This is a genomic window from Rhizobium sp. 0TCS1.26, from assembly GCF_050455525.1.
GTDB lineage: Bacteria > Pseudomonadota > Alphaproteobacteria > Rhizobiales > Rhizobiaceae > Neorhizobium.
Genome location: NZ_JBCIYV010000001.1, coordinates 1 through 110,192, shown reverse-complemented (window position 1 = coordinate 110,192; position 110,192 = coordinate 1). Strand labels below are relative to the sequence as shown.

Below are 110,192 nucleotides of genomic sequence, written 5' to 3'. Positions count from 1 at the left end.
CGGGCGTCTCGGTTGGGGCACCGTTTCGATGATCGTCGGCGCGAGCACCAGGTTGCAGCGGCCTATGCCGTCGCCACCGGTAAAGGTCTCGATGCCGAGCAGCGGCTGGCGTGCCGTCACCTGCCCCTTGATCACCCAGTAGAGCGAACCGCCTCCGAGAAGTTCCTCGACACGCTTCGGCACCATGCGGGTGGTGTGGGTGCTGTGCGGCTCCAGGCCGGCCGCCATCGCAGACAGCGAGCGTTCGCCGACCCATTCCCGGAGATCCTGGAGACTGTCTGCGCCGACGCAGAGCTTGATGAGATTGAGAGCCATGACCTGCTTCAAGACCGATCCGCGGTCGGGGTCAAGAGGCCGGTGCGTCGCTGCGGCACTTGCGCACGCTCAGCACTCGACGACGTTGACCGCCAGGCCGCCGGTCGAGGTTTCCTTGTACTTCTCGCTCATGTCATTGCCGGTCTGGCGCATCGTCTCGATGCACGCGTCGAGCGGCACGAAATGGCTGCCGTCGCCCTTCACCGCCAGCGACGCGGCGGTGACCGCCTTGACCGCACCCAGCGCGTTGCGCTCGATGCACGGCACCTGCACGAGGCCGGCCACCGGATCGCAGGTCATGCCCAGATGATGCTCGAGGGCGATCTCCGCGGCGTTCTCGATCTGCTCGGGTGAGGCGTCCATCACCGCAGCCAGTCCGGCCGCCGCCATCGCCGCGGCCGATCCCACCTCCCCCTGACAGCCGACTTCGGCGCCGGAGATCGAGGCGTTGTGCTTGATGATGCCGCCGATGGCCGCCGCCGTCAGCAGGAAAGTGCGGATATCCTCGGCCGAGGCATCCTCGTGGAAATGCTGGAAGTAGCGGATGGTCGCGGGGATGACGCCCGCCGCACCGTTGGTCGGCGCCGTCACGACGCGCCCGCCGCCGGCATTCTCCTCGTTGACCGCCATCGCGTAGACGCTCAGCCAGTCGTTGGCGAGCAGCGGGTTGAGACGGTTGCTCCGCTGCTCGGCAACCAGCTTGTCGTGGATGGACCGTGCCCGGCGTCGGACGTTGAGGCCGCCCGGCATGATGCCGTCGACCTTCAGGCCGCGATCGATGCAACTGGTCATCGCCTCCCAGATGCGGTCGAGGCCGGCATCCAGCGCCTCGCCGCTCATCTTCGTCAATTCGTTTGCACGCTTCATATCGGCGATGCTGAGGCCGGAGGCGCGCGCCATCTCGAGCATCTGCCGGGCGCTGGCGAAGGGATAGGGTACCCGGTCGGTCGACGTCGTCTTCTCGCCGCGCATCGCCTCGAGCTCTGTGTCGGTGACCACGAAGCCGCCGCCGATCGAATAGTAGACCCGCTTGAGGAGCAGCCGTCCGTCCTTGTCGAAGGCGGACAGGCTCATACCGTTGGCGTGGCCCGGCAGCGGCTGCTTGCGATCAAAGACGAGGTCCGTCTTCGGCTGGAAGTCATAGCCGGGATGACCGGCAGGCGTGACGCGGCCGGTGCGCTCGACCTCCTCGATGATCGCATCCATGTGGTCCGGATCGACCGTATCCGGCCGCTCCCCCATCATCCCGAGCACCACAGCGCGTCCCGTGCCGTGGCCGATGCCCGTAAATGCCAGCGAGCCGTGCAGGCTGGCCTTCAGGGATGCCACACGCGCGCCGGCCGGCCTTGGCCAGTCGTCTGACAGGATGAGGTCGAGGAAACGATTGGCTGCCGACATCGGTCCCATGGTGTGGGAACTCGACGGACCGACGCCGATCTTGAAGACGTCGAAGACGGATAGAAACATGAATGGGTATCCCGGGACGCCGCACCGATCGTGGGCGCGTCTTGTCGTGCAAGCCTAACCGGATAGCGGCGCATGTCTAGGGTTCGCACCGACACCCGATGCGGCAGCGGCGACAGAAACATCCTCCGGTCATCGTCCGGGCCGGACGCTCACCATCAAGGACATCGGTCATGAAGACAAAGAAATTTCAGATGCTGCCGAACAGGTAGGCGAGCGCGAGCACGCCGGCAAAACCGAAGAGCGCCTTGATGGTCACGCTCCAGCAGGATTTCTGAACACTGTCTTCCATGATCTCTCCGTTTAGGCCATGCCGGTCGGACCGGCGACGGCGCTTAACCCTATATTAACGGATGACACATTTCGCAACCGCAAAAAATGACAGATTTGTGTCTGCACACGGTCGCCGTCCTGTTTGCCGGCCAAAAGCCTGATGATCCTCTGGCCGCTTGAGATCGGCAGCGATCTGACGCATAGCTTGCCATCCTCATCGCCATGCCTCGGATCGCCATGAACACAGCCGATTATGTCGCTCTCGCCCTCTTCGCCACGCTCTGGTTCGGCTATTCCTGGCTGACCAGCGGCACCCCGAAGCTGTCGAGGCGCAGCCTCAACCAGGCGATGGCCGAACACCGCCGGCAGTGGATCTTCAATTCGCTCCGGCGCGACCTGAAGATGATCGACACACAGATCATGGCCGGCCTGCAGAACGGCACCGCCTTCTTCGCCTCCACCTCGATCTTTGCCATCGGCGGCTGCTTTGCGCTGCTGGGGGCCACCGACCGGGTGGATGCGGTGTTCCGCGACCTTGCCATCGTCGACTACAGCGGCCGCGTCGCATTCGAGCTCAAGGTGGCCGGACTGACCGCGATGTTCGGCTATTCCTTCTTCAAGTTCGGCTGGTCCTACCGGCTGTTCAACTACTGCACGATCCTGTTCGGCGCACTGCCGATGATGGGCGACGCGCAGGTTGACCGGGCCGCCGCCGAGCGCGCGGCGGAAAAGGTGTTCCGCATGAACGTCATTGCGGCACGCCACTTCAACGCCGGCCTGCGAACGATTTTTCTGTCAATCGGCTATCTCGGCTGGTTCATCGGGCCCTATATGTTCATGGCGTCGACGGCCTTCGTGATCTTCGTTCTCACCCGGCGGCAGTTCTTTTCCGAAGCACGCCTGGCTCTGATGGATGTCGGCGGGCAAAAAGACCGAGAATAGGAAATCGCGTGTCATCTCCCGAACCCTCTGGCGGTATCCTGCGGACGCCGCGCATCCCGCTGATCGACACCCTGCGCGGCCTGGCGCTGATCGCCATGGCCTCCTACCACTTCACCTGGGACCTGGAGTTCTTCGGCTATATCGAGCCGGGTACGGCGACCGAAGGGCTCTGGAAGCTCTACGCGCGGTCGATCGCGACGTCGTTCCTGTTCCTCGTCGGCCTCAGCCTGGTGCTGGCGCACCAGCCGCAGATCCGCTGGCGGTCGTTTGCCAAACGGTTCGCAGCGGTCGCGGCGGCGGCGCTGGTGATCAGCATCGGGACCTATGTGGCCTTGCCGCAGGAGTGGATCTTCTTCGGCATCCTGCACAACATCGCCGCTTCCAGCCTGCTGGCGCTGGCCTTCCTGAGCCTGCCGCCGGCTGTCACGGGAGTTGTTGCGATAGCCATCGGCGCTGCCTTCGTCATCGATGGCTGGGTTATGCCGGGTGTGCTACGCTCGGCGGCATTCAACACGCCATGGCTCGCCTGGATCGGGCTGGCCGAAACGCCGCCGCGCTCCAATGATTACGTGCCGCTGTTTCCCTGGTTCGGCGTGGTGCTCGCCGGCGTCGCGGTGTCCGGTTTCCTCAAGCGGAGCGGCGGCTTCCAGCGCATGGCCTCCTGGCAGCAGAAGCCTAACCTGCTGACGCTTGCCGGACGGCACAGCCTTGCCTTCTACCTGATCCACCAGCCGGTGCTGATCGGCCTCGTCTACCTTGCCTCGCTGGTCCATCCGGCGCCGGCGCCGGACCCGATCGACGCGTATAACCGCAGTTGCGAGGCTACGTGCACGGTGGGCGGCAACGAGGCCGGGCTCTGCCGGCGCTTCTGCGCCTGCACGGCGGAGCGTCTGGTCGCACAGTCGCTGTTCGAGCCGATGCAGCGCGGCGAGATCGATCCCTCGACGGACGAGCGGGTGCTGTCGATTTCCGGCGAATGCACGATGAACAGCCGCTAGGCGGCTGTCGCGGGGACACTGTGTCGGTGAAATGTTCCGATCAGGTGCTAACGCCGATTTCGGCAAGACGTGTGAGGCAGGCTTCCTCGACATGATCGAGTTCGCTCAGCGTCTCGTCGATGTCCTTGCGCTTCTGGCGCAGTTCGTCGCGCTTCTGGTCGACGTGCTTCATCAGCATCTTGAGTTGACCCAGCTCGCCCGGCGGCTCCTTGTAGACCTGGATGATCTCGCGGATCTCCGCGATCGTGAAGCCGATGCGCCGGCCGCGGAGGATTTCCTGGATCAGCCGCCGGTCGGCGGTGCGAAACAGCCGGGTGCGCCCCCGACGTTCCGGCTGGATCAGACCTTCATCCTCGTAGAAACGCAGGGTCCGGGTTGAAACACCAAATTCCCGCGTCAGTTCAGTGATGGTATAGTACTTATTCACGCCGTGATCCCAATGAGGCCGCCAAAATATTTGACTTTTACGTGCAAGTCAATTTTGGGCGGCAACGGCGGGACAGCTCGGGCGAGACGGCGAGTTGCCCTCAACTGATGGAAAACCACCAGGTCGCCAGTCCGAGGAACGAGAAGAAGCCGATGATGTCGGTGACGGTGGTGACGAAGACCGCCGAGGCGACCGCCGGATCGGCGCCGATCTTGTCCAGCAGCAGCGGGATCATGATGCCCGCCAGCGCTGCGGCCATCATGTTGATCAGCATCGCCGCGGCAATGATGCCGCCGATGTTGTAATCCTGAAACCAGACACCGGCTGCGATACCGATCAGGATGCCGAAGATCATGCCGTTGAGCAGGCCAACGCCCGCCTCGCGGCGCACAACGCGCCAGGCGTTGTGAATGTCGAGATTGCGGGTGGCGAGCGCCCGCACGGTGACGGTCATGGTTTGCGAGCCCGCATTGCCACCCATGCCGGCGACGATCGGCATCAGGACGGCGAGCGCGACGATCTGCTCGATCGTGGCCTCGAACAGCGAGATAACTGAGGCGGCGAGAAACGCCGTCAGCAGGTTGACGAGAAGCCACGGCACGCGCGACCGCGAGATGTCGATCGCCGTATCGGACAGTTCTTCGTCACCGACGCCGCCGAGACGCATGATGTCTTCTTCCGCCTCCTCCTGGATGACGTCGACGACATCGTCGATGGTCAGCACGCCGACCAGCCGGCCGTTCTCGTCGACGACGGCGGCCGAGATCAGGTCATACTGCTCGAACAGCTGCGCTGCCTCTTCCTGGTCCATGTCGGCCGGGATCGGATAGTTCGTCTCGCGCATGATCGCTTCGATCTTCGTCTGCCGCTTGGTGCGCAGAATCCGGTCGAGATCGACGACGCCGAGCAGCTTGAAGGTCGGGTCGATCACGAAAATCTGGGTAAAGCTTTCCGGCAGATCGTCCTCGTCGCGCATGTAGTCGATCGTCTGGCCGACCGTCCAGAACGGCGGCACGGCGACGAACTCGGTCTGCATGCGGCGGCCGGAGGAGCTTTCCGGATAGTCGAGCGCCCGGCGCAGGCGCACCCGCTCGGTGAACGGCAGCTGCGCGAGGATGTCCTCACGGTCCTCCTTGTCGAGGTCTTCGAGAATGTAGACGGCATCGTCCGAATCGAGCTCGCCGATGGCCGCGGCAATCTGCTCGTTCGGCATCTGGTCGACGATCTCGAGGCGGATCGCCTCGTCGACCTCGGTCAGCGCCGTGAGGTCGAACTCGTTGCCCAGGAGCCGGACGAGCGCCATGCGCTGATCCGGCTGCATCGATTCCAGAAGGTCGCCGAGTTCGGATTCGTGCAGGTCGGCGACGTTGGCGCGCAGGAACAGCAGGTCGCGATCGGCAATGGCGGCGCCGACCAGCGCAAGGTAATCGGCGCGAACGGAACCGTCTTCGCCGTAGATGTCGTCATGGTTCGTCTCGGCTGAGGCGCGGACGCGCTCGTCTTCGATGTTCGTCATGCCGCCCTTCCCCGCATCCGTACCACGCCGCTTCGGCTCCAGGCCGAAACGTCCGCGGAAAACTGATTTTCAACAATCGGATAGCACGGGCACTCGAAGATCGCTGCGCACCCGCGACAACCGTGCTAGACCAATCCGGCGCCCCGGTCCAGCCTCTCGGCGACCGGGCCGGACAAACCGCCTGTGGAACCTGCAAAGCCGTGACGATCCGCCCCATTCTCCGCTATCCCGACGCGCGACTGTCGCAGCCCTGCCATCCCATCGAGACCTTCGATGCCGCTCTTGCCAGCCTCTGCGACGACCTGCTGCAGACGATGCGCGCGGCACCGGGCGTCGGCATCACCGCCGCCCATATCGGCGAGCTGAGCCGCATCTCGGTGATCCATCTGTCGGCCGACGCGCCGGTCCTCGTGCACATCAACCCGCAGATCCTGTCGGCCTCGCAGGAGCGCCAGCGGCATACGGAGGGCAGCGTGTCGATGCCCGGCTTCACCGAGGAGGTGGAACGGCCGCTGGCCATCCGCTTCCGCTACCAGGACCTTACGGGACACCCTCACGAGGCCGAGGCGGACGGCTTCCTCGCCACCTGCGTCCAGCACGAGATCGACCAGCTGGACGGTATCTTCTGGCTGAAGCGGCTGTCGCGCCTGAAGCGTGATCGCCTGGTGCGCAAATGGGAGAAGCATTCTTCTCTCTGATGGCGTCGAACCAACGGCCCCTCCGCACGTTATGGCACCAGCCAATGACAGGAGATCACCCGCATGCCGGTCAACAAGGACGTCAAGGACATCTCTCGCGAGGAAGATTATCGCGACTACGACACGCGCAACATCGATGACGGCTGGCCGTATGCCGATGCTGCCGGCGCCGCCGCGGCGCCAGTCGGAAACGCCGCCTACGGCGATTCGAACGCCAACCTCGACCGCGACCGGAACAAGGGTTTCCAGGTCGACAACGCCGACGAGACCGGCCTCGAGGAGCCAGTCGACGATCCGGAAACGCCGGCAACCGTCGGGGTCGAAGAGAGCGACGATCTCGAGGAGCGGGTCAGCGAGGCGATCGAGGCGCTGGACATCGTCGCCATGGAAACCATCGACATCCGCGCCGACGGCACCACGGTGACCATCGAGGGAGAGGTCGACGACGAGGCGACGGCCCGCAAGATCGTCGCGCGCGTCAAGCGCATGCCGGGCGTCGGGCGCGTGGTCAACGAGTTGACGCTGCTCGGGATCGACAGCCTCATCCCCGACGACGACTGATCGCCGATCCTACAGCCGGCTGGCGCTGATCTCCATCTTTGGAGCGAGCGCCAGCGTGTTGCTTACCGTGCACAATTGCTTGGCGAGCGTAACGATCGCCTGGCGTTCTTCGTCGTTGAAATTTCCGCCGATCCTGATCGCCGCATGCAACGTCTCGACGCGTGACGGCTCGTCATGCGCCTTGTCGCCGGTAACCTCCGCCGAGCACCCTTCGAAACGTTCCAGCATCTGCAGCTGGATCACCGCGCCCTTGACGCTCAGCACCAGGCAGGCGGCAAGCGACGAATAGAGGAGGTCGAGCGGGTTGAAGCCCGGTTCGTTGACGCCGGTCACCACCTCCAGCGTTCCGCCGGTCACCGTTTTCAGCGCCGCATGCCCGCGCACGCCAAGTACGGCGCTCGCGCCGGTGGCGCGCGTCTTCATCCTGATCTCGACCATGATTCCATCCCTGACGTGAGTTCCGTCATGATAGGGAGGTCAGCTTCGGCAAGCGTCAACGACTTTTTCCGCCCGCCCTCCACGCCTCGTATCGCCGCACCAGTGGACCGGATCGACCTCGTCCGGGACGATGCCCCTTGCCTCGTGAAAACCCGGTAAGCATATATGCGGTACACGAGTTGGGGAAAAATCATGTCGACCAAAGCCAAGCTGATCGTTCTCGCGGCATTCGTGAAGAGCGACGACGGCGAACTTGTTCCGGCCTTCGACCCGCGCCAGGTGGATACGGAAGAGCGGGCAAGGCGCGAGGCCCGCACGATGGCCGACCAGTATGCCGGCGTGGTCGCCTGGAGCCGCGAAGCCGATCCGCTGATCGGCGAATACGGTCCGCCCGTGGTGCTGTTCCAGGCCGGCGAGATCCCGGATCTGGAATGATCGCCTACTCCAGTTCACCGACCCGACCATCTGATCACAGCCGGCGCCGGCCTGCCGTGATCCCAAAGGACAGACTTCGATGACCAAGACGCCAAAGCTCGAGCACTCAGACTTCTCCGGTGAATTCGAGGACAATGGAATAACCGTACTGGTGGATATCTTTCGCCCGGCCGGCACGGAAGACGGCTGGAGCCTCGAGGTGATCTCCCAGCAGGAAGACGTGACGACCTGGGAGGATACCTTTTCGACCGACCAGGAGGCATGGGAAGAGTTTCTGGCGACCGCCGAGCGCGACGGGATCGAATCGTTCCTCGACGACGACGAGGCCGTCTCCACCCATTGACGGGCTCCGTGGATGTTGGTGGTGGGGCGGACCTGGTGGCAGGTTGATGGTCCACCGCCCTTATCTGCCAGCTCGCGGTCCGGCACTGCGTCTGGCGAGGCTGCCTGTACGCAGCCGGATTTTCGATCTGCGCGGTGGCTGATGCTGCTTTTCAGCCTCTTGCGGGAAACCATTGCCGGAAAACAAAAAACCCGGCTTGCGCCGGGTTCTTTTGGTGCGGTCGAGAAGACTCGAACTTCCACGGGTTGCCCCACAGCGACCTCAACGCTGCGCGTCTACCAATTCCGCCACGACCGCATCGTGGTAGGCCGGTTTGTCGCCGGCGAGGGAGCATCTAGCAAAGGGATTTCCGCCGCGCAAGTGTGCCGTGACAGTTTTCTGAAAGATAAAATTTCTGCAGGAATTCCTGTATAGGCAAAGCCCGCATCCGCGAGCGCCGGACGACAGCGCGCGATGGCGACCGATACGAAGAGTACGACACATGACGACCCGCACCGATCTCAACCTCTCGATGCTGCCGGCCGACGGATCCGCCCCGATCCGCTGGCGGATTTCCGACACGCCCGTCCCTTACGAGGAGGCGCTTGCGGTGATGGATGCCGAGGTTGCGGCGATCGCCGACGGCCGCGCCGACGAACTGGTCTGGCTGCTGGAGCATCCGCCGCTCTATACGGCGGGCACCAGCGCCGATTCGAAAGACCTCATCGAGCCCGATCGTTTTCCCGTGTTTTCCACAGGGCGCGGCGGCGAGTACACGTACCACGGGCCGGGACAGCGGGTGGCCTACGTGATGCTCGACCTGAAGCGCCGGCGCCAGGACGTGCGCGCCTACGTGGCGGCGCTTGAAGAGGTGATCATCCGCACGCTTGCGTCGATGAACGTTCGCGGCGAGCGGCGCGAGGACCGGGTCGGCGTCTGGGTCCGGCGGCCGGAAAAGCCGCCGCTGCCCGATGGCACGGTGACGGAGGACAAGATCGCAGCGCTCGGCATCCGCCTGCGCCGCTGGGTGAGTTTTCACGGCCTGTCGATCAATGTCGATCCGGATCTCACGCATTTTTCCGGCATCGTGCCCTGCGGCATCTCCGCCTACGGGGTCACCAGCCTTGAGGATCTCGGCATGCTGGTGATGATGCATGACGTCGACATGCGCCTTCGCGAGGCCTTCGAGGAGCTTTTTGGCGCGACCAGTATCGATCGCGGCTGACTGAGATAGCAAGGCGTCGTGGCAGGACGAGGGCTGCCCGTCCCTGCCCGTCTTCCTGGGCGCACCTTTCCTAGCCGGACCGCACCCGCCCGGCTTGCCGAACCACCCTGTCGCGTGGTTGAACGGAGCCCCACAGGATTCTCACCCATGACCGCCGTTTCCGCCTCGACCGACAGCTCCGTCAAGGGCATGGCCCTGATGGCCGGCTGCATGATCGTCCTGCCGATGATGGATGCCATCGCCAAGTACATGGCGACCTTCGAGACCATGTCGCCCGGCCAGGTCACCTTCTACCGATTCTTCTTCCAGCTGGTGGTGCTGGCGCCTCTGTTCTTCATGACCGTCGGCAGCCTCAAAGCGGTTCGCCGACCGTGGATGAACCTGTTGCGCGGCGCGCTGCATGCCAGCGCCAGCCTGATGTTCTTCACCGCCGTCAAATACATGCCGCTCGCCGACGTGTTCGCCATCTACTTCGTCGAGCCGTTCATGCTGACAATCATGTCGGCGCTGTTTCTCGGCGAAAAGGTCGGCTGGCGGCGCTGGCTTGCCATCCTGGTGGGCTTCGGCGGGGCGATGATCGTCATCCAGCCGAGCTTCGAGATCTTTGGCTGGATGTCGCTGCTGCCGGTCGCCTGCGCTGCCCTGTTCACGCTCTACCTGTTTCTCAACCGGGCGCTGGGGGACGTCGATTCGCCGCTCACCATGCAGATGATGTCCGGCATCGGCGGCACGGCGCTGATGGGCGTCGTGCTGGTCATCGGCTCCCAGGCCGGGATTGCCGACTTTGAGATGTCTCTGCCCGCCTCGTCGCTCGGGCTCGTGCTGCTGGTCGTCCTCGGCTCGCTGTCGGGCTATGTCCACCTGCTCGTCGTGCGCGCCTTCCGCCTCGCCTCCGTATCGCTGCTGGCGCCCTTCCAGTATTTCGAGATCATTTCCGCGACCGTGCTCGGCTACCTGCTGTTTGCCGACTTCCCGACGCCGTCGAAATGGCTCGGCATCGTCATCATCGTTGCCTCCGGGCTGTTCATCATCTGGCGCGAGCAACGCCAAAGCCGGATGACCGAAACACCCGCATGAGTGACTGACGGTCGCCAAGACTTGAGCCGTCCGCCGGGCCATGCGAGAAGGTTCGGGAATCGAAAATGAGGAGACAGACGATGGATGTCCGCGCCGCCGTTGCCGTTCAGGCTGGCAAGCCGCTCGAAGTGATGACCGTGCAGCTGGAGGGGCCGCGCGCCGGCGAGGTGCTGGTCGAGGTCAAGGCCACCGGCATCTGCCATACGGATGACTTCACGCTGTCGGGCGCCGATCCGGAAGGCCTGTTCCCGGCCATTCTCGGCCATGAGGGCGCCGGCATCGTCGTCGATGTCGGCCCCGGCGTCACCTCGGTGAAGAAGGGCGACCACGTCATCCCGCTCTACACGCCGGAATGCCGCGAATGCCCGTCCTGCCTCAGCCGCAAGACGAACCTCTGCACCGCCATCCGCTCGACCCAAGGCCAGGGACTGATGCCGGACGGCACCTCGCGGTTTTCGATCGGCAAGGACAAGATCCACCACTACATGGGCTGCTCGACCTTCGCCAACTACACGGTGCTGCCGGAGATCGCGGTCGCCAAGGTCAACCCCGACGCGCCGTTCGACAAGATCTGCTACATCGGCTGCGGCGTGACGACCGGCATCGGCGCGGTGATCAACACAGCAAAGGTGGAGATCGGCGCGACCGCGATCGTCTTCGGGCTCGGCGGTATCGGCCTCAACGTCATCCAGGGCCTCAGGCTTGCCGGCGCCGACATGATCATCGGCGTCGATCTGAACAACGACAAGAAGGCCTGGGGCGAACGTTTCGGCATGACGCATTTCGTCAATCCGAAGGAGGTCGGCGACGACATCGTGCCCTACCTCGTCAACATGACCAAGCGCGGTGCCGACCAGATCGGCGGCGCCGACTACACCTTCGACTGCACCGGCAACACCCGGGTCATGCGCCAGGCGCTCGAGGCCTCGCATCGCGGCTGGGGCAAGTCGGTGGTGATCGGCGTTGCGGGCGCCGGCCAGGAGATCTCGACGCGACCGTTCCAGCTGGTCACCGGCCGCACCTGGATGGGCACGGCCTTCGGCGGCGCGCGCGGCCGCACCGACGTGCCGAAGATCGTCGACTGGTACATGGACGGCAAGATCCAGATCGACCCGATGATCACCCACACCATGCCGCTCGAGGACATCAACAAGGGCTTCGAACTCATGCATTCGGGCGAAAGCATTCGCTCGGTTGTGCTATACTGACTGGCATCGTATTGCCCTTCGACGATCTCGAAAGGACGCCCAGAACAACAGATCCGGGCGTCCTTCTGCCATCGCACGGTTACCGTCCGCAGGTGGGCGAACAGCAGGAGCAGGCATGTCGGAGCGTATCGTATCTGGCTCGGTGAAGGCGGACGGCAGCGTTTTGCGCGGCCAGGGTTTCCACGTTGCCCGCAAATCCGCCGGACGCTACCTGATCGTCTTCCAGCCGCCGTTGATCGAGGTTGCCGGCGGCATGACGCAGCTGACCGGTGACACGCAGACATCCGGCTGCCAGGCACGGGTGGCCTCGGTCGATGGCGTGCATGCCGCGATCAGCATCGACGGGCCCGACGCACAGCATGTCGACTGCGACTTCTCGTTCGTGTTTTCCGGCCGCGAACATGGTGCAGCGCCCGCCCGGCACGGATCCTCCGTCGATCCGACGCAGGTGCTGCCGGAGCCGGCGATCGGCAGCCCGGCCGGCAATCCTCCGGTGGTTGCCTTCCCGACGCGACGGCGCAAGGATGAGGATCCGCAGGCCGTTCTCGACGCCACCGACGCCAGTTCCTATGCCGTCCAGGTCGAGCGGCTGAAGACCATGATGCACCAGGTGCTGAAGCCGCTGCAGCGGGAAAACCGGATGCTGAAGTCGCGGCTCGATATCGCTGCCCGCCAGGCAAATGGTGGCCGCCGCATCGAGCCGCCCGCCAATGCCTATCCACAACTGGACGCAGGCCCGCTGCTGACGCGACTGCTCAATAGCCAGCGCGTCCGGTCGGTGCTGGACCTCGGCACAGAGGATCTGGCGCGGCTGGCGCTCCTGTCGCCAAGGGTCGAGCAGGTCACCGCGGTGGTCGGCTTGGAGTCCAGCGCGCACCTGTCACCGAACGTCACGCTGCGGCGGGACGTGCCGCAGCTCGGTGTTGCTGACGGCGATTTCGACTGCCTGATCGCCATCGATCTCCTACAACGCCATCCGGATCCCCAGGCCTTCCTGCGTCAGCTGAATGTCTTGCTGGCAGAAGGTGGAACGCTGGCGCTTGCGGTGCCGGCGCTCCGGTACCCGCTGGTCACCGGCGACCTGTCGATCTGGAGCAGCGGGCTCATCCTCTATCACCTCGCTGCGGCCGGCTTCGACTGCCGCGACGTGCAACTGACAACCGACGACGGGCGGATCTACGTTCTGCTGGTGAAGCGAAGCATCGCCCTGCCGACCTTCGAGCAGGCGCTGCCGCCGGTGGACCGTCTTCGGCCCTACCTGCCGGCCTCGCTCGAATTCGTCGAAACGTCGGCAGGACTTGCGTTCGACGGCGATGTCCATGCGATCGGCTGGACCAACTGATGGCGGGTGCGTGGAATCTGCCGTTCCCGACTGCGAGGAGAGCCTGAGTTGATCTATGTCGATGCCGACGCCTGCCCGGTTAAGCCCGAGGTCCTGAAGGTTGCCGAACGCCACAGCCTCGAAGTGACGTTCGTCGCCAATTCCGGTCTGAGGCCGTCGCGCGATCCGATGGTGAAAAACATCATCGTGTCCGGCGCCTTCGATGCGGCCGATGACTGGATCGCCGAGCGGGCCGGTGCCGGCGACGTGGTGGTGACGGCCGACGTGCCGCTTGCCGTGCGATGTGTGGCGGCCGGCGCACTGGTCACCGGACCGACCGGCCGGCAGTTCGACGAAACGAATATCGGCATGGCAAGCGCCATGCGCGATCTCGGCCAGCACCTGCGCGAGACCGGTGAGAGCAAGGGCTACAACGCGCCTTTTGCGCCGCGCGACCGTTCCGCCTTCCTGTCGACCTTCGACCGGCTGTGCCGGCGTGCCAAGGCGATTGGCGCGCAACAGTCGGCGGAACGCGGATGAACGACACCTCGTTCGCCTGGCACCACCGCCGGCAGAGCCCGTTCTATGCGGCCGGGCTGACAGGGATCGTCAGCCTCGGCGTGCTGCTTTACCTGGCGCCGCAGGTGTCGGTCGAAGTTTCCGCGATCCTGTTCTTCGTCGTCTACCTGGCGATGATCGCCGCCCGTATGCCGCGCCTGACTGTCACCCGGTTGAAGACCAGCCGCGAGCGCGACGATGCGCCCGCCTACGCCATCCTTATCGTCACCGTGCTGGCCGTCGCCGCCGCGGTCGCGGCCCTGTTCAACGCCCTCAACCGCGCCCATGATCCGAGCCTCTTCGAGGTGACGCTTGCCTTCCTGTCGGTGATCGGCGGCTGGCTGACCATCCACACGATGTTTGCCATGCACTACGCCCATCATTACTGGCGGCGCCGCGAGGGGGCCGACGGCACGCTTCAGCTGCAGGACGGCCTGCAGTTTCCGGAGACGCCGGAGCCGGCCGCCTATGATTTTCTGTATTTTTCGCTGGTCATCGGCATGACGGCCCAGACTTCGGACGTGACGATCACCACCACCGAAATGCGACGCATCAACCTCGCCCATGCGGTGCTTGCCTTCTTCTTCAACACGGTTCTCGTCGCCGCGGCCGTCAACGCCGCCGTGGCGCTGGCCGGCTGACGCCCAACCCGCAACGCCTGCAAAGGAGGTCTATCCATGAAAGTCCTGTCCCAGAACACCGCCTTCGGCGGCATGCAAGGCGTCTTCCAGCATATGTCGGAAGCCTGCCGCTGCGAGATGACCTTTGCCGTCTTCGTGCCGCCGCAGGCGATCGCCGAGCCGCGACCGGTCCTGTGGTTCCTCTCCGGCCTCACCTGCACCCACGCCAATGTCATGGAAAAGGGCGAGTACCGTCGGCTGGCAGCCGAGCTCGGTCTGATCATCGTCTGCCCGGATACCAGCCCGCGCGGCAACGACGTGGCAGACGAGGTGACCAACTGGCAGATGGGCAAGGGCGCCGGCTTCTATCTCGACGCGACGCAGGCGCCGTGGGCGGAACACTACCAGATGTACACCTACATCACCGAGGAACTGCCGGCGCTGATCGCCGAACAGTTCCGGGTCGACATGGGGCGTCAGGGGATCTTCGGCCACTCGATGGGCGGCCACGGGGCGATGACGATCGCGCTGAAGAACCCCGACCGCTTCAGGAGCTGCTCGGCGTTCGCGCCGATCGTCGAGCCCTCGACCGCCGACTGGTCTGCGCCGGCGCTCGAAAAATATCTGGGGGCCGACCCGGCGTCCTGGCGCGCCTACGACGCCAGCGCCCTCGTGCGGGACGGGGCACGCTTCCCGGAATTCCTCATCGACCAGGGCAAGGCCGACAGCTTTCTCGACAGCGGTCTTCGGCCCTGGCTGTTCGAAGAGGCGATCGACGGCACCGGCATCGGCCTGACCCTGCGGATGCACGACCGCTACGACCACTCCTACTATTTCATCTCAACCTTCATGGACGATCATCTGCGCTGGCATGCGGAAAGGCTCCTCTAGCCCGATCGACAACAATCGAATTTCGGCGGTTGCCGGCCTTGAAGCCGGCAGCCGATGTCCCACATCAATCCCACGCGGACGACCGCGTGCACCGGCCGAACCCGGTGCCATGAACCCGCGGGGACGGCCTCGCTTCTTATCATCAAGGAGCGACTTCATGCCCTGGTTCTATCTTCTTCTCGCCGGCATCCTCGAATGCGGCTGGGCAATCGGCCTCAAATATACCGTCGGCTTCACACGGCTCGTGCCGTCGGTGCTCACCATCACCTGCATGATCGCCAGCATCGGTCTGCTCGGGCTTGCGATCCGCGATCTGCCGGTCGGCACCGCCTACGCAATCTGGACGGGGATCGGCACGGTCGGCACCGTGGCGCTGGGCATCGCGCTGTTCGGCGATCCGGCAAGTCTTGCACGGCTGGCCTGCATCGGCCTCATCCTCGCCGGCATCGCCGGGCTGAAGTTGACGAGCTGAGGCGAGATCTCTGGACACTGCCCGCCATGCGCGTATCATCTCGCCCGAAGGTGGCGAGTGGCGGTTGGGGGACGCGCGATGGCACGCAAACATCTGATCCTGGTCCATGGGCGGTCTATCAAGCCAGCGCGCGAGGCGCTGATCACCCTCAGCCACCAGGCGCTCGCCAGCGGCCTGAGGCGGGCGGGACGGCAAGACCGTGCTCCGGCCCTCTCCGATGGCCGCATAAAGGTGTCGTTTGCCTATTACGGCGACATCAACAACCGCATCCTGTCGAAAGCCGACGCGGGCACTCGGAAGAAGCTGACCGCGAAGGATCCGGCCTTCGGCAACGCCGCCTGCTTCCCGTCCGCTCCGCTGGAGGATGCCTTCGCCCTGACCGAGCACGCCTATCCACGCTTCGATGCCGCAACCTACAAGAAGGTGCTGCAGCAATCGGACGACTGGAAGCTGCTCGACGAGGCAGCGGACGCCGTGAGCCTGTTCGGCGCTCTGCTGACCGGCGGACTGCTCAACACCTGGCTTATCAATCAGGCGACCGCGGATCTCGGCGCCTATCTCACCTCGCACAGTATCGGCTCCGAGATCAGGGCGCGGCTCAGCGAAACGCTCGAGGCGGCCTTGTCGGACGGTGACGACATCTGCCTGCTCACCCACAGCATGGGCTGCATGGTGGCCTACGACATCCTTTGGAAATACGCGCACATGAACGAGTATGCGGCCTTGCGCAACCGCGGCAACCGCGTCGCGCTGTGGCTGACGATCGGCAATCCGCTGGGAGAGACGGGCGTACGGCGCAACCTGCTCGACGGCCGCTATTCGGAGGATGACAAATATCCCACAGGCCAGATCGACACCTGGGCCAATTTCTACGCGCAGGACGATTACGTCGCGCATATCGAACGGATCGCGCCGATCTACCGGACGATGCCGAAGCCCGGCGCTCCATCGAGCATCACGGACACCAAGATCTACAACTGCTGGGTCTACCAGGACGTCAAGAATGGCCGACAGACGTCCAATCCGCACGACCTCTATGGGTACCTGATGAACCAGAAGGTCGCCGGCCGGCTGGCTGACTGGATCGCCGCGCCATGAAAAAAGCTCCCATGCCGGCAGGCACGGGAGCTTTCAAACACGCATGCTCGGCTGATCAGGCCTTGCTGCGATTGTCCACCGACCAGGCGCCCGGACCGGAAAAGACCAAGTAGAGGAAGATGAAGCAGTAGAGGATGGACAGCTCGCCGCCGTTGAGGCTCGGGTAGAAGCCCTTCGACGCATGCGCCATGAAGTAGGCGACCGCCATCTGGCCGCTGAGCAGGAAGGCAACCGGGCGGGTGAAGAGCCCGACGGCGATCAGCAGGCCGCCGATGACTTCCATGAGTGCTGCGACCAGCAGCAGCGGCGGCAGCGGACCTTCCATCTGCGCCGCCGGGAAGGCGAACAGCTTCATGGTGCCGTGTTCGATGAACAGCAGCGCGGTAATGATCCGCAGGACGGCAAGCGCCTGCGGCTGGTAGGCATTGAGACGTGCAGACAACGACATGACCTCTCCTGTGTGATGTTCCACGCCCGACGGTTATCGCTGCACCGCAATAATAGGGAGTCACGTAAACTCGCGGCTCATCACAACGGGTTGATCGCGCAGCACCGCGTCACTTCAACGCAGATTTTCTTAGGCACACGATGTCCGGGCACGGGTACGTACGCCCGCCGGGCGCGCGATCTCTTACGGGAAGAGCGCTGTCGCCAGCGTCGCCGGGCCGGCCTCCTGAAGCCGGAATTCGCTGGCAACCCGCTGGGCGATCCGTTCGGCAAGCCGTGCCTGCGCATGCCGTCCGTCGAGCGCGAAGGTGGAGATGGTGAAGCCGCCGGCGGCGATCTTCTCACCATTGCCGACGGCGGTCGCTTCGACCGTCACTTTCGCGCGAAAGCGTCCGCCGACCACCAGCGGCAGATGGCCGGTCTCGACGATGCGGATGGTGAGGATGGCGCGCGGCAGTGCGGTCTTGCGGAACGTTGCGCGGATCGACCGGTCGACGAGCCGGTCGGTTTCGCCCACCAGGATGCGGGAGATCGCCGGAGGTCCGGTCACGAAAGCTCCGCGCACATCATAGAGCAGCGGATCGCTGCCGCCCTCCGTCGTGTGCAGCCGGAAGCTGCTCAGCATCAGCCAGGCGAGGCAGACAAGGACTAATCGGGCCGAAGACGCGCGCATGGACCACCGGGAACAATTCTCCCGGATGATCCGAAAACAGGGTTAGAATCCGGTTAAGCAGTGACCCGAACGGATTGAAAGGCAGCGACCGCCGCCTGCAGTTCGACCAGCCGCTTGTCCCGACGTGCGGCCGCATCCGCATCGATGCCCCAGTGCTCGTTCGTCCAGTCCTCATCGAGATGGGCGAGCCGCCAGGTTTCGTCGGCATCGATGAAGTCTTCGGCGAAGGCGATGGCGAGCAGCGCCGAGCCGCTCAACGTCGTCACCGTGTGCAGTGCTGCAAGCTCGATCGGCGTGTCGTAGCGGCGAAGTGCCTCCGCCAGAGCATCGATCGCCTCGCGCGGCTGATCCTGCGGCATCACACCCTCTACGAGAATGAACCGGGCACCGAGCGCCTCGGCAGCCCAGTTGAGAATCGGATCCCAGGCTTGGGCCTGCCGCTCAACCAGTTCGGTCGGGCTGTCGGCACGGTAGCAGAGCATATCGCTGCCGGAGAATTTTAGGATGTCGTCGAACACCGCCTGGCGATCATTGGCGATGCCGTCGATTGCGGTGTTGACGAGACGGGTGATCGGCATGGTCGCCGGATCGATGAATTCGCCCTGGGCTGCCCACTCGTCGCGGATGAGCTGTGCCAGAGCATCGGTCGGCACTTGCAGCGCCTGCTTGGCGGGGGTCTTTACCGGTCGACCGTCTAGCTGGATGGCATAGCCGTCGGTGCCCGCAGCCACGCCGACATCCGTGTAGAAACGCTTCGGCAGCGGCTTGTGCATCTGGATCTGCGCCCGGCGGGTCGGATCCGGATGGCTCAGCTCCTGCGGCGGGTCGAACAACTCTCTCATTGGGAATTTCCTCAGCCGAGGTGGCTCAAAAGCTCACGCGGATGGTCGATGATGTGGTCGGCGCCGGCAGCCAGAAGGCCCGCGACGGAGGCATAGCCCCAGGAGACGCCGATGGCGGTTGCCCCGGCTGCCTTGGCCATCTGCATATCGTAAATGGCATCGCCGATGACAAGGGTATCGGCCGGCGCGATGCCGGTGGCGTCGCAGCACTCGTTGACCATCGCCGGATGCGGTTTCGAGGGACAGTCGTCGGCAGTCCGCGAAACGACGAAATGCGGTCCGAAGCCGTGCGTGTCGAGCGCGAAGTTCAGCCCCCGGCGGGACTTTCCGGTGACGCCGCCGACGAGCATGTCAGGGCGGCCGAAGAGCTCGTCGAGGACCTCGCGGATGCCGGGAAACAACGGCTCGCGAAAGTCGAGGTCGGTGCGCACCGTCGAAAACAGCGACTTGTAATAGGCCATCATCTCGCCGGCCTCGTCGTCCACATGCGGCTTTCCGTCCAGCCGCGAAATGGCGATGTCGAGCGTCAGCCCGATGATCGACTTGGTGTCGTCGAGCGTCGGCTCCGCCTTGCCGTAGTGGCGGAAGGTGCGCCGCATGGTCTCGTGGATGAGTTCGGCGCTGTCGATCAGCGTTCCGTCGAAATCGAAGAGGACCAGTTTCATGTCAGTCCTCCTGCTTGCCGTCCGTCTGGTCGAAGCCGAGCAGGTTCCAGCTCTGCACCATGTGCGGCGGAAGCGGCGCCGTCACCCGCAACCGGCCGCCGGTCGGATGCGGAATGTCGATGTGGCGGGCATGCAGATGCAGCCGCTTCTGGATGCCGCCGGGAAAGTCCCAGTTGGGCGCGTCGATGAAATATTTCGGATCGCCGATGATCGGATGACCGATCGACAGGGCATGCACGCGCAGCTGGTGGGTGCGGCCGGTATATGGCTCCATCTCCAGCCAGGAGAGGCTCTGGGCGGCCGTATCGATCACCCGGTAATAGGAGATCGCGTGATCGGCGCCGTCCTCGCCGTGCCTGGCGATCCGCATCCGGTCGCCATCGGGCGTCTGTTCCTTGACCAGCCAGCTGGACAGCTTGTCCTCGTGCTTGCGCGGAACGCCGCGGACGAGCGCCCAATAGGTCTTCTTGGTGTCGCGCTCGCGGAAGGCGGCGGTCAGCTTCTGCGCCGCGCCGCGGGTTCTGGCGATCACCAGCACGCCGGACGTATCGCGGTCCAGCCGGTGAACGAGCCGCGGCCGTTCGCCTTTCGGGCTGATGAACGCGTCGAGCATCTGGTCGATGTGGCGGGCGACGCCCGAACCGCCCTGGACGGCAAGGCCGGCCGGCTTGTTCAGCACGATCACCTTGTCGTCCTCGTGCAGCACCATGCGCGACAGCAGCTGGAAGTCGCTCGAATGCTTCAGTTCCTTGCCGACGATCGGACCGGTCTTCTTGGCGTCGACATCCAGCGGCGGCACGCGCACCACCTGCCCTGGCTGCACCCGGGCATCGGATTTCACCCGCCCGCCATCGACGCGCACCTGACCGGAGCGCAGCAGCTTCTGCAGCGGGCCGAAGCCGAGGCCTGGATAATGCACCTTGAACCAGCGGTCGAGGCGCATGCCAGCTTCGTCCGCCTCGACGCTGATATGTTCGATGCCTGCCATCTCAATTCTTTCGTTGTGAACGGGCCTCAGCCCTTTTCCCCAGCCTTTAGATGATTTCGGCGGCGAAGGGAAAGCCGAAATCGGCGGTGTCGCCTCAGAGAACGGCGCGGCCGATGGCGAGCCCAGCAAAGGTGGCGACGAGCGACAGGCCGACACTTGCAATCACGTAGGCCACCGCCGCCGGCATCTGGCCCCGTTCGACGAGGGCAACCGTGTCCAGCGAGAAGGACGAGAAGGTGGTGAAGCCGCCGAGCACACCGACGACGATCAGCAGGCGCATCTCTGCCGATGCGTTCAGCCGGGTGGCGACGAGTTCGGTCAGGAAACCGATGGCCAGCGAACCGACGAGATTGACGGTCAGCGTTCCCCACGGAAACGCGGGTCCAAGCAGACGCGTCATCAGCAGCCCGGTGAGATAGCGGCAGACGGAGCCGAAAGCGCCGCCGGCAGCCACGAGCAGAACATTGACCATGACATCGCTCCGTCGGAGGAAAAAGGACGCGATCGCTTAAAAGCCACCAAATTCCTTAACAGAAGCCGAATGCCCCTCGCCTAGCCTCAACCGTTTAAGGCGATGGAGCGCGGCATGACACAAGTAGTTTCTGTTTCGGCGACCACCGCCGCCTATGCCATGGATGCCGCCAAACCCGCCCGCCGCGTGGCGACCGTCGACCGCGTCAAGGACGCTCGGGTCGAAGCCGAGCGAAACGAGACCCGCAGGGCCGGCACGGAAAGCGATGCGGCAGCGGGCCTCATCCCCGCCGTGACGCTGGCGCTCGACCTGACGGCCGGCGGACTGGGCGGCCAGCAGCAGCGGCACACCAGCCTGCGGCACGCCGAGAACGCCTACAAGGAAATCTGAGCGCTCGGGGTCCTGCTCCGATCCCGCAGCGCTTCTCGCTGGCCGACCTCTGTCGTCACTTCTTCCTGCGCGCGCCGGGCGCGGCCGATTCCACCGGCAATGCCAGCTCGATCCGTCCCGCCCTCTCGAAGCTCAAGGTCACCGGTACCGTCTCGCCCATCTTGAACGGCTGCCCCACCTGCATGAACATCAGGTGCAGGCCGCCGGGCTTCAGTTCGACCGTCTGGCCAGCGGGAACGACGATTCCCTTGTCGAGCTTGCGCATCGTCATCACGTCGCCGTTCATCGCCATCTCGTGCATCTCCACCACCCCGGCACGCCCCGAGGTGACCGACAGAAGGCGGTCGTCCGAGGATCCGGCATTGGCGATCGTCAGGTAGCCGCCGCCGACCGGCTGTCCGGGGAGCATGGCCTTGAGGTAGGCGTCCGACACGGTCAGCGAGGCTTGCGTCGCAGTCGCAGCGGCACCCGCCTCGGGCTCACTGGCCGCGGCCGTCTCCGCCCCGGCTGTTTCCATTGCGCCCATGTCCATGCCCGCATGCATTCCGGCGTGATCGTGGTGCTGTGCGGAGGGCTCGACGCCATCGGCCACGACGTTGACCACCGGCGCCGGGTTCTTCATCGTATGCGGATCGGTGCCGGACGCCGCCACCTGATCCCAGGCCTCGGTCTGCGAGCCGCAGAGCTGCGTGGTCGCAAAGGCGAGGCTGTTGCCGCTTGCGACGCCGGCGATCCGCCCCTGGATGACAAAGGTGTCGTAGTTGTCGTCCGGCAGGTCGCCGCCCTTCCAGCGGATCTCGCGCGCGCCGGAAGTCATCGGTGTGCCGTGATGGTCGAAGGGCTCGGCGTAGTCGCCCTTGATGATCTCCAGCGTCCAGCCGGCCTTGGGCTGCGGCTTGGCGGCGTAGAAGCCCTCCGGCAGCTTGATCCGCAGTTCGTTGGTTGGCTTGCCGTCACACCCATGCGGCACCTGCAATTGCAGCACCACGGTGGCGTCCGGCTTTGCCGTCGCGGTGACGAAGCTCACATGCGCCTGCGCCTCCGTGGCGACGCCGATCGTTGCGAGCGAAAGGGTGGCAAGGCAGGCGCCAAGCCGGGAGCGCGTGGTCATTGTCATCATGTCTGAAAATCCTCATGCGGCGAGACCCTAGTCTCCAGCCGCGTCAATTTGTCGGAAGGTCTTCGAGCCCGTTCAAGCGGTGGACGGCGGGGCCCGAGAGCGCGGCATCGGGATCGACAGCCAGCTCAGCCTGATGTCGACGTGAAAAAGCGGGTTGGCCAGTACGCCGCGGTCGCCCGGACGCCAGCGATCATCGTCGGGTGGCGGCAGGAGCAGCGAGGCCGACAGCAGGCAGAACTCGCAAAAGGTGGGCAAGGCGTGCGCCGGCTGGTCCGCGTGTTCGCCACAGCGTTCGGCGAACGAGCCGTCCGGCAGGCGATACTCCTCGCCCAGCACCATGGTGGGGCGCGCCGGTGCGTGATGGGCCAGGCCAAGCGACAGGAAAACCGTGGCGCAAACGATGCGCAGCACGTTCACCCATGCCTGGTGTCTTGCGACCATTCACGCTCTCCTTCAGCTCCCGCATAGCGCAATTCGGATGCGACCGCAAAAGCCCTGTTGTCGCGGCAAGACCCGCCGTTTCGCAAGGCGCGCGCCTCCTCCCACAGAATTACCGGAACTTGCCTCTTGCCAAGCAGGGGGTCTCGCCCATAATGAGCGCAACCCCGCTGGGAGAAACCGCTTCGATGCGGCGCCGAAGGAGCAACCGCCCCGGAAACTCTCAGGCAAAAGGACCAGCGGGATTCTAGGAACTCTGGAGAGAAGCCCTCATCTTGCGACGGGGGCTCGCCGAAGGGATAACAATCTCAGGCGCGAAGGACAGAGGGGGCTCACGAAACGGCGCGTTAGAGCGCCAGATACTGAGCCCATGCGGCATTGGCCCGCACATGCCCTGGAGGCGTTTTTGACCGATACCGGCCCTCTGCTTCACACTCCGCTCCACGCCCTTCATCTGTCGCTCGGTGCCCGCATGGTGCCGTTTGCCGGCTACGACATGCCGGTGCAATATCCGGCCGGCGTGATGAAGGAACACCTGCAGACCCGCGCCAAGGCCGGGCTGTTCGACGTCTCCCATATGGGACAGGTTATCATCCGCGCCGCCTCCGGCAGCTATGAGGATGCCGCCCGGGCGCTCGAAACCCTGGTGCCGGTCGATATCCTCGGTTTGAAGCCGGGCCGGCAGCGCTACGGCTTCTTCACCGATGCCAATGGCGGCATCCTCGACGACCTGATGATCACCAACCGCGGCGATCACCTGCTGGTCGTCGTCAATGCTTCCTGCAAGGACGCAGACCTCGCCCACATGAAGGCGCATCTGTCGGACTGCTCCGTCGAACTGCTCGACGACCGGGCGCTGATCGCCCTCCAGGGGCCGGCGGCCGAGGCGGTGCTTGCCGCTCTCAATCCCGACGTCACGGCAATGAAGTTCATGGACGTGCGCGACGTGACACTCGCCGGCGCTGCCTGCATCGTCTCGCGTTCGGGCTATTCGGGCGAGGACGGCTTCGAGATCTCCGTTCCCGCCGACACGGCAGAGGACCTGGCGCGCGCGCTGCTGGCGCACGAGGATTGCGACGCCATCGGGCTCGGCGCCCGCGATTCGCTGCGGCTGGAAGCCGGGCTCTGCCTCTACGGCAACGACATCGACACGACGACCTCGCCGATCGAGGCCTCGCTCGAATGGGCGATCCAGAAGGTGCGCCGAACCGGCGGCGACCGCGCCGGCGGCTTTCCGGGCGCCACCCGCGTCCTTGAGGAACTCGCAAACGGGACCGCGCGTCGCCGGGTGGGGCTGAAGCCGGAGGGCAAGGCTCCGGTGCGCTCTCATGCAAAGCTGTTTGCCGATGCGCAAGGTCAGGAGCCGATCGGCGAAGTCACGTCCGGCACCTTTGGACCGTCCGTCGAGGGACCGGTCGCCATGGGCTACGTGCCGAGCGCGCTTGCAGCGGCGGGTACCACGGTCTTCGCCGAAGTGCGCGGCAAGTATCTGCCGGTGGTGGTCTCCGCCCTGCCCTTCATCACGCCGACCTATAAGCGCTAACGCAATCAACGGGCGCAGTCCGCTTCCGCGTCCCACGTCCGATAACCGACAAGTCCCTTCCAGAGAGGATCTTTCCATGCTGAAATTCACCGCTGAACACGAATGGCTGAAGCTCGACGGCGACGTCGCCACCGTCGGCATCACCCAGCACGCTGCCGATCAGCTCGGCGACCTGGTGTTCGTCGAGCTTCCCGAGATCGGCGCGACCTTCGACAAGAACGGCGAAGCCGCGACCGTTGAAAGCGTCAAGGCGGCGTCCGACGTCTATTGTCCGCTGGCCGGCGAGATCGTCGAGATCAACGATGCGATCACCGCCGACCCGTCGCTGGTCAGCTCCGACCCGCAGGGCAAGGGCTGGTTCTTCAAGCTGAAGCTGTCGAACGTTGCCGATGCCGACGCACTTCTGGACGAGGCTGCCTACAAGGAGCTGATCGCCTGATGTCAGATACCCGCGACTTCCATTTCACCGATTACCAGCCCTACGATTTTGCCAATCGCCGGCATATAGGCCCCTCGCCGTCGGAAATGACGGAGATGCTGAAGGTGGTCGGCTATCCCTCGCTCGATGCGCTGATCGATGCGACCGTGCCGTCGACCATCCGCCAGCGCGAGCCGCTGGCATGGGGTGCGGCGCTCACCGAACGCGAGGCGCTCGACCGCCTGCGCGAGACCGCCAACAAGAACCAGCCGCTCACCTCGCTGATCGGTCAGGGCTATTACGGCACCATCACGCCGCCGGTCATCCAGCGCAACATTCTCGAAAACCCCGCCTGGTACACGGCCTATACGCCGTACCAGCCGGAAATCAGCCAGGGCCGCCTGGAAGCGCTGCTGAACTTCCAGACAATGATCTGCGACCTGACCGGCCTCGACGTCGCCAACGCCTCGCTGCTTGACGAGGCGACCGCTGCGGCCGAAGCCATGGCGCTCTGCCAGCGCCAGGCGAAATCCAAGGCCAATGCTTTCTTCGTCGACGCGGCCTGCCATCCGCAGACGATCGCGCTGATCGAGACCCGCGCCGCGCCGCTCGGCTGGCAGGTCATCATCGGCGACCCGATGACGGATCTTGATCCGGTCGACGTGTTCGGCGCCATCTTCCAGTATCCCGGCACGCATGGCCACGCGCATGACTTCACCGGCCTGATCGCCCGCCTGCACCAGACCGGTGCCGTGGCTGCCGTCGCCGCCGATCTCCTGGCCTTGACGCTCCTGAAGTCGCCCGGAGAAATGGGCGCCGATATCGCCATCGGCTCGTCCCAGCGGTTCGGCGTGCCGATGGGCTATGGCGGGCCGCACGCGGCGTTCATGTCGGTCAAGGACGCCCACAAGCGCTCCATGCCCGGCCGCCTGGTCGGCGTCTCGGTCGATGCGCGCGGCAACCGCGCCTATCGCCTCAGCCTGCAGACCCGCGAGCAGCACATTCGCCGCGAGAAGGCGACGTCGAACATCTGCACCGCCCAGGTGCTGCTCGCCGTCATGGCCTCCATGTACGGCGTGTTTCACGGTCCGGAAGGCCTGAAGGCAATCGCCCAGCAGGTGCACAAGAAGGCCGTGCTGATGGCCAAGGGGCTCGAAAAGCTCGGCTACACCATCGACCAGGACAGCTTCTTCGACACCATCACGGTTGAAGTGGGTCACATGCAGGGCCTGATCCTGCGCGCCGCCGTGGCGGAAGGCGTCAACCTGCGCAAGGTCGGCACGACGAAGATCGGCATGTCGCTCGACGAGCGTGCCCGGCCGGTGACGCTTGAAGCCGTCTGGCGCGCCTTCGGCGGCAGCTTTGCCGTTTCTGACTTCGATGCCGACTACCGGCTGCCGGCGGATCTGCTGCGCACCTCGCCCTACATGACGCATCCGATCTTCCACATGAACCGTGCCGAAAGCGAGATGACCCGCTACATCCGCCGGCTTTCGGACCGGGATCTGGCGCTCGACCGGGCGATGATCCCGCTCGGCTCGTGCACCATGAAGCTCAATGCGACGGCGGAAATGCTGCCGATCACCTGGCCTGAATTTTCCGACATGCATCCCTTCTGCCCGCCCGAACAGGCGCTCGGCTACAAGGAGATGATCGACGACCTGTCGGCGAAGCTCTGCCAGATCACCGGCTACGACGCCGTGTCGATGCAGCCGAACTCCGGCGCGCAGGGCGAATATGCGGGCCTCCTGACCATCCGCAACTACCACATCGCCCAGGGCAACGCGCATCGCGACGTCTGCCTCATCCCGACCTCCGCGCACGGCACCAATCCGGCCTCGGCGCAGATGGTCGGCATGAAGGTGGTTCCGGTGAAGGCGCGCGAAAATGGCGACGTCGATCTCGACGATTTCCGCGCCAAGGCCGAACAGCATTCCGCAAGCCTCGCGGCCTGCATGATCACCTATCCGTCGACGCATGGCGTGTTCGAGGAGACGGTGAGCGAGATCTGCGAGATCACCCATGAGCACGGTGGCCAGGTCTATCTGGACGGCGCCAACATGAATGCCATGGTCGGCCTGTCGCGGCCTGGCGACATCGGCTCCGACGTCAGCCACCTCAACCTGCACAAGACCTTCTGCATTCCGCATGGCGGCGGTGGTCCCGGCATGGGCCCGATCGGCGTCAAGTCGCATCTGGCGCCCTATCTTCCGGGGCATCCGGAAGAGGACGGACGCGAGGGCGCGGTGTCGGCGGCTCCCTTCGGCTCCCCGTCGATCCTGCCGATCTCCTGGTCCTACTGCCTGATGATGGGCGGCGAAGGCCTGACGCAGGCGACCAAGGTGGCGATCCTCAATGCCAACTACATCGCCGCCCGGCTCACCGGCGCCTACGACGTCCTCTACAAGTCGGCGGCGGGTCGCGTGGCGCATGAGTGCATCATCGACACACGGCCGCTGGCAGCCTCTGCCGGCGTTACGGTCGACGATGTCGCCAAGCGGCTGATCGACTGCGGCTTCCATGCCCCGACGATGAGCTGGCCGGTTGCCGGAACGCTGATGATCGAGCCGACCGAATCGGAAACCAAGGCCGAGATCGACCGGTTCTGCGATGCGATGCTGGCCATCCGCGCCGAGGCAAGGCTGATCGAGGAGGGCAAGATGGACCGGGACAACAACCCGCTCAAGCACGCCCCGCACACGGTGGAAGACCTCGTCGGCGAGTGGAACCGTCCCTACTCCCGCGAACAGGCCTGCTTCCCGCCCGGATCGCTTCGGGTGGACAAGTACTGGTCGCCGGTCAACCGCATCGACAATGTGTTCGGCGACCGCAACCTCATCTGCACCTGCCCGCCGATGGAAGCCTACGCGGAAGCTGCCGAGTAAGCGCAGGCCTAGCCCAAAGGCCATTGCAACAATCATTCCCGGCCGGTGGCCGGGAATTTTTTTGCCCGCCCCTCGCCGGTTCTCGTTCCGTCAGAGATCGAGCACAGTCGCAACTGCCGCTTCGACCTGCGGCCGTTGCGCGGCCGGCAGCGGCAGGATCGGCCGCGGCGGGCTGCCAGGCTCAAGGCCAAGAATGTCGCCGATCATGTACATCACGCGAAAACTGCCGAACGTCCTGAACAGCGTCCAGAGCGGTTGAAAGGCGTCGTCGAGCCTGCGTGCCTTTTCGATGTTGCCGGACATCGCCGCCCGCGTCAGCCGCAGTGCCTGGTCCGGCAACAATCCGGCAACGACACTGAACCAGGCATCGCCACCGGCCAGCAGGCTGTCGGCGGCGCCCCAGTCACCGCTGTAGCCGATCGAGAAATCGGCCGGCACGAAGCCGCGCAGGCGCTGCAGTTCGCCGGAAAAGTCGAGATTGGCCGGCAGCGGCATCTTCACGGAGACGATCGTTTTCACCTCCGCCAGCCGGGTGATCAGGTGATCGCTGAAGGCGAAGCGGGTGGTCGTCGGGTTGTTGTAGATGCAGAGCGGCAGGTCGGTCGCTTCGGCCACCGCGAGAAACCCGGCGAACACCTCGTCCTCGGTCAGCGGCAGGTAGGACATCGGCGCCAGCAGCAGGCCGTCGGCACCGGCTTTCGCCGCATCGCGCGCCAAATCCACCGCCCACTCGGTGCGCAGTGCCCCGACACCGGCAATGACCGGAACCGCATGGCCGGCATGATGGACGGCAACTTCCACCGCACGCAGCCGGGCCTCGCGCGTCAGGTAGGCATAGCCGCCGGTGCTGCCCAGCACGCCGATCGAACCGACGCCGGCGGCGGCGATCCGCGAAATCATCGCTCCGAACCGTCCCACATCAATGTCGCCATCGCTGCTGGCCGGGGTCAGGGGAAAGGCGGAAAGACCGTGAAAAGGGGACAGCGGAATTCTCCTTGGCTGGTGCAGGCTCGTGCAAGGCGCGGGCTTGCTTCCAATCCTGCGAATCGGACGGCTACCGCCCCGCCCTCGAAGCATAGGCGCCCCGTTGGCTCCCGCAAGCGCGGCTCTCGATACCAGGCATAAGCGCAGCCGAGGTCGCTGAACCGTCTGTTACGCCCACGCTCAACCAATTGGTTGACACTCATTGCCCGCGGGCGCACGTTCAACCCCATGGTTGAGATCGAAACCCATGAGGTCAGCGCGGTCTTTCACGCGCTTGGCGATTCGACGCGGCGGCGCATGCTGCTGTCGCTATCGTCCGGACCGCGCACGGTCAGCGAACTGGCCGAGCCTTTCGACATGTCGCTGGCCGCCGCTTCCAAGCACATCAAGGTGCTGGAGGCTGCCGGGCTCGTCCGCCGCGAGGTTCGCGGTCGCACGCATGTCTGCCGGCTGAAGCCAGAGCCGCTCGCCGATGCGCATGCCTGGCTGAGCTTCTACGAAGGCTTCTGGAACGGGCGGCTGGAGAACATGCAGCGGTTGCTGCGCGCTGAAGCCGCCGCTTCGCCATCGTCAGCCAAACAGCGGGGAAACCGGTCGAAGGCTTCCGGCACGGACTGACGGATAGGCCTGTCTCTGAGCAGAGCAGCACATGCGCCTCAAGATGACCTCCGGGCGCCAGGCAGGACCGGCCCCCGAGCGAACTGCGTCCGCGAAAGACACGTTTGGGTGATGTCGGCGAATGCAATGTCCGCGACCGAACATTTCCTCTCGCGCGGATACGATTGCGGCCCTACAAGGCTTTTCGAATTTCTGTTCCACACGTCGCCGATATCATCACAGTCCATGACCGCAGCCACCGTTTCTTCCTTCAGCATCGTCTTCATCTGCCTGCTCTTCGGGATTGCCCTGCTTGCCGCGTGGCAGGCGTTCGGGCTCAAGCGTTACGCCATGCTGTGGGCATTGTCGTTCATCGCAGCCGCCGTCGGCCACGGCATGCGGATCGGGACGCCGCTGGTATGGCCGGCCGCCGTGCCGTTCTTCGCGATGCTTGCCTGCCACACGTCGGTCGCCAGCTTTACGCTGCTTGCGGCAGGGTTCCGCAGCCGGGCGCAGCGCAGTCACTGGCTGGTTACCCTGCTCTGGCTTGTCTCGACGCTGCTGCTGCTGGGCTTCTGGATCCTCGACGTCGACGGCTGGCGGACATCGCTGCGGATCATCACCGGCCTTGCCGACGCCGCCATGATCGCGGTGATCATCGCAACGCTTAGCAATCGCGGTCTTCGGGTGCTTCTGGTTCAGGCGCTGCTCGCCATCTACGGCCTCTATGCTGCAAGCGTCGGATTGGCCGCCTGGCTTGCCAAAAGCGGCGGTACCGCCGGCGAATCCTTTTTCGTCATGGTGCTGTCGATCGGCACGCCGACCGGCATGATCGGCACCGGCGTCATGACCCTGCTGATGGTATCGGCCGACCTTGCCCGCGACCTGCGCGAGCAGGCGATCCGCGACCCGCTGACCGGCCTCCTCAACCGGCGCGGGCTGGAGGAACGGATCGGCGAACTGCACCGCAGGTCCGGCAGCCGCCATCCGACGATCGTGGCGCTCGCCGATCTCGACCGGTTCAAGGCGATCAACGACCGGCTCGGACATGCGGTGGGAGACGCGGTGCTGCAGCGCTTCGCAAGGCTGCTGGAGGAGCGCTTCGGGACGCTTGGCCCCGTGGCGCGGATAGGGGGAGAAGAGTTCGTGCTGCTGCTGCCGGACGTTCCGCTGGCGGATGCCCGGCGTCGGATCGAGGCCCTGCATGCGGAGATCCCGGCAAGCTTTCCCGACATCGCCACCGACCATCCGGTGACGGCAAGCTTCGGCTTGACCGAACACGCGCAGGGCGAGCCGTTCCAGCAGGCCCTGTCGCGTGCCGATGCGGCGCTCTACAGGTCGAAGGCTGCAGGTCGCAACTGGGTGACCTACCTCGATCGCGCATCGCAAGCCGCCGAATAGAAGGCGGCCTCATCGATCTCCGGTCGAAGCGAGAGGTCCGTGGTCAGCCGACGAAGGCGCGCTCGATGACGAATTCAGCCGGCTTATTGTTGGCGCCTTCAGTCAGACCGGCGCGTTCCAGCAGTTCCTTGGTATCCTTCAGCATCGCCGTCGAGCCGCAGATCATGCCGCGGTCGACAGCGGGATCGAGCGGCGGCAGACCGAGATCGGTGTAGAGCTTGCCGCTCTCCATCAGGTCGGTGATGCGCCCTTGGAACGGATAGGCTTCGCGGGTGACGGTCGGGTAGTGCTTGAGCTTGTCACCGACGAGTTCGGCTAAAAATTCGTGGTTGCGGATCTCTTCCATCAGGTCGAAGCCGTATTTCAGCTCGGCGACCTCGCGGCACGTATGGGTGAGGATGACCTCCTCGAACTTCTCGTAGGTTTCCGGATCACGGATGAGGCTGGCAAACGGCGCAATGCCGGTGCCGGTCGAGAACATGTAGAGGCGCTTGGCCGGCGTCAGAGCGTCGAGAACCAGCGTCCCCGTCGGCTTCTTGCGCATCAGCACCGTGTCGCCGGGCTGGATCTTCTGGAGATGCGAGGTGAGCGGACCGTCGGCCACCTTGATCGAGAAGAACTCCAGTTCCTCGTCCCAGGCGGGGCTGGCGATCGAATAGGCGCGGTAGACCGGCTTGTCGCCAACCATCAGGCCGATCATGGCAAACTCGCCGGACCGGAAGCGGAAGCCGGCCGGCCGGGTCATGCGGAACCGGAACAGATGATCCGTGTAGTGCTCGACCGCCAGAACGGTCTCGGCATAGACGCCATCCGGGATGGCGGCCGGAGCCTTGGGGGCGAATTCTTCGGTCTTTGCGGAAACGTTCATACCGGTCGTCTCGTTTTCTTCTTCACTTCGGTCTGCGCAGGCGAGATATACCATCAAAGCCAGGTTTTGAAGGCATTGGCGTTGATATGCCGCACGCTTCGCAGAAAATAAGGTTGATCCGCTCAAGATAAACGGGCGGTGGAGAGTGTCGGCAGGCGTTCTACGGACTGGCCTGCCTCAGGCGGATCGCCGCCGCCAGCTATAGGTCTCGCCGGCTCGCGCCGTCCGCGCAGTCGGCTGGTAATGCTCGTTGATCCCCGGCAGGCGGTTCTCCGACAGACGCTTCAGGGCAGTCGGGTTGCTGACGGCAAAGCTGTCGAAGCCGCAGCGCAGCATCAGCGGCACATGGTCGATCAACACATCGCCGATGGCGCGAAGTTCGTTCTTGTAACCCAGCCGCTCGCGCAGCAGCGAGGCATGGCTGAAACCACGGCCGTCGCTGAAGGCGGGGAACTCGACCGCGACGAGTTCCAGGCGGTAGAGATAGGGCTCCAGCCGCCGCACATCGTCGGCAGGCCGCACCACGACGCCAAAGCCGACCTCGTTGCTGGCGTCGGCCTGCTCGATCAGCTGGTCGACGGAGAGCAGCGGGCGCTCATCGCCGGTCGCCTTCACATCGTCGGTCTCGACGATCCACGGGTCGTTCTCGACGAAGCCGTTCTCGTTCCAGATGCGGGTCATGCTCGTGGTCATCCTTATGCCGCTTCCGCCGCCTGGCCGTAGAGTGCGTCCTTGAACGGCTGCGGACCAACGCGGCGATAGGCCTCAAGGAAGGTTTCCGCCTTCGACTGACGAAGCCCGAGATAGGTATCGACGATCTTTTCGACGGCGTCGGTGACCTTCTCAGGCTCGAAGCCGCGGCCGACGATCTCGCCGATCGAGGTGTGCTCATCGCCGGAACCACCGAGCGTGATCTGGTAGAGCTCGGCACCCTTCTTTTCGACGCCCAGCAGGCCGATATGGCCGACGTGATGGTGGCCGCAGGCATTGATGCAGCCGGAGATCTTGATCTTCAGCTCGCCGATATCCGCCTGCCGTTCCGGCGAGCCGAAGCGGGTGGAAAGCTCCTGGGCAACGGGGATAGAGCGGGCATTGGCCAGGGCGCAGTAGTCCAGGCCGGGACAGGCAATGATATCGGTGATCAGGCCGGCATTGGCTGTCGCCAGTCCCTGCGCCACCAGCGCCCGGTAGACAGGCTCCAGATCGGCCAGCGCCACATGCGGCAGGATGACGTTCTGCTCGTGGCTGATGCGGATCTCGTCGAAGGCGTATTCCTCGGCGATGTCGGCGATGGCATCCATCTGCACGTCGGACGCATCGCCCGGAATGCCGCCGATCGGCTTCAGCGAGATCGTCACCATGCCGTAGTCCGGATGCTGGTGCGGCTGGACGTTCTGGTCTACCCAGCGGGCAAACTCGGCATCGGCCTTCTTCCAGCCGGCAAGCTGCGCCCAGCCTTCCGGGCGATCCTGCATGGCGGGGGGAGCGAAGTAGGAGGTGATCGCCTGGATGTCGGCGTCCGGCAGCTTCAGCTCGGTGCCCTGCAGATGGGCGAATTCCTCTTCCACCTGGCGCGCCAGTTCCTCGGCACCCGTCTCGTGGACGAGGATCTTGATGCGCGCCTTGTACTTGTTGTCTCGCCGGCCGTGCAGGTTGTACACGCGCATGATGGCCGTCGTGTACGAGAGCAGGTCCTGCTCCGGCAGGAAGTCGCGGATCTTCTTCGCCACCATCGGGGTGCGGCCCTGGCCACCGCCGACATAGACGGCAAAGCCGATCTCGCCGGCCTCGTTCTTCTTCAGGTGGAGGCCGATATCGTGAACCTGGATGGCGGCGCGATCGCGCTCGGCACCGGTGACGGCGATCTTGAACTTGCGCGGCAGATACGAGAATTCCGGATGGACCGACGACCACTGGCGCAGGATTTCTGCGTAAGGTCGCGGATCTGCGACTTCATCGGCTGCGGCACCGGCGAAATGATCGGCGGTGACGTTGCGGATACAGTTGCCGGAGGTCTGCAACGCGTGCATCTCGACGGTCGCCAGCTCTGCCAGAATATCGGGCGTGTCCGACAGTTTCGGCCAGTTGTACTGGATGTTCTGGCGGGTCGTAAAATGCCCGTAGCCACGGTCGTACTTGCGGGCGATATGGGCCAGCATGCGCATCTGCCGTCCGTTCAGCGTCCCGTAGGGAATAGCGACGCGCAGCATGTAGGCATGCAGCTGCAGATAGACGCCGTTCATCAGGCGCAGCGGCTTGAAGGCATCCTCCGCCAGTTCGCCCGACAGGCGGCGTTCCACCTGATCACGAAACTGCTCCACGCGACTGGTGACAAAGGCGTGGTCGAATTCATCGTAGCGGTACATGGAATTCCTCAGGCTGCAATAAAGGCGGGATCGGCAGCGGCATAGCCCTCTGCGTAATCCATCGTCGGACCGGCGGCGCGAATACGCTCCCGCAGGCGGAGCGGACGGATCACGCCGGCCACCTCCTCGACTTCGATGACATTGACGTCGACGACAAGATTATCGGAAAAGTCGCGCTTGCCGATCGTCTCCAGCGAAGCTTCAGCTTCCGGATGGCGTGCCACCAGCGCGTCCTGCAGGCGTTCGGTCCATCGTCCGCTAGCGTCCAGCCAGACGGCGATGCCGTCGGTCAGGCGGTTTGCGGTCAGCACCTTGTCGGTCATGTCGTCGGATCCCGTTCGGTTCGGGTGCACGCTCAAGGTCCACCCATCTCAGGATCGCGATTATGCCAGAGACATCCACCGGATTGAAGGAACGCAAATCTCCTCAGGAGGGGACGTGCGTATTTCTGTTCCGGCAGAGCCTGTATGCGGAAAAAAATGCGCCGCCCGGGCCATCAGCCACGGTTCTCCACACGCATCCACTCCCCGGTCGGGAAAAACCGTTTCAACCACGCGGTCCTGCGATTATGCTTGCCCCAGCCAATCCCAGAGGTAACCCATGCCCCAGCCGATTTCCCCGCAGCCATCGCTTGCCACCCGTCTGCTGGACGTGATCGAGCACGACATCCTGCCGCTCACCGAGCGTGGCGTTGCGGCCGGCAACAAGCTGTTCGGCGCGGCGATCCTGCGCAAATCGGATCTGTCGCTGGTAATTGCCGAGACCAACAACGAGCTGGAGAACCCGCTCTGGCACGGCGAGGTCCACACGCTGAAGCGATTCTACGAGATGGGCGAAAAGCCCGACACCCGCGATCTGATCTTTCTGTCGACGCACGAACCCTGCACCATGTGCATGTCGGCGATCACCTGGGCCGGCTTTGATAATTTCTACTACTTCTTCAGTCACGAGGATTCGCGCGACGCGTTTGCCATCCCCCACGACCTGAAGATCCTCAAGGAAGTTTTTGGGCTTGAACCGGGCGGCTACCGGCGCAGCAATGCCTTCTGGCAGTCTCATGCGATCGCCGATCTCGTGCATCTCGAAGACGACCAGGTGCGGCAGCCGCTCGCCGATCGCATCGCCGGCATCCGCCAGCGCTACGACCAGCTTTCCGACACCTACCAGGCCGGCAAAGGCGACAACGCCATCCCGCTCAACTGATTGTCAGCGACACCTCAAGGACATATCCCATGCAGCCATCCAAGGACGTCATGCGCCTTCTCGACCTCATGGCGGCGCTGAGAGACCGCCAGACAGGGTGTCCCTGGGACGTCGAGCAGACCTTCGAGACAATCAAGCCCTATACGATCGAGGAGGCCTACGAGGTTGCCGATGCGATCGAGCGCAACGACATGGACGATCTCAAGGACGAGCTGGGCGACCTCCTCTTCCAGGTGGTCTTCCATGCGCAGATGGCGTCGGAACTCGGCGAGTTCTCTTTCGGCGATGTCGTCGCGGCCGTGATGACCAAGATGATCCGCCGCCATCCGCACGTGTTCGCGCGCCCCGATGTCGCGACGCCGCAGGCCGTCAAGCTGCAGTGGGACGAGATCAAGGCTACGGAGAAGCGTGAGCGGGCAGAGCGCCGGGAGCGCCGCGGGATCGTCGAAACCTGCGGGCACGGCCACCTCGGCTCTGTCGCCCGCAGTCAGCCGGCGTTGACGGAGGCGTTGAAGCTGCAGCAACGGGCCGCCAAAGTCGGATTCGACTGGTCGGAAGCGGAACCCATCCTCGACAAGATCGAGGAGGAAATCGGCGAACTGCGCGAGGCCCTGCGCAGCGGCAAGTCCGACAAGATCAGTGACGAGCTTGGCGACCTGATCTTCGCGCTCGTCAACATCGGTCGCCATGTCGATGCAGATCCGGAGCAGGCGCTGCGCGGCACCAATGCGAAATTCCGCAGGCGCTTTCGGCACATAGAAAAATCTCTTGAACAAGAAGGCGAGAAACTGGCGGAGGCAGGTCTGGAGCGCATGGAAGCGCTGTGGCAAGCCGCGAAGGCACTTGAACGTCAGTAAGTCGATATATTAGAAGGTCGGGTCGAACCGCCTGACGAGTCGGGATGGTGAAGCAGTCACCCTTCACAGAGACTTCGTCCTGTTCGCCGGACGACCCGATACAGGCCTTCGCACGCAGCATGCCGCCCGTCAGACGCATAGGCAGGTCTCCGCTTTCCGCGGCGGCGCTAGCCCAGATTGTTGCTGCTGTCGCAGCGTTGACCGTTGCCCGAGCCGGTGCGGGCATCCTGCCACCACCGGTCCTTCTGGGCCTGGCGCTGGCGGTCCAGATCGCCGTGGCACTGCTCATCAGCCGATACGCACGGTTGCCGGTCTGGTGGCAGTGGATTGCCGTCCTGTTCCCCGTCGCGGTCTGTCTGACGCTCTCCGTACCCGGCCTGCCCGCCTGGCCCTTCGGTCTCGCATTCCTCGTTCTCGCCCTGCTGTTTTCGAACACCGCCAAGGAACGCGTGCCGCTTTACCTCAGCAACCGCAAGACGGCGGAGGCGCTGATTGCGCTGATGGAGGAGAAGGGCGGCCGGCGGTTTCTCGACATCGGCTCGGGACTGGGCGGCGTGGTGCGGGCGGTCGACGGCAACGGGCGCAGCGCCCGCGGCGTCGAGACGGCGCCGCTCGCTTGGGCTGTCTCGGTTTTGATGTCGAAGCTTTCCGGCCGGGGCCGCATCCTGCGGCAGGACCTGTGGAAGACAGACCTCTCGCAAAAGGATGTCGTCTATGCCTTCCTGTCACCGGAGCCGATGGCGGCGCTGTGGGAGAAGGCGCGCCAGGAGATGAAACCCGGCAGCCTGCTCGTGTCGAACAGTTTTGCCGTGCCGGGCGTCGAGCCGGACGAGGTGTGGGAGATTGGCGATCGCCGTTCGACGCGGCTGTTGATCTACACGATCAACGGCGATCGCGGTCAGACCCGAGGGGACGGGAGCGACTAGCGCTCCCACTCCTCTTTCTCGGGCAGCGGCAGGATCCCGAGCTTCTGCTCCAGCGCGTTTGCCTGCTGTTCGGAGAGCCGAAGGTCGAAGGCGACGGAGCCGTCCTCGCGGTCTTCGCGACCGTCAATGACGGCGTTCTCGTAGATCCACGAGACCAGCGACAGCTTCTGCGGCGGAATAACAATCGTCGCCTCGGTCAGCACACCCGACAGGCGCCGGGAGATCTCGGCCATCAGCGCATCGACACCCTCGCCGGTGATCGCCGAGACCGCCATGACGTTCTGCCGACCGGCTGCCCGTTCGACAACGGCATCGTGAGCTTCCGGCTCAAGCCTGTCCATCTTGTTCCAGACCTCGATGATGCGCTCGTCGCGTTCCTTCTCGTCGATGCCGAGATCATCGAGAATGCGCAGCACGTCGGCCGACTGGGCGGCATTGTCCGCATCCGACATGTCGCGCACGTGCAGCACGAGGTCTGCTTCCAGAACCTCTTCGAGCGTCGCCCGGAAGGCTGCCACCAGATGCGTCGGCAGGTCGGAGATGAAGCCGACAGTGTCGGACATGATGACCGTGCGGCCCTGCGGCAGCTTCATCCGCCTGAGCGTCGGATCGAGCGTCGCAAACAGCATGTCTTCGGCCAGGACCCCGGCACCGGTGATGCGATTGAACAGCGTCGACTTGCCGGCATTGGTATAGCCGACCAGCGCCACGATCGGATGCGGCACCTTGCGGCGCTTGGCCCGGTGCAGCTGGCGCGTGCGCACCACCTGCTCCAGTTCCTTCTCGAGCTTGATGATGCGATCCTGCAGCTGACGGCGGTCGGCCTCGATCTGCGTTTCGCCCGGACCACCCATGAAGCCGGCGCCACCGCGCTGGCGTTCAAGGTGGGTCCAGCTGCGGACCAGACGGCCCTTCTGGTAGTTGAGGTGCGCCAGATCGACCTGCAGCGTGCCTTCCTTGGTGGAGGCGCGGCGGCCGAAGATCTCCAGGATCAGGCCGGTGCGGTCGACGACCTTGGCGTTCCATTCCTTTTCAAGATTGCGCTGCTGAACCGGCGTCAGCGGGTGGTCGACGATGACCAGGCCGGCATTTTCCTCGTCGAGCTGCTGCTTGATCTCCTCGATCTTGCCGGTGCCGATCAGGGTCGCCGGACGCGGCTGGGCGACCGTGACGATCAGACCCTTGACGATGGTGAGATCGATGGCGCGCGCCAGACCGATCGCCTCTTCCAGACGCGCTTCATCGGACCGGCGCGGCGATGCCAGGGCCGCTTCCGACTGTGCGTGATGCTGGGCTCGTGATTGTTTCAGCACCGGAACGAGCACCAGCGCGCGCATGTCGTCGCGGTGCTTCTCGAGTTCCGGCACGAGGGATTCGTTAGATGTATCGCGTGTGGCTATTGCCGTCGTCCTTCGTCATGCAGTGCGTGTCCGGCAGTGCCGGCCGCTTCGGTGGGGTGCGGAATTGGCGTGGGCATAACCGCCGGCAGTGCTGGCGGTTGCAGGGCCCGATCGACATCGTCGTCGGCCCCGCACCCGTGTCCAATCCTCAAATGGGACCGAAGGTCGAAAAATTCAACGGGCACCCACCGGCAGGACGATCGGCCTGTCAGGCCGCGCTTTCCTCGCTTTCGAACATCTGCATCGGCTGGCCGGGCATGATGGTCGAGATCGCGTGCTTGTAGACAAGCTGCGAGTGGCCGTCCCGGCGCAGCAGGACGCAGAAGTTGTCGAACGAGGTGACAACGCCGGTCAGCTTGACGCCGTTGATGAGGAAGATGGTCAATGAGATTTTCTGCTTCCGGACCGTGTTGAGAAACAGGTCCTGAAGATTCTGAGAACGTTCCGCCATAGCGCCGCTTCTTTCTTTCTTGCCGGCAAATGCGCCGGGATATTGATGTCGTTCGGAAAAGACCGCGGCAAAACCCTCTCCTGCCCCCGCCGTCCACACAGTTGGTTATCAAATCACCGTGTGTTCCGCAACGCCGAATAAATGGGTGCGACGCGCCACGCAGGCCGCCGGTGCCAAGGCTGACCGAGCCTGTCACAGGCGAGAAGCAGAGCAGACGAACCGGGCGGTACGCGTGCGTCCCGAAGGCAGCAAGTCACGCCTCGGCTATCCACTGGGCTGGCAGATCGGCAGGACGCTCAGAAATACTGGATGGAGACCCGGAACAGCTGCTCGACGTCGCGCACCGAACGGGAGGTCGCCAGCAGCACCACCCGGTCGCGCGCCTTGATCTTCGTCGAGCCGTCGGGACGCAGCACTTCGCCGTTGCGGTAGATCGCGCCGATGCGAATGCCGGCCGGCAGGTCGAGCTCACGGAACGACCGCCCGACGAGCGGCGAGGTTTCGAGCGCCTCGGCCTCGATGATCTCCGCGGCGCCGTTCTGCACCGCATAGACCGAACGGATACGGCCCTTGCGGACATGCTGGAGAACCCGGGAAATGGTCACCGCCCTTGGGTTGATCAGCGAATCGATGTTCAGCGAACTCGACACATCGCCGAGCGACGACGAGTTCACCAGCACCAGGCTCGACTTGCAGCCATGCGCCTTGGCCATCACTCCGCCGAGGATGTTGACCTGGTCGCTGTTGGTCAGCGCCACCATCAGGTCGGCATCCTGGATATCCGCCTGCTGCAGGATCGCCTGATCGAGCGCCGAGCCGTGCAGCACCACCGCATGCCGCAGTTTTTCGGCAACGGCGACGGCGCGCTCGCGGTCTGTCTCGATCAGCTTCACATGCACCTTCGGCTGCATCTCCTCGATGCGACGGGCGACGTAGTAGCCGATATTGCCGGCTCCGGCGATAACGATGCGGGCGGCCTCCTGCTCCTCGTGGCCGAACAGGCCGAGCGTGCGGCGGGTGTGGTCGCGCCGGCAGATGACATAGGCAAGGTCGCCCGGCTGCAGCTGATCGCCGGAACGCGGCACCATCAGCCGACCGTCGCGGTAGATGCCGACCACCGTCGCCACCAGATCCGGGAACAGCTGGCTCAGCTGCTCGAGCGGTGTGCTGATCACCGGGCAGTCTTCCATGCATTCGATGGCGACCATGGCGATGTTGTCTTCGGCAAACCGCACGACATCTGTGGCGCCGGGAAACGAGATCCGCCGGAGGATCATCTTGCCAACCTCGATCTCCGGCGAGATGGTCACGTCGATCGACATGTTCTTGCTGCTGAACAGGTCGGCATATTCTGGCATCAGGTAGCTCTGGGCGCGGATGCGGGCGATCTTCGTGGGCACGCTGAACAGTGCATGCGCCACCTCGCAGGCAACGATATTCACCTCGTCGTAGAGCGTCACGGCGATGATCATGTCGGCGTGTTCGGCACCGGCCTTGTCCAGCACGTCCGGATGCGCGCCGTGGCCGACGTAGCCGCGCACGTCGAGCGTCTCGGTGATGCCGTTGATCAGCGCCGCCGAGGTGTCGATGACCGAGACCTCATTCTTTTCCTGCGACAGGCGCTCGGCAATGCCGTAGCCGACCTGCCCCGCCCCGCAAATTATCACCTTCATCGTCTGCCTTTCAGTGCCGGACCGGGTGCCAGTTCTGCATCAGTCGCCTTTGACCGGCGATCAGACGCCCAGCGACTTCAGCTTCCGGTGCAGCGCCGAGCGCTCCATGCCCACGAATTCCGCCGTGCGCGAGATGTTGCCGCCAAAACGGTTGATCTGCGCCACCAGATAGTCGCGCTCGAACATTTCGCGCGCCTCGCGCAGCGGCAGCGTCATGATGTGGTGATCGCCCTTGGACGACACCTTGGGCAGCATGTCGCCGAGATCGGTCGGCAGCATGTCGGCTGAGATCGGCGTGTCGGGGCCATCGGTGCGGGCGAGGATCATCAGCCGCTCGATGTTGTTGCGCAGCTGGCGGATATTGCCCGGCCAGTCATGCGCCTGGAGAACCGCCATCGCATCCTCGCCGATGCGGCGCGGGCGGATCCCCGCCTGCTCGGAGATCTGGCGCATGAACATGTCGACGAGAAACGGCACGTCCTCGCGCCGCTCGGCAAGCGCCGGCACCTTGACCGGCACGACGGCCAGCCGGTGATAGAGATCTTCGCGAAAACTGCCCTCGGCGATCAGGCTTTCCAGATGATAGGCCGTCGACGAGATGATCCGGACATCGACCTTGACGCGCTTGGAGCCGCCAACCCGCTCGAACTGCTGGTCGACCAGCACGCGCAGGATCTTGTTCTGGGTTTCGCGCGGCATTTCGCCGACTTCGTCGAGATAGAGGATGCCGCGATGGGCCTCTTCGAGCGCACCGATCTTGCGCGCCTGTCCCGGCACGCCCTCGGTGCCGAACAGCGCCACTTCCATGCGGTCCGGCGTGATGGTCGCGGCGTTGAGCGCCACGAACGGCCCCCCGGCGCGCGACGACTTCTTGTGGATCATCCGCGCCACGAGTTCCTTGCCGGAGCCCGACGGCCCGAGGATCATGATGCGGCTGTTGGTGGGCGCCACCTTGTCGATCGTCTGGCGAAGCTGCGAGATCGCTACCGAGGTACCGACCAGTTCGGCGGCATCGCCCGTGCGGCGCTTCAGTTCCGTCACTTCGCGCTTCAGCTTGGAATTTTCGAGAGCCCGCTCGGCAATCAGGATCAGGCGGTCTGCCTTGAACGGCTTTTCGATGAAATCGAAGGCGCCGCGCTTGATGGCGGACACCGCCGTCTCGACATTGCCGTGGCCCGAGATCATCACCACCGGCAGGTCCGGATGGCGCACCTTCACCTCGTCGAGCAAAGCCAGACCGTCGAGCTTGCTGCCCTGCATCCAGATGTCGAGAAATACCAGCCGCGGGACACGATCCGAAATGGCTGCAAGCGCACTGTCGCTATCGTGGGCGACACGGGTTTCGTGGCCCTCGTCCGACAAGATGCCAGACACGATATCCCGGATATCGGCCTCGTCATCCACGACCAGAATATCAGACGCCATATGCCACTTCCTTGTTTGCAGTTTCGGACGCCGACGCCACATGCGCATGCGGCAGCAGCACCCGGATCATGGCGCCTCTGCCATGATCGAAATCGGCGGGCGCATCGTGCAGTTCGAGCTGCCCACCGTGTTCCTCGATGATCTTCTTGACGATCGCCAGGCCAAGACCGGTGCCCTTGTCGCGCATCGTCATGTAGGGTTCCAGGATCCGGTGACGGTTTTCCACCGGCAGTCCGTTGCCGTTGTCGATGACGTCGATCTGGAAAATGTCCCGGGCTTCGTCGAAGGTGGCGCGTACCAGCACCTTGCGGCCGTCACGCTCGACGTCGCTCGGCACGGCTTCGATCGCCTCGACGGCGTTCTTTATGAGGTTGCCGAACGCCTGGCCGAGCATGCGCGCGTCGAACAGGCCTTCCAGCGGCTTATCGCCCAGCTCACGCAGGAATTCCACGTGGCTCTCGCCCATCTCGCGCAGGAACAGCGCATCGCGCAGGATGTCGCGCAGATCGGAGCGCTCCTTGGTCGGCTTCGGCATGCGCGCGAACGACGAGAACTCGTCGACCATGCGGCCGATATCGCCCACCTGGCGGACGATGGTATCGGTGCACTGGTCGAAGACGGCCCGATCACTCTCGTCGATCTGCTTGCCGTAACGGCGCTTCAGCCGCTCGGCCGACAGCTGGATCGGCGTCAGCGGGTTCTTGATTTCGTGGGCAATGCGGCGGGCAACATCGGCCCAGGCAGTCGACCGCTGGGCGATCACCAGGTCGGTGATGTCGTCTAGGGTGATGACGTAGGATTCCGCTGTGCTGCGGCTCTCCTCGCGCGTCACCTGGACGCTCAGCGTCCGCTCCTTGCCGCGGCGCATGAGGTTCACTTCCTTGCGGAAGTCGTTGCGCGCCCTGCCCGTCGCCTCCTTCAGCACCTGGTCAATCTCCGGTGCCACATCGACAAGCTGCTGGCCGATTAGTTCGTCCTCGGTCAGCCCCAAAAACTCTTCGGCGGACGGATTGACGATCGAGATGCGATGGTCGTCCTCGACGCCGATGACGGCGGCCGTAACGCCGGAGAGCACCGCCTCGATGAACCGCCGTCGGTCGTCGACCTCGTCCTTGGCGACCAGGATCTCGTCGCGCTGGCTGCGGATCTGCGAGATCATCTTGTTGAAGGTCCGCGACAGGTTGCCGACGTCGCCGTCGGCCGAGCGCACGGGCACCACGACGTTGAGATTGCCGGTCGCTACGTTGTCTGCCGCCGAGATCAGCAGCCGGATCGGCCGCACGATCCGGTCAGCGACAGCGATCGCCGTCCAGATCGCTGCCAGGAGGACGATCAGCGCGAAACCGAGATAAAGCACCGCGAAGGCGAGCTGCAGGCTCATGCGCCCGGCTTCCATCGCCTGGTATTCGGCGCGGTTGTCTTCCATCAGCCGCATCGCCGACATCACCTTCGGGTCGACGGCGCGGATCGTATAGAGGAAGGAGCCTGGCAACGCCTCGAGCTTGATGATGGCGCCGACGAGATTGGTGACACCGGGCGGGATGAGCGTCGGCTGGCCGGCGGCCGAGGTCGCGAGCGCATCGGCGGGCACGGCGGGCAACGGCTTTTCGGTCTTGATGTCGGCCTGGGCGATGGCAGCGCCATCCTCGCGCACCAGGAAGGCGCCGAGCATGCCGCGGCCGCGTGCCTGGCGCGTCATCAGGTCGACGAAGCCGGTGCGGTCGAGATAGAACATCGGCCGGTTGCGCTCGAGATCGTTTGCCATCGACACGGTCTGGCCCTGCAGGTAGCTGGCATTTTCCAGCATGTAGGCGCGCGCGACATCCAGCGACGACTGGACGATCGACTGGGTGCGCAGCGAAAACCACCGGTCGAGGCCGACATTGAGGGTGATGCTGGCAAAGATCGCCACCAGAACCGCCGGCGTGATGGCGACGATGGAGAACAGGACGACGATCCGCACATGCAGGCGGGCTGCCGCACGGCCGCGGCGGCGGGCACGGATCAGCCGGCCGACTTCACGGGCGATCAGGTAGATCAGGCCGAGAATGAAGAGCGCGTTGAGGACGGCCGATGCGATGACGACATTGCTGGTTGGCGCAATCGGTGTCAGGCCGAGCAGCACGAAGAGCGTCAGGATGGCACACAGGAGCGCACCGCCAGCCAGCAGCAGGCCGGGCAGCGCGAAGGACGCTCGTCGATCCTGCACCGACATCGCCAGCTCATCGCTGACGGTCGTTGGCAAGCCATCGGTCATGCGTAACCACTCCCGTCCCCGCTGTCGCGGCGATCCTGAAATCAAAGAGAACCGGCCGGCCGGGTCGCTGCACACGCGGAACATTCCGCACCGAACGACGCACAACCCCGCCCTTCGGCGTCTGCGTTGCTATTGAGCAACGCTTTGTGGCGAAAATGCAACGAATGACGAGATGGAGTCAAGCGGTGCCGGATCAGGAGCTGCGCGAGCTGCGATAGACCGAGACGCCGAGCTCGCGGATCTTCTTGCGCAGCGTGTTGCGGTTAAGGCCGAGGAGGTCCGCTGCCTTGATCTGGTTGCCGCGGGTGGCCGTGAGGGCGGCCAGAATCAGCGGATACTCCATCTCGGTCAGCACCCGGTCGTAGAGGCCGGGCGGCGGCAGCCCATCGCCGAAGCCGGCGAAATAGCTGCGCATGTTTTCTTCCACCGCCTGGGCGATGGTGAGATTGCCCTGACGGGCACCCATCTTGTCGATCGGGCTGTCGGGAACGTCGGAGCGCAGTTCCGACTCCATGATTTCGCGGGTAATGACGTCCTGCGGGTAGAGCGCCATCAGCCGCCGCACGAGGTTTTCGAGCTCCCGGACGTTTCCCGGCCAGGCGTAGCCCTTCATGATGTCCAGCGCTTCGTTGTCGAACCGCTTGGCGTCGAGGCCCTCCTTTTCGCCGAGCTGCATGAAGTGGCGCACCAGATCGGCGATATCCTCGGCGCGGTCGCGCAGCGGCGGCAGGCGCAACGGCACGACGTTCAGCCGGTAATAGAGGTCCTCGCGGAAGAGGCCCTGGTTGATCAGCTGCTTGAGGTCCTTGTTGGTCGCCGCGACGATGCGCACATCGGTGCGGATGGGCGTGCGACCGCCGACCGTCGTGTACTCGCCCTGCTGCAGAACGCGCAGCAGGCGCGTCTGGGCATCCATCGGCATGTCGCCGATCTCGTCCAGGAACAGCGTGCCGCCCTCGGCCTGCTCGAAGCGGCCGGTCGAGCGGTTCTGGGCGCCGGTGAAAGCACCCTTCTCGTGGCCGAAAAGCTCCGATTCGATCAGGTCGCGCGGGATTGCCGCCATGTTGATGGCGACGAACGGACCGTTCCGCCGTTTGCCGTAATCATGCAGCGCGCGCGCCACCAGTTCCTTGCCGGTGCCCGATTCGCCGGTGATCATCAGCGTCAGGTCGGTCTGCATCAGGCGGGCCAGCACCCGGTAGATTTCCTGCATCGCCGCCGAACGGCCGACGAGCGGCATGCCGTCCTGCATGTCGTCGTCGAGTTTCGCCGGCTTGCGCTTCGGTTCGGCCAGCGCCCGGCCAATGATGGCGATCAGTTCGGTGAGATCGAACGGCTTCGGCAGGTAGTCGTAGGCGCCCTTCTCCGAGGCCTTGATCGCCGTCATGAAGGTGTTTTGGGCGCTCATCACCAGCACCGGAAGCTCCGGCCGGGCCTTCTTGATGCGCGGCAGGAGGTCGAAGGCATTCTCGTCGGGCATCACGACGTCAGTCACGACGAGATCTCCCTCGCCTGCCGAGATCCAGCGCCACAGGGTGGCTGCATTCGAGGTGATGCGGACATCATAGCCGGCGCGAGTCAGTGCCTGGTTCAGCACCGTGCGGATGGCCGCATCGTCATCGGCTACAAGAATGGTAGCGGTCATTTCGAGCTTCCTGTCGTGGTCAAGGAACGGATCTCATCGTGGAAACCGTCGTCCTTGTGCATGGGCATCAATACGCGAAAGATGGTGCGGCGAGCCTGGCTGTCGCACTCGACGATGCCGCCGTGGCCGCCGATGATCTTGGCGACGAGGGCAAGTCCGAGGCCGGAGCCGTTCGTCTTGGTGGTGATGAACGGATCAAACAGATGCGGCAGAAGATCGGTCGGCACGCCGGGTCCGTTGTCGATGACGCAGAATTCCAGCGGCAGCGAGATTTTTTCACGCGTGCCGGCCACCGAAAGCCGGATCCCGGGGCGGTAGGCGGTGGTCAGCATGATCTCGCCGTCCGGCTGCCCGGCGACCGCCTCGGCGGCGTTCTTGATGAGGTTGAGGAACACCTGCACCAGCTGGTCGCGATTGGCATAGACCGGCGGCAGCGACGGATCGTAATTTTCGTGGATCTTGATGTCGCGGGCAAACCCGGCCTTGGCGACCGCCTTCACATGGTCAAGCACCGAATGGATGTTGAGCGCGATCCGGTCCACCGGGCGCTCGTCCGAAAACACTTCCATCCGGTCGACGAGTGAAACGATGCGGTCGGTCTCGTCGCAGATCAGCCGCGTCAGGGGACGGTCCTCGTCCGGAACCGAGGTCTCGAGCAGCTGGGCTGCGCCGCGGATGCCCGACAGCGGGTTCTTGATCTCGTGCGCCAGCATGGAGGCGAGACCGGTGACCGAGCGGGCCGCAGCGCGGTGCGTCAGCTGCCGGTCGATCTTGTCGGCCATCGAGCGCTCCTGGAAGACGACGACGACCGAGCCCGGTTCACTGACGACGGGCGCCACATAGAGGTCGACGAGCTTTTCCTGGCCGAGCCGCGGCGAGGACAGGTCGACCCGGTACTCGTTCACCGGCGCCTTGCGCTCGCGCACCTGGTCGATCAGCGCCAGAAGCGGGCTGCCGAATGGAATGAAGGTGGAGATCTTGTTCTTTGCCAGATGCGGCGCGCTGGCGCCGAAGAAGGCTTCCGCTTCCCAATTGGCGAAGGCGATCCGCCCGTCGACATCGACGAGGATGACCGGGTTCTGGACCGAGTTCAGCACGGCCATGGCAAGCGCGTTGCCGCTGCCCGTGTCTGGCGATTTCGCGTTCATGCGGCCTCCTTGCAGGCTTCGCCGGAATTGTCTGAAAGCTGCTCGGCGAGGACGCGCAGCACCACATGCGGATTGCTCTCGGTCATCAGCTTCGCCTTGGACGCAGCGGCAGCCTGCGGCGCGTGCCGGTCGAGATACCAGCCGACATGCTTGCGCGCATGCCGCAGCCCGGCCTCAAGGCCGTAGAAGTCCAGCATGTGTTCATAGTGGGCGCAGGCGATCTCGGCGCGTTCGGCGGGGTTTGGCGCGGCGTGGCCGGCCAGAACGCCCGGATGCCATGGACGACCCTGTGCACCACGGCCAAGCATCACCGCGTCGGCGCCGGAGCGTGAGAGGATTTCGTGCGCGTCCTCGACCGTCTCGACATCGCCATTGGCGATCAGCGGGATGGAGAGGACGTCGCGCACCCGGCGAATGGCATCCCAGTCGGCGCGTCCCTCATAGAACTGCATGCGGGTGCGCCCATGGACGGTCACCAGCTGAACGCCGGCATCTTCGGCGCGCTTGGCGATCTGCGGCGCATTCAGGGAATTCTCGTCCCAGCCGAGACGCATCTTCACGGTCACCGGCACCGAGACCGCGCCGACGACGGCCTCGATCAGCGACAGCGCATGATCCGGATCGCGCATCAAGGCTGAGCCGGAATAGCCGCCCGTCACCTTCTTTGCCGGACAGCCCATGTTGATGTCGATGATGTCGGCACCGTTGGCTTCCGAGATGCGCGCGGCCTCGGCCATCCAGTGGGCTTCGCGGCCAGCAAGCTGCACCATGTGCGGGTCGATGCCGGCGCCCTTCAGCCGTTCCCAACTCTCGCCCTTGTTGTGGGCAAGCTCGCGGCTCGCCACCATTTCCGTCACCACCAGGCCGGCACCGTGACGCCAGGCGATCTGCCGGAACGGCAGGTCGGTGACGCCGGACATCGGCGCCAGCACAATCCGGTTGGCGATGGTGATGCGCCCGATGGACAGTGGCGAGGCGAGATCTATGGCTTTCAAATGATGATCTTTCGGGCAGAAAAGACATATGCACGATTTTTATTCACACTTTGGGCATTTGCCAAGGCCTAATCCCGATGTGCGTTATTTCTAGGCGTCGTGCTGGAAAAGCGGCATTTGAGTCTATAGTTCTCCGCTGTCAATTCCCTCCGCCAATGAATCTCGGGAAGCAGGTCGAACAGTGACAGACATGACAATCGGCATCGTCGTCGTCGCGGCAGGACGCGGGGAACGCGCCGGCTCGCCGGAGGAAGGTCCGAAGCAATATCGCAGCATCGGCGGCGAAGCGGTCATCCGCCACGCGGTCAGGAACTGCCTTTCCTGGCAGCGGAGCGGACCGGTGGTGGTCGTCCTGCATCCCGACGATGAGGCGCTGTTTGCGAGCGCGGTGCGCGGCTTGGACGGAGCGGCGAGAATCAGCACGACACCCGGCGGCGCGACCCGCCAGCAGTCGGTGTTTGCCGGGCTGAAGGTGTTGTCGGCGACCGATGCGACGCACGTTATGATCCACGACGCGGCGCGGCCGTTCCTCGACCACGCGCTGATGGACCGGATCGCCGCCGCATTCGAAGACGGTCACGAGGCCGTGCTGCCGGCGCTCCCCGTCACCGACACGCTGAAGCGCATCGGCGCCGACGGCGTGGTGCACGAGACCGTGCCGCGCGCCGGACTCTACGCGGCACAGACGCCGCAGAGCTTTTCGCTGCCGGCCATTCGCGCCGCCCACGAGAAGGCGGCGGCGCTGCGCCGCGAGGATTTCACCGACGACGCCGCCATCGCCGAATGGGCGGGAATGACGGTGATGCTGGTGGAAGGCTCGCCCGACAACACCAAGCTTACACTGCAGAGAGATATCGCGATGGCCGATGAGAAACTTACCCGCCTGCCCGCTCTTCCGGACGTGCGCACCGGCAACGGATACGACGTGCACCAGCTGGTGCCGGGCGACGGCGTGACGCTCTGCGGCGTGTTCATTCCCCACGACCAGACGCTCAGCGGCCATTCCGACGCGGATGTGGCCCTGCATGCACTGACCGACGCGCTGCTCGCCACCTGCGGCGAAGGCGATATCGGCGACCATTTTCCGCCCACCGATCCGCAATGGCGGGGTGCGGCGTCGCGCATCTTCCTCGCGCATGCGGCGGAGATTGTCCGCCGTCGCGGCGGCATCATCACCAATGCCGATATCTCGCTGATTGCCGAGGCGCCCAAGGTCTCCCCGCACCGCGACGCAATGCGCGCCAATCTCGCCGAAGTGCTCGGCATCTCGCTCGACAGATGCTCGGTCAAGGCGACGACCAACGAGAAGATCGGCTTCATCGGCCGCAAGGAAGGCATTGCCGCTATCGCCACGGCAACGGTCGTCTACGGGAGGCTCGAAACGTGAGCCTGTTCCCGCCGGCGATCGACGCACAGGCGCAGGCGGTGATCCGCCTCTACGGCGCGCGCGGCTGGATGGCGTCGACGGCGGAATCGTGCACCGGCGGCCTGATTGCCGGAGCGTTGACTGAAGTGTCCGGCTCCTCGGCGGTGGTCGACCGCGGCTTTGTTACCTATAGCAACGCCGCGAAGATGGATCTGCTGGGGGTTCAGGCTGGAACGCTCGACAGGTTCGGCGCCGTCTCCCGCGAGACGGCTCTGCAGATGGCCAAGGGCGCGCTGATGCGCTCGCGCGCTCATGTGTCTATCGCCGTCACCGGCATCGCCGGACCCGGTGGCGGATCGGCGGAGAAGCCCGTCGGCCTCGTGCACCTGGCAGCCGCCTGCAGGGACGGAAGGTTGATCCACAAGGAGATGCGCTATGGCGATCTCGGACGCCAGGGCATCCGCCTGGCGACCGTCGAGACGGCACTCTCCATGCTGATGGAAATGGCTCAGGCGTAGATCTTGTCGGCCCGCTGTTCGAACGCCTCGGCGAACATGCGGAAGGCGCGGTCGAACATCGATCCCATCACCGCCCCGAGAATACGGCTCTTGAACTCGTAGTCGATGAAGAAGTCGACGACACAGCCTTCAGGCGAAGGCGTGAAATGCCAGCGGTTGTCGAGATACTTGAACGGCCCCTCGATGTATTTGACGTCGATCGTCAGTTCTGCCGGATTGAGCAGCACCTGCGTCGTGAACGTCTCGCGGATCGCCTTGTAGCCGACCGTCATGTCGGCGAGCAGCAGCGTCTTGCCGTCCCGTTCCTTGCGCGACCGGATGCTCAGCGCATCGCAGAGCGGCAGGAACTGCGGATACTTCTCGATGTCGGCGACCAGCGCGAACATGTTTTCTGGCGAATGCCGGACGGGGCGATGATTTTCGAACTTTGGCATGGTCTTGAGCTAATGGCGCGCGGGTCGATTGGCAAGTGACACTTGGTCGCTCGGATCCACGGGTTGAGCGAGGATCTGCGGATCAGGTCCGCGGCGTTTGGTGCTCCGGCCGGCGCAGCCGGAGATCGGCGTTCGTCGTCAGCCGGGATGTCGAGGCGCCCGGAAGGCCTGGCGCCTGCCACGGATTACTCGGCAGCAATCAGAACCTTGCGCTCGCGCGCCGCCTTCAGCCGGGCGAAATCGTCGCCGGCATGATGCGACGAGCGGGTGAGCGGGCTCGACGACACCATCAGGAAGCCTTTCGTGTAGGCGACCGTCTCGTAGGACTTGAATTCCTCGGGCGTCACGAAGCTCATCACGGCGTGGTGCTTCTTGGTCGGCTGCAGGTACTGGCCGATGGTAAGGAAATCCACATCGGCGGTGCGCAGGTCGTCCATCAGCTGCAGCACTTCGTTGCGCTCCTCGCCGAGGCCGACCATGATGCCGGACTTGGTGAACATCGTCGGATCCAGTTCCTTCACCCGCTGCAAGAGCCGCACCGAGTGGAAGTAGCGGGCGCCCGGGCGGACGGTCAGATAGTTACCGGGCACGGTTTCCATATTGTGGTTGAAGACGTCGGGCTTGGCGGCAACGACGCGCTCCAGCGCACCCGGCTTCTTCAGGAAGTCCGGTGTCAGGATCTCGATGGTGGTGAGCGGCGACGCGGCACGGATTGCCCAGATCACCTTCTCGAAATGCTCGGCGCCGCCGTCTTCCAGATCGTCGCGGTCGACGGAGGTGATGACGACGTGGCTGAGGCCCATCTGCCGCACGGCCTTCGCGACATTCTCCGGCTCATCCATATCGAGCGCATTCGGCTTGCCGGTCGCGACATTGCAGAAGGCGCAGGCGCGGGTGCATATCTCACCCATGATCATGAAGGTCGCGTGCTTCTTGTCCCAGCACTCGCCGATGTTCGGGCAGCCGGCCTCTTCGCAGACCGTCACCAGCTTGTGGCTGCGCACGAGTTCGCGAGTTTCGTGGTAGCCCTTCGAGGTCGGCGCGCGGACGCGGATCCATTCCGGCTTGCGCATCACCTCGGTATCGGGGCGATGGGCCTTTTCCGGGTGGCGGACGCGCTTGGCGTCATCCGGCGTGATCCGATCGAGAATAGTGACCATTAGAACCTGCTTTCAACCGCTCGCGCGAAACGCTGTCAGCGCCTGACGAGTTTGGCGACGAATAACAAAATGCACGAGCCGATGAAACCCGTCACCAGGTAACCCAGCCAACCGCTGGCGACATAGATGCCGGCGCGGGCAAAGATGGCGTTGGCAAGCACCGCGCCGACGATGCCGATCACGATGTTCATCAACAGGCCGAAGCGCATATCCATCAGCTTTCCGGCGAGCCAACCCGCCAGACCGCCGATGATAATCGCCGCAAACCAACCCACACCCATGCGTCACTCCCGTTCGTGCTGTGGCCGACATATGGGCGGGCCGCCAGCCAATCGCAATATGCCGTCCGTTCCGCAGGGGCCAGGCGAGTGTCTCTCGCCAGGCCCCTGCGCTTCAGCATTCAGCGCGCGCATTGCGGCCAAGAATTCGCCTGCTGTCTCAGGCGTTCAGCACGCGTCCATAGGCGTCCAGCACGCTTTCCTTCATCATCTCGGAGAGCGTCGGATGCGGGAAGATCGTGTGCATCAGCTCCTCTTCCGTCGTCTCGAGGTTCATCGCCACGACGAATCCCTGGATCAGCTCAGTCACCTCGGCGCCGACCATGTGGGCGCCCAGCAGTTCGCCGGTCTTCTTGTCGAAGATGGTCTTCACCATGCCCTGGTCCTCGCCGAGCGCAATCGCCTTGCCGTTGGCGGCGAAAGAGTAGCGGCCGACGCGGATTTCGCGGCCGGATTCCTTGGCCTTGGCTTCCGTCAGACCGACCGATGCGACCTGCGGATTGCAGTAGGTGCAGCCAGGAATGCGGCTCTTGTCCATCGGATGGACGCCCGGCACACCGGCGATCTTCTCGATGCAGATGACGCCTTCATGCTCGGCCTTGTGGGCGAGCATCGGCGGCCCGGCAACGTCGCCGATTGCATAGAGGCCGTCGACATTGGTACGGCCATAGCCGTCGATGACGATGCAGCCGCGGTCGGTCTTGATGCCCAGTGTCTCGAGCCCGAGGTTCTCGATGTTACCCTGGACGCCGACAGCCGAAATCAGCCGGTCGGCGGTGATCTGCTGAACCTTGCCGTCCTTGGTCTCGATATGCGCGGTGATTGAGTCCGCGCCCTTCTCGACCTTCGTCACCTTCGCCTCGGTGATGATCTTCAGGCCGCGCTTTTCCAGCTGCTTGCGAGCGAAGGTGGAAATTTCCACGTCCTCGACCGGCATGATGTTAGCCATCAGCTCAACGACCGTCACGTCGACGCCCATCGAACGGTAGAAGGAGGCAAACTCGATGCCGATGGCGCCCGAGCCCATGACCACCATGGACTTCGGCATGACGTCCGGTTTCATCGCCTCGAAATAGGTCCAGATCAGCTTGCCATCCGGCTCGATGCCCGGCAGTGCCCGCGGACGGGCGCCGGTCGCAACGATGATGTGCTTGGCGGTGTAGGTGCCCTCGCCCAGCACGCCCTTCGGTACCGGGTTCTGCGGCTGGACGACCGGTTTGGTCATCTTGCCGACGACAATCTCGGCCATCTGCGAACCGGAAGAGGGCTTGGTAAGCTTCGCCTCGCCCCAGATCACGTCGATCTTGTTCTTCTTCATCAGGAAGCCGACGCCGCCATTGAGGCGTGCCGAAACGCCGCGCGAACGAGCCACGACATCCTTGACGTCGGCCGTCATGGTGCCGTTCAGCGTCAGGCCGTAGGCTTTGGCATGATTGGCATTGTCGAGCACTTCGGCGGACCGCAACAGGGCCTTGGTGGGGATGCAGCCCCAGTTGAGGCAGATGCCGCCCAGGTGTTCGCGCTCGACGATGGCCGTCTTCAGGCCGAGCTGCGCGGCGCGGATGGCCGTGACATAGCCGCCGGGGCCGGAACCGATGATGATGACGTCGTAGGATTGAGCCATTGGCGCTTGCACTCCTTGAGAACCTTGCGAAACGGCCGGAGCCGTCTTCTTCTTCAGTCGAGGGAGTGGAAGCTTTGGCTTGCGTCAGACCTCGCTCTGCTCGGTCTGCGGCTCTGCCCGCATCAACATCCCGTATATTTCGTCCTTCAACGCCAGACGGCGCTTGCGCATTGTCGACATCACCACATCGTCGCAGGGCTCGATATCCGCCTCGGCCAGATGGATGCGATGATTGACATCCTCGTATTCCGCCGCAATGCGGTGAAAGTGCCCGTCGATCGTCCGGAGATGGCGCATCTGCACCAGGTGTTCCGGAAATTCTTCGGCGAGGTCTTGCGGCGTGTTCGACATGGTCCGTCCTCCATATGTGGATGAGACGGCCATGCTACAATCACTCTCTGCCCTTGCTCCTTGACCCTGATCAAACCTGCCGAAGCTGCGTCACAGCCCCAGCATCATGCGCACGATCGGCTCCAACCCGCGCCCCACGGAGCGGGTATTCTCGGCATCCAGATGGATGCCGTCGAGCGGCGTCGTCTCAGCCACCGAGCCGGCGTCGAAGAAGCCACATCCGGTCTCGTCGGCCAGATCGCGGTAGAGGCTGGCGAGCATCGCCGATTCCTCAAGCGCATCGCGAAACATTGCCGCGAACGGTGCATTTGCCGTCCCGCAGACCTTCGGTGGCGCCACGAGAAGAATGTCCGGCGCATCGAAATCGCTCGACCAGACATGATAGCGGACGATGTTGACCAGCCGCTTCATGCCGCGCACCGCTGCGAAGGCCGATCCTGCCGGACCGCGCTTCAGGTCGTTGGTGCCGAGCATCAGGATCACCAGATCCAGAGGCGCATGCGTCTCCAGGATACTCGGCAGCAACTTGGCGCCGTTCCGCTCGCAGTCGGCGAGATGATCGTCATAGGCGGTCGTGCGACCGTTCAGCCCCTCGGCGATGACGTTGACCGACGGCCCGAGTGCCACCTGCAGCACGTTCGGCCAGCGATCCTCGTAGGCGTGCCTGGAGAGAGACGACGGATCGTATCCCCAGGTCAGGCTGTCGCCGTAAGCCAGAACGGATCTCATCAACCCTCAGTCCCTATCGTCCCTGCGGGATAAGCATATCCAACCATGCTCGTCACTTATCCTTGCTCAGAGCTTCAACCTTGCGCTTCAGTTCGAATATCCGCTCTTCAAACTCGCCCGTCACAAGCCTCGACATCATCGTATCCGCTCGCAGCGCTTGGCGAATGGTCTTCTGGCCGCTGTCGAGCTTGTCCAGCCGTTGCCGAACCTCGGCGAGCTGATCCCGGATGTCACCGCGCATTTCCCGCATCTCGCCACGCATTTCCCGCAGCACCGGCATGATCACGTCGACAGGTTCATCGGCCATCTGAAGCTCCTCGAGGACCTCTGTCTTCACCTCACGCTAGATATGGAGATCACCGCATCAAAAGTCACGATCCGGCACCTCTAATGCAGAGCCGACAACCCTCCCCTCGAAGGGGAGGGAAAAGGCTTACACCAGCATGCCCATCGGGTTCTGGATGTGACGCTGGAAGGCAGACGCCAGTTCGGCACCCAGAGCCCCGTCGATGACGCGGTGATCGAAGGCGAAGGTGACCGTCATGATCGTCGCGATCTTGATCTCGCCGTTCTTGACGACCGGCTTCTCGACACCGGCACCAATCGACACGATCGAGGCCTGCGGCAGGTTGACGATTGACGTGAAGTTGGAGACGCCGAACATGCCGAGGTTGGACACGGACGTCGTGCCGCCCTGGTACTCTTCCGGCTTCAGCTTCTTGTCGCGCGCGCGGCGGGCAAGATCCTTCACCTCGTTGGAGATGACCGACAGGGTCTTCGTCTCGGCCTTGCGGATGATCGGCGTGATCAGCCCATCCGGAATGGAGACCGCGACGCCGACGTCGGAATGCTTGTGCATCACACGGGCCGTCGAGGTCCACGATGCATTCGCCATCGGAACGTCACGCAGCGCCAATGCCATCGCCTTGATGATGAAGTCGTTGACGGACAGCTTGAAGGCCGGAACCTCGCCCTTGTCGGTCTTCTTCATCGGCGACGACTTGTTGATCTCGGCACGCAGCTTGAGCAGCGCATCGAGTTCGCAGTCCATCGAGACGAAATAGGACGGAACCGTCTGGCTCGATTCGGTGAGCCGCGACGCGATGGTCTTGCGCATGCCGTCATGTGGCAGAAGCTCATACGAGCCTTCGGCGAACAGCTTGAGCACGCTCTCGTCGGAAGCGCCCTTGGCCATGGCGGGTGCCGGTGCCGCAGATCCGCCGGCAGCAGGTGCTTGGGCCGGCTTGGCTGATCCGCTGGCAACTGCTTTTTCGATGTCCGACTTGACGATGCGGCCTTTCGGACCGGAGCCTGCGACCTGCGACAGGTCGAGACCGGCTTCCTTGGCGAGACGGCGTGCGAGAGGCGACGAGAAGAGACGGCTGCGATCTTCGGCCTTCGGCGCAGGTGTCGATGCCGCCGGTGCGGCATCGGCGATCGGTGCGCCGGCTTGCGCCGGTTCAGCCTCGGCCTTCGGCGCATCAGCCTTCGGTGCCTCGGAGACGGCATCCGTCTTCGCAGCCTCAGCCTTCGGCGCCGGTGCAGAACTACCGCCTGCCGCAGCAGCAGCAACGTCTTCGCCTTCTTCGGCGAGGATGGCGATCAGGGCGTTGACCTTGACTGCCTCGGTGCCGGCCGGAACGACGATCTTGGCGATCGTGCCCTCGTCGACGGCTTCGACTTCCATCGTCGCCTTATCGGTTTCGATTTCGGCGATCACGTCGCCGGACTTGACCTTATCGCCTTCCTTGACGAGCCACTTGGCGAGGTTGCCCTCTTCCATGGTCGGCGACAGGGCGGGCATGGTGATGTTGATTGGCATATTAATCCTCCGCCCACACAAGTTCGAACTGCGCAAGTTCTTCCGGATTTTCCATCAGCCGGGCGACTTGCTCGGGTGGCACTTCGATGTACCCGGCAACGTCTTCCAGCCAGCCGTCCACGGCACCGATCACGCCGATCTCCTCGCGCGGAACACCGACGATCACTTCGGTGTCCTCGGTCTTGAGCAGGGCCCAAAACACGACCCTTTCCAGAACCGGGCTTTCTTTGGTTCCGAGAACTCTGAACCACGAACCTGAAACCGGCAGGATCTGCTTCACGGACGATTTCGGCATCGGCCCTACCCTTACTTGTAGCAGACGGTCTTCACCGCCTGGACCACTTCGCCGACATTCGGCAGAGCGAGCTTCTCAAGGTTTGCCGCGTACGGCATCGGAACGTCCTTGCCGGCGATCGTCAGGACCGGCGCATCCAGATAGTCGAAGGCCTGCTGCATGACGCGGGTGGCGATTTCGGTGCCGACCGAGTTCTGCGGGTAGCCTTCTTCGACGGTCACGAGACGGCCGGTCTTCTTGACCGATTCGATGACGGTCGGAAGATCCATCGGACGCAGCGTGCGCAGATCGATCAGTTCGACGTCGATGCCGTCCTTCTCCAGTTCGGCGATCGCCTTGACCGCGTAGGTCATGCCGATGCCCCAGGAGACGATGGTGACGTCCTTGCCGGTCTTGTGGATGCGCGCCTTGCCGATCGGCAGGACGAAATCGTCCATCTTCGGTACGTCGAAATGCTGACCGTAAAGGATCTCGTTTTCGAGGAAGACGACCGGGTTAGGGTCGCGGATGGCTGCCTTCAGCAGCCCCTTGGCGTCGGCTGCCGTATACGGCATGACGACCTTGAGGCCCGGGATCTGGCTGTACCAGGCGGAGAAGTCCTGGCTGTGCTGGGCGCCGACGCGGGCGGCTGCCCCGTTCGGGCCACGGAAGACGATCGGAGCGCCCATCTGGCCACCCGACATGTAGAGCGTCTTGGCGGCGGAGTTGATGATCTGGTCGATCGCCTGCATGGCGAAGTTGAAGGTCATGAACTCGACGATCGGCTTCAGGCCGGCCATCGCCGCACCGACGCCGACGCCGGCAAAGCCGTGCTCGGTGATCGGGGTGTCGACGACGCGCTTGGCACCGAATTCCTGCAGCAAACCTTGCGTGATCTTGTAGGCGCCCTGGTACTCGGCCACTTCCTCGCCCATGACGAAGACGTTCTCGTCGCGGCGCATCTCTTCGGCCATCGCATCGCGCAATGCTTCGCGCACGGTGGTCGAGACCATCTCGGTGCCAGCCGGGATATCCGGATCGGCAGCGACATCGATCTTCGGCTGCGCCGGAACCTTGGCAGCATCCTTCGTCGCCGACGGCTCTTCGGCGGCTTCGCGGGCCTTGCCGCCAGCGGCATCTTCCGTCGCGGCAGGGGTATCGGCATCCGCCTTCGGCGTTGCCGCCGGCTTCTCGCTGCCGATGTCGTCGACGGTTTCGCCTTCGGCGAGCAGCACGGCGATCTTGGTGTTGACCTTGACGTTCTCGGTGCCGGCGGCGACCAGCAGCTTGCCGATCACGCCTTCATCGACGGCTTCCACTTCCATGGTCGCCTTGTCGGTCTCGATCTCGGCGATGACGTCGCCGGAGGTGACCTTGTCACCCTCGTTCTTCAGCCACTTGGAAAGCGTACCTTCCTCCATCGTCGGAGAAAGCGCGGGCATCAGGATATCGATTGGCATTATAGTTCCCTCCCCGCGATCACAGCAGAATGTCGGTGTAGAGCTCGGATACATCCGGCTCCGGATCGGCCTGGGCGAAATCGGCGCTGTCGGACACGATGTCGCGAATTTCCTTGTCGATTGCCTTCAGCTCGTCTTCGCTGGCCCAGTCGCGTTCGAGAAGACGCAGGCGGACCTGTTCGATCGGATCCTGCTCGGAGCGCATCTTCTGCACTTCTTCCTTCGTCCGGTACTTGGCCGGGTCCGACATCGAGTGGCCGCGATACCGGTAGGTCAGCATTTCGAGGATGATCGGGCCCTTGCCGGAACGGCAATGCTCGAGCGCCTCGTCACCGGCCGCCTTGACGGCGCGCACGTCCATGCCGTCGACCTGGATGCCGGGAATGCCGAAGCCGGAGCCGCGCAGCGAGTAGTTCGACTGCGCCGTGGCGCGGGCGGTCGAGGTGCCCATCGCATAGCGGTTGTTCTCGACGATATAGATGATCGGCAGCTTCCACAGCGCCGCCATGTTGAAGCTCTCGTAGACCTGGCCCTGGTTGGCCGCGCCGTCACCGAAATAGGCGACCGAGACGCTGTCGTTGCCGCGATACTTGTTGGCGAATGCCAGACCGGTGCCGAGCGACACCTGGGCGCCAACGATGCCGTGGCCGCCGTAGAAGTTCTTTTCCTTGGAGAACATGTGCATCGAGCCGCCCTTGCCGCGCGAATAGCCGCCGCGACGTCCGGTAAGCTCGGCCATGACGCCACGCGCCGTCATGCCGCAAGCGAGCATGTGGCCGTGGTCACGATAGGCCGTGATGACCTGATCGCCTTCCTTCTGGGCCATCTGCATGCCGACGACGACAGCTTCCTGACCGATGTAGAGGTGACAGAAGCCGCCGATGAAGCCCATGCCGTAAAGCTGGCCGGCCTTTTCCTCGAAGCGGCGGATGAGCAGCATTTCGCGGTAGGCCTTGAGCTCGTCGGCCTTTTCGAATTCGGCGATGGGACCACCGTTGGAAGACTTTGCAGGCTTCGCTGCGGCCTTGCGACCGACTGCGGACGCGAACAGTTTCGGCGCCATTCATAACCTCCCTGCGTACTTGTTTGATTGGTTGCGCGCACAATAAGCAAGAAAGCGCGCCCCAGCAATGCCATAAATGCATGGCTCACATGATATACAAGGCTATGAAATAGCTGGGAAAATGGCCGTTTAACTGACTTCCGGTTAATTCAGAAGTAGCTGTTGAAGATGACGATCTCGTCGGCCCGTGACACGTTCAACTGGTAGCGCGCCGTTTCGTCCAGCATGTCCTTCTCCAGCGAACCGTCACTCAGCAACTGAACCTGTCGCTCCAGCGCTTCGCGCCTTTCGACCAATTTGGCAAGATCGGCGGCGCGTTCAAGACGCACACGTTCAAATTTTTCGGTGGCGATGAGCCCGAGTTCGCCATGCACCGAGTGGTAGCCGAAGTAGCCGAGGAAGGCGATGGTGATCGCCGGCAGGACCAGGCGGCCGAGCTTTCTCTGTTTATGGTGTTTGGTCCACATTCGATGGCAGTCCTGCAACGCATTACGTAACGTCAAACTCGCAGAACTTGCTTAATCAATCGTTGCCCCGGTCGACGAACGCGCCGGGCCCTTCAACGACGAAAGGCGGAACCCGACAGGGTCCCGCCTCGCGGTATCATCAATGCGGCAGAGGACGACTCAGGCGCGCAGGATGGAGCGGCCGGCAAAGGCTGCCTGCGGGCCGAGCATTTCTTCGATGCGGATCAGCTGGTTGTACTTGGCCATGCGGTCGGAGCGCGACAGCGAGCCGGTCTTGATCTGCCCGCAATTGGTGGCGACGGCGAGATCGGCGATGATCGAATCCTCGGTCTCGCCCGAACGGTGCGACATGACGGCGGTGTAGGCGGCCTTGTGCGCCGTCTCGACCGCATCAAGGGTTTCCGTCAGCGAACCGATCTGGTTGACCTTGACGAGGATGGAGTTGGCGACGCCCATCTTGATGCCATCGCGCAGGCGCGCGGAGTTGGTGACGAAGAGATCGTCGCCGACCAGCTGCACCTTCTTGCCGATCTTGTCGGTGAGGTATTTCCAGCCGTCCCAGTCGTCCTCGGCCATGCCGTCCTCGATCGAGATGATCGGGTACCTGGCAGCCAGTTCGGCGAGGTAGTCGGCCATGGCTTCCGGTTCCAGCGTGCGGCCTTCGCCTTCCATGGCGTATTTGCCGTCCTTGAAGAATTCCGTCGAGGCGCAATCGAGCGCCAGGTGGATGTCGTCGCCCGGGCGGTAGCCGGCCTTCTCGATCGACTTCATGATGAAATCGAGGGCTTCCGGTGCGCTCTTCAGGCCCGGTGCGAAGCCGCCTTCGTCGCCGACATTGGTGTTGTGGCCACCGGCTGCCAGTTCCTTCTTCAGCACATGGAAGACTTCCGAACCCATGCGCACGGCGTCGCGAAGGTCTTCGGCGCCGACCGGCATGATCATGAATTCCTGGAAGTCGATCGGGTTGTCGGCATGCGCGCCGCCATTGATGATGTTCATCATCGGCACCGGCAGGAGGCGGGCGTTCGGGCCGCCGACATAGCGGAAGAGCGGCAGGCCGGTGGCTTCGGCGGCGGCCTTGGCAACGGCGAGCGAGACGCCGAGAATTGCATTGGCGCCAAGCCGCGACTTATTCGGCGTGCCGTCGAGATCGCACATCAGGTTATCGATGAGGATCTGGTTTTCGGCATCATGGCCGCCGAGCGCGTCGAAGATCTCGCCGTTGACCGCCTCGACTGCCTTCTCGACACCCTTTCCGTGATAGCGCGGGCCGCCGTCGCGCAGTTCGACCGCCTCGTGGGCGCCGGTGGATGCCCCGGAAGGTACCGCTGCCCGACCCATGCTGCCGTCTTCGAGATGGACGTCGACCTCGACGGTCGGGTTACCGCGGCTGTCCAGGATCTCGCGCGCGATGATGTCGGTGATGGCAGTCATGAAAGCCTCCATGCTTCAAGGTGGGTATTGGAGATGGCCTGTCTTACTGGATGATTCTAAAATTACAATGGCAGTCGCGGCGGCAGTTGCGGCCATCGATGCCGGGCCGACGGCCCGTGTCGCGCCCGTCTGGCAATCTCCGCCGAATCCGGAAATCGATCCTGAGAGACATCTCTATCGTCACCCATAATCAATCGCTTGCCCACTGGGAGAAGCGGAAGGGCAGCGGGCAAGTCCGTTCGACAGAAGACGTCGTCCGCCTTGCCGAGACCGCCCATCTCACCCGATGTGAGACAGGCGAAGTCGGTACAGCTCCGGCTCAGCGCTTGGCGACGGCGTCGAAGGCGAGCAGGGTTTCCAGGAGACGCTCGAGGTTCTCGATGCGCACCATGTTGGGGCCGTCGGACGGCGCATTGTCCGGATCCTCATGGGTTTCGATGAAGACGCCGGCGACGCCAACGGCCACCGCCGCACGGGCGAGCGTCTCGACGAACTCGCGCTGGCCGCCACTGGAGCCGCCCTGCCCGCCCGGCTGCTGCACCGAATGGGTGGCATCGAAAATCACCGGGGCGCCAAGCGACGCCATGATCGGCAGCGAACGCATATCGGAGACGAGCGTATTGTAGCCGAAGGACGCGCCGCGTTCGCAGAGCAGCACGTTCGGATTGCCGCTTTCGGTGAACTTGGCGAGCACGTTCTTCATGTCCCAGGGAGCCAGGAACTGGCCCTTCTTGACGTTGATGACCCTACCCGTCTTTGCCGCCGCCACCAAAAGGTCCGTCTGGCGGCAGAGGAACGCCGGGATCTGTAGGATATCGACCGTCTGCGAGACGATGGCGCACTGCTCTTCCGTGTGGATATCAGTGAGCACCGGAAAGCCGAATTCGGCCTTCAGGTCGGCAAAGATCTCCATCGCCGCATCGATGCCGATGCCACGCGGACCGTTCAGCGACGTGCGGTTCGCCTTGTCGAAGGACGACTTGTAGACAAGGCCGATATCGAGCCGATCGCAGATTTCCTTGATCCGGCCAGCCATCATGAAGGCATGGTCGCGGCTTTCCATCTGGCACGGTCCGCAGATCAGCGACAGCCGGCCACTGTTGGAAAACATGACGCGGGACGAGCCCTCGCCGACAGCAACCTCTGCATTGGCGCTCACGCCCATGATCTACTCCTCGAAAACGAACGAAACGCCCTGACCGGGCGCCGGCGCCACGGTGATACGGTGCGGCGTCCTCACATATGGGAGGTGATTATCAGCCAGCAACAGCTCTGTCACCGTCAGATCGGCGACATGGAAGACGACCGCCGCCGCCTTCACCGCCCTATCCGTTCCACTCGCGGTTTCCGATCCGGCGACAAGGCGGATGCGCGCATTGGCAAGCGTGAAGGCCGTCTCCTCCGCTTCGCTGAAGCCAGCCGCGTGCGTCACCGTCTCGATGCGCTTGACCAGATCGTCGGGTGCGGCACCGTGCAGCAACACCTCGCGCAACGCCACCACGCCGTTCTCGTGCCGCTCCAGCACCGAGCGATCGGCCGGCAACGGGTTGATCCTTTGGCAGCTGAACAAGAAGAACAGGTCGCTTTCCAGATCGGCAAAGGCCAGTTGGAAGCTTGCCGTGACGGGGGTCCCATCCGCGGTCAACGCCTGCCGCGAGAAACCGAGCATGTCGCCGGCTGAAATGCCCGCCCGCAGGAAGCGCTGGTGATCGGCGGCGGCATCACTGCTCGACACGACGATCGCCGAAAGGCCCTCCAGCCGGCCGCTGCGAAACCGTGCGTCGCGTCCGGTGAAGACATTGCCGCCTCGCACGCTCTCGCCGACCAGAGAAGCGTCGCGAATGGCGAGCGGCTCGAGATAGGTGCCGTCCGCCAGGAAGACGCAGGCATTCGATGTGCCGAAGGGATGATCCGCCTGCCGGGCGACGGTGAAGCCGAGCGCCTCGAGCCGCTCCCGCGAGGTCTGCAGCGATTCGACGGGCAAGACCAGATGGTCGATCGCGCGTGGCCTGTCACTGTCCATCTTGCATGCCTCCAGCCTCGATTGCCGTCCGTTTTACCGCGCATCAGGGCGAAGTCGAAGCAGAAAATCCGTGATGAGCCTGCGTTCACCGGATCTTAGGCACTTGCGGAACACATGTGGAACAGATAGTGTTCGTTCTGGATTTGTTTCCTTCAGGGGGTCGCCGCCATGCTCACGCGCAAACAGCAGGAACTGCTTCTGTTCATTCACGAACGGATGAAAGAATCAGGTGTTCCGCCGTCTTTCGACGAGATGAAGGACGCTCTGCAACTGGCATCCAAGTCGGGCATCCACCGGCTGATCACGGCGCTGGAAGAGCGCGGTTTCATCCGCCGGCTGCCGAACCGGGCGCGCGCGCTGGAAGTGATCAAGCTGCCGGAAGCCTATTCCGCAGCACCGCAGCCGCGCCGCGGGTTTTCGCCGAGCGTCATCGAGGGAAGTCTCGGCAAGACGCAAGCACCCTCGGCCGCCCGCCCCGTCGCCATCCCCGCCAATGATGCGACCTCCGCCTCCGTCCCTGTGATGGGACGTATCGCTGCCGGCGTGCCGATTTCGGCGATCCAGAACAACACGCACGAAATCAGCGTGCCGATGGAGATGCTTGGGCCGGGCGAGCATTACGCGCTCGAGGTCAAGGGCGATTCGATGATCGAGGCCGGCATTCTGGACGGCGATACCGTCGTCATCCGCAATGGCAGCACAGCAAGCCCGGGCGATATCGTCGTGGCGCTGGTCGACGACGAGGAAGCGACGCTGAAGCGTTTTCGCCGCAAGGGTGCCTCCATCGCGCTGGAGGCCGCAAACCCGGCTTACGAGACGCGTATCTTTTCCGCAGACCGCGTCAAGGTTCAGGGCAAGCTCGTCGGCCTCATCCGCCGCTATCACTGATCATCCGCGCCAACCGCTCGGGTAGCTGCTCGTCCATGCTGCGCGTACGCCAGTCGTAGGCGCGATGCTGCGTCCACGGGCGCCGGATGCCGGTCATCGCCGCACGCAGGTGCCAGCTTCCGGGATCGCGGCTGGCGGCGAAATCGATCTCGACGGCGCCTATTCGTCTGAGGCTCGCGCCGTTCAGCATCAGCGCGTTCGAGCGGCACGTGTCGAAACGGGCGCGCGGTGCGATGATGAGGTCGGCCGTATCGCAGGCAGGCCCGGCATAGCGCGCGTCGTCGATCCAGGCGATGCGATTGCCTGTTGCGCTTCGCAGCAGACAGATTTTCTGGCCGAGGCAGACGAACCGGTCGGGAGGCGCGCCGGCGAATGTGTCCTGCATCAGTGCCCGGGCGGACGCCAGTCCTTCGCGGGTCAGCGGTTGCGGCCTCGCGGGAGCGACAGGTTTGGACGTCTGGCCGGTCGTCGCAGTTGCGTCCGGGCTGGCTGTTGGGTTGCTCTTCGTCGTCTCAGGCGTCGGCTCGGGGTTTGCCGCGGGCACAGGGTGCCCCGCTGGCTGCTGGTTCGCTGCAGGCACGGGGTTTGCCGGCGGCTCGGGTGGTGCGTCTCTGCGCTCGGGGCTGTTGATCTCGCCCAGCTGAAGGGCGCTTTCCCACTGCCGGTAGAGGAAGGCCGGCGGGCGCGGCCGGTTGAGGCTGGCGCCAGTTCCGTCGAGCGCCGCTACCAGTGCACCATCCTCTGAAATCAGCAGGTCGGGGTTCTTCTTCGATGGCTCGACCATACCGGCCAGCAGCAGACCTGCGCCGAGCGGAACGAGGCCGAACAGCGCCAGGCGCGTCCGCAGGAGCACCAGCAGCAGCAGGCCGACAGTCGTCAGCGGCAGGAACCACGGCTGCGTGCGGCCAACCACCGTGTTTCCGCCCCAGGAGGCGACTTCGGTGGCAATGGCGATGACCATGCCCGAGCCCAGGCCCATGACGGCGAAGAACGGTTTGTCGAGACCGAGCGGCATCGCCAGCATGCCAAGCAGGCCGGCCGGCATGACGACCAGCGAGACGACCGGCATGGCCGCCAGGTTGGCGACGAGGCCGTATCCGGTCAGCTGGTGAAAGTGGCTGACTGAAAAGATCGCCGTCGACAGGCCGCCGATCAATGAGGTGATGAAGGTTCCGCTGACCATCGTCCAGAGGCTCGACAGACTGCGGGCGGCAGCCCCGGCGGCCGGCGGCCGCGTGTCATGGTCGTGCCGTGCCCGCCGCGCCGTCCAGCCGGCATAGCCGGCGACGAGCGCCGCGGTTGCGGCAAACGACATCTGGAAGCTCGGGCCGAGGACGGCCGAAGGCGACAGGATCATGATCACCAGAGCCGCCAGGGCGATGTTGTGGAGGCTGATCGACGGGCGGTCGAAGAACACGGCAGTCAGCATGATCGCCATCATCAGATAGGCGCGCTCGGCGGAAACGCCGAAGCCGGAGATGACGTAGTAGAGCGTGACCAGCAGCAGCGCGCCACCGGCGGCAATCTTCTTCGTCGGCAGAGCCTGCGCCAGCGGCGGCGAGAGGCTGAGGAGGATACGCAGGCCGACGAAGCAGATGCCGGCGGCAAGCGCCATGTTGAGGCCGGAGATGGCAACGATATGGGCAAGGCCGGCCATCCTGAGCGCGGTCACCGCCTCGCTGGAGATCGCCCGGCGTTCATCTGTCACGATCGCTGCGGCGAAGGCGCCGGCATCGCCGGGAACGAAGCTGCGGATCCGGTCGCCGACCGTGCCGCGCAGCGAGTAGAGAGACATCTGCGCCCGCTCGGGGAAACTCAGGTCCACCGCCGGCCCGCCGGCCTGCGGCTTGCCGTAAAAATAGCCAACCGCGCCGATCCCGTCGAAGAAAGCGGCAAAGCCGAAATCGGTCAGCCCCGGCAGTGCCGGACCCGACGGCGGCGAGAGCCGTGCCCGACCGGTCAGTACCATCCCCGGCGCGATGCTCGCCTCCTGCCCCCTTGCGAGCACCGCCACCCGGTCCGGCGGGCGAACGAGTTGCGGATCTCGGGTGGCTGTGAGCCGCACCACATAGCGCCAGCTTCCATCGCCGGCCGCCTCGCGTCGCTCGACGATGCCCTCGATCCTGGTCGTCACCGCACTGTCGAGTACCTGTGTCGTCTGCCGCCACGTCTCTAGCGCCGCAAGCCCCATTCCGGCGATGATGAAGGCGAGCGCCGCCACACCGAGTGCCGTCCCCTGCAGGCCGCGGGCAGCGGCGACCGACGCCAGGAGGAGCAAGGGGACCGCGAGCCAGCCGACAAATGCCGGCGGCTCCAGGGGCAGTCCGAACCAGAGGAGAATGCCGAGCCCCAGCAGCAGCGGAACGGCGAGAAACAGCCGCCCATGGGCGATTTCTTCGGCACCGAGCGCTCCCAGGCGAAGCGCCGCCTGCCGCGCAGAGGCAAGCCGAAGGTGGGTCTTTGCCCGGGAATTCACCGAGGTCTGGAACTTGGCGGCCGGCCAGTGGTTCTCAGGCACCGTCGGAACAGGAGATGCGTCCGGCGGCGCCCGTGGCATCGCCGGCATGTGTCGCTCATCTGCGATCTGCGCGTCATGCTGCGACAATCGAGCCCCCCGGAGAATTTGCTTGAATTCACCGCCGCCCTCTTAACCGATCGACAACCTGCACCCGATTATCAGGGGTGGTCAATGACGCTTTTGTCATCACGCGGACCACGGCGGGCGTTTGGATCGATTAAAGTCCAGCAACCCCCGCAAGACGCTCCAGATGACGCCGAAAGTGCCCTTGCCCGCCCCTCTTTCGCGCCGCACAATTAGCCTTCACCAGTGCTTGGCAGCGCGCATCAGATCATATAGCTACTTTGAGACGCTTCATTCTTCTGGCGCATTTTGCGCCATTCCGCCCATCGGAGGATCAGCATGACGGACACAAGCGCACATCTTGGATTGGGAGATAAGAAGGTCGATCTTCCCGTAAAAAGCGGGACGATCGGCCCGGACGTGATCGACATCGCGTCGCTTTACAAGCAGACCGGCGCCTTCACCTACGACCCCGGTTTCACCTCGACGGCCTCCTGCGAATCCAAGATTACCTTCATCGATGGCGACGAAGGTATCCTGCTGCATCGCGGATATCCGATCGAGCAGTTGGCCGAGCAGGGTGACTTCCTGGAAACCTGCTATCTGCTGCTGTACGGCGAACTGCCGACGGCTGCGCAGAAGAAGGATTTCGATCACCGCGTGACCCATCACACGATGGTGCACGAGCAGATGAGCCGTTTCTTCACCGGCTTCCGCCGCGACGCCCACCCGATGGCCGTCATGGTCGGCACGGTCGGCGCTCTGTCGGCCTTCTACCACGACTCGACCGACATCACCGATCCGCATCAGCGCATGGTTGCCTCGCTGCGGATGATCGCCAAGATGCCGACGATCGCGGCGATGGCCTACAAGTACCATATCGGCCAGCCGTTCGTGTATCCGCAGAATGATCTCGACTACGCGTCGAACTTCCTGCGCATGTGCTTTGCCGTGCCGTGCGAAGAGTACAAGGTAAACCCGGTTCTGGCGCGCGCCATGGACCGCATCTTCATCCTGCACGCCGATCACGAGCAGAACGCCTCGACCTCGACCGTACGCCTCGCCGGCTCGTCGGGTGCCAACCCGTTCGCCTGCATCGCGGCCGGCATCGCTTGCCTCTGGGGTCCTGCACACGGCGGCGCCAACGAAGCGGCGCTCAACATGCTGATGGAAATCGGCACGGTCGACAAGATCCCGGAATACATCGCCCGCGCCAAGGACAAGAACGATCCGTTCCGCCTGATGGGCTTTGGCCACCGCGTCTACAAGAACTACGATCCGCGCGCCAAGATCATGCAGAAGACGACGCATGAGGTTCTGGCGGAACTCGGCCACAATGACGACCCGCTGCTGCAGGTTGCCATGGAGCTCGAGAAGATCGCCCTCACGGACGACTACTTCATCGAGAAGAAGCTCTATCCGAACATCGACTTCTATTCGGGCATCACGCTGAAGGCGATGGGCTTCCCGACCACCATGTTCACCGTGCTGTTCGCGCTGGCTCGTACCGTCGGCTGGATCGCCCAGTGGGCGGAAATGATCGAGGATCCGCAGCAGCGCATCGGTCGTCCGCGCCAGCTCTACACCGGCGCCGCGCAGCGCGATTACGTGCCTGTCGCCAAGCGCTGATCGCTCGGCTCGACAGCGGAATACAAAAAAGCCCGGAGCCATACTCCGGGCTTTTTGCTGTTTCGAGACCTCTGTGCCGCACCTCGTAAGTGCGCCAAGCGCACAAATCGCGCGTAGCTCGCCCAGCCGGCGGATCGCGCTGGCGAATCGCTGCACAGGATCCGTCTAATGTCAGTGGAATGGTCTAGAGACGCTGCCTGTCGGAAAGCAGTTGCAGCACCAGGCCGGCGCCGGCCTCGCCGGGCGGCACGGAGGTCGACAGCCGCTGCCAGACGAGGTCGAAGCCTTCCAGCATCGCGCGGCGCTGCGGCGTTTCGCTCGACAGGCATTCGGCCCAGCGGCAGAGATAGCCTGCCCGCACGAGCTCGTTGATATGTTCGGGCACCACCGGCTGGTCGGCGATCAGGTTCGGCAGCGCGCCGGACCACACCTTGATGCGTTTGGCCATCAGCCGGATCAGCCAGTCCGCCTTGTAGATGGACACTGCCGGTACGCCGCAGAGCGCGAGTTCCAGCGTCACGGTGCCGGACGCGGCGATCGCTACGTCGGCTTCGGCAAAGGCGCGCCATTTGCCGGCAACGTCGCTCGAAAATTCCGGCTGCACTGGCCAGTCCCGCAGCAGGTCGCGAACCAGGTCAGCCTGGCGCGGAACCGTCGGCAGCAGAAACCGCATGCCGGGATTTCGCTCGGACAGCAGATCTACCGTCGCCTTCAGCTCCGGCATCAGCGCGCGAATTTCGGTCGACCGCGAGCCGGGCAGCAACAGAATGGTCTTGTCGCCTTCCGCCAGCGGCCGAGCCGCGCGGCGCGCCCTCACCGTCACGACAGCCGGATCGACGGTCAAGCGGTGGCCGACGAAATCGGTCTTCGGGCCGCCGAGACGGCGCATCGCCTCAGGCTCGAAGGGCAGCAGCGCCAGCACCTGATCGACATAGCCGAGCATCGCCTTCGCCCGGTATTCCTTCCAGGCCCAGACGCTCGGGCAGACATAGTCGACGACCGGCAGGTCCGGCAGCTTGGCGCGTACACGTTTGGCGACCCGATGGGTGAAATCCGGGCTGTCGATGATGAGCAGAATGTCAGGACGCGCGGCAATGATGGCGTCTGCCGTCTGGCGGATCCGCCGCAGCAGCAGCGGCAGGCGCTTCAGCACCTGCGTCACGCCCATGATCGACAATTCCGAGAAATCGAAAAGCGACTGAAGACCCTGCGCCTGCAAGCTCTCGCCGCCGACGCCGATCAGTTCAACCGGGCCATCATGGGCGCGCTTCAGATGCGCGACCAGATCACCACCCAGAAGATCACCGGAGACCTCGCCGGCAACGACCGCGATCTTCAGCGGACGCGCGCTCATGCGAGCCCCTCCCGAGGCAGCCCTGCATCGAGGCCGCAGACGAACAATTGCGCCTCGTCCGCCAGTGCCAGCATCGCCGGCCGGTCGATCACCAGTGCCCGCCCGGCCTCGACCGCGACGCCGGCGAGACCGGCGGCGATCGCTAGGCGCACCGTGGAGGGTCCGACGGTCGGCAGATCGGCCCGCACGTCCTGCTGCGGCTTGCAGAGCTTGACGAGGACGCCGCGGCGCCGGGCGGAAATCCGGCCTGTGCGGCGAAGATCGGCCACCCGCTCCAGCATCTGGTCGGTCCCCTCCGCGCCCTCGAGCGCGACGATCCGGCCGCCGACGCAGACGGCGCCCTGGCCGACGTCCAGCCCGCCGAGAAGACGCGCGGCATGCGCTGCGATCTCGATGTCGCGGCGGTCGTCGGCATTGGGGAATTGTTTCGTCAGGACGCCGGTCTGCGCCAGAAGATCAGGGGCGATGTCGTGCACGCCAACGACCCGGCAGCCCATGCCCTCGAACAGCTTGATGACCATCTGCAAGACGGTGTCGTCACCGCCGGCCAGCAGCGTGCGCACCACGGACGGCATTTTCGACAGCGCCCGCCAGGTCGGATGGATGTCGCGCCATTCCGGCCGGCGCTTGACGCCGCCCGACATGACGATGCGGCGAACGCCGCGTTCGCGAATGATTTTCTCGATACCGGCAAAATCGCCGACGCCCGCAACGACATGATCGAAACCGGAGAAATCCCGATCCGCCTCGTTCTTCAGGAGGATGACCACGGGATCATCACCGGCGCTGCGCGCCGCCTCCGCCACATAGAGCGGCAGGAAGCCATTGCCGGCGACGATAGCCAGGCGCCCCTCCGGGTTCGCTGCCGGAGCGGCGCCCATCGGATCAGGCCTTGCCGCGATACGGCGAGGAGATCGCACGGTCGCTTTCGGCGCCAATGAAATCGATGATTTCCAGAGCCTCCGGGCAATCCAGATACTCCTCGCGAACCTCTGCGGCGCGGGTGCGGACCGAACCCTCGCCGTCGAAGATCTGCTTGAAGGCGCGGCGGACCTGATGGATCACCGACCGGTCGATGCCGGCGCGGCTCATGCCGACGACGTTCAGGCCGCCGAGCACACCCGGGTTGCCGTTCAGCATGCCGTAGGGAATGACGTCGTAGTTGACTGCAGAGAGGCCACCGATGAACGCCTGGCGGCCGATGCGGCTGAACTGGTGCACGGCGCAGCCGCCGCTCAGGATGGCGCGATCGCCCACATGAACATGGCCGGCGAGCATCACGTTGTTGGACAGGATGATGCCGCTGCCGAGCCTGCAATCGTGCGCCACGTGGGAATTGGCGAGAAACAGGCAGTTGTCGCCGACGCTGGTGATCCCGCCGCCGCCGACCGTACCGGTGTTCATCGTCACGCCTTCGCGCATCGTGCAGTTTTCACCGACGACAAGCCGCGATTCCGCGCCGGCCTCGTGCAGGCTCTGCGATACGCCGCCGATCACCGCCATCGGAAAGATCTTGCTGCCGCGCCCGATCTCGGTCAGGCCGTCGACGACTGCATTGGAGATGACCTGCACGTCATCCTTCAGGACGACGCGGGCACCGATATGGCTGAAAGGGCCGACGACGACGTTCTCGCCGATCACCGCGCCTTCCTCAACAACGGCCAGCGGATGGATCCGGGCGCTGGAGGCGATACTGCTCATTCGTCATCCTTTGGGCGGATCATGGCGCCGATATCGGCTTCCGCAACAAGCGATCCGTCAACCTTGGCATCGCAATGGAACTTCCAGATATTGCCGCGCTGCTTCTGCTTGACGACATGGATCTCGACGCGATCCCCCGGCACCACGGGCCGGCGGAAACGGGCATTGTCGATGGTCATGAAATAGACGAGCTTGCCGCCCTCGCCCTGTTTGCGAGCACAGATCGCCCCGGCCGTCTGGGCCATGGCTTCGATCAAAAGAACGCCGGGCATGATTGGTCGCTCGGGAAAATGTCCGACGAAATGCGGTTCGTTGGCCGTCACGTTCTTGATGCCGACCGCACTCTCGTCGCCGTTGATGTCGACGATCTTGTCGACCAGAAGAAACGGATACCGATGAGGCAAGAGCTTCATGATCTCCAGAATGTCGACGGAATCGAGCGCCGTCTTCTCCTGATCAATCATTGCGTTCTCCTCTTTTCTTCGCGCGCTCGTCCGAGCGCGCCATCATCTCGGCAACGTCGCGCATGAAGTCCGGCATCGGCCGGGCCGGGATGCCGCCGTACCGTCCGCCAGGCGGTAGGGATGCGATCACGCCGCTCATCGCAGCAATCTGCACACCGTCGCCAATGGTGATGTGACCATTGACGCCGACCGCTCCACCGATCTGGACGCCGTCGCCGATCGTTGCGGAGCCCGCTATACCAGCACCGCTCGCGATCGCGCAATGCCGACCAATGCGCACGTTGTGGGCAACCTGCACAAGATTGTCGATCTTCGTCCCCTCGCCGATCACCGTATCGTCCATCGCGCCGCGGTCGACGGTGCTGTTGGCGCCGATCTCGACGTTGTCCTGGATGATCACGCGGCCGATCTGGACGATCTTCAGCATGCCGCGCGGTCCCGGCGCGAAGCCGAAGCCGTCCTGGCCGATCCGCACACCGTTGTGAATGATGACATTGTTGCCGATCAGGGCGGCGACGATCGAGGCGCCGGCGGCAACCGAGCAGTCGCGGCCGATCCGAACGCCCGCGCCGATCACCGAACCTGCACCGATATACGAGCCGGAGCCGATTTCAGCGCCGGCGCCGATGACAGCCATCGGCTCTACCGTGACGTCCGGCTCCAGGCGTGCGGACGGATCGATATAGGCGGCGGGTGAGATGCCGCCGTCCGATACGATCGGCGGAATGCGGGCCGCCTTCGGATACAGGAAAGCGCCGGCCATCGCGAACGCCGTGCTCGGCTTCGAGGTCAGCAGGACGGGAATATGATCGGGGATCATCGGCCGCAGGGCGGCATCCACGAGGATGGCCGAGGCCTTGCAGGTCTCGAGTTCATCCTTGTGCTTGCGCGAGAGGATGTAGCAGAGGTCGCCCTCGCCTGCCCGCGCAACCGGCGAAACGGACCGGATGATCCGGTCCGCATGCGCCTCGTCGGCGAGTTCCGCACCGATCAGGGCTGCGAGTTCACGCAGCCCCACACCGGCGTGCGGTGGGAAGAAGTCGTTGTTGTCCATCAGCCAAAGCTCCAGAACAGTTTCGGTCCGCAGTTCTGGGCGGCAGATGTCAGAACTGGTTCGCCATGCTGAACCGGAAGCGCTGCTCCTGGTCGAAGTCTTCCTTGGCGACCGGCATTGCATAGTCGAACCGCAGAGCACCGAAGGGCGAAGCCCAGGTGATGCCGGCGCCGACGGATGCACGCCACGAACTGTTGGTACCCAGCACGCCGGTGGCATTGGCCACTTCGTTGCCATAGAGCGTACCGGCATCGGCGAATACGGCTGCACGCAGACCGAAGTCTTCCGGAACGGCCGGCATCGGAACGCTGACTTCAGCGGAGGCCGTGAAGTAGGTCGTGCCGCCGATCGTATCGCCGTTCGGCATGCGCGGACCGATACCGTCGCTTTCGAAGCCACGAACCTGACGGCCGCCCAGGGTGAACTGGTCGAAGACGTTCAGGTCATCGCCGGTCTTCACCACATGACCCGCACCAACGGCCAACTGACCGATGATGTCGAGTTCGTCCGACAGCAGGTGGAAGTAGCGGGCGCGGCCGTAGATCTTGTAGTACTCGGAATCGCCGCCGACGCCTGCAAATTCATGCGTTGCGGTGGCATAGATGCCCTCGCGCGGCAGGGTCATGCTGTCGACCGTGTTGTAGGTCAGCGTCTGGCCGATGATCGACTGCTCGTATTTGCCGCCGTTCACCAGTTCCTGATACGGCTGCGACAGGTTGGTCGTCCAGTTGCCGTCACCTTCGTACTCGATCTGCTTGTAGGTGTAGCGGAACGTCGTCGCCAGCTCTTCGGTGATCGGCGCCGTGACGCGCAGGGTGAAGCCCTGTTCGTTGTAGGTGTAGTAGTCGTTGTTCGACGTCTGGCTCTTGAACACGTCGAAGCCGGCTGCCAGGCGGTAGCCCAGGAAGTACGGCTCGGTGAAGTTGAGCGAGTAGGTCCGGGCATCGTCCTGACCGCCACCTGCGGCGACGCGGATGTACTGGCCGCGACCGAGGAAGTTCTTTTCTTCGACCGACGCTTCGAGCACGACGCCGTCGTCGCCGGCGTAGCCGATGCCGACACCGAAGGAGCCCGTCGACTGGTCTTCAACATCGACGACGATGACGACGCGATCCGGCGATGAGCCAGGCTGCGTGCCGACATTGACCTTGCTGAAGTAGCCGAGCGCTTCCAGGCGGCGCTTGGCGCGGGTGACCATCTGCTGGTTGAAGGCATCGCCTTCGCTGAGATCGAACTCGCGGCGAATGACGTAGTCACGGGTGCGGGTGTTGCCGCGGATGTCGATCCGCTCGACATAGGCGCGCTCGCCCTGGTCGATCAGGTAGGAAACGCCAACCGTGCTGTTCTGGAAGTTGCGGTCGCCGCGCGGGGTAACCCGGGCGAAGGGATAGCCGGCTTCGGCCACCTTCTTGGAGATCGCTTCCATCGACTTCTGCACGTCGCGGGCGTTGTAGACGTCGCCCGACGTCGTCTGCACCAGACCCGTCAGATCCTGACCGTTGATGCCGGGAACCGTCGATTCGACATTGACGTCGCCGAACCGGTAGCGCGGGCCTTCGTCGACAGTGAAGGTGATCGTGTATTCGTTCTTCGACTCGTCCAGCGCGGCGTCGGACGACACGATGCGGAAGTCCGGATAGCCGTGGTTGTAGTAGAACTGGCGAAGCGCTTCCTCGTCGGCGCGCTGCTTGTCCTGCGTGTAGACGTCCTTGCGGGTCAGGAACGACAGCGGACCGGATTCCTTGGTCACCAGCACGTCGCGCAGACGGCTGTTGCTGTAGGCCTGGTTGCCGACGAAGTTGATGTCGGAAATCTTGGTGCGGTCGCCCTCGTTGACGACGAACGCAACGTTGACGCGACCCTGGCCGACCGGTGCGGTCTGCGTGGTGATCTCCACGTCGTTGCGGCCGATCTGGGCGTAGGCTTCCTTGAGGCGCTGGATGTCGGCGCTGATGAGGGCATCGCTGTAGGGGCCGAGCGGCTGAGTCTGGACGACGGTCGTGAGCTTGTCGTCCTTGATCTTGCGGTTGCCGTTGAACACGACCTGGTTCACCAGCAGGTTTTCATTGACGTTGACAACCAACGTGCTGCCGGAAACGGAGATCTTCACATCGGTGAAGTAGCCGGTCGCGTAGAGCCGCTTGACCGATTCATCGATGTCGGAGTTCGAGAAACTGGTACCCGGGCGAATGGTCAGGTTGGAGCGAACGGCTTCCTCGCCTGCCCGCTGAGCGCCCCGCACATCGACGCGCTGGATGACTGCAGCTTCGGCGGACAATGGCGAACCAAGTACGACAACACCTGCGCCCGACGCGACAACCCCAGCAGACAGCGCAAACGCCGACACTGCGTTCAAAAACTTTGAACCAGCTTTCATTTCAATTCTTACCTTTTCCCGTTGTCCCTCGGCGGGTGGCACCCGACTCCGGCCACGTGTGTCGTTTTACCTGCTTTTGCCCTACAAGCAAGGTAGGCCGTTAATTTCTATTTACTTCCTTTGAAACCGTGACCCAATGGCCACGACGACTTCAAAACAAGGTAAATAGTTGGTTTCCATTCCATATCAGCCGATCAGGTTACTGATGTCGTTCCACGTCGCGAAGACCATCAGGCTGAGGACCATAGCCAGTCCGACCCGGAAAGCAATCTCCTGAGCACCGGCACCCAAGGGTTTTCCCCGGACCGCCTCGATGGCGTAGAAGACGAGGTGCCCACCGTCGAGGACGGGCACCGGCATCAGGTTCAACAGGCCGATGGAGACCGACAGGACGGCTGCAAGCTGGATCACGGCGGCAAAGCCGAGGCTCGCCATCTGGCCGGATGCCTGAGCAACACGCACCGGTCCGCCGAGCTGGTCCGGCTTCATGCGGCCGGTGACGAGATTGCCGATATAGCGGAACGTGCCGGTGATGATGTGGCCGGTTTCCTTGACGCCCTCGCCCACTGCCTGCAGCGGCGAATAGGTGACGAGACGGAAATGACCGCGCTCTTCGTTGGTGACGACGCCGATCAGGCCGAGCTCGACCTTGTTGCCGAACTGGTCGGTGATCTCGGTGCGCTTTGGCACCATCGGTAGGTCGAGCTTCTGGCCGTCGCGCTCGACGGTCACGGTGATCGCGGTTTCCGGACGGATGCTGACGTAGCGGCGGACATCGTCGAAGGTGCGGACCGCCGCGCCGTCCAGCGCCACCAGGCGATCGCCCGGCAGAACGCCGGCCTCGGCCGCCGCACTGTCAGCCCGCACTTCTGCGACGACCGGGTCGGCCACCATCTTACCATAGACGCTAAACAGTACCGCGAAGATGACGATGGCGAGGATGAAGTTGGCGATCGGACCGGCAGCGACGGTGGCTGCGCGCTTCCACAGCTTGGCACCGGCAAGCGTCTGCGCCCGTTCGGCCTCTGTCAGGTGCGAAAGCCCTTCGGCATCCGGCTTGCTCGACGCGTCTTCGTCACCGAAGAATCGCACATAGCCGCCAAGCGGAATGGCCGACAGCTTCCAGCGTGTGCCGTGGCGATCGGTGAAACCGACGATTTCAGGCCCGAACCCCACCGAAAACGCGGTGACCCGCACGCCGCTCCAGCGACCGACCAGGTAATGGCCCATTTCGTGGACGAAAACGAGGAGCGACAGCACGAGCACGAAAGGAATGATGTAGCCCGTCAAGAAAGCGAGTACCGCCATTTCAGTCCAATGCTCCGAGAAGGGTGGCCGTTCACAACCCGAAAAGGAAGGCGGCCACTGAAGTTCCGGCTTCTTCCGACCATGCCGCATGCATGATTGCAAGTAGGAAAGCCGTGAACCCGGCGAAAACGAGGCCGTCGACGCGGTCCATCACGCCACCGTGTCCGGGGATGAGGTGGCTCGAATCCTTGACGCCGAAACGGCGCTTGATGAAGCTCTCGAAAAGGTCGCCGATCTGGCTGGACACCGACAGCAGGAATGCGATGATGACAGTGCGCAGCGACAGCGACGGGAAGAAGGCAAAGGATACGGCGCTTCCGGCGACAATGCCCGACACGGTTCCACCGATCGCGCCGGACCAGGTCTTGCCGGGGGAGATCCGCGGGGCAAGCTTCGGGCCGCGCAGCGCGCGTCCGACAAAATAGGCAAGGATATCGGTCGCCCAGACAACCGCGAAGACGAACAGCATCGCCAGCAGGCCCGGCTGGTCTGCGGCCCTGATCGCCGCAAGCGAAACGCCGCTGAGACCGGAATAGAGGATGCCGCCCGGGAGCCAGCCGGTGCTGCGCCGAACGGCGAGCCAGACGAGTGCGGTAAGGGTGAAGCCGCCGACCAGCGGAACCCCTAGGCCTTCGTCGCCGAATGCCAGGTTGAGGGCGATGGCGACAATGGCGAGCCAACCGAGAGCATTGCCGCGGAAGTCGACGTCGGCAAGCCGCGTCATGCGCGACCACTCATAGTAGACGAGCACGGCGATGAGCGCCGACAGCAGGCGGAACGGGAAGCCGCCGGCCCAGGTGGCCGCAAGAGCCACGATCGCCAGGACGATGGCGGAGAGGATCCGTTTTCGCAGCTCTGAGGACATCAGCCGGCCACCGCCGCAGTCTTGGCGGAGAGCCCACCGAACCGCCGGTCACGCGAGGCGAAAATCCGCAGCGCCTCGTTGAAGGCCTCGGCGCCGAAGTCGGGCCAGTACTGCGGCAGGAAGACGAATTCGGTATAGGCGGCCTGCCACAGGAGGAAGTTCGACAGGCGTTCCTCGCCGCTGGTGCGGATGATGAGGTCCGGGTCGGGGATGCCGGCCGTATCGAGATGGGCGCCGATCAGGTCGGGCGTGATCGCATCGGCCTTCAGGCGGCCGGCCTCGACCTCGCGCGCCAGGCGGATTGTCGCCCGGGCGATTTCGTCGCGCGAACCGTAGTTGAAGGCGATGACCAGCGTCAGTCCGGTATTGTTGCGGGTCGTTTCCTCCGCCTCCAGCAGCAGCGGAAGAATATCGCCGCGCAGGTCTGTGCGGTCGCCGATGATCTTGATGCGGACGTTCGACTTGTGCAGCTCGGCCAGATCCCGACGCACGAAGCGGCGCAGTAGGCCCATCAGGTCGGATACCTCGCTCTGCGGCCGCGACCAGTTTTCCGACGAAAACGCGAACAGCGTCAGGAAGTCGACGCCGGCGTCGCCAGCGGCCTTGACCGTCCGGCGAACGGCTTCGACGCCCTTGCTGTGGCCGACGGAGCGCGGCAGGCCGCGCTCGCTTGCCCAGCGTCCGTTGCCATCCATGATGATCGCAACATGCTTCGGCACAGGTGGCATTTCACCGCTGATCATGGACTGTCCACTCGTTTCGCCGGCTTTTCAAACACGATGTCAGGCGGGGCCGGCCCTAGACCTGCATGATTTCCTTTTCCTTTTCCGCAAGCAAGCGGTCGATCTCGGAAATTGTGTCGTCGGTCATCTTCTGCACTCTTTCCGACTGCGCGCGGCTGTCGTCCTGGCCGAGATCGCCGTCCTTTTCAGCCTTCTTCAGGGCTTCCATGCCGTCACGGCGAACGTGGCGGATGGCGACCTTGCTCTTTTCGGCGTAGTCGTGCGCGACCTTGACGAGCGACTTGCGGCGCTCTTCGTTGAGCTCGGGCAGCGGGATGCGCAGGTTCTGGCCGTCGACGATCGGGTTGAGGCCGAGGTTCGATTCGCGGATGGCACGATCGACCGCGTTGACCATCGACTTGTCCCAGATGGACACGCCGAGCATGCGCGGCTCGGGAACCGTGATGTTTGCGACCTGGTTCAGCGGCACGCGCGATCCGTAGGCCTCGACCACCACCGGATCGAGAATGTTGGCAGAGGCGCGGCCGGTGCGCAGCGAAGCTATGTCGCTCTTGAAGGCCGAGATCGCGCCGTCCATGCGCCGCTTGATGTCGTTAAGGTCAACGGGTCCACTCATCTTCCGCTCCGTTCTGCAAAGGCTGCGCCAGTCAAACGACCGGCGCCCGTCATCAGTTGTCGTTGACGATGGTCTTGCGACCACCGCCGGTCAAGATCTGGCCGAAACCGCCCTTCTCGTGGATCGAGAAGACGATAATCGGAATGGAATTCTCGCGCGCCACGGCAACCGCCGCAACGTCCATCACGGCAAGGCCCTTGCCGAGCACTTCGCCATGGGTCAGCGTTTCGAAGCGCGTCGCAGTCGGATCCTTCTTCGGGTCGGCCGAGTAGATGCCGTCGACCTGCGTTCCCTTGAAGATCGCCTCTGCGCCGATTTCGGCGGCGCGCAGTGCAGCGGCCGAGTCGGTGGTGAAGAACGGGTTCCCGGTACCGCCGGCGAAGATCACCACGCGGCCCTGCGCCATGTGGTGCAGCGTGCGGCGCTGGGAGAAGCTCTCACAGATTTCCGGCATTGCGATGGCCGAAAGCACGACCGTCTCGATGTCCAGCTTGCGCAGCGAGGTCGCCAGCGCCAGCGCGTTGATCACCGTTGCCAGCATGCCCATGTGATCGCCGGTCACCCGGTCGCCACCCTTGGAGGCAACGGCCACGCCGCGGAAGATGTTGCCACCACCGACGACAAGCCCGACCTCGACGCCCATCTGCACCGCTTCGGCGATATCGGCAGCAATCCGGTCGGCAACGGCGACGTCGATGCCAAAGCCCTGGCTCCCCATCAGGGCCTCGCCGGAGACCTTGAGCAGCACGCGTTTGTAGAGAGGGTGTGTGGGGGACATGGAAACTCCTTCGAGGATCGCACCGAGTGCCGGATACACGAAGGGCATCGCATTGTCACGCGATGCCCCCGGCATTCACAGGTTTTGACTGATCGCGATCAGTGCTTGGCGACTGCTGCCACTTCGGCGGCGAAATCGCTTTCTTCCTTCTCGACGCCTTCGCCGAGCAGCAGGCGAACCATGCCGGTCACTTCGATCGGCGCGCCGACGTCCTTCTCAGCTTCCTTGATGGCAGCAGCGACGGTCAGGTCCGGGTTGATGACGAAGGCCTGCGACAGAAGTGCCACTTCCTCGTAGAACTTGCGCATGCGGCCTTCGACCATCTTCTCGATGATGGCTTCCGGCTTGCCGGATTCGCGCGCCTGTTCGATGAAGACGTTGCGTTCGCGCTCGGCGACCGAAGCGTCGACTTCTTCAGGACGGACGGCCAGCGGGTTGGTCGCTGCGACGTGCATGGCGACCTGACGGCCGATGGCGGTCAGCGCATCCTTGTTGCCGGTCGACTTCAGCGCGACGAGAACGCCGAGCTTGCCGAGACCGTCGGCTGCAGCATTGTGGATGTAGGTGGCGACAACGCCTTCTTCAACCGAAAGCTTGGCGGCGCGACGCAGGGTCATGTTCTCGCCGATGGTGGCGATCGCATCCTTGATGGTGTCGGCAACCGTCTTGCCCGTTGCCGGGTAGGTGGCGGCGCTGGTGGCTTCGACGGAACCGTCGGTCGAAAGCGCGACCGAAGCGATGCCGCGGACGAGAGCCTGGAAGGCATCGTTGCGGGCGACGAAGTCGGTTTCCGAGTTCAGCTCGACAGCAACGGCGCTGGTGCCGGCCGAAGCGATGCCGATCAGGCCTTCAGCGGCGGTGCGGCCCGACTTCTTGTCAGCCTTGGCGATGCCCTTGGCGCGCAGCCAGTCGACCGCAGCTTCCATGTCGCCATTCGTTTCGGCGAGCGCCTTCTTGCAGTCCATCATGCCTGCGCCGGTCTTTTCGCGCAGTTCCTTCACCATTGCGGCTGTGATTTCGCTCATGTTTGCCTCTTGTCCAATCAGGGGTGCGCCTGCCGGAGTACGAGGGCCGGCGCCCGTTTGGGGCACGAATGTACCCAGATGTATGACAGCGTAATGAATGGCCATCGGCGCGGCTCTCGCCACTTGGGCAGAACATGGGTTCCGCCGGCGCCGGACGCCTTGGATGCGGAGATCGCCAACACAGGCGACCTCCCCCATCCGTCTTCGATGCGGGCGGCGAACCGCCCGCCTTGCGGAGCCTTAAGCCTGAGCTTCGGCGCCGGCTTCGTCGGCCAGAGCCGGCTCGACCGGAGCTTCGGCGGCAGCGCCGAGGTCACGACCGGACGCGCCCTGCTGACGGGCGATGCCGTCGATGGCTGCACGGGCAACCAGGTCGCAATAGAGAGCGATGGCGCGCGAAGCGTCGTCGTTGCCGGGGATCGGGTAGTCGATCAGGTCCGGATCGCAGTTCGAGTCGATGATGGCGACGACCGGGATGCCCAGGCGCTTGGCTTCATCGATGGCGATCTTTTCCTTGTTCGTGTCGATGATGAACATCAGGTCCGGAGTGCCGCCCATGTCGCGGATACCGCCGAGAGCCTTGTCCAGCTTCTCGCGTTCGCGCTCAAGGTTCAGACGCTCCTTCTTGGTGAAGCCCGAAGCTTCCGAAGCCAGGATCTCGTCGAGCTTGCGCAGGCGCTGGATCGAGTTCGAGATGGTCTTCCAGTTGGTCATCATGCCGCCGAGCCAGCGGGAGTTGACGTAGTACTGGGCCGAACGCTTCGCCGAATCGGCGATCAGCTCGGAGGCCTGACGCTTGGTGCCGACGAACAGGACGCGACCGCCACGGGCTACCGTGTCGGAAATCACCTGAAGGGCGCGCGACAGCATCGGTACGGACTGAGCCAGATCGATGATGTGAATGTTGTTACGATCGCCGAAGATGTACGGCTTCATCTTCGGGTTCCAGCGGTGAGTCTGGTGGCCGAAGTGAACGCCAGCTTCAAGAAGCTGACGCATGCTGAAATCAGGCAATGCCATGCCTTTTTCTCCTAGTTTCCGGTTTAACCCCCGCGAGGCGAACAGCCGCTTCGAAAGCGACCACCGGCGGAACGGACCGGATTTCTCCCGATCAATCCCAAGCCTCGCGTGTGGAATGATGCTGCGCATAACCGTCTTGCGGCACAAATGCAAGCGTTTCGGGCAAAATAGCCGCCAACGATGCGCCGGGTTCGGGTTCGGCAGCCGCTGGCGTGGCCGATCCGGCCAGTCTCAGCGGCAGGTCTCCGGCGCCTTTTCGAGGACTTCCAGCTTGGCGAGCGTGCCCGACAGCACGAAGTCACCGTAGTCCATCGTCAGGTCGCGGGTAATGCCGTTGTCGTAGAGTTTGAACGACATGCGGTAGACGGGCACCGCATCCGCCTTCGCCTCCTCATTGTAGTAGGCGATGGTGACCGGCCAGTACTGCTTGCCGGCAAAGTCGCCGGCGCTCTTGGCGTCCGGATCGTCCTGCCTCGGCGTCTGCGGCGCACCGATTACCGTGCTCGCCAGCAGGCTCTGGTCACCGTTCTCCGATCCGTCGAAGATCCGCGCCTCGAAGAACCGCTTTCCGGCCCGGGCGTTGTCGATCACCTGCAGCATGTGCTCGGTGGGGAACTGCGCCGGCGTCAGGTCTACCTGCCGATGGTCGGGTTTGGCCAGATCAACCTTGATGCCGTTCTCGGCGTTGCTCGCCTCGCCGGCCACCTGCTTGTCGAGCTTCTCGTCGGTGAAGGATTTCGTGTCGAAGCGGAACTGCCGGGCGCCGGGATTTTCGAAGGTCGTCGTCTGCTGGTCGGTCACCCGCATCTCTTCGCCGGTATCGATCTTGGTGACGAAGCGGAAGCTTGTGGTAAAGCCGGCGCAGGGCGAGCCAGTAAACTCGTAGACCATCCGGCCGAACATGCCTTCGATCCCTGAGCGGTCGGACACGTCCTTCAGCTTCAGTTCGTAGACGGCCCTGTGCGGAATGAGGGCACGCGCCGCCTCGACACCGGCCGAGGCAGGGCCTTGAAACGCCAGGAAGGTACCGGCAAGCAGGACGGCTCCGAAGCTCGTTCGCAACATCCACAATCTCCTATGGAACTCGAAGCACGATGTTATATGAACGCCGTCGAGTAAGGCTTAACGTCATCTCTGACGGAAACGAGTCTTTTTTACAATGCAAGCCGGAGGATGAAATGTCGCAAGCGATCGAAGACCGCCTGAAGGAACTGGGGATTGAATTGCCGGTCGCGGCGGCCCCGGCAGCGAACTACCTGCCCTACACGCTGAGCGGCAACACGCTCTACATTTCCGGACAGTTGCCGATGGAAGGCGGTAAGGTCGCCGTCACCGGCCTCGTCGGATCCGACGTCGACGTGGCAACCGCCCAGCGGGCTGCGGAACTCTGCGCAATCAACATCCTGGCGCAGGCAAAAGCGGCGCTCGGCGGCGATCTCGGCAAGATCCGCCGTGTGCTCAAGCTCAACGGCTTCATTGCTTCCGCACCCGGCTTCGTCGAGCAGCACCTGGTGATGAATGGTGCCTCCAACCTGGTGGCCAACGTGCTCGGCGAGCCCGGCAAGCATGCGCGCGCCGCCGTCGGCATGGCCGCCCTGCCGTTCAACGCCGCGGTCGAGGTCGACGCCGTCCTGGAGGTCGAAGCGTGAGCAGCAAGGCCGACTGGATCCGCGACCTGCCCGTCGCTCACCGCGGCTATCACGACCTGAACCACGCGGTCTGGGAAAACACGCTTTCGGCGTTTTCTCGGGCGGTGGATGCCGGCTTCGCGATCGAATGCGACGTACAACTGTCGGCCGACAGCATACCGATGGTCTTCCATGATCACGACCTGCAGCGGCTCTGCGGCATCGTCGGCGATGTGCGCGAGCGCATGGCGAACGAACTCGGGGCCTTGTCGGTCGGCGGCACCGCGGAGCGCATTCCGACGCTGAAGCAGATGCTGGCGCTGGTCAAGGGTCGCGTGCCGCTGGTGATCGAGCTCAAGGGCATCGATGCCGAGCAGGACGACGGCTTTGTCGAGAGCGTGCTGGACGTGCTGGAGGGTTACCAGGGCAAGGTGGCGCTGATGAGCTTCGACTTCCACCTGCTGCGCTCGCTGAAGGCTGCCGAGAGCCCCTATCCCGTCGGCCTGACGGCAGAGGGAGCAACACCCGAGAAGTTCTTCGAGCACGACGAGGCCATGCAGCTCGGCCTCGACTTCATCTCCTACAAGTGGAGCGATCTGCCCAACAGCTTCAGCGAGGGCCAGCGGTCGCGCGGCGTGCCGATGATTACCTGGACGGTGAGGGATGAAAACGCCCGCACCCATACCTATAATCATGCAGACCAGATGACCTTCGAGGGTTTCGACCCGAGAGAAAGCCCAGCTCCCGCCGCATGACAGACAATCTCATCCTCCGCGTCGAAAGAAGCTTCTCGGCAATCGATCCAGATGTGTGGTCGCAGCTGTCGGGGACGCGGCGCGGAGGAGAGGTTGCTTACAATCCCTTCCTGTCGCATGCCTTCCTGTCGTCGATCGAGGAATCGGGTTCGGCAACGGAAACGACCGGATGGCTCGGACATCATCTCCTGCTGCAGGACCAGGACGGGTCCCTTCTCGGTGCCGTTCCCGGTTACCTGAAGAACCACAGCCAGGGCGAATACGTCTTCGACCACGGCTGGGCCGACGCCTTCGAACGAGCCGGCGGCAGCTATTATCCGAAGCTGCAATGCGCCATCCCCTTTACACCGGCAAGCGGCCCGCGGCTTCTGACGCTCGACGGTCCGCGGTCGGAGGGCCTGCGGATGACGCTCGCTGCCGGTCTTGCGGAAGTCACCCGGCAGCTCGGCATCTCGTCGGCACATGTGACGTTCCTGCGCGAGGAAGAACTGCCGGCCTTTGAGGCGGCCGACTTCCTGCACCGCACCGACCAGCAGTTCCACTTCATCAACGAAGGCTACGAGAACCACGAGGCGTTCCTGGCGCAGCTGTCGTCGTCGAAACGCAAGAACCTGCGCAAGGAGCGCCGCGCGGCGCTGGAAAACGGCATCACCATCGACTGGCTGACCGGCAGCGACCTGACCGAAGACATCTGGGACCAGTTCTTCACCTTCTATATGGATACCGGCAGTCGCAAGTGGGGCCGACCTTACCTAACCCGGCAGTTCTATTCGCTGATCGGCGAGCGGATGGCCGACGACATCCTGCTGGTGATGGCCAAGCGCGACGGGCGCTACATTGCCGGCGCCATCAACTTCATCGGCGAGGAAGCCCTGTTCGGCCGGCACTGGGGCTGCATCGAGGATCATCCCTTCCTGCATTTCGAGGTCTGCTACCATCAGGCGATCGATTTTGCCCTGGCCAAGGGTCTGAAGCGCGTCGAGGCGGGCGCCCAAGGGGAGCACAAGCTTGCCCGCGGCTATCTTCCCGTCACCACCCATTCGGCCCACTACATCGCCCATCCGGGTCTGCGAAAAGCGATCGCCGACTATCTGCGACGGGAGCGCCGCGAGGTGGATCATGCGAGCGACTACTTGACCGAGCACAGCCCCTTCCGCAAGGGAGAGCGGCAACAGGACGACTAACGGTTCAACGGGAGAGCGACCGATGACGACGCAAGCCTATGATGAGAACAACATCTTCGTCAAAATCCTGAAGGGCGAGATCCCCTCCCACAAGGTTTACGAAGATGAGCATACGCTGGCCTTCATGGATGTCATGCCGCAGGCGCCGGGCCATCTGCTGGTGATCCCGAAGACCGGGTCGCGCAACCTGCTGGATGCCGATCCCGCCGTTCTCCTGAACATGGTTCCGGTGGTGCAGAAGCTGGCAGTGGCTGCCAAGCAGGCCTTCGAGGCTGATGGCGTTGTGGTCGCCCAGTTCAACGAACCGGCCGCCGGACAGACCGTCTTCCACCTGCATTTCCACGTGATCCCGCGGCGCGAAGGCGAGCCGCTGAAGCCGCATTCCGGCACGATGGAGGATCAGGGCGTCCTTGCCGCCCATGCCGAAAAGCTGCGGGCCGCCCTCGCCTCCTGATGGCGTCCGGGCAGCTTTGACCAGCCGGAGCGTCCGGGGTCAGAAGCCGAGCACGTAAAGGCCGCCGACAAGCAGCAGCATCGAGGTCGCGACGGCAACCGCGACCTTCTGGCCGGTCAGCAGAAATGCCAGGAAACCGATCCCCAGCGCCGCCAGCCGCAGCCAGAGGGGCGAGCCGGCAAGCGTGCCGGTCGGGAAGACGACGAGCTTTGCCGTCACCGCCATGACCAGGGCGGTTGCAACCGCCCTCACCCAGTGCAACGCCTCGGAATCCTCATCCAGCCGGTTGCCGACGATCACCCCCAGCCAGCGCCAGAGATCGGTCGCCAGCCAGCCGGCGACGACGATGACGAGGTAGGTCCACCACCAGGCGTCGCTCACAGCGCGTCCTCCACGGCGGATGCCGGTGCGGGCTTGGCATTCCGACGTGCGCGCAGAAAGAACCGGTCGATCAAATAGGCTGCCGTCCCTCCGCCGACGCCGGCATAGAGGATGTCGAATTCCGGCTCGATCAGCGCCATCGCCGGACCCATCACCACGCCCACGACGAAAGCCAGCTTGACCACGGTATGTCGGGCCGAGGCCCAGATCGAGGCGAAGAAATACACCGGCGTCAGCATGAACAGGGCGCCCGCCACCAGCGGCGGAAACTGCGCGACGATGCCGTAGCAAACGGCGACGATCAGCGCATTCACCAGCGTCAGGGTGATGGCGAAGCCGCCGAAATAGGCCGTCCGCTTGTCGCGCGGCACGTCGTTCAGATGCTGTATGGCAAACACCCAGGAGGTGATGGCAACGAAGTGCGACAGGAAGATCAACAGCCAGGTCGGGCTCCGGTCGTTCTTCATGTCCGGCATGATCGAGGCGACCATCGGCATCATGCGGATCGACGACAGGGTGACGGCCAGAAACGATGCGGCAAGCGGCGCGCCGCCGGCCATCGTGCCGATCAGGATCATCTTTGCCGGCAGCGCCCACACGGCGAGCGTCATGAACACCGCCTGGTCGCGGGTGATGCCGGATTCGAGTGCGAAGGCACTGAAGCCGACAAAGGATGTCATGAGGATCAGTGCCGGCAGGGTGAAGACGCCGCGCATGCCCGAAAGAACCCAGGAGAGGCTGGAACGCGCGTCTGGTGCGGCAGCAGGCATTGTTCAGTCCGGGATTTGCCGCCTCGATCGGACGGCTGAACAAAAAGATGCCGGGGAAGATCCCCGGCACGACGTCATCTGGGCTGAAAGCCTTACTTCTTCTTCGGCACCCGCGGAACGGTCTGCCCCTTGCGCGGCTTGACCGGCTCCTCGGTCAGCACGTCTTCATCGTCGGCCTTGGCCTTGGCGACCTTGTCCTTGCCGCCGGCGGGCTTCGCCTTCGGTTTGGCGACCTTCGCCTTTGCCTTGGTTGCCGGCTTGTCCTCTTCGGCAGCCTCGACCTCGGCTTCCGGCTTCGGCTTCACCGGCGCGGTTTCCGACAGGCATTCGAGCATCAGCCCATCCTTGCCGTCATCCTTCTTGCCGACGGTGACGCGGACGACGCCACCCTTGCGCAGCTTGCCGAACAGGATCTCGTTGGCGAGCGGCTTCTTGATGTGCTCCTGGATGACGCGCGACAGGGGCCGTGCGCCCATGCGTTCGTCATAGCCCTTCTCGGCCAGCCAGGCGATCGCATCCTCGTGCAGGTCGAAGGTGACGTTGCGCTCGGAGAGCTGGGTTTCCAGCTGCATGACGAACTTCTGCACCACCTGATGAATGACGGCCGTCGGCAGCGGTGCGAACGGGATGGTCGCATCGAGACGATTGCGGAACTCCGGCGTGAACAGGCGGTTCAGCGCCTCCTCGTCTTCGCCGGTGCGCTTGGAGGAGCCGAAGCCGATGGCGGCCTTGGCCATTTCCGATGCGCCCGCATTGGTGGTCATGATCAGGATGACGTTGCGGAAGTCGATCTTCTTGCCGTTGTGATCCGTCAGCGAGCCGTGGTCCATCACCTGCAACAGGATGTTGTAGATGTCCGGATGCGCCTTCTCGATCTCGTCGAGCAGCACCACCGAATGCGGATGCTGATCGACGCTGTCGGTCAGGAGACCGCCCTGGTCGAAGCCGACATAGCCGGGAGGTGCACCGAGCAGGCGCGAGACCGTGTGCCGCTCCATGTATTCCGACATGTCGAAGCGCAGCAGCTCGACACCGAGCGAGGTCGCAAGCTGCTTGGCGACTTCCGTCTTGCCGACGCCGGTAGGGCCGGAGAAGACGTAGGAGCCGATCGGCTTGTTGGGCTCGCGCAGCCCCGCACGGGCAAGCTTGATCGCCGTCGAGAGGGCTTCGATCGCGGTATCCTGGCCATAGACGACCGAGCGCAGTTCCTTCTCCAGGTTGGCGAGAACAGCCTCATCATCCTTGGAGACGGTCTTGGCCGGGATCCGCGCCATCGTGGCGATGGTTGCCTCGATCTCCTTCTCGGTGATCAGCTTGCGGCGCTTGGACGCCGGCAGCAGCATCTGCGCCGCACCGGTCTCGTCGATCACGTCGATCGCCTTGTCCGGCAGCTTGCGGTCGGAGATGTAGCGGGCCGACAGCTCCACCGCCGACTTGATGGCGTCGTTGGTGTAGCGCAGCTTGTGGTATTCCTCGAAATAGGGCTTCAGGCCCTTCATGATCTCGATCGCATCGTCGATGGACGGCTCGTTGACGTCGATCTTCTGGAAGCGCCGAACGAGTGCCCGGTCCTTCTCGAAGAACTGCCGGTATTCCTTGTAGGTGGTCGAACCGATGCAGCGGATGGCGCCCGAAGACAGGGCCGGCTTCAACAGGTTCGAGGCATCCATGGCGCCGCCGGAGGTGGCACCGGCACCGATCACCGTATGGATCTCGTCGATGAACAGCACGGCGCCGGGATACTCCTCGAGTTCCTTGACGACCTGCTTCAGCCGCTCCTCGAAATCACCGCGGTAGCGGGTCCCGGCGAGCAGCGTGCCCATGTCGAGCGAGAAGATCGTCGCATCGGCGAGTGCTTCCGGCACCTTGCCTTCGACGATACGCTTGGCGAGGCCCTCGGCGATCGCCGTCTTGCCGACGCCCGGATCACCGACATAGAGCGGATTGTTCTTCGAGCGGCGGCACAGCACCTGGATGGTCCGGTTGACCTCCGAGTGACGACCGATCAGCGGATCAATCTTGCCGGTCTTGGCCTTCTCGTTGAGATTGACGCAGTAGGCCTTCAGGGCATCCTGGGGCTTCTTGGCCGAACCCTCGTCCTGGTCGCGGCCGGGCTTGGCTTCCGCCTCGCCTTCCTCGGCACCACGCGGCGAGCGGACCTGGGACGCGCCCGGGCGCTTGCCGATACCGTGGCTGATGTAGTTGACCGCGTCGTAGCGGGTCATCTCCTGCTCCTGCAGGAAGAAGGCCGCATGGCTTTCGCGCTCGGCAAAGATCGCGACAAGCACGTTGGCACCGGTCACTTCCTCGCGGCCGGACGACTGGACGTGGATGACGGCGCGCTGGATGACGCGCTGGAAGCCGGATGTCGGCTTGGAATCCTCGTCGTAACCGGTGACGAGGTTGGCAAGTTCGTTGTCGATGTAGTCCGACACGGTCTTGCGCAGGACATCGAGATTGACGTTGCAGGCACCCATGACGGCCGCGGCGTCGGCATCATCAAGAAGAGCGAGCAGCAGGTGTTCCAGCGTCGCATATTCGTGGTGCCGCTCGTTGGCGAAGGTCAGTGCCTGATGCAGCGCCTTTTCGAGACTAGGCGAAAATGTTGGCACGTCGGTTCCTCACTTCTTTTCCATGACACATTGCAGCGGATGTTGGTGCTGACGGGCGAAATCCATGACCTGACTCACCTTGGTCTCAGCGACCTCATACGTAAAGACCCCACATTCGCCGACGCCATGATTGTGAACGTGCAGCATGATGCGAGTGGCCGCTTCGCGGTCCTTCTGAAAAAAACGCTCCAGAATGTGAATGACGAAGTCCATTGGGGTGTAGTCGTCATTCAGTATCAGGACGCGGTAGAGACTGGGCTTCTTCGTCTTCGGCTGCGTGCGGGTAATCACCGACGTGCCGCGATTGGCGTTGTCTCCGTTGGCGTCCTTTTCGTTTTGCATAAAGATCGGCAGTGCGATCATCTTTCTTCATTCCCCAGTTGTCCGGCCGGTCCGTTGGGGGTCCTGTTCAAGCCGAACATCAGATGCCCTTATTTAGTTCGTCATCGCGTGATTTTAAGCCCCTTGCGGAGACGCGCAATCACTATTGCATGCGGGGCTGGTTCCAGGCGGGAAAAGCGTCGGACCCCAGCGGCCCTGCGAATCAGGCATCCGCCGGCGAACTAGAGCCGGCGACTGTCACCCTCGGCGATGGCGAAACTGCGGTCATGCCTCCCGGTTAGGGCGCTGCGGCATGCGAGCAACAGAAAAGGCGGGCTCCAGAGGAACCCGCCTTCCAAATGATCCCGAGTTTCGGTTCGGATCAGAGATCGACGTCGAGGATCGCCATCGAGAAGTTGTAGGAAAGCTCGTTGTCCTCATCGTCGACATAGACGACGCCGAGAAATTCGTCGCCGGCATAGACTTCGGCGGAATCGTCCTTGCGGGGCCGTGCCTTGACGCTCATCGTCGGGTTGAAGACCCGCTTGAAATAGGCGTCGAGCTTCTTGATTTCTTCGGCTTTCACTGGTGTCTCTCCGTCAGCGTTCGCGTTGCGGGGGCTTTTGGCACGGGACAAGCGCGAAAGTAAAGAACGGCGAACCGTCTTCCCCGCCCGTCTCGCCCGCCAGTCCGCCCAACCGTCTGTCCGCCCCAGATAGCGCCCGGACGCGCCGATTCAATCCTCGGACCGCAGCATCTGGTCCATCAATCGCGAGGGCTCCGAACAGCCGGCGCCGCCAACCACCTTGGCCGGCACGCCGGCAACCGTGGTATTCGGGGGGACCGCCTTCAGCACCACCGAGCCCGCCGCGACGCGCGAACAATGGCCGATCTCGATATTGCCGAGGATCTTGGCGCCAGCGCCGATCAGCACGCCATTGCCGATCTTCGGGTGACGCTCGGCGCCCTCCTTGCCGGTGCCGCCGAGCGTCACGTCGTGGAGGATGGAGACGTTGTCGCCGATCACCGCCGTCTCGCCAACGACGAAGCCGGTGGCGTGATCGAGGAAGACGCCCTTGCCGATGCGGGCAGCGGGATTGATGTCGGTCTGGAAGACGCTCGACGAGCGGCTCTGCAGATACATGGCGAAGTCGCGGCGATCGCGCTTCAGCAGCCAGTGCGCCAGCCGATGCGTCTGGATGGCGTGGAAGCCCTTGAAATAGAGCACCGGCTCGATGAACCGCATGCAGGCCGGGTCGCGGTCGTAATATGCTTGGATGTCGACGCGCAGGATCGAGCTCCACTCCGGCCAGTCGTCGAGCATCTCCTCGAATGTCTGGCGCAGCAGCACGGCCTGCATGTCGGGATGGTCGAGGCGTTCGCAGATCCGGTGGATCACGCAATCCTCGAGCGAGCGGTGGTTGAGCACCGTCGAATAGAGGAAGGCAGCCAGCAACGGATCGCGCTCGGCGCCGAGCTTTGCCTCCTCGTGCAGCGTGTCCCAGATCGGATCGATCGAAGCCAGGGCTTCCGTCGGCCGAATATCAGTGCGTGCCACCATGGCGGTACCCTCGTTTTCGGGAGAGTTCATTATATAGAACAATCTTGCGCATACGCCAATGATGGAGAATGCCCGTTCCCGCGCGTATTGGGCGGGTCGGGCATCAACCTTGCGCAGTTTCGTCAGCCGATTTCGTCGTAGAACGACAGCACGGCTGCCTTGAACACCCGGTCGCCAACGGCCAGCATGTGATCGCGGTTCGGGATGTCGAGCGCCCGGGCATTTGGCATCAGGGCTGCGAGTTCCTGGGGCGATCCGGCGATGTCGTCCTTGGTGCCGACGGCCACCAGCGTCGGCGCCTCGATGCGCGCCATGTCGGCACGCGCGACAAGATCGCGGGAGCCGCGGATGCAGGCCGCCAGTGCCGCGCGGTCGCTCTTCGTCTGGTCGGCAAAGGTGCGGAACATTTTTCCACGCGCATGGGTGATTGCGTCGGCGTCCTGCGCCAGAAGCGCGTCCGCGATCGGATCCCAGTCGCCGACACCATCGGTCATGCCGATGCCGAGGCCGCCGAGCACCAGCGAGCGGACCCTGTCCGAGTGCGCAAGCGTCGCGAAGGTGGAGATCCGCGCGCCCATCGAATAGCCCATCAGATGCGCCGACGGGATCTGCAGATGATCGAGCAGTGCCATGGCATCCTCGGCCATCACCCAGGGACGATAGGATTCGGGATCGCGCGGCTTGTCGCTTGCTCCGTGACCGCGGTTGTCGAGACCGATCACCCGGTAGCCGGCGTCACCGAGCGTCTTCAGCCAACCGGGATAGACCCAGTTGACGCTGGCGTTGGAGGCAAAGCCGTGGATCAGCAGGACCGGATCGCCGGCCGGATTGCCGTCGTCGAAATAGGCAAGCGACAGGCCCTGGTGAGTGAAGGCAGAAAATTCTGGGGCATTGAGATTCATCGTGACGTCTTCCTTTTGCCGGCGGACCATAAGCCAAGCGCGTTGAAGCTTGAACCGTCACCGCCGCAAATTTCGCCCTTCTCCATCGTCTTCCCCCTACACTTTCACTGAGCGCCTCTGTAATGTCCGGCGCAAAACGAGAGCATTGGAGACGATCATGGCCGGTCACGGCATTCCCCATTTCCAGAACGACGACGGACACCGGTTCATCGAGGTCGGCGTCAAGGAATTCATGTGCACCGGCGCCAACGTGCCGTTCGACCACCCGCACATCTACATCGACATGGGCGACGACAACGAGAAGGTCTGCTCCTACTGCTCGACCCTCTATCGCTACAATCCGACCCTCAAGGCCGACGAGACCAATCCGCCGGGCTGCACCTTCCACGTCAAGGCAGCCTGACGCGGCCGCCGATATGCGCGTCGGAAACGCGGCGATCATCGGCGCCGGCATGGCGGGGCTCACCGCCGCACTCGCCCTGTCGCGCCGCGGCATCCGCTGCCATGTGATCGAGCAGGCGCCGCAACTCGTGGAGGCCGGCGCAGGGCTGCAGATCTCGCCGAATGCCGCCCGCATCCTTGGCCGACTCGACGTTCTTCCGGCGCTCGAACGGATCTGGAACGAGCCGGAGCAGATCGCGCTTGCATCCGGCACCTCCCTGCGGCCCCTCGCCTCTGTGCCCGCCGGCCGGTTTGCCCGCGAGCGATGGGGCGCTCCCTATGGAGTGCTGCATCGGTCGAGCCTGCAGGCGGCGCTCCTCGACGCGGTCACATCCTCGCCGCTCTGTACACTGCATCTCGGGCAACGCCTGGAGATGCCATCGGCCGGCAGCCTGGATTCGCTGATTGGCACCAGACCGGATGTCATCGTCGGTGCAGACGGCGTGTGGTCGGCCACCCGCAACGGCATCCGGGGGGCACCGCGCACCCGATTTTCCGGCAACATCGCGTGGCGGTTCACTCTTGCGTCGAGCCACGCTCCGACATTCCTGTCACCGACTGCCGTTACCGCCCTGCTCGGGCCATCGGCGCACATCGTCTGCTACCCGCTGGCCGAGACCGGCGGCTACAATGTCGTCGCCATTGCTGCGGGTTCGAGCCCCGGCCACACCTGGGACGCGCAGGCGAGCACCGGGCTGACGCGTCTACCGCTCGACATGTTCCGCCACTGGCATCCGCAGATCATCGAGATGCTCGCAGGAGCTCCCGATGCGCGGTTCTGGCCGCTCTACGAGGTGGGGGACGGCGCCTGGCAGAACCGTCGCGACACGGTGCTCATCGGCGATGCCGCGCATGCGATGATGCCGTTCGCGGCGCAAGGCGCGGCGATGGCGATCGAGGACGCATGGGAGCTTGCCGCCCGCATTACCGCAGGTGGCGATCTCGGACAGGCACTCGTCGACTACGAGATGATCCGCAAGCCGCGCGTCGCCAAGGTCCGCGCCCGCGGCAGCTTCAACCGCTTCGCCTATCACCTGAAGGGGCCTCTGAGGCTGGGGCGCGACCTCGTCCTGTCGCTTCGCCCGGCGGCGGCGCTGGCGGCGGATCTCGACTGGCTCTACGGCTACGACCCCGGCGTCTGAACGCCGGGCATCGTTACCTGTCGATCAGACGGATGCCGCTGCGGCAAATCCGGCCTCGATATCCCGGCGCAGATCCGCGACATCCTCGAGGCCGATCTGCAGACGGATCACCGGGCCTTCCGACGGCGCCTTGGCGATGCGCCGGTCGCTGAGGTTGACGTGGACGGCCAAGCTCTCGTAGCCGCCCCAGGAATAGCCGAGCCCGAAGATCGACAGCGCATCGAGGAAGGCATGCGCCTTCGGCTTGAAATGGTCCGCGTGGTCTGCCTTGAGAACGATCGAGAAGACGCCGGTCGCACCCTTGAAGTCGCGTTTCCAGATGTCGTGGCCCGGAAAGCTTTCGAGCGCCGGGTGCAGCACGCGTGCCACCTCCGGCCGGGTCTCCAGCCAGCGCGCCAGCTCCAGCGCACTTGCCTGGTGATGTGCCAGCCGCACGCCCATCGTCCGCAGCCCGCGCAGGATCTGATAGCTGTCGTCCGGCGATCCGCAGGTGCCGAGCGTGATCTGCGCGTCGTGCAGGCGCGGCCAGTGCTTCTCGTTGGCAGAGACCGATCCCATGATGATGTCGGAATGCCCGGAGGGATATTTCGTCGTCGCGTGGATGGAGACGTCGACGCCGAAATCGAGCGGCCGGAAATACAGCGGCGTCGCCCAGGTATTGTCCATGGTGACGACGCAGTCGTGCCGGTGCGCGGCCTCGGCGATGGCGCGAATGTCCTGCATTTCGAAGGTGTTGGAGCCAGGTGCCTCCGTATGCACGAGGCGCGTGTTCGGGCGGATCAGCGTCTCGATCCCGGCGCCGATCAGCGGGTCGTAATACTCCACCTCGACGCCCATGCGCGTCAGCATCGTGTCGCAGAAGTGCCGGCACGGCGTGTAGACCGAATCGACGATCAGCGCGTGATCACCGGACGACAGGTAGGCGAGGAAGGGAATGGTGATGGCGGCCAGCCCCGAAGGCACGAGGATCGTTCCGGCGGAACCCTCAAGCGCGTCCAAAGCCTCGCACAGCGCATCGGTGGTCGGCGTGCCGCGCGTCCCGTAGGTGTATTTCTGGCTGCGGTCGACCATCGCCTGGCTGTTGGGAAACAGCACGGTGGAGGCATGCACGACCGGCGGATTGACGAAGCCGTGAAAGCTCGACGGATCGTGACCGAGATGGGCGAGACGGGTATTGTCGCCAGCGGCGGCCAACAGGGACGATTTGTCTTTCATGGGGTGCGGCTTCCAAATGTAACGAAGCCCGATTTCTGAAGCGGCGCCCGGCGCCGGTCAACCCCTTAAAGACCTTGTAGAAGGCCGCTCTGTCCACAGGTCCGAGTGCGTGACATCAGGTACTGTCGAGACTTTCAGCAGCGACTGCCCAAAAAACCGCGTTACGCCCAATATATCAACAGCGCACGGCAATTTGTCGGATCTAAGGCGCGAAATTTTAGTGCAAGACTTGACCCCTGCCCAAATTTCCGACTGTGATAGGCCCAGCTCGTATCGGGAGGCCTCAAGCGAGCGGTCCTGCCCATCCCCCATGCGGGGTTGAGCGGCGGGACTACGGGTCGAATAAAAAGCAACAGACAAAGGTTGGGAAAAATGAAAAAGGCAATTCTGTCGGCCGCAATTGGCGCAGCGGTTATGGGAGCGGCTTCCGTCGCTTCCGCTGCGACACTGCAGGACGTAAAGTCGAAGGGTTTCGTCACCTGCGGCGTCAGCGCCGGCATTCCGGGCTTCTCGAACCCTGACGACAAGGGCGAATGGTCGGGCATCGACGTTGATTACTGCCGCGCCATCGCATCGGCCGTCTTCGGCGACGCGTCGAAGGCCAAGTACGTCGCGCTTTCGTCGAAGGACCGTTTCCCGGCCCTGCAGTCGGGCGAAGTCGACGTTCTGACGCGCAACACGACCTGGACGATCAGCCGCGACACTTCGCTCGGCTTCAACTTCCGCACCGTCAACTACTATGACGGCCAGGGCTTCATCGTGAAGAAGAGCCTCAACGTGAAGTCGGCTCTCGAGCTTTCCGGCGCCGCAGTCTGCGTCCAGCAGGGCACGACGACCGAACTCAACCTCGCCGACTACTTCAAGTCGAACAACCTGCAGTACAACCCGGTGGTCTTCGAAAAGGAAGCCGACGCAACTTCGGCCTACGATTCGGGTCGTTGCGACGTCTACACGACCGACCAGTCCGGCCTCTACGCCATCCGTCTGAAGATGAAGGTTCCGGACGAGAACGTCGTTCTGCCGGAAGTCATCTCCAAGGAGCCGCTTGGCCCGGCCGTGCGCCAGGGTGACGACCAGTGGTTCGACGTGGTGACCTGGGTTCATTACGCCATGGTCAACGCCGAAGAGCTCGGCATCACGTCGAAGAACGTCGACGAGCAGAAGAACAGCCCGAACCCGGACATCAAGCGTCTGCTCGGCTCCGAAGAAGGCACCAAGATCGGTACCGACCTCGGCGTGACCAACGAGTGGGCCTACAACATCATCAAGAATGTCGGCAATTACGGCGAATCCTTCGAGCGCAACGTCGGCGCCGGCTCGCCGCTCAAGATCGAGCGCGGCCAGAACGCGCTTTGGACCAAGGGCGGCCTGCAGTACGCTCCGCCGGTTCGCTGATCCGCGTCACTCTTGAAGCACTAAAGAGGGAGGCGGAGCATGGCTCGGCCTCCCTTCGCACTAAAATAAGCTCGCAAAGAGCATATAAAAGGGAAATGTGCCTATGGCAGGCAAGGGGCTCCGCGCGCAGCGGTCCGGAAGTGGCGGCACGACGTCACTCCTCTATGATCCGAAAGTACGGGGAATTTTCTATCAGGTCCTCACGGTCGCCATCCTGGCGCTGTTCGTGTGGATCATCGTGTCGAACACGATCCACAACCTCCAGAGATCCAACATCTCGTCGGGCTTCGGCTTCCTCAAGGGCCGCGCCGGCTTCGACGTCGGCCAGTCGCTGATCGCCTACAGCAGCGATTCGACGTATGGCCGGGCGCTGATCGTCGGCATCCTCAACACGCTGCAGGTCGCCATCGCCGGCATAATCACAGCCTCGATCATCGGCTTCATCGTCGGCATCGCGCGTCTTTCCAGCAACTGGCTGATCTCCAAGCTGGCGCAGGTCTACGTGGAAATCTTCCGCAACCTGCCGCCGCTGCTGGTCATCTTCTTCTGGTACAAGGGCGTCATCACGATCCTGCCGCAGGCCCGCGATTCGCTCGACCTGCCGTTTGGCTCCTATCTCAACAATCGTGGCCTGTTCTTCCCCAAAGCGATCTGGGGCGAAGGAACCTGGCTGATGCCGCTGGCGCTGCTGGTCAGCATCGTCATCACGGTTATCATCTATCGCTGGGCGAAGGCGCGCCAGGCCCGCACCGGCCAGCCGTTCCGCACCGGCATCACCGGCACGCTGCTGATCATCGGTCTGCCGCTCGCGACCTTCCTGGCGGTCGGCTCGCCGCTGACCTTCGACTATCCGATTGCCGGACGCTTCAATTTGTCGGGCGGTTCTGTCGTCGCGCCTGAATTCCTGTCTCTCTATCTGGCGCTGTCCTTCTATACGGCATCGTTCATCGCCGAAATCGTCCGCGGCGGCATCAAGGCCGTCGCCGGCGGCCAGACCGAGGCGGCAAGCGCACTCGGCCTTCGCCCCAGCACCACGACGCGGCTGATCATCATCCCGCAGGCAATGCGGATCATCATTCCGCCGCTGACGAGCCAGTACCTCAACCTGACGAAGAACTCGTCGCTGGCGGTTGCCGTCGGTTACGCCGACATCGTCTCGGTCGGCGGCACCATGCTCAACCAGACCGGACAGGCCGTCGAGGTCGTCGCCATCTGGCTGGTGATCTACCTTTCCCTGTCCATCACGACCGCGCTGGTCATGAACTGGTTCAACGCGAAAATGGCGCTGGTGGAGCGATGAACATGTCGACACGTGATCTGACTTTCGTCCGCAAGGAGATGGTCGCAGCGTCCGCCGCTCCGTCAAGCCAGACGGGCCTGACGCACTGGCTGCGCACCAAGCTCTTCGCCACGCCGAAGGACGCCATCCTCACGCTGTTGGGGATCGCCTTCCTTGCCTATATCATCCCGCCGATCGTCCAGTGGCTGTTCATCGACGCCGCCTGGACCGGTACCGACCGGACGGCCTGCGCCACGGTTACCCAGGGCGGCGTGCTGCCGGACGGACAGTCCGGTGCCTGCTGGGCCTTCGTCTCGGCCAAGTTCGAGCAGTTCATGTTCGGACGCTATCCGGCTGACGAACGGTGGCGGCCCATGCTCGTCATGGCGATGTTCGTCGTCATGCTCATTCCGATGCTCATCCCGAAGGCTCCCTACAAGAAGCTGAACGCGCTGCTGCTGTTCATCATCCTGCCCTTCGTCGCGTTCTTCCTGCTGATCGGCGGCTATTTCGGCCTGCGGGTGGTCGAGACGCAGCTCTGGGGCGGGCTGATGGTGACGCTCATCCTGTCGTTCTTCGGGATCACGGTATCCCTGCCCTTCGGCATCCTGCTGGCGCTCGGACGACGCTCGCATCTGCCGGTGATCAAGACGCTCTGCGTCACCTTCATCGAGGTGATCCGCGGCATTCCGCTGATCACCGTGCTGTTCTTCGCCAGCATCATGCTGCCGCTGTTCCTGCCCGACGGCTGGACCTTCGACAAGTTCCTGCGGGCGCTGGTCGGCGTGTCGCTGTTCTCGTCGGCGTATATGGCGGAAGTCATCCGCGGCGGCCTGCAGGCGATCCCCAAGGGACAATACGAAGGTGCGGACTCGCTCGGCCTGAACTACTGGCAGAAGACCCGGCTGATCGTCCTGCCGCAGGCCCTGAAGCTGGTCATCCCGGGTATCGTCAACACCTTCATCGGGCTGTTCAAGGATACCTCGCTGGTCTCCATCATCGGCATGTTCGACCTTCTGGGCATCGTCAACCTCAACCAGTCGGACGCGAACTGGGCGACGCCGGTGACACCGGTCACCGGTTACGTGTTCGCCGGATTCGTATTCTGGATTTTCTGCTTCGGCATGTCGCGCTACTCGCTGTTCATGGAACGGCACCTCGACACCGGACATAAACACTAAGGGGAAAGCTCATGGCAGAAGCCCAGGCAAAGAAGATGGCCGTATCGGCGACCGACGTCGCCATCGAGATCATCGGCATGAACAAGTGGTACGGCGATTTCCACGTGCTGCGCGACATCAACCTCAAGGTCATGCGCGGCGAGCGCATCGTCATTGCCGGCCCTTCGGGCTCGGGCAAGTCGACGATGATCCGCTGCATCAACCGCCTCGAGGAACACCAGTCGGGCACCATCATCGTCGACGACAAGGAACTGACCAACGACCTCAAGAAGATCGACGAAGTGCGCCGCGAAGTCGGCATGGTGTTTCAGCACTTCAACCTCTTCCCGCACCTGACGATCCTGGAAAACTGCACGCTGGCACCGATCTGGGTTCGCAAGATGCCGAAGAAGGAAGCCGAGGAAGTGGCGATGCACTACCTGACGCGGGTGAAGATCCCCGAGCAGGCGCACAAGTATCCGGGCCAGCTTTCCGGCGGCCAGCAGCAGCGCGTGGCGATCGCCCGCTCGCTGTGCATGAAGCCGCAGATCATGCTGTTCGATGAGCCGACATCGGCGCTCGATCCGGAAATGGTCAAGGAAGTGCTTGATACCATGGTCAGCCTTGCCGAAGACGGCATGACCATGCTGTGCGTAACCCATGAAATGGGCTTTGCGCGGCAGGTGGCGAACCGGGTAATCTTCATGGACCAGGGCCAGATCGTCGAACAGAACTCGCCAGCGGAGTTCTTCGACAATCCGCAGCACGAACGGACCAAGCTGTTCCTCAGCCAGATCCTCCACTGACGGCGATCGTCTGAAGCAGACAACGGCTATGAGAAAGGGCGCTCCAGGGCGCCCTTTCTTCGTGCGGCAGGCCGCCTTGCCTTAACGCAGGTGCCTACCAGGTCAGCGAGTAGCGGGCATTGATGCCGGCCGACAGGTCCGATCCGACGGCGCGCTCCAGGCTGCCGGTAATCGAGATGGATTTGGTCAGCGACTGCTCAAGCGCCATGCCGGCGCCCAGCCGCTTGAAATCATCGATGGCGCCGGCCTTCACCACCAGCGCCGTGCCGTAGGCCGGTGTCGACAGGCGGACCGCCTGATTGACGTTAAGGCCGCTCCATTGCTGCGCGATGCCGTCATAGGTGAGACCGACCGTGCGCCGCAATTCGAGGTCCAGTGAGCCGCTGACAATGCGCTTGTTCGAGGTGCTGACCTCGGCGGCAGCACCGCCGGTCAGCGCGTTCATCCGCACATCGATGTCCCGGCGCAACTGATAGGCCGGCATCTGCAGTTGACTGGCGGTTACCCGCCCCCACACCTTCACCGGCGTATCGACGCGTCCGCCTTTGACCGCCGATGCCACACCGACATCCACGCCTGCCGAGGCGTTCGTCCAGCCGGGAACGCGGGTCCCAAGCCGGGCATTGTAGGCGGTGTCGGAATTTTTCGTCGGGGTCCAGATCAGCAGCCCGTCGTTTGCACATGCAGGCGCGACCAGTATCGACGCACTGAGCGTCGTAGCAGCCAGCCAGCCGCAGGCTATCGCAGCCGAAGACAGTCTCGTCATGCCATTCCCTCATCCGGACACCGCTTCCTCCCAAGCGGTGCCGCAAGGCTTCAAATCCATACCTCCGCCATCCGGCAAATCACCGGCAGCGACGTGAGCATGTATCACAATAAGCCGAAAACTGGCAGCAGGGTAGCCTTGCAGACGATCGGACGGATCAGAGGCCATGCTACGGAGCGTTAACCATGAACCCGTCGCATCTGTGCAACACATGGTCCCGTTTGCCCCTCAAATGCTTGTCGCCGCCCCGCTGCGCGCCATTTGTGCTTGCGCTTATGCGCACTTACGACACAGTGACGACAACCAAGGGAGACGGTGAGTTGTGAACGAGACGTATCCGACCGCATCCATGACGGATGGTGGAGGATCGGGGGAAAGCGGAGGGGCGAACGTGCACCCATTGTCCGCGAACGCTGAAAAACGTCCATTCACGCCGTAGCAATCAATGGCATCCGGACCTTTCGACACTTCAACCGGGCGGGCGCAGAGCCTGCCGTCGCAGACGCCGCAGCGTCTCATGCGCCTCACGTCGCGCGTCCTGACGGCGGTGGCCTTCCTCGCCTTCCTCGCCTACTGGCGGCAGACCGGCGGCTGGTGACAGTCCAGCCGCTGCGGGCCACGTGTGGCCGCGACGCCGGCTGGCATTCCCGATCAAACAAAAAGGGCGCTCGACCCTTGCGGGGAGCGCCCTCTTTGAGACCCGGACAGCCTCGAACGCCGGGCATGGCCGCGGCAGGAGGTCATCTATACGGGTGATGACAGTGAAATAGGAATCGATGTCGAAGAGTTCAAGAGCCGGAAGCTCTACGAGGAAGCGGATCTTGGCAGGATCCACCGGTGGCGTCGACTTGGCCGCCTCGCTCGGTGATGGCTTGTAAGTCCGTCTCAATCGGTCGACTGAAACGTCGATAGTAAGGGAGAGACGCTGCGCGCCTCTCCCCGCTTGTAAATCAGCAGGTCGGAGCCTGACCGACCTTGGTCTCGGTGCCAGCGGGAGCATTGCCCGTATTGGCCGACTGGGTGGTGTTCGAGGTTGACGGGCCGCAGTTGGAACCGCCACCGGCCGCATTGCCGGAACCGGTAGAATCGCTGGTGCCGCTGGAACCCGTGCCGGCACCTGCGCCGCCGGTTGCCGAGCCGCTGCTCGATCCGCTGGAGCCGGTGCTTGCGCCACCGCTGGTGCCGCCGGCGCCGCTTCCGCCGCCCGAGCTCGACTGAGCAATGGCTGCCGTCGAAAGACCAAGGGCAAGGGTGCTCGCCAGGATAATCTTAATCATTCTATTTCCTCCGTGTCGCATCGTTCTCGATGTCTGCCTCTGTCAAACAGGGAGATGCTTGGAATGTTCCTGAAGTTTCTTTGGGATATTTGCACCTGTCAGCCGACCGGCACTGTTCGCGGCAGGCGGGAGGAAGCCCGGCGCCATGGTCTCTCCCCCCGCAGATCGCCGGCAGGCAACTTCAGCTCCTGGCACAAGCCCGCGGCCGCGTGTCGGCAGTAGACCAAAGTAGCCCTCTGCTCCGGCTGCAAACGTGATATTTTTCAACTGCGCATTTCTTCGGATGTCGGCGGTTCCCGCGGTCCGAATGCGTTGGGAGGAGATTTCATGGCAAACATCACGATGCCGGCCGCGACGCGGCAAGGCCCAATCACGAAAGAGGAGAAGAAGGTCATCTTCGCCTCGTCCCTCGGCACCGTTTTCGAATGGTACGATTTCTATCTGTACGGTTCGCTGGCCATCTATATCGGCGCGGCGTTCTTCAGCCAGTATCCGGAGACCACCAGAAACATCTTTGCGTTGCTGGCTTTCGCCGCGGGCTTCCTGGTGCGTCCTTTCGGCGCCCTCGTCTTCGGTCGGCTGGGCGATCTCGTCGGCCGCAAATACACCTTCCTGGTGACGATCCTGATCATGGGTCTGTCGACCTTCCTGGTCGGCGTCCTGCCCGGCTCCGGCACCATCGGCATTCTCGCGCCCATCCTGCTCATCGCATTGCGCATGCTCCAGGGCCTGGCGCTCGGCGGTGAATACGGCGGCGCAGCGACTTACGTAGCCGAACATGCACCGCACGGACGGCGCGGCTTCTTCACCTCGTGGATCCAGACGACCGCAACGCTCGGCCTGTTCCTGTCGCTGGTGGTCATCCTTGGCGTCCAGATGCTTCTCGGACGTGAAGCCTTCGCCGCCTGGGGCTGGCGCGTGCCGTTCCTGCTCTCGGTCATCCTGCTCGGCGTTTCCGTCTGGATCCGCCTGAAGATGAACGAATCGCCGGCCTTCAAGAAGATGAAGGAAGAGGGCAAGGGTTCGAAAGCTCCGCTGACCGAGGCCTTTGGCCAGTGGCGCAATGCCAAGATCGCCCTGCTCGCGCTGTTCGGCGCCGTCGTCGGCCAGGCCGTCGTCTGGTATTCCGGCCAATTCTACGCGCTGTTCTTCCTGCAGAACATCCTGAAGGTCGATGGTCAATCGGCGAACATCATGGTCGCCTGCTCGCTGCTGCTCGGCACCGGCTTCTTCGTCTTCTTCGGCTGGCTGTCGGACAAGATCGGCCGCAAGCCGATCATCATGGCCGGCCTGTTCCTGGCAATGGTCACCTACTTCCCGCTGTTCGCCGGACTGACCAAGTACGGCAACCCGGCACTGGCCACGGCACAGGAAAATGTTCGGGCAACGGTGACGGCCGCTCCGGGCGATTGCCGGTTCCAGTTCAACCCTACCGGCACGGCGAAGTTCACCACCTCGTGCGACATCGCCACCTCGTTCCTCACCCGCAACTCGGTTCCCTATGACATCGTCGATGGCCCGGCAGGAGCGCCTGCTTCGGTCAAGATCGGCACGGCAACCGTCGCCAGCTACGACGCGCTCAGCGCCGGAGCCAATGCACGGGCGATGGGGATCAACTTCGAAAAGCAGGTAAACCTTGCGCTGCAGGCCGGCGGCTATCCGCTGGTGCGCGGCGTGACCAAGGTGCCGGACGCCAAGCTCGACGCGTTCGCTGCCGCAAATCCGGAACTGCCGCTTAACCCGGCCACCATCCGCGCCGGCGAAAAGCAGTCCGTCTCCGGAGCAGACCTCGTCACCCAGAAGCTGCTGACGGCCGAAGAAGCCGCCGGCGTCACGGAAATGGCCGTCTATTCGGTACCGGGCAGCGGCAACTTCACCATGGTCGCCGACCCGAACGCGGTCAACTGGGTCGCCATCATCGCCATCCTCACCGTTCTCGTCATCTACGTGACGATGGTCTACGGGCCGATCGCGGCACTGCTCGTCGAGATGTTCCCGACCCGCATCCGCTACACCGGCATGTCGCTGCCCTACCACATCGGCAACGGCTGGTTCGGCGGCCTGCTGCCCGCAACGGCCTTCGCGATGAGCGCTGCCAAGGGCGATATCTACTACGGCCTCTGGTATCCGATCGTGTTTGCCGGCATCACGCTGGTGATCGGCATTCTGTTCCTGCCGGAAACCAAGGACCGCGATATCCACGCCGACTGAGGATTTCGCCACCACTTCAGAATCGAGAGAGCCCGGCACCAAGCCGGGCTTTTTTCGTTGTTGGACCAGCATTGCGGAGCGATGGTGACACGAGCGGCAGTGGCTGGTGATCGGGGTGGAGCGGCGCCCGTGGTCACGGGGCTTATGGCGCATGCGATCGCTCAAGCAGGGAGAGGCAGCACGCACGCATGTCGGACGGAACAGAGTTGCACCTCCATACCGCCAATTGCACCATCCATGTCATTAAGTCAGCTGGTGGCTGGCGACCCCTGCAGGAATCGAACCTGCGACAACCTGCTTAGAAGGCAGGTGCTCTATCCAGCTGAGCTAAGGGGCCGGATGCCGGTATCCGCCCCAGCGCGAGGCTGGTGGCGTCCGCAGAGAAATTGCAGTCAGTGGGTCCAGGGCTGCAGGCGGCTGTACTTGAAATTGTCGGAGTAGGAAACGACCTGGCGGGCGGCTTCCTTCGGCATGATCACCCGGTATTCGATGCCTTCGCGCTCGGCATAGGCTTGCGCCTGCTCCAGCGTCTCGAAGTTCAGGCGTACCTGCTGCTGCATGTCGGAGGAAGAGGTGTAGCCGAGGATCGGATCGATCCGGCGCGGCTCTTCCTGGTCGAATTCCAGCACCCAGAGATGCGTCTTCGCCTTGCCGGACTGCATTGCGGATTTTGCGGGACGATAGATCTTGGCGGTCATTGCTCTAACGCTCCTTCTGCATCGTCTTGCAGGCGTCGTTTACACTCGCAGGCTCATCCGGCTTCTGCCGTGTCGATCCTGCACCATTCCGACAGCGCGCCTTTTCGACGAAGGCTCGCGGTCCGTTGCCGGTAACGGCTGATCGTCCGCCGGGTTGCATCGCCGTCCTGTCGAACGACGCTTCGAGTACTCGACGGATGGTCGAAACCTTAAGCCGTCGATGGTCGGAGTGGAGAGATTCGAACTCCCGACCCTCTGGTCCCAAACCAGATGCGCTACCAGGCTGCGCTACACTCCGTGCCGACGACGAGAAGCGGGATACACGCTTCCCCTGCCTCCCGCAACTCTAAAATCCAAAGATCGACAGACAGTTAAGGCCGGTCTACCCGGCACTGCCGATCTGCCGGCTGACGACCCGATCGCCGGGCTTGATTCCAAGCGTCTTTATCGCCCCGCCGTTCAGTTCCAGCACGTATCGGACAGGCCCACCAGAGGAAATGATCGCTTCCGACAGCGGAACCGCACCCTCATGAAGATGGGTGACGACGCCCTTATCATCGAGGAACAGCATGTCGAGCGGAATGAGCGTGTTGCGCATCCACATCGAGACCGGCCGTGCCTCGTCGAAATCAAACAGCATGCCGTGGTCGGTCGGCATCTGCTTGCGGTACATCAGGCCCTGCTCGCGCTGCTGCGGATCGACGGCAAGCTCGACGGTCAACTGGTGGCGGGCACCGGCGCGGGTCTCGATCGTCAGGGGCTGCTTGTCGAACCGCACCTGTGCGGCGGCCATCGACATGCAGACCGCCAGAACCGAAATGACGGCGCAGATCAGGCGAACGCCCTGCGACAGGTTGTTCAACGCGCCGCGCATCAGTGCGCCCGCGGCAGGACCGCCGGCCCATCCGGATGGATTTCGGCTGCCATCAATCCCTTGTCGCCCGGCCCGAAGCGGACGAGCACGACCTGGCCCGGCCGCAGCTCGGTGAGGCCGAAGCGGCGCAGCGTTTCCATGTGGATGAAGATGTCCTCGGTGCCCTCGCCGCGCGTCAGGAAGCCGAAGCCCTTGGTGCGATTGAACCACTTGACCAGAGCACGCTCCAGGCCGCTCGTCGGCGTCACCTGGACGTGGGTGCGCACCGGCGGCATCTGAGAAGGGTGGATGGCTGTCGACTGGTCCATCGACAGGATACGGAAGGCCTGGTAGCCGCGGTCACGGCGCTGGATCAGCGCGACGATGCGCGTGCCTTCGAGGATGGTCTGGTATCCGTCGCGGCGAAGGCAGGTGACGTGCAGCAACACGTCCTGCATGCCGTTGTCCGGCACGATGAAGCCGAAGCCCTTGGCGACATCGAACCATTTGACGATGCCGGTGATCTCGATCAGTTCGACCGGCTCTCCAGCGAGCTCCTCGAAACCCGCGATGCCCTTCGATGACATTTTGTCCGTCATTCTGCCAGCCCCTGGATTACGCGTTACGATGGCACGGTTAACTGATTCTTAGAGGATATGTTAACATCGCGCGGTTCGTCCAGCGCAAGCCCCCGCCCACGCTTTATCTCCTTCTTTGTAGTCCATGCTGCTTGCCTGAGGCTGTTGTCTGCCGCATATCCCACGGGCTTGGACGACACCCATGCACGCACGCTTTAGGAGGATTGCGACCCATGCGCTACCTACACACCATGGTCCGAATCAAGGACCTCGATGCTTCCCTCGATTTCTACACGCGCATCTTCGGCCTGACCGAAGTTCGCCGCACGGAAAACGAAAAGGGCCGCTTCACGCTGATCTTTCTCGCCGCCCCGGACGATGCCGATGCCGGCCAGTCGATCAAGGCGCCGCTGCTCGAACTGACCTACAACTGGGACACCGAGGATTATTCCGGCGGCCGCAATTTCGGTCACCTCGCCTATGAGGTCGACGACATCTACGCGTTCTGCCAGCAGCTGATGGACAAGGGCGTGACCATCAACCGTCCGCCGCGCGACGGCAACATGGCCTTCGTCAAGTCGCCGGACGGCATCTCCATCGAGATCCTGCAGAAGGGCCCGGCGCTTGCACCGGCAGAACCCTGGCAGTCGATGCAAAACACCGGCAGCTGGTAACCGGCAAAAAAGGGAGCGGCCGCGTCAGGCCCTCCCGCACAACCGCAGTCAGGCGAGGCGTGCACCGCCAAGCCTGACGCAGGCTTCGCCGGCTAATGTGGGTCATCCTGTCGATCCACAGCGGATATTGCCATGCCGGCCACCTCTCGCCAAACCCGTCTTTCCCGTCCGTCGCTGCTGCTGCTGGCGACCGCCCTCGCCGCGCTGTCGCTGAGCGGCTGCAGCAGCCTGCTTGCCAGAAGCGCAAAGGGTCCTGAGGCGAACGAAGCGGCAAGCGCCGACATCGCTTTGGCGCAAGACGTGAAGCCGCAGAAGCAGGACACGGCCAGGGCGGTGATGGCTGCGGCCGGCAAGCCGCAGAAGGCGCCCGGCTATGTCGATCCGATGGTGGCGTCGAGTGCCGGCGGAGCGGCAACGGCACCAACCAGGCATCCAGCGCGCAGTACGAGCCAGCAGGGAGCGACGGTCGCCTCGGCCAATCCCGTCGCCGCCGCAGCTGGATCTGCACCCGGACCGACAGATCTCGGCGAAGCGATCCATCAGCCGACCGGCGTGCAGGCCAACCAGAACAGCATCTTTGCGCTCGCCAACGCGCAGGTGGCGGAAGCCAACGGCGTGCCGGCCTATGCGCCGGTGCGCAACATCAACCCGATGAGCGGCAGCATGTTCAGCGCCCGGCAGACGGCCGAGGCGTCGCCCGCCGCGGCACCATCCGCCGCCAATCCGGCGGGCAAGCCGGAAGACGGCCTGTGGTGATGAGAAACTGGTGGAGAGCAGCCGCGTAAGCAGCTGCACTGCCACTGGAAAGCTCCCTCGGACCTTCGCCCATTCTCCCTTCAAAAATCTTGCAGATCTTTGAAAAAGGCGCTTGCCAGCCGAGGAACACGCCCCTATAAGGGCGCCACCACGAAGCGCACGCGCCCTTCGTCTATCGGTTAGGACACCAGATTTTCATTCTGGGAAGAGGGGTTCGACTCCCCTAGGGCGTGCCACTTCTCCTTCTTCATTTCATCTGATTTTGATTGGCCGGCCCCGGCCGCGCCTTCATGCGATCCGCAGGCGCTCGGCCAGCAGCGTGATCAGCGCGTCGACCTTCGGCACGAGCTGGCGGCTGAGCGGCCATACGAGATGCAGCGGCAGCCCGTCCACGGCGCTCTGCGGCAGCACATCGACAAGCGCTCCGCTTTGCAGTTCCGCCTCGATCAGCCACGTCGCGAGCTGCGCAATGCCGAAGCCGGCCTTTACCGCCGCCACCTGCGCTTCGGCGCTGCCGACAACGATCCGCCCGTCCATCGGCTTGCGCTCGATGGTACCGCCCTCCCTTGGCAGCCGCCAGGGCAACGTCGTTCCGTCCGCCCGGCCGTAGAGAACGCTGTCGTAGCGATGCAGTTCGTCGATGCTGGACGGCCGACCATGACGCTCGATGAACTGAGGTGCCGCGCAAAAGATCAGCCGCTCGGACCCGAGATAGCGCCGCCCCAGTCCCTCCGGCCAGGTCTCGGTGGCACTGATCCGCACGGCGAGATCGACATTATCCTCCACCAGATCGACGAAGCGGTCGGTAAAGCGGATATCCGGCATCAGCTGCGGGTAGCGCTCCGCCAATTGCAGGATCAGCGGCATCACCTGCATATGGCCGTAGGCGACGGGCACGTTGATCTTCAATCGTCCAACGGGCTCGTTCTCGTAGGCGGCCAGCACCGCCTCGGCCTCCCCCAGTTCGGCCAGCACCCGCACGCAGATCGCATAGAAGGCAGCGCCAGCATCGGTCAGCGTCAACCGCCGGGTCGTACGCTCGAACAGCCGGCGGCCGAGCCGTCCCTCCAGGCGCGCAACGCTCTTGCTGACCGCCGAATTGCTGAGGTTCAGCCGCTCGGCCGCCGCCGTGAAACTGCCGGTATCGGCGGCCTGAACGAAGGTATCGATGCCCTTCAGGCGTTCGGACGGATACATGTGAGGTGCCTCATTCTGGAATTTTAGTCACTCAAGTGGCGAAATAATGCCGCGAGACGGGAATGCCAGTCATCAGTATGCAGCAGACTGCCTTTCAGGAGCCTGCCATGTCGATGACCACGTCCACCCCAGCCCGAAGCGCTCAGACGAGCGGTAACAGCCTTTCCGTCCTGCTGCTGGCGATCTGCGCCTTCGTGATCGTCACCACCGAATTCATCATCGTTGGCCTGCTGCCGGGTCTTGCCCGAGACCTCGACATTCCCGTTTCGCTCGCCGGCCAGTTGGTGACGCTGTTCGCCTTCACCGTGATGCTGGCGGGCCCGTTTCTGACAGCAATGCTCTCGCATCTCGAGCGCAAACGGCTGTTCGTTGCGATCCTCGTGCTGTTTGCCATCTCCAACGTGGCTGCGGCGGCTGCGCCAAACATCTGGGTGCTTGGCCTCGGCCGCTTCCTTCCGGCACTGGCACTTCCGGTGTTCTGGGGTACGGCCAGCGAAACCGCCGGTGATCTTGTCGGACCGGAGCGCGCCGGCAAGGCGATCTCGCAGGTCTACATGGGCATCGCCGCCGCCATGGTCTTCGGCATTCCGCTCGGCACGCTTGCCGCCGATGCGGTCGGCTGGCGCGGCACGTTCTGGGTGCTCGCCTTCATCTCGCTGTTGATGGCTGGCCTGCTCGCCGTCGTCATGCCCGCCATCGCCCGCCCGCAGAAAGTCGGCGCAGCAGCCCAGGCCGGCATCCTGAAAGATCGATTCTTCCTCGGCAATATCGTGCTGTCGGTCCTGGTCTTCACCGCAATGTTCACCGCCTACACCTATCTTGCCGATACGCTGGAAAAGGTCGCCGGCATCCCGACCTCGCAGGTCGGCTGGTGGCTGATGGGCTTCGGCGTCCTCGGCCTTGGCGGCAACTGGCTGGGCGGTCATTTCGTCGGCCGCGGTCCGCTGGCGGCCACCGGTGTCGCGACGCTTGTCCTGTCGCTCGGCATGGCGGCCACCACGCCTTTTTCCGGGTCGCACGCGCTGCTGATCGTCGCGCTGGCCGCCTGGGGCATCGCCAACACCGCCCTCTACCCCATCTGCCAGGTGCGGGTGATGAAGGCCGCCTCGCATGCCCAGGCGCTGGCTGGAACGCTCAATGTCTCGATGGCAAATGCCGGCATCGGGCTCGGGGCGATCATCGGCGGTGCGGTCATCGAGCATCTGGGCATCGAGAACATCTGTTATGTCGCCGCCGCCATCGGCATCCTCGCGGTGTTGACGGCGCTGTTGGTCGCGCGCCTGAAGCCGACCGACAACCGCGCCTGAACCACGCCAACGGCTGGCGCCGCACGCGTACGGTGCCCGCAGACCGGCGCCACCCTGCTCGTTTGCCGGCAGCATGACGCTGTCGGGGCGGTTTTCCACCGCTTCCGTCGCGAAGCTCGAAGCCTGCTTCTGACAAACTGCGTTTTTCCTCTTGCAACGGAAAATTCTGCCCGTATAAGGGCGCCACCACGAAGCGCACGCGCCCTTCGTCTATCGGTTAGGACACCAGATTTTCATTCTGGGAAGAGGGGTTCGACTCCCCTAGGGCGTGCCACTTCTTCTTCAGAACATTGCCATTTTCCCCGCGACGGAAGCGCACAACAGCGTCTCCGAGCGCCGGCACGGTGCGGTCAACGGGCGCTTGAAAAATCTCGCTGGGACGTCACCCAATCGTCATTTAGGTGCTTGCGGGACCGCATTTGCGCCCCTATAAGGGCGCCACGGCACGCGCCCTTCGTCTATCGGTTAGGACACCAGATTTTCATTCTGGGAAGAGGGGTTCGACTCCCCTAGGGCGTGCCACTTCT

113 protein-coding genes, 6 tRNA genes and 1 riboswitch (1 of these 120 running past the window's edge) are annotated in these 110,192 nt (G+C 63.8%); of the genes, 46 read left to right on the top strand and 73 right to left on the bottom strand.

Features of this window, described 5'->3' with window-relative positions; translation table 11 throughout:
• Positions 1-315, bottom strand: the 5' portion of a protein-coding gene (locus AAIH46_RS00595) for a DUF1489 family protein (protein ID WP_430303556.1). It extends 123 nt beyond the left edge of the window; only the first 315 of its 438 coding nucleotides appear in the window; its start codon is at positions 313-315; its stop codon lies beyond the left edge, outside the window.
• A gap of 69 nt (positions 316-384) precedes the next feature.
• Positions 385-1,782 (bottom strand): L-serine ammonia-lyase, encoded by a 1,398-nt coding sequence (locus AAIH46_RS00590; protein WP_430303555.1) that lies wholly within the window; start codon positions 1,780-1,782, stop codon positions 385-387.
• A 507-nt stretch (positions 1,783-2,289) separates the two neighbouring features.
• Here AAIH46_RS00590 and AAIH46_RS00585 point away from each other — a divergent pair.
• A complete protein-coding gene (locus AAIH46_RS00585) occupies positions 2,290-2,994 on the top strand; it encodes a DUF599 domain-containing protein (RefSeq protein ID WP_430303554.1) in 705 nt (234 codons plus the stop codon).
• A gap of 8 nt (positions 2,995-3,002) precedes the next feature.
• Entirely contained in the window at positions 3,003-3,992 is a 990-nt protein-coding gene (locus AAIH46_RS00580) for a heparan-alpha-glucosaminide N-acetyltransferase (RefSeq protein WP_430303553.1), read from the top strand.
• A 40-nt stretch (positions 3,993-4,032) separates the two neighbouring features.
• On the opposite strand, the gene AAIH46_RS00575 is transcribed toward AAIH46_RS00580, so the two are convergent.
• Positions 4,033-4,419: a MerR family transcriptional regulator gene (locus AAIH46_RS00575; RefSeq protein ID WP_430303552.1), complete on the bottom strand. Its 387-nt coding sequence runs from the start codon at positions 4,417-4,419 to the stop codon at positions 4,033-4,035.
• A gap of 100 nt (positions 4,420-4,519) precedes the next feature.
• Positions 4,520-5,935, bottom strand: a complete 1,416-nt coding sequence (mgtE, locus tag AAIH46_RS00570; RefSeq protein ID WP_430303551.1) for a magnesium transporter — start codon at positions 5,933-5,935, stop codon at positions 4,520-4,522.
• Positions 5,936-6,135: 200 nt separating this feature from the next.
• On the opposite strand from mgtE, the gene AAIH46_RS00565 reads away from it, so the two are divergent.
• Positions 6,136-6,633, top strand: coding sequence for a peptide deformylase (locus tag AAIH46_RS00565; protein WP_430303550.1), 498 nt, complete (start codon positions 6,136-6,138; stop codon positions 6,631-6,633).
• Between the two features lie 63 nt (positions 6,634-6,696).
• Positions 6,697-7,194: a BON domain-containing protein gene (locus tag AAIH46_RS00560; protein WP_430303549.1), complete on the top strand. Its 498-nt coding sequence runs from the start codon at positions 6,697-6,699 to the stop codon at positions 7,192-7,194.
• A 9-nt stretch (positions 7,195-7,203) separates the two neighbouring features.
• On the opposite strand, the gene AAIH46_RS00555 is transcribed toward AAIH46_RS00560, so the two are convergent.
• On the bottom strand, positions 7,204-7,632 hold the full coding sequence (locus tag AAIH46_RS00555) for an OsmC family protein (RefSeq protein ID WP_430303548.1): 429 nt from the start codon (positions 7,630-7,632) through the stop codon (positions 7,204-7,206).
• Positions 7,633-7,824: 192 nt separating this feature from the next.
• Here AAIH46_RS00555 and AAIH46_RS00550 point away from each other — a divergent pair, with 192 nt between their 5' ends.
• Entirely contained in the window at positions 7,825-8,067 is a 243-nt protein-coding gene (locus AAIH46_RS00550) for a hypothetical protein (protein ID WP_430303547.1), read from the top strand.
• 79 nt (positions 8,068-8,146) lie between these two features.
• On the top strand, positions 8,147-8,410 hold the full coding sequence (locus tag AAIH46_RS00545; RefSeq protein ID WP_430303546.1) for a hypothetical protein: 264 nt from the start codon (positions 8,147-8,149) through the stop codon (positions 8,408-8,410).
• Between the two features lie 212 nt (positions 8,411-8,622).
• On the opposite strand, the gene AAIH46_RS00540 is transcribed toward AAIH46_RS00545, so the two are convergent.
• Positions 8,623-8,707 (bottom strand) — tRNA-Leu (locus AAIH46_RS00540).
• 184 nt (positions 8,708-8,891) lie between these two features.
• Here AAIH46_RS00540 and lipB point away from each other — a divergent pair.
• The 9 genes from lipB to AAIH46_RS00495 all read left to right on the top strand — a co-directional run bounded on the left by lipB (position 8,892) and on the right by AAIH46_RS00495 (position 16,859).
• Positions 8,892-9,614 (top strand): lipoyl(octanoyl) transferase LipB, encoded by a 723-nt coding sequence (gene lipB / locus AAIH46_RS00535; protein WP_430303545.1) that lies wholly within the window; start codon positions 8,892-8,894, stop codon positions 9,612-9,614.
• A 147-nt stretch (positions 9,615-9,761) separates the two neighbouring features.
• Entirely contained in the window at positions 9,762-10,691 is a 930-nt protein-coding gene (locus AAIH46_RS00530; RefSeq protein WP_430303544.1) for a DMT family transporter, read from the top strand.
• Between the two features lie 80 nt (positions 10,692-10,771).
• On the top strand, positions 10,772-11,899 hold the full coding sequence (locus tag AAIH46_RS00525; RefSeq protein ID WP_430303543.1) for an S-(hydroxymethyl)glutathione dehydrogenase/class III alcohol dehydrogenase: 1,128 nt from the start codon (positions 10,772-10,774) through the stop codon (positions 11,897-11,899).
• 115 nt (positions 11,900-12,014) lie between these two features.
• Positions 12,015-13,241, top strand: a complete 1,227-nt coding sequence (locus AAIH46_RS00520; RefSeq protein WP_430303542.1) for a class I SAM-dependent methyltransferase — start codon at positions 12,015-12,017, stop codon at positions 13,239-13,241.
• 48 nt (positions 13,242-13,289) lie between these two features.
• On the top strand, positions 13,290-13,760 hold the full coding sequence (locus AAIH46_RS00515; RefSeq protein ID WP_430303541.1) for a YaiI/YqxD family protein: 471 nt from the start codon (positions 13,290-13,292) through the stop codon (positions 13,758-13,760).
• A complete protein-coding gene (locus tag AAIH46_RS00510) occupies positions 13,757-14,419 on the top strand; it encodes a DUF1345 domain-containing protein (protein WP_430303540.1) in 663 nt (220 codons plus the stop codon). The genes AAIH46_RS00515 and AAIH46_RS00510 overlap by 4 nt, the downstream gene beginning before the upstream one ends.
• A 36-nt stretch (positions 14,420-14,455) precedes the next feature.
• Positions 14,456-15,289: an S-formylglutathione hydrolase gene (gene fghA / locus AAIH46_RS00505; RefSeq protein WP_430303539.1), complete on the top strand. Its 834-nt coding sequence runs from the start codon at positions 14,456-14,458 to the stop codon at positions 15,287-15,289.
• Positions 15,290-15,446: 157 nt separating this feature from the next.
• Positions 15,447-15,761: a quaternary ammonium compound efflux SMR transporter SugE gene (gene sugE / locus AAIH46_RS00500; protein ID WP_430303538.1), complete on the top strand. Its 315-nt coding sequence runs from the start codon at positions 15,447-15,449 to the stop codon at positions 15,759-15,761.
• A gap of 78 nt (positions 15,762-15,839) precedes the next feature.
• Positions 15,840-16,859, top strand: coding sequence for a hypothetical protein (locus tag AAIH46_RS00495; RefSeq protein WP_430303537.1), 1,020 nt, complete (start codon positions 15,840-15,842; stop codon positions 16,857-16,859).
• A 55-nt stretch (positions 16,860-16,914) separates the two neighbouring features.
• On the opposite strand, the gene AAIH46_RS00490 is transcribed toward AAIH46_RS00495, so the two are convergent.
• The 6 genes from AAIH46_RS00490 to crcB form a co-directional block, all read right to left on the bottom strand.
• Positions 16,915-17,307 (bottom strand): DoxX family protein, encoded by a 393-nt coding sequence (locus AAIH46_RS00490; protein ID WP_430303536.1) that lies wholly within the window; start codon positions 17,305-17,307, stop codon positions 16,915-16,917.
• A gap of 183 nt (positions 17,308-17,490) precedes the next feature.
• The gene (locus AAIH46_RS00485) at positions 17,491-17,931 is read right to left on the bottom strand and encodes a hypothetical protein (RefSeq protein WP_430303535.1); all 441 of its coding nucleotides are present in this window, start codon (positions 17,929-17,931) and stop codon (positions 17,491-17,493) included.
• Between the two features lie 101 nt (positions 17,932-18,032).
• The gene (locus AAIH46_RS00480) at positions 18,033-18,821 is read right to left on the bottom strand and encodes an ATP12 family chaperone protein (RefSeq protein ID WP_430303534.1); all 789 of its coding nucleotides are present in this window, start codon (positions 18,819-18,821) and stop codon (positions 18,033-18,035) included.
• Positions 18,822-18,832: 11 nt separating this feature from the next.
• The gene (locus AAIH46_RS00475) at positions 18,833-19,486 is read right to left on the bottom strand and encodes an HAD-IA family hydrolase (RefSeq protein WP_430303533.1); all 654 of its coding nucleotides are present in this window, start codon (positions 19,484-19,486) and stop codon (positions 18,833-18,835) included.
• A gap of 1 nt (position 19,487) precedes the next feature.
• Positions 19,488-20,474: an RluA family pseudouridine synthase gene (locus AAIH46_RS00470; protein WP_430303532.1), complete on the bottom strand. Its 987-nt coding sequence runs from the start codon at positions 20,472-20,474 to the stop codon at positions 19,488-19,490.
• 94 nt (positions 20,475-20,568) lie between these two features.
• Positions 20,569-20,946 (bottom strand): fluoride efflux transporter CrcB, encoded by a 378-nt coding sequence (gene crcB, locus AAIH46_RS00465; protein ID WP_430303530.1) that lies wholly within the window; start codon positions 20,944-20,946, stop codon positions 20,569-20,571.
• A 114-nt stretch (positions 20,947-21,060) separates the two neighbouring features.
• Here crcB and AAIH46_RS00460 point away from each other — a divergent pair, with 114 nt between their 5' ends.
• Complete coding sequence (locus AAIH46_RS00460) at positions 21,061-21,336, top strand: hypothetical protein (RefSeq protein WP_430303529.1); 276 nt, start codon at positions 21,061-21,063, stop codon at positions 21,334-21,336.
• A gap of 55 nt (positions 21,337-21,391) precedes the next feature.
• On the opposite strand, the gene AAIH46_RS00455 is transcribed toward AAIH46_RS00460, so the two are convergent.
• The gene (locus tag AAIH46_RS00455; protein WP_430304948.1) at positions 21,392-22,447 is read right to left on the bottom strand and encodes a copper chaperone PCu(A)C; all 1,056 of its coding nucleotides are present in this window, start codon (positions 22,445-22,447) and stop codon (positions 21,392-21,394) included.
• Positions 22,448-22,528: 81 nt separating this feature from the next.
• Complete coding sequence (locus AAIH46_RS00450; protein ID WP_430303528.1) at positions 22,529-22,897, bottom strand: hypothetical protein; 369 nt, start codon at positions 22,895-22,897, stop codon at positions 22,529-22,531.
• A 158-nt stretch (positions 22,898-23,055) separates the two neighbouring features.
• Positions 23,056-23,143, top strand: a riboswitch (glycine riboswitch).
• A 157-nt stretch (positions 23,144-23,300) separates the two neighbouring features.
• Here AAIH46_RS00450 and gcvT point away from each other — a divergent pair.
• From gcvT to gcvP, 3 genes are all read left to right on the top strand, one after another.
• Entirely contained in the window at positions 23,301-24,437 is a 1,137-nt protein-coding gene (gcvT, locus tag AAIH46_RS00445; RefSeq protein WP_430303527.1) for a glycine cleavage system aminomethyltransferase GcvT, read from the top strand.
• 76 nt (positions 24,438-24,513) lie between these two features.
• Positions 24,514-24,876 carry a glycine cleavage system protein GcvH gene (gene gcvH, locus AAIH46_RS00440; protein ID WP_430303526.1) on the top strand — a complete coding sequence of 121 codons (363 nt, stop codon included), beginning with the start codon at positions 24,514-24,516 and terminating at the stop codon, positions 24,874-24,876.
• Complete coding sequence (gene gcvP, locus AAIH46_RS00435; protein WP_430303525.1) at positions 24,876-27,740, top strand: aminomethyl-transferring glycine dehydrogenase; 2,865 nt, start codon at positions 24,876-24,878, stop codon at positions 27,738-27,740. Before gcvH ends, gcvP begins: the two co-directional genes overlap by 1 nt.
• 90 nt (positions 27,741-27,830) lie before the next feature.
• Here gcvP and AAIH46_RS00430 read toward each other — a convergent pair whose 3' ends face one another.
• Positions 27,831-28,724 (bottom strand): dihydrodipicolinate synthase family protein, encoded by an 894-nt coding sequence (locus AAIH46_RS00430; RefSeq protein WP_430304947.1) that lies wholly within the window; start codon positions 28,722-28,724, stop codon positions 27,831-27,833.
• A gap of 228 nt (positions 28,725-28,952) precedes the next feature.
• Here AAIH46_RS00430 and AAIH46_RS00425 point away from each other — a divergent pair, with 228 nt between their 5' ends.
• Both AAIH46_RS00425 and AAIH46_RS00420 read left to right on the top strand, forming a co-directional pair.
• Complete coding sequence (locus AAIH46_RS00425) at positions 28,953-29,342, top strand: ArsR/SmtB family transcription factor (protein WP_430303524.1); 390 nt, start codon at positions 28,953-28,955, stop codon at positions 29,340-29,342.
• 225 nt (positions 29,343-29,567) lie between these two features.
• The gene (locus tag AAIH46_RS00420; protein ID WP_430303523.1) at positions 29,568-30,722 is read left to right on the top strand and encodes a diguanylate cyclase domain-containing protein; all 1,155 of its coding nucleotides are present in this window, start codon (positions 29,568-29,570) and stop codon (positions 30,720-30,722) included.
• Positions 30,723-30,765: 43 nt separating this feature from the next.
• On the opposite strand, the gene AAIH46_RS00415 is transcribed toward AAIH46_RS00420, so the two are convergent.
• The 4 genes from AAIH46_RS00415 to AAIH46_RS00400 form a co-directional block, all read right to left on the bottom strand.
• Positions 30,766-31,590: a ferredoxin--NADP reductase gene (locus tag AAIH46_RS00415; protein ID WP_430303522.1), complete on the bottom strand. Its 825-nt coding sequence runs from the start codon at positions 31,588-31,590 to the stop codon at positions 30,766-30,768.
• Between the two features lie 177 nt (positions 31,591-31,767).
• Positions 31,768-32,271, bottom strand: a complete 504-nt coding sequence (locus AAIH46_RS00410; RefSeq protein ID WP_430303521.1) for a DUF934 domain-containing protein — start codon at positions 32,269-32,271, stop codon at positions 31,768-31,770.
• Between the two features lie 14 nt (positions 32,272-32,285).
• Positions 32,286-33,956, bottom strand: a complete 1,671-nt coding sequence (locus tag AAIH46_RS00405; protein ID WP_430303520.1) for a nitrite/sulfite reductase — start codon at positions 33,954-33,956, stop codon at positions 32,286-32,288.
• An 8-nt stretch (positions 33,957-33,964) separates the two neighbouring features.
• Positions 33,965-34,279 (bottom strand): DUF2849 domain-containing protein, encoded by a 315-nt coding sequence (locus tag AAIH46_RS00400; protein ID WP_430303519.1) that lies wholly within the window; start codon positions 34,277-34,279, stop codon positions 33,965-33,967.
• Positions 34,280-34,556: 277 nt separating this feature from the next.
• Between AAIH46_RS00400 and AAIH46_RS00395 the strand changes: the two genes are divergently transcribed.
• The 3 genes from AAIH46_RS00395 (at position 34,557) to AAIH46_RS00385 (ending at position 36,942) form a co-directional block, all read left to right on the top strand.
• The gene (locus AAIH46_RS00395) at positions 34,557-35,159 is read left to right on the top strand and encodes a nucleoside deaminase (RefSeq protein ID WP_430303518.1); all 603 of its coding nucleotides are present in this window, start codon (positions 34,557-34,559) and stop codon (positions 35,157-35,159) included.
• 29 nt (positions 35,160-35,188) lie between these two features.
• On the top strand, positions 35,189-36,016 hold the full coding sequence (mazG, locus tag AAIH46_RS00390; protein ID WP_430303517.1) for a nucleoside triphosphate pyrophosphohydrolase: 828 nt from the start codon (positions 35,189-35,191) through the stop codon (positions 36,014-36,016).
• Positions 36,017-36,213: 197 nt separating this feature from the next.
• Entirely contained in the window at positions 36,214-36,942 is a 729-nt protein-coding gene (locus AAIH46_RS00385) for a hypothetical protein (RefSeq protein WP_430303516.1), read from the top strand.
• On the opposite strand, the gene hflX is transcribed toward AAIH46_RS00385, so the two are convergent.
• The 8 genes from hflX to dusB all read right to left on the bottom strand — a co-directional run bounded on the left by hflX (position 36,939) and on the right by dusB (position 47,936).
• A complete protein-coding gene (gene hflX / locus AAIH46_RS00380; RefSeq protein ID WP_430304946.1) occupies positions 36,939-38,279 on the bottom strand; it encodes a GTPase HflX in 1,341 nt (446 codons plus the stop codon). The two genes, AAIH46_RS00385 and hflX, sit on opposite strands and share 4 nt — an antisense overlap.
• 271 nt (positions 38,280-38,550) lie before the next feature.
• On the bottom strand, positions 38,551-38,793 hold the full coding sequence (hfq, locus tag AAIH46_RS00375) for an RNA chaperone Hfq (RefSeq protein WP_056335505.1): 243 nt from the start codon (positions 38,791-38,793) through the stop codon (positions 38,551-38,553).
• 296 nt (positions 38,794-39,089) lie between these two features.
• Positions 39,090-40,466 (bottom strand): Trk system potassium transporter TrkA, encoded by a 1,377-nt coding sequence (trkA, locus tag AAIH46_RS00370; protein ID WP_430303515.1) that lies wholly within the window; start codon positions 40,464-40,466, stop codon positions 39,090-39,092.
• A 60-nt stretch (positions 40,467-40,526) separates the two neighbouring features.
• Entirely contained in the window at positions 40,527-41,891 is a 1,365-nt protein-coding gene (locus tag AAIH46_RS00365) for a sigma-54-dependent transcriptional regulator (protein WP_430303514.1), read from the bottom strand.
• Positions 41,881-44,148, bottom strand: coding sequence for an ATP-binding protein (locus tag AAIH46_RS00360; protein WP_430303513.1), 2,268 nt, complete (start codon positions 44,146-44,148; stop codon positions 41,881-41,883). Before AAIH46_RS00360 ends, AAIH46_RS00365 begins: the two co-directional genes overlap by 11 nt.
• Positions 44,149-44,341: 193 nt before the next feature.
• Complete coding sequence (ntrC, locus tag AAIH46_RS00355) at positions 44,342-45,793, bottom strand: nitrogen regulation protein NR(I) (protein ID WP_430303512.1); 1,452 nt, start codon at positions 45,791-45,793, stop codon at positions 44,342-44,344.
• Entirely contained in the window at positions 45,790-46,941 is a 1,152-nt protein-coding gene (locus tag AAIH46_RS00350; RefSeq protein WP_430303511.1) for a two-component system sensor histidine kinase NtrB, read from the bottom strand. Before AAIH46_RS00350 ends, ntrC begins: the two co-directional genes overlap by 4 nt.
• Positions 46,938-47,936: a tRNA dihydrouridine synthase DusB gene (gene dusB, locus AAIH46_RS00345; RefSeq protein WP_430303510.1), complete on the bottom strand. Its 999-nt coding sequence runs from the start codon at positions 47,934-47,936 to the stop codon at positions 46,938-46,940. Before dusB ends, AAIH46_RS00350 begins: the two co-directional genes overlap by 4 nt.
• Positions 47,937-48,126: 190 nt before the next feature.
• Between dusB and AAIH46_RS00340 the strand changes: the two genes are divergently transcribed.
• Both AAIH46_RS00340 and AAIH46_RS00335 read left to right on the top strand, forming a co-directional pair.
• Positions 48,127-49,323, top strand: coding sequence for a bifunctional 2-C-methyl-D-erythritol 4-phosphate cytidylyltransferase/2-C-methyl-D-erythritol 2,4-cyclodiphosphate synthase (locus tag AAIH46_RS00340; protein ID WP_430304945.1), 1,197 nt, complete (start codon positions 48,127-48,129; stop codon positions 49,321-49,323).
• Positions 49,320-49,820, top strand: a complete 501-nt coding sequence (locus AAIH46_RS00335; protein ID WP_430303509.1) for a CinA family protein — start codon at positions 49,320-49,322, stop codon at positions 49,818-49,820. The genes AAIH46_RS00340 and AAIH46_RS00335 overlap by 4 nt, the downstream gene beginning before the upstream one ends.
• Here the strand turns inward: AAIH46_RS00335 and AAIH46_RS00330 are convergent.
• The 15 genes from AAIH46_RS00330 to AAIH46_RS00260 form a co-directional block, all read right to left on the bottom strand.
• Positions 49,811-50,254, bottom strand: coding sequence for a type II toxin-antitoxin system RatA family toxin (locus tag AAIH46_RS00330; protein ID WP_430303508.1), 444 nt, complete (start codon positions 50,252-50,254; stop codon positions 49,811-49,813). The genes AAIH46_RS00335 and AAIH46_RS00330 overlap by 10 nt on opposite strands.
• Before the next feature lie 185 nt (positions 50,255-50,439).
• Positions 50,440-51,414 (bottom strand): lipoyl synthase, encoded by a 975-nt coding sequence (lipA, locus tag AAIH46_RS00325; RefSeq protein ID WP_430303507.1) that lies wholly within the window; start codon positions 51,412-51,414, stop codon positions 50,440-50,442.
• A 35-nt stretch (positions 51,415-51,449) separates the two neighbouring features.
• Entirely contained in the window at positions 51,450-51,695 is a 246-nt protein-coding gene (locus tag AAIH46_RS00320; RefSeq protein WP_430303506.1) for a GlsB/YeaQ/YmgE family stress response membrane protein, read from the bottom strand.
• 157 nt (positions 51,696-51,852) lie between these two features.
• Positions 51,853-53,316, bottom strand: coding sequence for a dihydrolipoyl dehydrogenase (gene lpdA, locus AAIH46_RS00315; protein ID WP_430303505.1), 1,464 nt, complete (start codon positions 53,314-53,316; stop codon positions 51,853-51,855).
• A gap of 84 nt (positions 53,317-53,400) precedes the next feature.
• Entirely contained in the window at positions 53,401-53,667 is a 267-nt protein-coding gene (locus tag AAIH46_RS00310) for a YdcH family protein (protein WP_430303504.1), read from the bottom strand.
• Positions 53,668-53,757: 90 nt separating this feature from the next.
• Positions 53,758-54,396: an SGNH/GDSL hydrolase family protein gene (locus AAIH46_RS00305; RefSeq protein WP_430303503.1), complete on the bottom strand. Its 639-nt coding sequence runs from the start codon at positions 54,394-54,396 to the stop codon at positions 53,758-53,760.
• Between the two features lie 52 nt (positions 54,397-54,448).
• On the bottom strand, positions 54,449-54,703 hold the full coding sequence (locus AAIH46_RS00300) for a hypothetical protein (RefSeq protein ID WP_430303502.1): 255 nt from the start codon (positions 54,701-54,703) through the stop codon (positions 54,449-54,451).
• 126 nt (positions 54,704-54,829) lie between these two features.
• The gene (locus AAIH46_RS00295; protein ID WP_430303501.1) at positions 54,830-56,218 is read right to left on the bottom strand and encodes a pyruvate dehydrogenase complex dihydrolipoamide acetyltransferase; all 1,389 of its coding nucleotides are present in this window, start codon (positions 56,216-56,218) and stop codon (positions 54,830-54,832) included.
• Position 56,219: 1 nt separating this feature from the next.
• A complete protein-coding gene (locus tag AAIH46_RS00290) occupies positions 56,220-56,498 on the bottom strand; it encodes a hypothetical protein (RefSeq protein WP_430303500.1) in 279 nt (92 codons plus the stop codon).
• Positions 56,499-56,524: 26 nt separating this feature from the next.
• Positions 56,525-57,952 carry a pyruvate dehydrogenase complex E1 component subunit beta gene (locus tag AAIH46_RS00285; protein WP_430303499.1) on the bottom strand — a complete coding sequence of 476 codons (1,428 nt, stop codon included), beginning with the start codon at positions 57,950-57,952 and terminating at the stop codon, positions 56,525-56,527.
• A 19-nt stretch (positions 57,953-57,971) separates the two neighbouring features.
• Positions 57,972-59,015, bottom strand: a complete 1,044-nt coding sequence (gene pdhA, locus AAIH46_RS00280; protein WP_430303498.1) for a pyruvate dehydrogenase (acetyl-transferring) E1 component subunit alpha — start codon at positions 59,013-59,015, stop codon at positions 57,972-57,974.
• Between the two features lie 149 nt (positions 59,016-59,164).
• Positions 59,165-59,482 (bottom strand): FtsB family cell division protein, encoded by a 318-nt coding sequence (locus AAIH46_RS00275; protein ID WP_430303497.1) that lies wholly within the window; start codon positions 59,480-59,482, stop codon positions 59,165-59,167.
• A 159-nt stretch (positions 59,483-59,641) separates the two neighbouring features.
• On the bottom strand, positions 59,642-60,916 hold the full coding sequence (gene eno / locus AAIH46_RS00270; protein WP_430303496.1) for a phosphopyruvate hydratase: 1,275 nt from the start codon (positions 60,914-60,916) through the stop codon (positions 59,642-59,644).
• 319 nt (positions 60,917-61,235) lie between these two features.
• Positions 61,236-62,081: a 3-deoxy-8-phosphooctulonate synthase gene (gene kdsA, locus AAIH46_RS00265; RefSeq protein ID WP_430303495.1), complete on the bottom strand. Its 846-nt coding sequence runs from the start codon at positions 62,079-62,081 to the stop codon at positions 61,236-61,238.
• 3 nt (positions 62,082-62,084) lie between these two features.
• Entirely contained in the window at positions 62,085-62,939 is an 855-nt protein-coding gene (locus tag AAIH46_RS00260; RefSeq protein ID WP_430303494.1) for a VOC family protein, read from the bottom strand.
• 168 nt (positions 62,940-63,107) lie between these two features.
• Here AAIH46_RS00260 and lexA point away from each other — a divergent pair, with 168 nt between their 5' ends.
• Positions 63,108-63,827 carry a transcriptional repressor LexA gene (gene lexA / locus AAIH46_RS00255; RefSeq protein ID WP_430303493.1) on the top strand — a complete coding sequence of 240 codons (720 nt, stop codon included), beginning with the start codon at positions 63,108-63,110 and terminating at the stop codon, positions 63,825-63,827.
• Here the strand turns inward: lexA and AAIH46_RS00250 are convergent.
• Positions 63,808-66,393, bottom strand: a complete 2,586-nt coding sequence (locus tag AAIH46_RS00250) for a ComEC/Rec2 family competence protein (protein WP_430303492.1) — start codon at positions 66,391-66,393, stop codon at positions 63,808-63,810. The genes lexA and AAIH46_RS00250 overlap by 20 nt on opposite strands.
• A 354-nt stretch (positions 66,394-66,747) precedes the next feature.
• Here AAIH46_RS00250 and gltA point away from each other — a divergent pair, with 354 nt between their 5' ends.
• On the top strand, positions 66,748-68,037 hold the full coding sequence (gene gltA, locus AAIH46_RS00245) for a citrate synthase (RefSeq protein WP_430303491.1): 1,290 nt from the start codon (positions 66,748-66,750) through the stop codon (positions 68,035-68,037).
• 184 nt (positions 68,038-68,221) lie between these two features.
• On the opposite strand, the gene lpxB is transcribed toward gltA, so the two are convergent.
• The 14 genes from lpxB to AAIH46_RS00175 form a co-directional block, all read right to left on the bottom strand.
• On the bottom strand, positions 68,222-69,391 hold the full coding sequence (gene lpxB, locus AAIH46_RS00240) for a lipid-A-disaccharide synthase (protein WP_430303490.1): 1,170 nt from the start codon (positions 69,389-69,391) through the stop codon (positions 68,222-68,224).
• The gene (locus tag AAIH46_RS00235; RefSeq protein WP_430303489.1) at positions 69,388-70,272 is read right to left on the bottom strand and encodes an LpxI family protein; all 885 of its coding nucleotides are present in this window, start codon (positions 70,270-70,272) and stop codon (positions 69,388-69,390) included. Before AAIH46_RS00235 ends, lpxB begins: the two co-directional genes overlap by 4 nt.
• Positions 70,273-70,276: 4 nt before the next feature.
• A complete protein-coding gene (gene lpxA, locus AAIH46_RS00230) occupies positions 70,277-71,092 on the bottom strand; it encodes an acyl-ACP--UDP-N-acetylglucosamine O-acyltransferase (RefSeq protein WP_430303488.1) in 816 nt (271 codons plus the stop codon).
• Entirely contained in the window at positions 71,089-71,556 is a 468-nt protein-coding gene (gene fabZ, locus AAIH46_RS00225) for a 3-hydroxyacyl-ACP dehydratase FabZ (protein WP_430303487.1), read from the bottom strand. The genes lpxA and fabZ overlap by 4 nt, the downstream gene beginning before the upstream one ends.
• Positions 71,549-72,610 carry a UDP-3-O-(3-hydroxymyristoyl)glucosamine N-acyltransferase gene (lpxD, locus tag AAIH46_RS00220; protein WP_430303486.1) on the bottom strand — a complete coding sequence of 354 codons (1,062 nt, stop codon included), beginning with the start codon at positions 72,608-72,610 and terminating at the stop codon, positions 71,549-71,551. Before lpxD ends, fabZ begins: the two co-directional genes overlap by 8 nt.
• A 49-nt stretch (positions 72,611-72,659) precedes the next feature.
• Positions 72,660-74,987, bottom strand: a complete 2,328-nt coding sequence (bamA, locus tag AAIH46_RS00215) for an outer membrane protein assembly factor BamA (protein WP_430303485.1) — start codon at positions 74,985-74,987, stop codon at positions 72,660-72,662.
• Positions 74,988-75,173: 186 nt separating this feature from the next.
• Positions 75,174-76,295: an RIP metalloprotease RseP gene (gene rseP / locus AAIH46_RS00210; RefSeq protein WP_430303484.1), complete on the bottom strand. Its 1,122-nt coding sequence runs from the start codon at positions 76,293-76,295 to the stop codon at positions 75,174-75,176.
• Between the two features lie 31 nt (positions 76,296-76,326).
• On the bottom strand, positions 76,327-77,160 hold the full coding sequence (locus AAIH46_RS00205) for a phosphatidate cytidylyltransferase (protein ID WP_430303483.1): 834 nt from the start codon (positions 77,158-77,160) through the stop codon (positions 76,327-76,329).
• The gene (locus AAIH46_RS00200; protein WP_430303482.1) at positions 77,160-77,903 is read right to left on the bottom strand and encodes an isoprenyl transferase; all 744 of its coding nucleotides are present in this window, start codon (positions 77,901-77,903) and stop codon (positions 77,160-77,162) included. Before AAIH46_RS00200 ends, AAIH46_RS00205 begins: the two co-directional genes overlap by 1 nt.
• 55 nt (positions 77,904-77,958) lie before the next feature.
• Positions 77,959-78,519, bottom strand: coding sequence for a ribosome recycling factor (gene frr / locus AAIH46_RS00195; RefSeq protein WP_430303481.1), 561 nt, complete (start codon positions 78,517-78,519; stop codon positions 77,959-77,961).
• Positions 78,520-78,571: 52 nt separating this feature from the next.
• On the bottom strand, positions 78,572-79,297 hold the full coding sequence (gene pyrH, locus AAIH46_RS00190; protein WP_430303480.1) for a UMP kinase: 726 nt from the start codon (positions 79,295-79,297) through the stop codon (positions 78,572-78,574).
• A 98-nt stretch (positions 79,298-79,395) separates the two neighbouring features.
• Entirely contained in the window at positions 79,396-80,322 is a 927-nt protein-coding gene (gene tsf, locus AAIH46_RS00185) for a translation elongation factor Ts (protein WP_430303479.1), read from the bottom strand.
• 240 nt (positions 80,323-80,562) lie between these two features.
• Positions 80,563-81,342, bottom strand: a complete 780-nt coding sequence (rpsB, locus tag AAIH46_RS00180) for a 30S ribosomal protein S2 (protein ID WP_430303478.1) — start codon at positions 81,340-81,342, stop codon at positions 80,563-80,565.
• A gap of 231 nt (positions 81,343-81,573) precedes the next feature.
• Positions 81,574-82,407 carry a cell envelope integrity EipB family protein gene (locus tag AAIH46_RS00175; RefSeq protein WP_430303477.1) on the bottom strand — a complete coding sequence of 278 codons (834 nt, stop codon included), beginning with the start codon at positions 82,405-82,407 and terminating at the stop codon, positions 81,574-81,576.
• A gap of 113 nt (positions 82,408-82,520) precedes the next feature.
• Here AAIH46_RS00175 and AAIH46_RS00170 point away from each other — a divergent pair, with 113 nt between their 5' ends.
• From AAIH46_RS00170 to AAIH46_RS00155, 4 genes are read left to right on the top strand one after another with little or no spacing between them, the layout of a single operon-like run.
• Positions 82,521-82,991 (top strand): RidA family protein, encoded by a 471-nt coding sequence (locus AAIH46_RS00170; protein WP_430303476.1) that lies wholly within the window; start codon positions 82,521-82,523, stop codon positions 82,989-82,991.
• Positions 82,988-83,725, top strand: a complete 738-nt coding sequence (locus AAIH46_RS00165; protein WP_430303475.1) for a glycerophosphodiester phosphodiesterase family protein — start codon at positions 82,988-82,990, stop codon at positions 83,723-83,725. The genes AAIH46_RS00170 and AAIH46_RS00165 overlap by 4 nt, the downstream gene beginning before the upstream one ends.
• Positions 83,722-84,909, top strand: a complete 1,188-nt coding sequence (locus AAIH46_RS00160; RefSeq protein ID WP_430303474.1) for a GNAT family N-acetyltransferase — start codon at positions 83,722-83,724, stop codon at positions 84,907-84,909. Before AAIH46_RS00165 ends, AAIH46_RS00160 begins: the two co-directional genes overlap by 4 nt.
• A 22-nt stretch (positions 84,910-84,931) precedes the next feature.
• Entirely contained in the window at positions 84,932-85,363 is a 432-nt protein-coding gene (locus AAIH46_RS00155; protein WP_430303473.1) for an HIT family protein, read from the top strand.
• Between the two features lie 39 nt (positions 85,364-85,402).
• Here AAIH46_RS00155 and AAIH46_RS00150 read toward each other — a convergent pair whose 3' ends face one another.
• From AAIH46_RS00150 to AAIH46_RS00120, 7 genes are all read right to left on the bottom strand, one after another.
• Entirely contained in the window at positions 85,403-85,744 is a 342-nt protein-coding gene (locus AAIH46_RS00150) for an AzlD domain-containing protein (protein ID WP_430303472.1), read from the bottom strand.
• Positions 85,741-86,514, bottom strand: a complete 774-nt coding sequence (locus AAIH46_RS00145; protein WP_430303471.1) for an AzlC family ABC transporter permease — start codon at positions 86,512-86,514, stop codon at positions 85,741-85,743. Before AAIH46_RS00145 ends, AAIH46_RS00150 begins: the two co-directional genes overlap by 4 nt.
• Positions 86,515-86,606: 92 nt before the next feature.
• Complete coding sequence (gene clpA, locus AAIH46_RS00140) at positions 86,607-89,126, bottom strand: ATP-dependent Clp protease ATP-binding subunit ClpA (RefSeq protein WP_430303470.1); 2,520 nt, start codon at positions 89,124-89,126, stop codon at positions 86,607-86,609.
• 9 nt (positions 89,127-89,135) lie between these two features.
• On the bottom strand, positions 89,136-89,489 hold the full coding sequence (gene clpS, locus AAIH46_RS00135) for an ATP-dependent Clp protease adapter ClpS (RefSeq protein ID WP_430303469.1): 354 nt from the start codon (positions 89,487-89,489) through the stop codon (positions 89,136-89,138).
• Positions 89,490-89,829: 340 nt separating this feature from the next.
• Positions 89,830-90,033: a DUF3126 family protein gene (locus tag AAIH46_RS00130; protein ID WP_430303468.1), complete on the bottom strand. Its 204-nt coding sequence runs from the start codon at positions 90,031-90,033 to the stop codon at positions 89,830-89,832.
• 150 nt (positions 90,034-90,183) lie between these two features.
• The gene (gene cysE, locus AAIH46_RS00125) at positions 90,184-91,008 is read right to left on the bottom strand and encodes a serine O-acetyltransferase (protein ID WP_430303467.1); all 825 of its coding nucleotides are present in this window, start codon (positions 91,006-91,008) and stop codon (positions 90,184-90,186) included.
• Positions 91,009-91,130: 122 nt separating this feature from the next.
• Positions 91,131-91,910: an alpha/beta fold hydrolase gene (locus AAIH46_RS00120; RefSeq protein WP_430303466.1), complete on the bottom strand. Its 780-nt coding sequence runs from the start codon at positions 91,908-91,910 to the stop codon at positions 91,131-91,133.
• Positions 91,911-92,067: 157 nt separating this feature from the next.
• Here AAIH46_RS00120 and AAIH46_RS00115 point away from each other — a divergent pair, with 157 nt between their 5' ends.
• Positions 92,068-92,313, top strand: a complete 246-nt coding sequence (locus tag AAIH46_RS00115) for a zinc-finger domain-containing protein (RefSeq protein WP_430303465.1) — start codon at positions 92,068-92,070, stop codon at positions 92,311-92,313.
• A gap of 13 nt (positions 92,314-92,326) precedes the next feature.
• On the top strand, positions 92,327-93,493 hold the full coding sequence (locus AAIH46_RS00110) for an FAD-dependent oxidoreductase (RefSeq protein WP_430303464.1): 1,167 nt from the start codon (positions 92,327-92,329) through the stop codon (positions 93,491-93,493).
• 24 nt (positions 93,494-93,517) lie between these two features.
• Here the strand turns inward: AAIH46_RS00110 and AAIH46_RS00105 are convergent, their stop codons facing one another.
• The gene (locus tag AAIH46_RS00105; RefSeq protein WP_430303463.1) at positions 93,518-94,708 is read right to left on the bottom strand and encodes a cystathionine beta-lyase; all 1,191 of its coding nucleotides are present in this window, start codon (positions 94,706-94,708) and stop codon (positions 93,518-93,520) included.
• A gap of 372 nt (positions 94,709-95,080) precedes the next feature.
• Here AAIH46_RS00105 and AAIH46_RS00100 point away from each other — a divergent pair, with 372 nt between their 5' ends.
• The 4 genes from AAIH46_RS00100 to AAIH46_RS00085 all read left to right on the top strand — a co-directional run bounded on the left by AAIH46_RS00100 (position 95,081) and on the right by AAIH46_RS00085 (position 99,348).
• On the top strand, positions 95,081-96,103 hold the full coding sequence (locus AAIH46_RS00100) for an amino acid ABC transporter substrate-binding protein (protein ID WP_430303462.1): 1,023 nt from the start codon (positions 95,081-95,083) through the stop codon (positions 96,101-96,103).
• A gap of 103 nt (positions 96,104-96,206) precedes the next feature.
• Entirely contained in the window at positions 96,207-97,403 is a 1,197-nt protein-coding gene (locus AAIH46_RS00095) for an amino acid ABC transporter permease (protein WP_430303461.1), read from the top strand.
• Positions 97,404-97,405: 2 nt separating this feature from the next.
• Positions 97,406-98,563, top strand: coding sequence for an amino acid ABC transporter permease (locus AAIH46_RS00090; RefSeq protein ID WP_430303460.1), 1,158 nt, complete (start codon positions 97,406-97,408; stop codon positions 98,561-98,563).
• Positions 98,564-98,574: 11 nt separating this feature from the next.
• Positions 98,575-99,348, top strand: coding sequence for an amino acid ABC transporter ATP-binding protein (locus tag AAIH46_RS00085; protein WP_430303458.1), 774 nt, complete (start codon positions 98,575-98,577; stop codon positions 99,346-99,348).
• A gap of 94 nt (positions 99,349-99,442) precedes the next feature.
• Here the strand turns inward: AAIH46_RS00085 and AAIH46_RS00080 are convergent, their stop codons facing one another.
• Positions 99,443-100,114 (bottom strand): hypothetical protein, encoded by a 672-nt coding sequence (locus tag AAIH46_RS00080; RefSeq protein ID WP_430303457.1) that lies wholly within the window; start codon positions 100,112-100,114, stop codon positions 99,443-99,445.
• A 445-nt stretch (positions 100,115-100,559) separates the two neighbouring features.
• On the opposite strand from AAIH46_RS00080, the gene AAIH46_RS00075 reads away from it, so the two are divergent.
• Positions 100,560-100,712 carry a hypothetical protein gene (locus AAIH46_RS00075; protein WP_430303456.1) on the top strand — a complete coding sequence of 51 codons (153 nt, stop codon included), beginning with the start codon at positions 100,560-100,562 and terminating at the stop codon, positions 100,710-100,712.
• A 352-nt stretch (positions 100,713-101,064) separates the two neighbouring features.
• On the opposite strand, the gene AAIH46_RS00070 is transcribed toward AAIH46_RS00075, so the two are convergent.
• A complete protein-coding gene (locus AAIH46_RS00070) occupies positions 101,065-101,391 on the bottom strand; it encodes a hypothetical protein (RefSeq protein WP_430303455.1) in 327 nt (108 codons plus the stop codon).
• 327 nt (positions 101,392-101,718) lie between these two features.
• On the opposite strand from AAIH46_RS00070, the gene AAIH46_RS00065 reads away from it, so the two are divergent.
• Positions 101,719-103,602 (top strand): MFS transporter, encoded by a 1,884-nt coding sequence (locus tag AAIH46_RS00065; protein WP_430303454.1) that lies wholly within the window; start codon positions 101,719-101,721, stop codon positions 103,600-103,602.
• Positions 103,603-103,862: 260 nt separating this feature from the next.
• Here the strand turns inward: AAIH46_RS00065 and AAIH46_RS00060 are convergent.
• The 5 genes from AAIH46_RS00060 to AAIH46_RS00040 all read right to left on the bottom strand — a co-directional run bounded on the left by AAIH46_RS00060 (position 103,863) and on the right by AAIH46_RS00040 (position 105,752).
• Positions 103,863-103,939 (bottom strand) — tRNA-Arg (locus tag AAIH46_RS00060).
• Positions 103,940-103,994: 55 nt separating this feature from the next.
• The gene (locus AAIH46_RS00055; protein WP_430303453.1) at positions 103,995-104,300 is read right to left on the bottom strand and encodes an ETC complex I subunit; all 306 of its coding nucleotides are present in this window, start codon (positions 104,298-104,300) and stop codon (positions 103,995-103,997) included.
• A gap of 221 nt (positions 104,301-104,521) precedes the next feature.
• Positions 104,522-104,598 (bottom strand) — tRNA-Pro (locus tag AAIH46_RS00050).
• Positions 104,599-104,682: 84 nt separating this feature from the next.
• A complete protein-coding gene (locus tag AAIH46_RS00045; protein WP_430303452.1) occupies positions 104,683-105,174 on the bottom strand; it encodes a DUF192 domain-containing protein in 492 nt (163 codons plus the stop codon).
• Positions 105,174-105,752: a cold-shock protein gene (locus AAIH46_RS00040; protein ID WP_430303451.1), complete on the bottom strand. Its 579-nt coding sequence runs from the start codon at positions 105,750-105,752 to the stop codon at positions 105,174-105,176. Before AAIH46_RS00040 ends, AAIH46_RS00045 begins: the two co-directional genes overlap by 1 nt.
• A gap of 212 nt (positions 105,753-105,964) precedes the next feature.
• Here AAIH46_RS00040 and gloA point away from each other — a divergent pair, with 212 nt between their 5' ends.
• The 3 genes from gloA (at position 105,965) to AAIH46_RS00025 (ending at position 107,397) form a co-directional block, all read left to right on the top strand.
• Positions 105,965-106,405: a lactoylglutathione lyase gene (gene gloA, locus AAIH46_RS00035; RefSeq protein WP_430303450.1), complete on the top strand. Its 441-nt coding sequence runs from the start codon at positions 105,965-105,967 to the stop codon at positions 106,403-106,405.
• A 132-nt stretch (positions 106,406-106,537) separates the two neighbouring features.
• Entirely contained in the window at positions 106,538-107,161 is a 624-nt protein-coding gene (locus tag AAIH46_RS00030) for a hypothetical protein (RefSeq protein ID WP_430303449.1), read from the top strand.
• Between the two features lie 161 nt (positions 107,162-107,322).
• Positions 107,323-107,397 (top strand) — tRNA-Glu (locus tag AAIH46_RS00025).
• A gap of 52 nt (positions 107,398-107,449) precedes the next feature.
• On the opposite strand, the gene AAIH46_RS00020 is transcribed toward AAIH46_RS00025, so the two are convergent.
• Entirely contained in the window at positions 107,450-108,358 is a 909-nt protein-coding gene (locus tag AAIH46_RS00020) for a LysR family transcriptional regulator (RefSeq protein ID WP_430303448.1), read from the bottom strand.
• 107 nt (positions 108,359-108,465) lie between these two features.
• Between AAIH46_RS00020 and AAIH46_RS00015 the strand changes: the two genes are divergently transcribed.
• The 3 genes from AAIH46_RS00015 (at position 108,466) to AAIH46_RS00005 (ending at position 110,187) form a co-directional block, all read left to right on the top strand.
• Positions 108,466-109,665: an MFS transporter gene (locus AAIH46_RS00015; protein WP_430303447.1), complete on the top strand. Its 1,200-nt coding sequence runs from the start codon at positions 108,466-108,468 to the stop codon at positions 109,663-109,665.
• Between the two features lie 199 nt (positions 109,666-109,864).
• Positions 109,865-109,939, top strand: a tRNA-Glu gene (locus AAIH46_RS00010).
• Between the two features lie 173 nt (positions 109,940-110,112).
• A tRNA-Glu gene (locus tag AAIH46_RS00005) sits at positions 110,113-110,187 on the top strand.
• Positions 110,188-110,192 lie beyond the last annotated feature (5 nt).

What these genes read in the sequence shown, in the direction of transcription:
- AAIH46_RS00250 (WP_430303492.1), bottom strand. Translation starts at nt 66,393, where the DNA reads ATGCCGGCGATGCCACGGGCGCCGCCGGACGCATCTCCTGTTCCGACG.
- AAIH46_RS00530 (WP_430303544.1), top strand. Translation starts at nt 9,762, where the DNA reads ATGACCGCCGTTTCCGCCTCGACCGACAGCTCCGTCAAGGGCATGGCC.
- trkA (WP_430303515.1), bottom strand. Translation starts at nt 40,466, where the DNA reads ATGAAGGTGATAATTTGCGGGGCGGGGCAGGTCGGCTACGGCATTGCC.
- AAIH46_RS00415 (WP_430303522.1), bottom strand. Translation starts at nt 31,590, where the DNA reads ATGAACGTTTCCGCAAAGACCGAAGAATTCGCCCCCAAGGCTCCGGCC.
- AAIH46_RS00590 (WP_430303555.1), bottom strand. Translation starts at nt 1,782, where the DNA reads ATGTTTCTATCCGTCTTCGACGTCTTCAAGATCGGCGTCGGTCCGTCG.
- AAIH46_RS00100 (WP_430303462.1), top strand. Translation starts at nt 95,081, where the DNA reads ATGAAAAAGGCAATTCTGTCGGCCGCAATTGGCGCAGCGGTTATGGGA.
- AAIH46_RS00455 (WP_430304948.1), bottom strand. Translation starts at nt 22,447, where the DNA reads ATGACCACGCGCTCCCGGCTTGGCGCCTGCCTTGCCACCCTTTCGCTC.
- AAIH46_RS00300 (WP_430303502.1), bottom strand. Translation starts at nt 54,703, where the DNA reads ATGGCCGATGAACCTGTCGACGTGATCATGCCGGTGCTGCGGGAAATG.
- AAIH46_RS00065 (WP_430303454.1), top strand. Translation starts at nt 101,719, where the DNA reads ATGGCAAACATCACGATGCCGGCCGCGACGCGGCAAGGCCCAATCACG.
- AAIH46_RS00305 (WP_430303503.1), bottom strand. Translation starts at nt 54,396, where the DNA reads ATGAGATCCGTTCTGGCTTACGGCGACAGCCTGACCTGGGGATACGAT.
- AAIH46_RS00175 (WP_430303477.1), bottom strand. Translation starts at nt 82,407, where the DNA reads ATGTTGCGAACGAGCTTCGGAGCCGTCCTGCTTGCCGGTACCTTCCTG.
- hfq (WP_056335505.1), bottom strand. Translation starts at nt 38,793, where the DNA reads ATGGCGGAACGTTCTCAGAATCTTCAGGACCTGTTTCTCAACACGGTC.
- AAIH46_RS00365 (WP_430303514.1), bottom strand. Translation starts at nt 41,891, where the DNA reads ATGGCGTCTGATATTCTGGTCGTGGATGACGAGGCCGATATCCGGGAT.
- AAIH46_RS00545 (WP_430303546.1), top strand. Translation starts at nt 8,147, where the DNA reads ATGACCAAGACGCCAAAGCTCGAGCACTCAGACTTCTCCGGTGAATTC.
- gcvP (WP_430303525.1), top strand. Translation starts at nt 24,876, where the DNA reads ATGTCAGATACCCGCGACTTCCATTTCACCGATTACCAGCCCTACGAT.
- AAIH46_RS00525 (WP_430303543.1), top strand. Translation starts at nt 10,772, where the DNA reads ATGGATGTCCGCGCCGCCGTTGCCGTTCAGGCTGGCAAGCCGCTCGAA.
- AAIH46_RS00470 (WP_430303532.1), bottom strand. Translation starts at nt 20,474, where the DNA reads ATGGCAGGCATCGAACATATCAGCGTCGAGGCGGACGAAGCTGGCATG.
- AAIH46_RS00585 (WP_430303554.1), top strand. Translation starts at nt 2,290, where the DNA reads ATGAACACAGCCGATTATGTCGCTCTCGCCCTCTTCGCCACGCTCTGG.
- AAIH46_RS00115 (WP_430303465.1), top strand. Translation starts at nt 92,068, where the DNA reads ATGGCCGGTCACGGCATTCCCCATTTCCAGAACGACGACGGACACCGG.
- AAIH46_RS00490 (WP_430303536.1), bottom strand. Translation starts at nt 17,307, where the DNA reads ATGTCGTTGTCTGCACGTCTCAATGCCTACCAGCCGCAGGCGCTTGCC.
- crcB (WP_430303530.1), bottom strand. Translation starts at nt 20,946, where the DNA reads ATGGTCAATGTTCTGCTCGTGGCTGCCGGCGGCGCTTTCGGCTCCGTC.
- AAIH46_RS00160 (WP_430303474.1), top strand. Translation starts at nt 83,722, where the DNA reads ATGACAGACAATCTCATCCTCCGCGTCGAAAGAAGCTTCTCGGCAATC.
- lipB (WP_430303545.1), top strand. Translation starts at nt 8,892, where the DNA reads ATGACGACCCGCACCGATCTCAACCTCTCGATGCTGCCGGCCGACGGA.
- lipA (WP_430303507.1), bottom strand. Translation starts at nt 51,414, where the DNA reads ATGGTCACTATTCTCGATCGGATCACGCCGGATGACGCCAAGCGCGTC.
- AAIH46_RS00480 (WP_430303534.1), bottom strand. Translation starts at nt 18,821, where the DNA reads ATGAGAGAGTTGTTCGACCCGCCGCAGGAGCTGAGCCATCCGGATCCG.
- AAIH46_RS00330 (WP_430303508.1), bottom strand. Translation starts at nt 50,254, where the DNA reads ATGCCAAAGTTCGAAAATCATCGCCCCGTCCGGCATTCGCCAGAAAAC.
- AAIH46_RS00295 (WP_430303501.1), bottom strand. Translation starts at nt 56,218, where the DNA reads ATGCCAATCAACATCACCATGCCCGCCCTGTCGCCGACCATGGAAGAG.
- AAIH46_RS00460 (WP_430303529.1), top strand. Translation starts at nt 21,061, where the DNA reads ATGACACAAGTAGTTTCTGTTTCGGCGACCACCGCCGCCTATGCCATG.
- AAIH46_RS00070 (WP_430303455.1), bottom strand. Translation starts at nt 101,391, where the DNA reads ATGATTAAGATTATCCTGGCGAGCACCCTTGCCCTTGGTCTTTCGACG.
- AAIH46_RS00320 (WP_430303506.1), bottom strand. Translation starts at nt 51,695, where the DNA reads ATGGGTGTGGGTTGGTTTGCGGCGATTATCATCGGCGGTCTGGCGGGT.
- bamA (WP_430303485.1), bottom strand. Translation starts at nt 74,987, where the DNA reads ATGAAAGCTGGTTCAAAGTTTTTGAACGCAGTGTCGGCGTTTGCGCTG.
- AAIH46_RS00085 (WP_430303458.1), top strand. Translation starts at nt 98,575, where the DNA reads ATGGCAGAAGCCCAGGCAAAGAAGATGGCCGTATCGGCGACCGACGTC.
- AAIH46_RS00075 (WP_430303456.1), top strand. Translation starts at nt 100,560, where the DNA reads ATGGCATCCGGACCTTTCGACACTTCAACCGGGCGGGCGCAGAGCCTG.
- AAIH46_RS00155 (WP_430303473.1), top strand. Translation starts at nt 84,932, where the DNA reads ATGACGACGCAAGCCTATGATGAGAACAACATCTTCGTCAAAATCCTG.
- kdsA (WP_430303495.1), bottom strand. Translation starts at nt 62,081, where the DNA reads ATGGGCGTGAGCGCCAATGCAGAGGTTGCTGTCGGCGAGGGCTCGTCC.
- AAIH46_RS00080 (WP_430303457.1), bottom strand. Translation starts at nt 100,114, where the DNA reads ATGACGAGACTGTCTTCGGCTGCGATAGCCTGCGGCTGGCTGGCTGCT.
- mgtE (WP_430303551.1), bottom strand. Translation starts at nt 5,935, where the DNA reads ATGACGAACATCGAAGACGAGCGCGTCCGCGCCTCAGCCGAGACGAAC.
- AAIH46_RS00420 (WP_430303523.1), top strand. Translation starts at nt 29,568, where the DNA reads ATGACCGCAGCCACCGTTTCTTCCTTCAGCATCGTCTTCATCTGCCTG.
- AAIH46_RS00510 (WP_430303540.1), top strand. Translation starts at nt 13,757, where the DNA reads ATGAACGACACCTCGTTCGCCTGGCACCACCGCCGGCAGAGCCCGTTC.
- lpxA (WP_430303488.1), bottom strand. Translation starts at nt 71,092, where the DNA reads ATGAGCAGTATCGCCTCCAGCGCCCGGATCCATCCGCTGGCCGTTGTT.
- AAIH46_RS00425 (WP_430303524.1), top strand. Translation starts at nt 28,953, where the DNA reads ATGGTTGAGATCGAAACCCATGAGGTCAGCGCGGTCTTTCACGCGCTT.
- AAIH46_RS00285 (WP_430303499.1), bottom strand. Translation starts at nt 57,952, where the DNA reads ATGCCAATCGATATCCTGATGCCCGCGCTTTCTCCGACGATGGAGGAA.
- AAIH46_RS00015 (WP_430303447.1), top strand. Translation starts at nt 108,466, where the DNA reads ATGTCGATGACCACGTCCACCCCAGCCCGAAGCGCTCAGACGAGCGGT.
- sugE (WP_430303538.1), top strand. Translation starts at nt 15,447, where the DNA reads ATGCCCTGGTTCTATCTTCTTCTCGCCGGCATCCTCGAATGCGGCTGG.
- AAIH46_RS00560 (WP_430303549.1), top strand. Translation starts at nt 6,697, where the DNA reads ATGCCGGTCAACAAGGACGTCAAGGACATCTCTCGCGAGGAAGATTAT.
- lpdA (WP_430303505.1), bottom strand. Translation starts at nt 53,316, where the DNA reads ATGGCTCAATCCTACGACGTCATCATCATCGGTTCCGGCCCCGGCGGC.
- AAIH46_RS00520 (WP_430303542.1), top strand. Translation starts at nt 12,015, where the DNA reads ATGTCGGAGCGTATCGTATCTGGCTCGGTGAAGGCGGACGGCAGCGTT.
- AAIH46_RS00340 (WP_430304945.1), top strand. Translation starts at nt 48,127, where the DNA reads ATGACAATCGGCATCGTCGTCGTCGCGGCAGGACGCGGGGAACGCGCC.
- AAIH46_RS00405 (WP_430303520.1), bottom strand. Translation starts at nt 33,956, where the DNA reads ATGTACCGCTACGATGAATTCGACCACGCCTTTGTCACCAGTCGCGTG.
- AAIH46_RS00040 (WP_430303451.1), bottom strand. Translation starts at nt 105,752, where the DNA reads ATGACGGACAAAATGTCATCGAAGGGCATCGCGGGTTTCGAGGAGCTC.
- frr (WP_430303481.1), bottom strand. Translation starts at nt 78,519, where the DNA reads ATGAGTGGACCCGTTGACCTTAACGACATCAAGCGGCGCATGGACGGC.
- AAIH46_RS00170 (WP_430303476.1), top strand. Translation starts at nt 82,521, where the DNA reads ATGTCGCAAGCGATCGAAGACCGCCTGAAGGAACTGGGGATTGAATTG.
- AAIH46_RS00205 (WP_430303483.1), bottom strand. Translation starts at nt 77,160, where the DNA reads ATGTCCTCAGAGCTGCGAAAACGGATCCTCTCCGCCATCGTCCTGGCG.
- AAIH46_RS00235 (WP_430303489.1), bottom strand. Translation starts at nt 70,272, where the DNA reads ATGGGCGCCGCTCCGGCAGCGAACCCGGAGGGGCGCCTGGCTATCGTC.
- AAIH46_RS00030 (WP_430303449.1), top strand. Translation starts at nt 106,538, where the DNA reads ATGCCGGCCACCTCTCGCCAAACCCGTCTTTCCCGTCCGTCGCTGCTG.
- AAIH46_RS00260 (WP_430303494.1), bottom strand. Translation starts at nt 62,939, where the DNA reads ATGGACAGTGACAGGCCACGCGCGATCGACCATCTGGTCTTGCCCGTC.
- AAIH46_RS00275 (WP_430303497.1), bottom strand. Translation starts at nt 59,482, where the DNA reads ATGTGGACCAAACACCATAAACAGAGAAAGCTCGGCCGCCTGGTCCTG.
- AAIH46_RS00105 (WP_430303463.1), bottom strand. Translation starts at nt 94,708, where the DNA reads ATGAAAGACAAATCGTCCCTGTTGGCCGCCGCTGGCGACAATACCCGT.
- AAIH46_RS00395 (WP_430303518.1), top strand. Translation starts at nt 34,557, where the DNA reads ATGCCCCAGCCGATTTCCCCGCAGCCATCGCTTGCCACCCGTCTGCTG.
- tsf (WP_430303479.1), bottom strand. Translation starts at nt 80,322, where the DNA reads ATGAGCGAAATCACAGCCGCAATGGTGAAGGAACTGCGCGAAAAGACC.
- gltA (WP_430303491.1), top strand. Translation starts at nt 66,748, where the DNA reads ATGACGGACACAAGCGCACATCTTGGATTGGGAGATAAGAAGGTCGAT.
- AAIH46_RS00090 (WP_430303460.1), top strand. Translation starts at nt 97,406, where the DNA reads ATGTCGACACGTGATCTGACTTTCGTCCGCAAGGAGATGGTCGCAGCG.
- AAIH46_RS00550 (WP_430303547.1), top strand. Translation starts at nt 7,825, where the DNA reads ATGTCGACCAAAGCCAAGCTGATCGTTCTCGCGGCATTCGTGAAGAGC.
- rseP (WP_430303484.1), bottom strand. Translation starts at nt 76,295, where the DNA reads ATGGCGGTACTCGCTTTCTTGACGGGCTACATCATTCCTTTCGTGCTC.
- AAIH46_RS00120 (WP_430303466.1), bottom strand. Translation starts at nt 91,910, where the DNA reads ATGAATCTCAATGCCCCAGAATTTTCTGCCTTCACTCACCAGGGCCTG.
- AAIH46_RS00350 (WP_430303511.1), bottom strand. Translation starts at nt 46,941, where the DNA reads ATGAACGCGAAATCGCCAGACACGGGCAGCGGCAACGCGCTTGCCATG.
- AAIH46_RS00475 (WP_430303533.1), bottom strand. Translation starts at nt 19,486, where the DNA reads ATGAAACTGGTCCTCTTCGATTTCGACGGAACGCTGATCGACAGCGCC.
- AAIH46_RS00200 (WP_430303482.1), bottom strand. Translation starts at nt 77,903, where the DNA reads ATGATCAGCGGTGAAATGCCACCTGTGCCGAAGCATGTTGCGATCATC.
- hflX (WP_430304946.1), bottom strand. Translation starts at nt 38,279, where the DNA reads ATGCGCGCGCTGGTGCTCGTTCCGGTGCTGAAACAATCACGAGCCCAG.
- AAIH46_RS00310 (WP_430303504.1), bottom strand. Translation starts at nt 53,667, where the DNA reads ATGTCGAACACGCCGCAAGACCTCGCCGAAGAATTTCCGGAACACCTG.
- AAIH46_RS00020 (WP_430303448.1), bottom strand. Translation starts at nt 108,358, where the DNA reads ATGTATCCGTCCGAACGCCTGAAGGGCATCGATACCTTCGTTCAGGCC.
- lpxD (WP_430303486.1), bottom strand. Translation starts at nt 72,610, where the DNA reads ATGGACAACAACGACTTCTTCCCACCGCACGCCGGTGTGGGGCTGCGT.
- clpS (WP_430303469.1), bottom strand. Translation starts at nt 89,489, where the DNA reads ATGATCGCACTGCCGATCTTTATGCAAAACGAAAAGGACGCCAACGGA.
- fghA (WP_430303539.1), top strand. Translation starts at nt 14,456, where the DNA reads ATGAAAGTCCTGTCCCAGAACACCGCCTTCGGCGGCATGCAAGGCGTC.
- AAIH46_RS00485 (WP_430303535.1), bottom strand. Translation starts at nt 17,931, where the DNA reads ATGCTGAGCAGCTTCCGGCTGCACACGACGGAGGGCGGCAGCGATCCG.
- AAIH46_RS00095 (WP_430303461.1), top strand. Translation starts at nt 96,207, where the DNA reads ATGGCAGGCAAGGGGCTCCGCGCGCAGCGGTCCGGAAGTGGCGGCACG.
- AAIH46_RS00055 (WP_430303453.1), bottom strand. Translation starts at nt 104,300, where the DNA reads ATGACCGCCAAGATCTATCGTCCCGCAAAATCCGCAATGCAGTCCGGC.
- rpsB (WP_430303478.1), bottom strand. Translation starts at nt 81,342, where the DNA reads ATGGCATTGCCTGATTTCAGCATGCGTCAGCTTCTTGAAGCTGGCGTT.
- cysE (WP_430303467.1), bottom strand. Translation starts at nt 91,008, where the DNA reads ATGGTGGCACGCACTGATATTCGGCCGACGGAAGCCCTGGCTTCGATC.
- pyrH (WP_430303480.1), bottom strand. Translation starts at nt 79,297, where the DNA reads ATGTCCCCCACACACCCTCTCTACAAACGCGTGCTGCTCAAGGTCTCC.
- AAIH46_RS00495 (WP_430303537.1), top strand. Translation starts at nt 15,840, where the DNA reads ATGGCACGCAAACATCTGATCCTGGTCCATGGGCGGTCTATCAAGCCA.
- gcvH (WP_430303526.1), top strand. Translation starts at nt 24,514, where the DNA reads ATGCTGAAATTCACCGCTGAACACGAATGGCTGAAGCTCGACGGCGAC.
- AAIH46_RS00400 (WP_430303519.1), bottom strand. Translation starts at nt 34,279, where the DNA reads ATGACCGACAAGGTGCTGACCGCAAACCGCCTGACCGACGGCATCGCC.
- AAIH46_RS00555 (WP_430303548.1), bottom strand. Translation starts at nt 7,632, where the DNA reads ATGGTCGAGATCAGGATGAAGACGCGCGCCACCGGCGCGAGCGCCGTA.
- gloA (WP_430303450.1), top strand. Translation starts at nt 105,965, where the DNA reads ATGCGCTACCTACACACCATGGTCCGAATCAAGGACCTCGATGCTTCC.
- mazG (WP_430303517.1), top strand. Translation starts at nt 35,189, where the DNA reads ATGCAGCCATCCAAGGACGTCATGCGCCTTCTCGACCTCATGGCGGCG.
- ntrC (WP_430303512.1), bottom strand. Translation starts at nt 45,793, where the DNA reads ATGACCGCTACCATTCTTGTAGCCGATGACGATGCGGCCATCCGCACG.
- AAIH46_RS00410 (WP_430303521.1), bottom strand. Translation starts at nt 32,271, where the DNA reads ATGACCCGCATCTGGAACGAGAACGGCTTCGTCGAGAACGACCCGTGG.
- pdhA (WP_430303498.1), bottom strand. Translation starts at nt 59,015, where the DNA reads ATGGCGCCGAAACTGTTCGCGTCCGCAGTCGGTCGCAAGGCCGCAGCG.
- AAIH46_RS00110 (WP_430303464.1), top strand. Translation starts at nt 92,327, where the DNA reads ATGCGCGTCGGAAACGCGGCGATCATCGGCGCCGGCATGGCGGGGCTC.
- eno (WP_430303496.1), bottom strand. Translation starts at nt 60,916, where the DNA reads ATGACTGCCATCACCGACATCATCGCGCGCGAGATCCTGGACAGCCGC.
- lexA (WP_430303493.1), top strand. Translation starts at nt 63,108, where the DNA reads ATGCTCACGCGCAAACAGCAGGAACTGCTTCTGTTCATTCACGAACGG.
- fabZ (WP_430303487.1), bottom strand. Translation starts at nt 71,556, where the DNA reads ATGATTGATCAGGAGAAGACGGCGCTCGATTCCGTCGACATTCTGGAG.
- AAIH46_RS00045 (WP_430303452.1), bottom strand. Translation starts at nt 105,174, where the DNA reads ATGCGCGGCGCGTTGAACAACCTGTCGCAGGGCGTTCGCCTGATCTGC.
- AAIH46_RS00145 (WP_430303471.1), bottom strand. Translation starts at nt 86,514, where the DNA reads ATGCCTGCTGCCGCACCAGACGCGCGTTCCAGCCTCTCCTGGGTTCTT.
- lpxB (WP_430303490.1), bottom strand. Translation starts at nt 69,391, where the DNA reads ATGAGCGCGCGTCCGCTGAAGATCGCGGTCGTTGCCGGCGAGGTCTCC.
- AAIH46_RS00360 (WP_430303513.1), bottom strand. Translation starts at nt 44,148, where the DNA reads ATGACCGATGGCTTGCCAACGACCGTCAGCGATGAGCTGGCGATGTCG.
- AAIH46_RS00450 (WP_430303528.1), bottom strand. Translation starts at nt 22,897, where the DNA reads ATGGTCGCAAGACACCAGGCATGGGTGAACGTGCTGCGCATCGTTTGC.